Source organism: Streptomyces sp. CB02056 (genome assembly GCF_001905545.1).
In the GTDB taxonomy this organism is placed as follows: domain Bacteria; phylum Actinomycetota; class Actinomycetes; order Streptomycetales; family Streptomycetaceae; genus Kitasatospora.
This window is the reverse complement of the sequence record NZ_LIPD01000006.1, coordinates 1-113,982: the sequence shown is the minus strand read 5'-3', so window position 1 is coordinate 113,982 and position 113,982 is coordinate 1. Positions and strand designations below refer to the sequence as shown.

The following is a 113,982-nucleotide window of genomic DNA, read 5'->3' as shown; positions in this document are numbered from 1 at the left end:
GGCGGTCAGCTCGCGGTGGACGCCGTCGATGGCGGTGACGGACGCGGCGAGGTACCAAGCGAGGCTGGCCTCGGGGCTCTCCTCGGGGTCGCGCCGCAGCAGGGTCCAGACGTCGTCCACACCGAGCCGCTCGTAGACGCGGTGCGCGGCGGGCTTCGCCAACTGGTCGCGCGGGTTCACTCGGTCGTCTCCATCCGGGCGATGAGGGAACGGACCAGGGTGGGCAGGCTGTCCGGGCCGTTGCCGCCCAGGCGAACGAAGCTGACCGACTCCTTGAGGAGCTCGTGGGCGTCCTCGGTCAAGGCGCCGACGATCTCCATGCAGGCGTCGGTGAAGTCCGAGGCGGCGCCCTCGGCCCGGCCCAGGACCTGGAGGTAGAGGCCGGGCGGGAGCGCGGCTTCGGCCGCCAGGGCGGTGACCGTCTCCTGGTCGCGAGGGGTGTAGCCGGAGAGGTCGAAGCCCTCCAGCTCCCCGGGGACGGTGGGCGCGGTACCGGGGAGCGGCGGAAGGCCGGCCATGGTGGCCAGGACGTCGACGGCCTGCGTCAGTTCGGAGAGCGACTCGGTGAGCCAGCCCAGGGCGGAGGCGTAGGAGGCCAGGGTGAACAGGGTGGCCGGGGTGGTCGGCAGCTCCTCGTCGAGCAGGTCCTCCATGCGGTTCGCGAGGGCCGTGAGCACCTCAGGCCCGGCGGTGAGGGGGCTGAGGACGGGGTGGAGGTAGGAGCGGGAGAGCGGGGTGGAGTGCTGGGTGGTGACGATGCCGGAGACGGCTTCGGCGGCCGCGACGAGCCAGGTGGCGAGTTCCGCGTGGGTGGGGGTGGTGGTCATCATCGGGCCTTTCGGGCAGCGGGGGTGGTGGCGTAGCCGGGGGAGGTGGTGGTGTAGGCGGCGCCGGGAGCAGCCGCGGGTGCCGGGCGTGTGGAGCGGGCGCGGGCGGCGCGCACCCGGGCGTCCTCGGCGGGGCTGAGGCCGGCGGGGAGGTTGAGGCCGGTGCGGCCCAGGCGGTTCTGGGCGGAGCGGTAGACCGCGTAGTCCAGCCGTGGGCCGGCGGCGACGAGGTGGACCTCGCGTGCGTGCTTCGAAGCCGGCGGGGCGTCGCGGAACTGCACGACCAGGCGGTGGCTTGCCCACTGGTCGCCGACGCCGAGGTAGATCTTGTGGCAGCCCTCCAGTCGGCCGTCGAGGCGCTTGGCGACGCGCTCGCCGTGCACGAGGTCCTGCAGGTGCAGCAACGCCTGGTCGCGGACGGCGTCGGGGAGTTGGCGCAGGTCGGCAATGGCGTCGGGGTGGGCGGAGAATCCGAACTTCGCGCGGCTCACAGCGACCGCCCCCGATCGGGCTGTGCGACGGCTACGGCTGCGGGCGCGGCGGCGAGAACGTCGGTGGCGGTGACGGCGGCCGGGGCGGTGGTGCTGCGGGCGAGGGCGGCGCGGGTACGCAGGGCCGCTGCATCGAGGCGGTACTCCGGCGCGTCGGGCAGCGGAGTGGAGCGCTGCTCCAGCCAGTTCTCGGCGGCGGCGTGGTTGGCGAACGCCCCCTCGCGCACCGTGTAGGTGTACTGGTCGGGCTGGAGCGTTTCCAGGAACAGCCGGACGGGCAGCTCCTTGTCCTGGCGGTCGACGGCGATGCTCCAGCCCTCGACGTCGGACCCGTCGATGACCTGGTAGTCGACGACCGCAAGGCCCTCGCCCGAGCGCCGGATGCGGTCCTCGACCTGGACGGTCAGCTCGTCGGCGGGCTTGGCGACGTCGATGGTCGGCGCGAGCGCGTCCGGAGGGCAGCCGCGGTTGACGAGCCAGTTCTGCGCGAACGAGAAGGTGGCGTGCTTGGACCTGTGCATGCTGAAGATCGCCTGGCTGCTGTCGCGCACGAGATCGAAGGAGGCGATGTTGGGCATGTTGGGGTAGCCCCAGGTGGCCGAGGCATCGAAGGCGATGATGAAACTGCGGTCGCCCACATCGTGCTGGGAGATCGTCTTGAAGTCGCTGACCCAAGTGGAGTCGTACAGTTCGGCAGTGTGCTCGTCGGAGGGTTCGAAGTCGTCGAGCCGGAAGTCGGTGTCCTTCATGCGGCGAGTCCCAGCTGGTCGGGGGTCGACAGGATGCGGTGGGCCGGCCGGGAGGGGCTCGTGGTGCACGCGGCGAACGGGCCGTCCGGGGAGCGGAGTTGGGCGATGGCGTGGTCGAGGTGGTCGCGATGCCACGTCGAAGGGCCGCCCTGGCCGGCCTCGGCGGCGGTCAGCTGCTGCCAGGCCAGCCACAGCGCGTGGAGGCGGGCGACGGCCTCCGGGTGCTCGTGCCACTTCGCGCACCAGGGACGGGTGGAGCCGATCTCCCGGCCGTAGACGGGCAGCAGGATGTGGGTGACCCAGAACGAGAGCTCGGCCAGCTCGGCGGCGTACTGGGCGCCGCCCATCGCGAGGATGAACAGCGGCGGAGCGGCCTCGGGCGCGTCCTCGCTGCCGGGGTCCGGCTCGATGGAGCCGGGCCCTGTCTCGTCGTCGGGTTCGGAGCCGAGACGGTCGAGGATCACGCCGTGCTGGCGGACCTCGGCCATGGTGCGGTTCAGGGCGCTGACGAGGTCGTCGAGGTCCTCGTCGGGGATGCGGATCGGCTCGGGCTCGGAGGCGCCCGGCAGCGGATCGGACTCGGACATGGCACATCCAGGAGGTTCGGACGGACGGGGAGGTCGGGGTCGGAAGGTCTTCTTCGGGTCACGGCAGGGCTCCGGTGAAGCAGTCGTTGAGGGAGATGGTCCGCAGGAGCGGCGGCTTGGTCCGGCCGCCGATCGGTGCTAGGCGCAGGCCAGTTGGGTGCTGTGGCCCTGGACGAGGCGCAGGCCGAGGGCGACGGCATCGGCGAGGGTGTCGGTGAGCGGGTGGCCGGAGGCGGCGAGCTTGGCGGGGTGGTGTAGTCCGCCGGTGTGCAGCACGGCGTGCGCGCCGTTGGCGTGGGCGGCGGTGGCGTCGTCGACGGCGTCGCCGACCAGCAGCACCCGGTGAGCCCGGTCGGTGAGGCCGAGGGCCTGCAGGTGGGCGGCGAGCGGGGCGGCCTTGGTCCCGCCGGAGGGTCCGGTGCGGCCCTCGTGCCGGGTGAAGAAGTGCCCGATGCCGGCCTGCTCGACCTCGCGGACCAGGGTGTCGTGCGGGCACAGCGACAGCAGCGACTGGGTGTGGCCGGCCTCGTGCAGGGCGGTCATCAGCTCGGTCGCGCCGTCGCGCACGCGCACCGGCTGGGCGCGCAGGTGGGCCAGGAAGGCGTTGTCGCTGGAGATCCACTCCTGCTCGGTGATCGTGCGGCCGAGCAAGCGGGCATAGAAGTTGGGGATCGGGACGGTGTGCTTGGCCCGGTAGGTCTCCCGGTCGACCGGGGCACCGCCGAGGGCGGGCAGCGTCGCGTTCAGCGCGGCGACGTGGTCGTCGAGATCGTCCTTGACCGTTCCGTTCCAGTCCCAGACCAGGTGTATGCGGGTGGCGGGAGTTGCGGCGGCGAAGAGGGAGGTGTCCACGGCGAGTCCTTCGGGATGAGCGTGGTGGTCAGGAGGAGAGGCGGTCGTTGAAGCGGTGCAGCAGCCACAGCGCGGCACCGGCCCCGGCGAGCGGGACGAGCGCGAGCAACTGCGGGCCGAAGGTGGAGGCGAGGGCGGTGCCGGTGGCCTGGCCGACGCCGATGCAGGCGATCAGCCAGGCGAACGCCTCGGTCGCTTCGCCTTCGGGAGCGAGCCGGTCGACGGTGAGGAACGCGGCGGTCAGCAGCGGCGCGAGGAAGGTGCCGGGCAGTACGGCGCCCAGGACGGCGACGGCGGGCGCGGGGTCGGGCAGCAGCGACAGCCACCCGGCGGCGAAGCCGATCGACGCGGCGACCAGGTGCTTGGCGGGGGCACCGGGCCAGGCGTGGCGGCCGTAGGCGAGGCCGCCGAGCATGCTGCCGATGGACAGCGCGGCCGGCATCACCCCGGCCAGCCACCCGGCGTGGTGGCGCTCGGCGGCAGACAGCGCCAGGACGTTGACCGCGCCGAGCGCGACACCGGTGCCGATCAGCGCGGCGAACAGCACCCGAAGACCCGGCACGCGCAGCGGACCCGTCCAGTGAACCGCCTCGGTGAACTCGGCCGGCGTCCAGGCGCGGGAGGGGCGGGCGGTGACGACCAGGCCGGTACCGAGCAGGCCGAGCGCCGCGGTCGCCACCAGCGCGGTGGTCGCTCCGGCACCGGCCGCGAAGCCGGTGGCCAGCAGCGGACCCGCGACGAACACCAGGCCCTGGGTGCTGCTGTCCAGCGAGAGCGCGGTGCGCTGGTGCCCGGCGTCGGGCAGCAGCACCGGCCACAGTGCCCGGAGGCCTGCCTCCAGCGGCGGCGTCGCCAGCCCCGCCGCCACCACGGTGAGCGCGGCGAGCACCGGGTGGCGCGTCGGGCCGGTGCACGGCAGCAGCAGGAACGCCGTGCTCGCCGTGGCCGTGGCAGCGACGAGGACCTTGGTCTGGCCGTGGCGGTCGACCAGGCGTCCGAGCAGCGGCTGCCCGAGCGCGGAGGCGAGGCCGTACAGGGCGCCGAGGGCTCCGGCCAGGGCGAGCGGGCCGTGCTCGGCGCGCACCAGCAGCAGGATCGCGATCGGTGCCATGCCGGTGGGCAGGCGGCCGATCAGGGTGCCGCCGAGCAGGCGGGTGACGTGCGGCGAGCCCAGGACAGCGCGGTATCCGCTGTCCTGGGCAGGGCCGCAGGCGGTGGTGGTGCTCAAGGAGAAGGTCCTTCGGTCGTACGGCCGGCGGCGCGCGGGCGCGCCGGACCGGGGCATGCGCAGGCATGACAGCCCTCGGTTCGGTGCGGCTGCGGAGAGAAGAGTCCGCGGATTCCGGGATTTGGTACGGCCGCAAGAATGAGATAGAAGCCTCGTAGTCGGACACGGCGCTCTGGGAGAAGGCGGAGCCCGTTGCTCTGGGGAGTGGACGGCCTGCTGGAACCCAACTCCGTTGTCCAGAGCGGCGAGTTGGGTCGGCCGACTTCCGCAACGGCGGCTACCCAACCCGAGTCCGTATTGATCCCATGTTCATCGGCATGAAGACCTGAAAGGTCCTCCATGACTGCCAAGAGAAAGACGGCGTCCTGCACCACGCGGTGCAGGACGCCGCCTACTTGTGCAATCGAATCCGAAACGTATGGCCAGCAGGTCGGGCCACACCCCTACCTATCCAGCCTGGGCCTTTTGCAACAAGAGATTTAGCCGAAAGACATGTTGACCGAATCGGAGAGCCCGATCGCTCTGAGGTCTGCTGAGAGCCAGTTGTAGGCAAGAGTCGTAGCCGGGCTCTCCCCAAATATCCACAGGACCTCGTGGACGGTGCTTCGCCCGGACCAGGCAGCCGCTTCGGGGCGAAGGCGGCGAAACTCGGCGTGGCTATCGATGGATCCGAACCAGTCGGGCCAATAGTCGGTCTCGGCGCTGACGTCTTCCACCTCCGTTACATCGACCTGGGACGTGGAACCAGGTGTCAGCGGGAGGACGGTACGCAAGAGAAGGGGCCCCATATCTACCCGGTCGGTCCCGATAGGAGGCCAGCTGATCTTGCAGGCGAACCGCACCGGCAGCGCGCCGCCGAGTTGCAGGGTCCGTCGAATAGGCGACAGGTACTCCGTGACGATGCTCTCGTAGATGGACAGCGCGCCGGAGTAGACCTGTCTGACCATGTCGATCAGTACATCAGGGCTGTAGGCAGCAGAGACATCACATGAGGTCCTGTCAGGCCCTGGGACGTCCGGCACGGGGTATGGACAATGGATCATTCCGTCACGAGTGATCAGGAGACGCTGGCCGACGCACTGGTCGCGGAGCCTCGCCAGCTCCGACCGCAGTACGACAGCGCCACCTCGAAATCGGACCAGGGCGATGTTCGGCGTCTCCCGGAAGATCTCGTCGACCGCCGAGATGACATCGGTGAGCGGGATGGGGAGGCGTGACCCGAAGCCGACCTTCCCGGTCAGTAGCCTGGCGATGTTCCAAGTTCGTTCCTGGACAGCAGTCACGTTCTCGGGCAAGGGAAAGGCTCGGTGCGTGAGCACTTGCGCCATGCTCGCCTTCACCCAGGACAGAGACAATTGCCACGGCCAGGCGGGGACATCAGAAGGGACGGTCGCTGGTCGGAGCGAGAGGATTCTGTAGCCCGCTATCTCGCCACGTTCTAGGTCTGGCCGTGCGGTGACTGCGAAGAAGCGCTGCCGGTCTGCAGGTACTACGGGAGCGGCGAACATGACGCCGATATTGGAACTACCGGCGTCTGATCCGACCCCGATAGGCAGGCCACGTCCGGCTTCGTCTGAACAGCTGAGCAGAGATGCTGCGTGACCGAGTCCGCTGAGCCAGTTGTCAAGCGTCGTGGACAGGCGCCGGGCGCATTCGAGATCCTCGGGAAGGGCCGCCGTCGACGCGAGGGGGTTCTTTGGAACGGCCTTGTCGATGATCCACGAGGCCAGACCGGGGTCGACTGCCGTGAGGTCGCGGAGTAGGGCCGTCACCCGGTCCCACGATCCGTTGGAGACGGCGAACGTAAGAGCGTCTCTCCACCGGTCCCGGCGCTGTGGCGTGAATCCCGAGAGTTCCGGTAGACCGTTGTCCAGGATGTACTGGCCACCGAAATACTGTCCCAGTACTGGGAGAGCGAAGGAGAGCGTGCGGTTTCGGTGGACGACCAAACGGGTCCGAACAAGGCTCTGCAGATCCTCCCTGTTGCCAGCCTCGCTGGCCGCGATGGATCCTCCGGCGTCCAGGGTGAGACGGCCGAGTCGGGCGAGTAGGGTGTATGTCTCAAGACCAAGGCCTGCGGACCGGGTGAGAGCCCGTTCGACGAGGGCGGCAAGGAACGCTCCTCGCGAATGCGGTACCTCGGATCCGGACCGATGGCAGTCGGCAGCGATCAGCGCGAAGAGCGGGCGGTGCAGAGCGTCGCGGATATCAGCGTTGGAATGCCACGCCAGGTCCTCTGGTGCCTCCACACGATCGAGGAGTTCCTGGAGCTCGGCATCCGAGAGTGCAGGCAGGGTGAAGAAGTCGGCGCGGAGGTTGGGGTCCGGGCGGCTGGTGGCCAAGACCTTCCGGCCAGATGCGCTGTAGAGCCAGGACCAGAGTTCGTCGATAACTTCGGCCGTGCGTTCGGCTCCGAACTCGTCCAAGCCGTCGAGGAACACCGTCACCTGATGGTGCTTGCTGGGAATGCGTGTGAGCCGTTCGTCGAGCGCCCGCAGAAGGTCGGGTCCGGCTGACCTAGCCGTGAAGTGGATCGGTAGTGGCGCATCGGGGTCGTCGATGGCCCGGACCGCCGCCTTTTGGTACTCCCGTTCCAGGGCGACGGTCTTGCCAGAGCCGAAGTCGCCTGTCAGAATCGCGAATTTGCGCCCGATGTGGAACTGGGTGAAGTTCTGACACACACCGATCTCATCGTCGTTGGCCAGGCCCTCGGCTTGTTCGGGAGTCAACCCCACTGCGATCCAGCGAGTGATGAGTCGGCCTCGACTGGCGGATAGGCCGGCGAGCAGGGCGTCCCGCCTGTGCCACTCCTCCGGCGTCCCATCCGAGGGTTCCCGTCGCCGGTCGATGGCGTCCTCGTGCGCACGCTTCATGGCCAGGAGGTCATTGACGGGGAAGTGGCGCCCGTGCTCCTTGTCGATCAGCGTGTGATGCGTAGGGCAGAGCAGTATGAGGTTGGTGTACGAGTTCCGGTCCGAGAGCGGGAGGCCGGGATCGCCCCTCGGTCCGTCGTCCTCCCTGGCAACGATGTGTGCCTCTTCCCCGAGCACGACCGGGTTCCGCGAGTCGGGATCGGCGCCCACGTCGTCGGTGAGCCTCTGGCGGCAGTCCGGGAACGCGCACTCGTTCCCGGACCTGCCCCAGAGAATCTTCCGGTCCGGGTCCTTGATGGCCATCGGCCCCCGTTCGTCGATAGGTGGTGTTGCCCAGTCTGCCTGCTGGAGCCCCAAGCTGCGGTCTACCGGTCGCGATCAGCTCCCGCGCTCCGATGCTTGTCCCATAGGTGACAAGAAGCCGTGTTGAGTCCGGCGGGACCGGCCGGGAGTTCAGCGCGAGCGTACAAGAGACAGGGACACAGGCGCTGCCACGACGGAAGCCTGAGCGAACGGCGTGGATTGCGAGGGAACGTGGGCCGAGCGGGCTCGGGCGGCTTCGACCCGAGCCTGTTGTCCATCGATGATCGAGACCGTCGTCCGGATGGACCGCTGGGCCTCCGCCAACTCGCTGTGAGCGGTCGAGACCGCTTCCTTGATGACCTGGCCGGCGGTTGCCAGGGCCTGGTCGACGTCGGGCCGGCCGCGCAGGGGATCGAGGTGGGCGACCGTCGCCAGCTGGTCGGTGGCCGCGCCCAGGGCGGAGACGGTCTGGCCCATCCGGTCGGCGACCTCGCCGTAGGTCCAGGCCGTGCGCAGAACATGCTCGGGGACGGGCTCCACGGCCACCCGCGCTTCGATGGCCTGACCGATCTCGGCGATCAGGTGGCCGAGTTCGGTGATCTGCCGACCGACGGAGGAGGCTTCGGCGAGCCGGGCCGGCGGGCTGGTCACGGCGGGCAGCTTCGCCTCCTGTGCTTTGACGCGAAGGGCCAGGGACTGCAGGGCGAGGGATTCGCTGACGGGGGTGTTCACGAGGAGCTCCGGTGGGGGCGGGTGGGGACAGTGGGGGCAGTGACCACGCACGGGATTCGGGCGGAGGCGGCACCGGGCATCGTGCGGCCGGCGGCTCGGGTGGGGCTGCGGGCGAGCGCGGCGCTGACGCGGGCGGTCTGGTCGGCGCGCGGCCGCGGTTGCGAGTCCGGCGGGGAGGTGGCCGTGCGCCAGCGCTCCCGCACCTGATCGACCGGGCCGAGCGCATGCAGCGCCTGGCCGATGAGCTGACCGGGGGCGAGCCGGTCGCCGTCGGCCTGAGCGGCGATCTGCCGGGCTGCGACGGCCGCGGTGCGGTTGAGGGAGCCGCGCAGGAGCTGCTCGCCGAGCCACTCGGCCGAGCCGGCCGCGCCGTTGCCGAGCACGGCGGAGAGGCGTTCGCCGGTGAGGGTGCCGTTGGCGAGCAGGCCCCGCCGCTGCACTTCCCACAGCGCGGTGACCGGGTCGATCGGCTCCCCCCGGTGGTGGAGCGCCCCGAGGCAGCGGTAGAGGTGGCCGTGGCCCCGGTCGGCGAAGTCGCCGGGCCGCAGCCAGCCGAACACCTCGCCGATCGCCCCGTCCTGGTGGACGAGCAGCGCGAGCAGGAACCGCTCGTCCTCGATCTGGCCCGCCGCAGGTGCGGCAGCGACGACGGCCGGCGGCACGGCAGGGCCCTGCGGCCTCGGCGGGGTTCCCCAACGCCGGGCGAGGTCGACCAGGACGCCCACCAGGACGTCGGATTGGGCGACCGTGCCGTCGGCCTCGTGCTGCCGGGCGCCCTCCTCAGCGACCGCGAGCAGGCGGGCGGCATGCTCGGCGACGGTGCGGTGGATGGAGCCTTCGAGCACCATCCGGCCGTAGACCGGCGCGTTGGCCGGGCGCGGACAGGCCGCGATCAGGGCATGCGGGTAGGAGGCGGTGAGACCTTGGACGTGCCGACCGGCTTCGGCGAGGCTGTCGTTCAACCAGGCCAGCGGCACGGCACCCCCGGCGGCGAGCGCGGGGTGCCCGGCACCACCGAGGGTGCGCAGAGCGCCGAACAGGGCTTGGTGGGCCGGGCGGTAGAAGTCGCGCGGCTCCAGCCAGCCCAGGCGATCGAGCTGGCGCGGATCGAGCAGCACCGCGCCGAGCACGGCCTGCTCCCCCGTGAGCAGCGGGTCCATCACGCTGCCCCGTCGCCCTCGGCCCGCAGACGGGTGACCTCGCGGTCGGCGGCGGCCCTGGCAGCGGCGAACCGGTCCAGCTCACCCGTGAACACGGGATCGGAGGCGAGAAGGGAACCGGCCCCGGTGACCAGCCACCAGTGGCCCCCGCGCCGGAACACCGGCGCCCCAGACAGCGGAGCCGATACGCGCGGGCGCTTGACGGCGTTCGGATCGGACATGCAGAACTCCCGGAGAGCAAGGGGAATCGAGGCGAGGTGGGGAAGGACGTGCGGCGCCGGCTGGGGGTGCTGTCGACCGGCGCCGTCGGGCGGGGTGCTCAGGCAGAGAGGGTGAAGTCGTCGCGGCTGTGGGCGGCCTTGGCGAGCGCGCGCTCGGTGATGGCCTTGGTGGCGCGGGAGGAAGCCGGGCCGATCTCCTTGGCCGAGCGCTCCTTGTACCAGGGCTTGAGGTCGAGCATCGCGACCCGCATGCCGGTGGCGAAGAGCAGGATCTTGCCCTTGGGGAGCGCGCGGATCTCGTCCGGCGGCAGGATGCGTTCGGTGCGCATCGAGACCGAAGTCGACTTGCCGCTGTCGGAGTTGGAGACCGAGACGGTCTGCACGTCGTGCTCGCCGATCTGCCGCGACAGCTTGTCCGCGAAGTCGGCGTCGTCGATGCCGCTGCCGATCACCTTCACAGTGGCGGCGGACCACAGGGCATCCATGCCGGCCTCGCCCCAGCAGCGCTGGCCCTGGCGGTAAGACTGCAGGATGGTGATCGGGATGACGCCCCGGCTGCCGAGGTGGGAGTAGAGGTCCGGCAAGTCCGAAATCTTGCAGACGTTCGCCGCTTCATCGAGTACGCACAGGGCGGGCGGGTCGAGCCGGCCGCCGTTGCGTTCGGCGACGATGACGGCCGCGCGCATCACCGCGTCGGCCGCCGCCGCGATGATCGCGCTGGCGGAGCCGCCGCCGTCCTTACTGAGCAGGAACAGCGTGTCGCGGGAGGAGGCGAAGTCGAACGGCTTGAACTCCGGTACGCCCTTGGTGGGGGTGACCCAGGCGGCGATCTCCGGGTCCAGCAGGCAGCTGGCGTACTGCCGCGCCGTCTCAAAAATCCCATCCCTGGTCTCGGTGGCCCCGGTGACGGTGCCCTGGAGCTGGGCGGCGACCGCGTGGTGGCCGGCGTCGCCGAGCAGGTCGACGGGGGTGCGGTCGGAAGGCGAGGCGAGCCAGGCCAGCACATCGGTGATCGGACGGCGGTGGCTCGCGGCAGCCAGGAACAGGGCCCCCAGCGTGTTGCTCGCGGCAGTGGACCAGAAGTCGGAGCCGCTGGACTCGTCCACGCTCGCCGTGACGAAGTGCCCGGCCAAGCGCTTGGCGCCGGCAAGGTCGCGGGCGTCGGCGAGGATGTCCCACCACATCTCGCGCGGGTGATGCGCGATCTGCTGCGGGTCGAGCGTCCAGACCTTGCCGACCTTCGCCCGGGCGTCCACGCACGCCGTGTAGGCGTCGTTGGCGGCTTTGTTCGAGGTCAACAGCACGGGCCCGGGCGCGGCGAGGATCGCGGGGATCGCGATGCCGCTCGTCTTGCCAGAGCGCGGCGCCATGATCGCGACCATCACGTCCTCCCAGCTCGCGCGGACCTCGGCCTTGCCCGGGGAGAGCGTGCCGATGGGGATACCGCGGTCGGCTGGCGCGACCTCCTTCTCGTCCTTCAGGCTCGGGCGCAGGCTGCGGGCCTTGTCCGTGACTTCCTCGTCCAGCAGCGGTGCGATGTCCGCTGCCCGGGCCAGACCACTCTTCGTCCCGGCGCGGTGGCGGAGCCACAGGGCGAGCACGGTGACGGTGGAGGCGAGGGTGAGCACGCCGGGGACGAGGCGGGCGCCGACCAGGACGGCGGCGGGGCCGAGGTGGGGCCACAGCCGGTTGGGGTGCAGCAGGGCGTTGGTGGCGTTGAACGATGCCCAGGGGCCGGAGCCGGCCAGGGCGTTGGTGAGGTTGCCGGTCAGCCAGGCGAGGGAGCCGAAGGCGAGGACAGCGCCGAGGACGCCGAACAGGAGGTAGAGCAGCGCGTCCGTGCCGGTGGTGGTCGACGGCGCGCTCGTGCGAGGGGCAGGCAAGAGGAGGTCCAGGGAGGTACGAGCGGGCGGTGGGCGGGGCGCGCTCGGCTCTGGTGCGGATCACGGTGCTCTCCACGGGGCTTGGCTGGCGGAGCGATTCAGCGGGCTCGGGCGGCAGGCCGGGCCGATGTAGCTGATGCGGGCGGCAGCCGGGTGGGGGCGGCTGCGGTGGACATGCCGGGGGTGGTGCTGCGGGCGAGGGCTGCGCGGGTTCGCAGGTCGTCGGTGCCCCTGCCGTCGGTGGCGCCCGGCGCGCGGGACCCGGCGCGCCGGACCTCGTCGACGGCCCCGTCCAGTTCGGCCTGGACCTCGACGAGTTGGTCGGACGAGGACCCGAATCGGTCGGAGAGTTCGACCTGGTCGGGGTCGAGATCGGTGATCTGTTCGGAGGCGGTCTCCAAGGCCTCCTGGAGGCGCACGAGCATCCCGTCGTCCGGGTCGAGGAGTCGGTCGAGCACGCCGGCGAGCTCGGCGAAGTCGGTGCTGCCGCGCAGCTCATCGCTGAGATCGAGGATCTGCTGGCCGGCGGTGGCGAGCGGCTGGACGTCGAGCCGGGGGTCGAGGTCGACCTTGTAGCGGGCGGCGCGCAGCATCTCGGCGGCGTGGGTGGCGCAGGCGGCTGCTTCGTGGTTGGGCGTCGTGGTGGGCAGCCGGTGGCGGCGGCCGTGCCAGTCGTCGATCTGCTTGAACCCGGCGTGGCGGAGCAGGGTGGCCGAGAGGTCGTCGCTGGTGCCGGTGGCGACGACGCTGCCGCTGGGCCCGGCGCCGATGGTGATGGCGGGCATCCGGTGGTCCTTGGAAGTGGTGACGGTACGGGTGAGGTGGCCGAGTTCGGCGGCGATGCGGGTGCACTCGGCCTGTATGTGGAAGGGGTCCCGGTAGGTGCCGTGGATGTATCCGTCCTCGCGTACGACGGTGGCGACGACGTGCACGGACCGGTCGCCATTGCGGATCGCGGCCCACCGGCAGCCGTTCCGGTCGTCGACGGGGGCGAGTCCGGTCGCGGTGACCAGGCGCCGGGCGACGTCGGCCCACTGGGCGTCGCTCAGGTCCGGTTGGCGGGGGTCGGAGCGCACCGAGCACATCCACACCGGGAGTTCGGGCGCCCGGGAGCCGATCCGCAGGGCCGGGGCGTCGAGCACGCCGCCGCCGAGGACCTCGTGCGGGTCGCCGAACAGGGGTAGCTGCAGCTGTTTGTCGGCGCCGCGGTAGTCGGCGCCGATCAGCCTGGGGCGCAGCCGTCCGCGTGGGTCGTCCAGGCCGTAGAGGGTGGGGATCAGCGCGGCCGTGGTGGTGGCGCGCTGCAGGTGGGCGATCACGGCGTCCCCTCTCGGACGGGCGGTGGGGCCCGGCGGGCGGGCTGGGAGACCGAGAATCCGCGGATTCGGCGGTTTGGCCGGGCTGGAAGTCGGTGGTAGGAGGCGGCTGGGCCCGGCCGGGGTGTTCCGCGAGCGTCAGCGAGGTGCGGCGAGCGGATCGGTGGTGTCCTCGGCGCGCCGGGCGCTGCGGTGCAGGGGGCTGGCCGTCGTGGTGCTCTCGAATCGGACGGCGAGGAAGGGGAGTTGGTTCGGTGCCCTGCCCGCAGGGGCAGGGCACCGGGGGTTCACACGAAGGGGTTCTCGGTCGGCCGGTCGGTGTCCAGCGCCGCGTCGAGCAGCTCGGGCAGATCGGCGGGCTCGGAGGCGCGCTGGTCGATCCACCAGCCGGCGCGGGTGATCGTGCGGGCCTGGTCCTCGATCTGCTCCCACTGCGGCTCCGGCATGCTCCCGTCGAGGACGAGGGCGGTGTAGGCGGCGGTGAGGACCTGGTGGCGGCACCGGATGCCCCAGGCGATGCCGCGGTCGGTGCCCTCCAGTGGTGGCATCCGGTACTGCTGGGACCAGGCTTCCGACTCAGCCTGCTCGGCGGCGCGTTTGGCCTCCAGCCACTCGGCCTTGCCCGTCTCGTCGTCGCCTTGGGCGGCGCGCCAGCAGTCGGTGCAGTCCTGCCTGGCCAGCCACTCGGCGAAGCCGGCTCGCCGGTCGGCCGGGCGGGCGCCGAGGTCGCGTTCGGCCTCGTGCCCGCACGCGTGGGTGATCGTCCAGACCTTTTTCACTGCCATGCTCGTCTGTCCCTTGTTCGTGGTGCTGGTTGGTCAGCGGTGGTGGTCACCGGTGGTGGCACAGGTGAGGACGGTGTCCGCGAGGGCGGGCTCGACGGCGACGGTGTACCGGCCCCGCTGGAGGCGGATGGTCGCCTCGGTGACGGCGTCGAGGCCGTCGCCGGGCGCTCGGAGGATGTCGAGGTTCGCCAGGTGGAGCCATCCCGCTTCGGTGAGGAGTTCGGCCGGCTCGCGGGGCAGGTGGTCGCGGAGAGCGGCGACTATGCCCAACTTGGGGTGGACGGCGAAGGCTACGTCCGGCTCCTGGGAGAGGCGCGGGAGCGGGGGGTGCTGGGGCGGTGGAGGAACTGGGTGTCGTCGGAGGGGGTGCGGGGTTGGTCAGCGCGTACGGGCGAAGGCGATGCGGGGGTCGACGGCCGCGGGGGGCCTGCTGGTGCCGACTGCGGCGGCAGGAGCGGGCTGGTGGGTGGGGCCCTTGAGCGCGGCCTCGTCGACGCGGAACTTGTGCGTGGTGAACGCCTGCCGGACCTCGGCGCGGTGCGCGGCGACGTCCTCGGCGAGCCGGGGCTCCAGGGCGACCTGGAAGTTGCCGCGTCGCAGTCCCGTGACGGTGTGCGCCACGATGTCGAGCGACTCCGCCCGGGTGCCGGTCGGCGGGAAGTAGACGTCCAGGTCCCGGTGGTGGCGCCAGCCGTCGGTGTCCAGGAAGATGCCCGGATTGAAGGGCAGGTGGTCGTTGACGGCGGCCACGATGCCCAGCGTCGGATGCTCGGCGAAGGCGACGTCCGGACCGGTGTCCGGTTGGTGGCTGGGCGTCGGTTCGGCGGCGGCCGTCCGTTCCTGTGCCCGTTTCTGCCGACCGGTGTTCTCGGAGGCCAGGGCCATGTCGGTGTCGACGCGATAGCCGGCGTCGGTGAGGAGCTTGGCAGCCCACGCTGCGCGTTCGGGGGCTTGGAGGTGCTGGTCGGTGAGTGTGTAGAGGGTGGGGTGGCCGGGGAGGCGCTCGAAGTCGAGGCGCTCCAGCATCCACTGGGCGGCCGGGGACTGGGTGGGCAGGGAGGCGACGATGCCGTGGTTCGGGTGGTGCCCGATGGCGACGTGGGGAAGCTGGGTGGGTTCGGCGGCAGACACGGTGGGGCTCCGCTTTGGTGGTCGGACGGTGGGAGCGGTGGGCGGAACGCGGTCTGCGGCGGCGGGGCACGGCGGTTGTCCTTCCCGGGCAGGGGTTCAGCGGCGCGGACCCGCGGAGCGGACGGCGGCCGGTGCGGCGAGGACGGCTTCGGCCGGGTGACCAGTGAGGGTGCGTACGGCGGTGGGGGAGGTGGCGACGGCGGCGAGCACCCGGGTGTCGAGGCGGGCCGGGACCCGGGGTGCGGGCCGGGCGCGGCTGGGGTGAGCGGCGTGCCGATCGGCGAGGTCGCCGCGCATCGCCCGGATCTCCCGCACGTAGCCGTCCGCCATGTCCGCGATGTGGCGCAGACGGGCGGCGTAGTGCGGATCGGAAGCGCCGCCCAGGCCCTCCCACCAGGAGGCGCTTTCGTGGAGCACGCCGACGACCTGGTCGAGGACGCCGTCGCCGGGAGCGGTCAGTTCGCTCAGCGCGTCGGCCACCTCGCGGGTGTGCCCGGCTGCCGAGACGGCCTCGCCGACCTGGGCCAGCGACCGGGACGGGGGCAGCGTCGGCGAAAGGCTGTGGTCGATCAGGTCCGCCGGGCAGGTGAAGCGGTAGCCCGCGGCGCGCAGGTGGTCGACGGCCCGCGTCACGGCGCTCCGGCGCTCGCCGGGGTCGACCATGGCGACGGGAAGCCGGTGATGGGTCTCGTGGACACGGACGACGGGGATGAACCCGGCGCGGTGGAGGGCGGACTCGGCGCCGGCACGTACGGCCTGGACCTGTTGGCGGGACGGCACGCCCAGGCCGTCGAGGTACTCGTCGACGGCGGCGAGAAGCTCGGGCACGTTCCCCCGCTTGCGGGCGTCGGGCCCGCCAGGCCTGCTGTCGTAGAGGACTTCGGGCAGCTCGGCGTTGCCCGGGGCGTACCGGCTCACGAGCCACGCGTCCGGGAAACCGGGGACTTCGGGGCGTCCGCCGTCCGGCGGGGGTGAGATCGACAGGAAGGTGCCGTCGTGCAGCTGCGCGACGACGACATGGTCGTCCGCTCCGAAGTCGACCCCGGTCTCAAGGCCCCGCTGCGCGAGGGGTCGGGTGACGTGGGCGTAGTGCCGGCCAGGACCGGTGGTGTCGCGGCCGGGCGGGGTGTCCGGGCCGTAGACGTGGGCGGTGACGCCGAAGCCGTTCTCGGCGAACAGGACGGTCAGCTGGTCGGGTTGCATGGCGTGCTCCTGCGGGTGCGCGGACGGGCCGCAGCGGGGCGGGGAGCTGATGATGCCGAAGACCGGGGAGTTGGTCCGGCTGCGAAGCCGTGCTAGACGCTCACCGCGCGCACCGGAGTGCACCCGGCGTCGGCGGGACCGGTGACGTTGCCGCCGCAGTGCTGGGGCCGTGAACCGGGCCGGTGCGCGCGAGTGCGGCCTTGACCTGCTGTTCGCGGTTCGGCTCGGGCGAACCGATCCTTGGTGCGACGTGTGCTGCCAGCGCGGGAAGCGGGCCGTTCGTGAGCGGCGCGGCACACTGCCACGCCTCCTGATTGCGCAGGTCCTCGGCGCGGTCCCGCGCTCGCTCGGCGGCGGCGCGGTCTCCGGTGATCGCGGCCATGTCGGCGCGCCAGCCGTCCCGGACCTCTCGGAGCCTGTCGAGCGCGGTCTCGGTGACGTGGAGCTGTCGCAGGTCGGGGCCGATGGCGGGGTCGAGGTGGTCCTCGATCGTCGCTGCGGAACGGATGCCGGCCACGAGGTACGGGCCCTGGTCGATGAGCGTCTCGGTGTACGGCCAGGCGGCGCGGTTGCGGCCCTCCTGGGAGTCGAAGGAGCCGATCTCGCCGTGGCCCCAGGGGTCGCCGGGGGCCGGGATGTAGGCGGTGCTCAGACGGCGCAGGGCCTCGACGGCGTGGGTGGCGGCGCTCGCGCGGGCCTTCCAGGCGGCCTGCTGGCAGCGCGGCCCCAGGGTGGTGGTGAGCTCGGCCGCCACGGCGGCCGGCGGTGCGCCGGCGGGGAAGGCGACGGGCGTGGGCAGGTGCACTGCCCTGGGGTCGTAGGCGGGCACGTTGTCGGGCCGGGCAGCGCCGACGAGGAGCGGGGCGTCCACGCCGGTCCGCACAGCGAGGAGGCGTTCACCGTTCGGGCCGGTGAGGGTGAAGGCGGTGTGCGGAGCGGAGACGGTGTTCCAAGGAAGCCGTCCCCAGCCCCAGGCCTGGCGGCGGAGTTCGGCGAGGTCCCGGCCGGGGGCGAGCGGGTTGGGCTGGACGGTCCAGCCGGGCAGGTGCTCGACCAGCTCTGCGGCGAACGGAGGGACGGGCGCGGGGCGGTGGGGCTGGTCGGGCAGGGCTCGGCCGTTCTCGTCGAAGTACACCCGCACGTACGTCTCGTCGTCGGGCGTCGGGGTGCCGAAGGCACCGCCCGGGCGGAACAGCGCGTAGGTGGACTCCCACCGCCCGTCGCCGCCTCGGCCGCTGGAGCTGAGTACAAGGTGCCAGTCGGAATCGGTGTACGGGCGGCGGTCGCGTTGGGCGGCGAGCAGCTGCTCGAACGCCGTGAAGTCGGCTGCCGTGAGGTGGGAGTGGTCGAGGTAGGACTCGATGTCGGTGCTGGGCATGTGAGTTAAGGATTCTCGGAGGGCCGGGGCGGTCAGGCGGCCATGCGGAAGTCGGTGTCGTACAGCTGCTTTTCCATGGGGTGGAGGAGGTGCTGAACGATGAAGGAGAGGGCGGCGACCTTCCACAGGCCGCGGCCGCGGGTGAGGGCGGCGATGGCTTGGGCTTCGACGCCGGTGAGGCCGAGCAGGGCTATGGCGGCGGGGATCTGGTCGGGTTCCTGGCGGTAGATGATCCGGGTTGAGCAGTCGGCCAGGAGGCCCTCGGCGAGGACGCGACCGCGCGATCCGGCGTCGCCCGCGGACAGCAGGTCGGACAGGCGGTGCAGGATCAGCAGGTTTGCGATTCCCAGCCCGCGAGAGAGCTTCCACTGCTGCTGCATGCGCTCCAACAGGCCGACGTGGCGCATGATCCGCCACGCCTCGTCGTAGACCACCCACCTCCTGCCGCCGGCGGGGTCGGTGAGAGCGGCCTCCATCCAGGCGCTCGCGCAGGTCATCGCGAGGACGAGGGCGGTGTCGTCGCCGCTGCTGCCCAGACGGGAAAGGTCGATGGAGAGCATCGGCGCGTTCGGGTCGAACGTGACGGTGGACGGGGCGTCGAACATGCCGCTCAGGTCGCCGTGGACCAGGCGGCGCAGGGCGTGCGCGAGGTCGTCGGTCGCGTGGCCGAGGCCGCCTCCCTGGTTGCCGAGGGCGGCGTCGAGGCGCTCGGGACGGCCGAGGACGTGGGCGATGTCGCCGAGCAGCGGCACCGTGCCGGCAGCTTCGGCATCGGCGACGACCAGGTCCAGGGCGACGTCGAGGCCGGTGTGCTCCATCGGCAGTAGATCGCGCTTGAGCACGGTGGCCGCGAGGCTCGCCAGCAGGAGCAGACGGCGCTTGCGGACCTCGGTGCTCCAGTCCTCCTCGCTCACCTCCGCGGGCCGCTCCGGCGCGTCCAGAGGGTTCAACCGTCCGGGGAGGCCGGGGCCGAGGGCGATGGTCTGCCCGCCGAGGGCCTGGGCCAGCCCGGTCCACTCGCCCTTCGGATCGCTCGGTACGTAGATCTTGTAGCCGTGGGCGATGGAGCGGGTGGCGATGGACTTGGCGAGCGCGCTCTTGCCCATGCCGATGACGCCGCACAGGATCGCGTTCGGGTTCGTGAACCCTTCTATTCGACCGGAGTTGTAGAGCGCGAAGGGGTCGAAGCAGAAGGAGCCTTCGGCGTGGAGGTCGCGGCCGATGAAGGTGCCCTCGGCGCCGAGGCCGGCCTCCGCCAGGAAGGGGTAGGCGCCGCCGGCGACGGCGGTGGTCAGGCGGTGCTTGGGTAGGCGGAGCTTGCCGCCGCGGGCGGAGGCGGGACCCGGGCGCCCGGAGGCGGGGTAGGTGGGTCGCAGGTCGGGGTCGGGCCCCTCGTGTTCGCGGCGTCGGGCGGGGGCTTGGGCGGAGCGGGCCTTGGTGCGGGCCTCGGCGAACTCGGCGCGGGCGGCGCGCTGCTGGGCGCGGGTGGTCTTGCGGGGGACGAAGAGCGGGGAGGCGGTGGCGCGGTTCCTGGACATGATCACGGGTTTCGGAAGTCAGTGGCGGACGAGGCCGGTGAACGGGGAGTGCAGGTCGGCGGGGGTGGCGCGGCGGCGCACCAGGTGGGCGGTCTGCTGGTGGCGGCGGCAGATGGTCAGTTCGGGCGCGCCCTCGGGCCGGCGGGTGCGACACGCCTCGGGAGCAGGGACTTCGCCGGTGCCGGGCCGGGGCGCGCTGTGGTACGCGGCGTGGAGGTGGTCGGCGGCCTGCCACAGGCGGGTGCGGGCGGCCTTGAGATGGTCGCCCTCCCCGGGCAGCAGCGGGCTGGTGCGCTGGGCGTGTGCGTCGAGCAGGGCGTGCAGGGCGACCAGGTGCTCGTGCAGGGAGTCGAGTTCGGCGCGGGAGGCGACCAGCGGGCCGGTGGGGATGTTGAGCGCGCGGTGGAAGTCGATCGCGGCGGTCGCGTACGGGACGAAGTCCTGCACGACAGGGGTGGTGGCCGGCATCGGGGTGCTCTTTCGGAAGGTGGGAGGGCCGGCGTCAGGCGGCGAGAGCGAACGGCAGAGCGGAGGCTGTGAACGCCTCGCCCTGCTGCCAGGTGAGCGGGCGCAGGTCGAGCTGGGCGCCCACCGCGGCGGTCTCCACCACGGCGCAGGCGGAGCGCAGTTCGTCCTCGGTGTCGGCCGAGACGGTCAGCAGCCCGGTGAGGGCGACGTCGGCGTGGCCGGCGATCAGCTGTCGCTCTCGGTTCTGTATGTCCTGGTACTCCACCGAGTCGGCCTCGCTGGAGACCTGGCCCTTGCGGGCACGCTCGGCGGAGTCGGCGATGACGGAGGCCTTCTTGCGGCGCACGTCGCGCATCGCCGAGTCGAGGTCCTGCGGCTCGTAGGACAGGGAGACGGTGCGGCGCACCCCGGAGGCGAACAGCACCTGGTGCAGGAACCCGGGGTTGACCTCGGTGCGCGGCCAGTTTTCCACCCAGTAGGTGGCGTGGTGGGCGGAGTCGGTCGAGATGTGGTCGGCCTTCTCCACCACGACCACCGGTCCGGCGGCGGCCGGGGCTGCGCCGGGGCGTCCGTCCTCGGACCAGCGGTCGAGGGCGGCGCGGGACTTGGGGTCGTAGGCGGTGCGGGCGACGGCGGCGATCTCGGCGGTGGAAAGCCAGCCGGTCGGGTTGAGGCCGGCGGTGCGGGCGGACTGCTCGAACGAGCTCGTCAGCTGGGCGAGGACGGCGAAGGCACCGGTGAGGCCGCCGCCGGCCTGGGAGATGAGCCGCCGGGCGCCCTTGAAGTCGAGAGCGATGGCGACGTAGGCCTCGTGCGGGGCTGCGGCCGGACCGGCGTTCTGGATCAGCTCGCCGTAGAGGGCGCCGGCCAGCGGGGCGTCGGGGCGGCCGTGCTCCTCCCAGTAGCGGCGCAGCGCGTCGCCCGAGTCGGGGACGGTGCGCTCGATGACCTGGACGCGGGCGACCTGGCCGGTACGGGCGAGGGCCGCCAGCGCGCGGCCCCAGCCGGTGACGTTGGCGTTCTGGGTGCCGGGGTCGAGCAGGGCGTAGGCGCGGCTGCTCACCTTGACGATCGCGGTGAGGGTGCCGGCGTGCGGATCGTGGACGGCGCCGTACCGGCGGTCAGGGGCGGTGACCACACGCAGGCTGGCCGCGCTGCCGGGAAGGTGCAGCAGGCCCTCGCGCACCGGCCGGGAGGAGGGGCGGGCGAGCCAGAGCAGCTGCCCCCGCAGGCGGCGCAGCGCGTAGCGGGCGGCGACCGGCGCCCAGTCGGCGAGGGTGCGACCGCGGTAGCGGACGAACACGGCGGCGGCGACCGTGGCCCAGACAGGTATGAGCTGGAGGGCGCCGGTGACGCCGCGGGTGGTGAGGACGGCGAGCAGCAGCAGGCCGGTGGCGGCGGAGGCGACCAGCTGCGGGGCGCTGAGGCCGAGCAGGATGCCGCGCTTGGAGCGGTGGGGGAACTTGACGGACGCGGGGGTGGAGTCGGACTTCGGAGTGGAGGACATCGGGGTTCCAGGGAGGCGCGTGCGGGCGGCGGGCGGGGGCGCGGCGCTCTTCTGGACGTCATCGCGGGGCTCCTTCGGGGATGGTGGGCCCGGGGCGGGCGGCGCTGGGCCGCCCACCCCGGGGAAGGAGGATACTGGTCAGGACCCGGGCTCGGCGGTCCGGTTCGGGTAGACGAAGCGTCCCGGATCCGGGCCTCCAGCCGGGCCCGGACTACCAGCAGCCGGTGCCGGCAGCGGGGGAACGGCGGGGCCGACCGGTGCCGGAGGAGCGGGAACGCTCGGGGCCGAGGCCGTACCGGAAGCCGGAGAACTCCCGACAGCAGACGGAGCGACGGAGTCTGCCAGGTTGGCACCCTGGACACGCGGGGCGGCCGGGGCCGGGGCTGCCTCGCCGCCGTCGGACTTCGACCGCTCGGCGCCGCCTCCGGCGGACGCCCGGGTAATCAGCGACGGGATGCCGGGCCGGGTGACCAGGGCGCGGCCGCGGTCGCCGCCGGCGTTCGGGTCCTCGCCGAAGCGGAACTTCGTCGGCTGCTGCGCGGGGCCGGCGTCGATGCCGTCCGCGCTGATCCGGCCGGTCGGGTCGATGCCGGAGGCAGCACCGCCGCCGCCGACCCCGGGAACCTGGGGCGGTCCCTGTGGCGCCGGCATCCCCATGCCGGACTGCATGGCCAGGGAACCGGCGGTCTTCGCCGCCCCGGCCACGGTCGCCATCCCGGCCATGCCGGTGCGGTGCACGTCGTCGTGGCCACCGCCGTCCGTCGCCCAGTGGACGAACTTGTAGACGGCGTACGGGCACAGCAGCACCATGACCATGATCACGACGCCGGCCAGGGCGTCGGACAGCGCGGCGATCCCGTCCTTGGCGTCCGTCTTGCCGAGCGCGGAGACGCCGACGAGGAATACCACCGTCATCAGCAGCTTGCTGACGATCAGGGTGGCGGTGGCCTCGATCCAGCCGCGCCGCCAGCGCTTGGCGACCTCCCAGCCGCCGCCGGCACCCGCGAACGCCGCGAGCGCCACCAGCACCAGGACGCCGACCTTGCGCGCGACCATCACGCACCAGTAGAGGAACGCCCCGATCGCGCTGCCGACCGCGACCAGGGCGGGAATCGCCCAGCCGAGCGGGAACATGGCGCCGAACTGGGTGACCTTGATCATGCGCCTGACGGCGTCGGCCACGCTGGTGTGCGCCGCTTGGAACAACCCGGCCGACAAGGCGTCGACCGTCGTCACTGCTACCGCGGTGAAGCTGATCGCCCCGAAGGCGAACAGGACACCGGTCATCGTGCCCCACGCCGCCTTGGCCAGCGCTCGCTCGTCCCGGCGCCAGGCGGCCAGGATCAGCTGCGCGCAGAAGGTGCCCACGGTCAGGATCAGCCCGATTGGCAGGATCAGCTGGTAGTTGTCCCTGAACCACGGCGCTGACAGGTCGATCGCGGTGGTCTCGTCGACCGCCTTCGCGCACAGGTCGACGGCGCTGGCCGCCAGCTCACCCATCGACTTGGCGATCCACGCGCCGATGCCGTCGGTGATGCTCTTGCCCGGGTCGCTGACGAAGTTCATGCCGTCGACGACGGTGCAGACCTGGGCGATCATCGGGAGGTTGCAGATGTCCACGAGTACCTCCCGGGCTCAGGGCGCCACGGCCGGCAGCACACCGGCCAGAGCACACGGGCGGTCAGGACGGCACTGGACGGCGAGAGTGGCCGAGCGGTCCTCGGCGCCGCCGGCCGGGGCACCGTTCCAGGAGATCGACTGCTTCCCGGAGACCGTCACGGCGTAGACGTACGCCTGCGAGATCGCCCCCGGATCCGCCTGCAGCGCCCGGGTGAACGACTCCGGGAAGTGCGCCTCCGCCGCGGTCGCCGAGGCGAACTGCCCGGAGTCGGCCATCCGCCCCCAGAGCAGGGGCGACGGGACCAGCCGGTCGACCGAGTCCGCGTCGGCGTACTGGCCCTCGTCGGTCAGCCACCGGTGAAGGGAGGCCACCAGCTCGGGCTGGGAGGACGAGCGGGTGTCGTACGACCACAGCGCCACCGCCGCCGCCTTCGCGAACGCGATCGGATCGTGCGTCGACGGCGGCCCGGGCAGCGCGGCCGAGCGCGCGCCCGGCGAAACCGAACCCGACGGGCCTGGCGCGGGCGAGCTGGCCGCAGCAGCATGTTCGGGGGAGCTCCGGCCGTCCCGGGTGACGTAGGCCAGGATCCCGGAGCAGACGACGAGCACCACCAGGACGGCCGTGCCCAACAGCACCCGGCGGCGCACCAGCGCGCCGCTGGAAAGACCACCGCGGGCGGCATTGAATGAACGTTTCTGCATTACTTGACCTGACTTCCGAGCGTCGAGAAGAAGCTCACCACGCCGTTCGCGGCGCCCAGCAGGAGGGCGGCGCCGGCGCTGACGAGCACGCCCTTCTTGCCGTTGGCCTCGGCCTGGTGACCGCCGCTGTGGTGGCCCCAGGCCCACACACCGGCGCTCACGGCCAGGGCGCCGACGACCGCGATGATGCCGAACAAGTTCAGCGAGCCCATCACCTGCTTGAGGACCGAAAGGCCGGGCAGGCCACCCTCGTTGGGGGTGATTCCGGGGTCGTAGGCGAGCTGTACGACGGCGTCCGCGAGATACAAGATTGAACTCCAGTTCGAATCAAGGCATGCCAAGGCAGCCCGGAGAAAAGGGGAGAAGAGGGAGGGGAGGAGAGTGCGGGTCAGACGACCCGGCGGGCCGCGAGGATCTCCGCCCGCCACGAGGCGAGAGTCGAGATCTTGACCACGTCGCCGGTCTTCGGGGCGTGCACGATCAGCCCCGAGCCGATGAACATCCCGACGTGCTCCGGCACGGCCGCGGTGCCCCGGGTGAACAGCAGGTCACCGGGCTTGAGCGCGTCCGCCGAGACGGCGGTGCCCTGCTTGACCTGGTCGTAGGTGGTCCGCTCCAGTGAGACCCCGCCGGTTCGGTAGGCCACCTGCATCAGGGAGGAGCAGTCACACCTGCCCATCGGGTCCGCGCCGTGCGAGTTCGCGCACGTGCCGCCCCACTGGTACGGGGTGCCCAACTGTCCGAGCGCCCAGCGGATCGCGGTCTGTACCGGCTGAGGCGCGTCCGTCGGGATGTTGTATCCGGCCGGCAGCGAGCCGGGCGGGATCGTCCCGAAGTCGGTGCCGTCACCACCTGCCGTCGGTGTACCGCAGCCCCCACTGCTGGGCGTCGGGCTTGGGGTGCTGCCCGTCGTCGGCGTCGGCGCTGGGGTGGGCGAGGTGCCGGTGGCGGGGGAGAGCAGCGGGGCGATGGCCTTCTGCAGGGCCTCCGCCAAGGGCTGCCACTTCGCGTAGGCGTTGGGGAAGCCGGAGCGCTGCACTGCCTGGGCGGCCTGGGTGACGGTCATCGACTCCCAACCGTTGACCTCCTGCAGTGCCGCGTAGAACTTCGTCGAGGCGTACACCGGCTGCATGATCTGCTCCGGCGTGCCCCAGCCCTGCGAGGGCCGCTGCTGGAACAGGCCCAGCGAGTCCCGGTCGCCGTAGCGGATGTTGCGAAGCTCGCTCTCCTGCATCGCCGTTGCCAGCGCGACGACCTGCCCCCGGATCGGGATGTGCAGGGCGACACCGGTGGCCTGGATGGTCTTCGCGTTGGGGATCTGCTCGTCGGGCTTGCTCAGCCCCGCCACGCTCGGGGCGCTGAGCGGACTGGAACCCTTCAGGATCGCCTCGACCTGCGCCGCGACGGCCGAGCTGTCCACACCCTGCGGACCGCCGCCGGGCGGACACGAGGCGGACGTCGCCGAGGCGTTGCCCGCGCCGGCGATCACCACCGGCAGGGCCAGCATCAGCGGGCCGCAGGCGACGGCCCCGACGAGTGCGCTGACCGCCTTCTTCACGGTGCCCGCCGATCACCGAACCGGAACCGGGCCAACGGCGGAGGCGGATGAGGGCATGGGTGTGCCAGGGCATGCTGCATCGCAGCGGCTCCTTGCGGGGTTCGTAGGAGAGCGCGGTGCCGGCTCCTCGTGCGAAGAAGTCGCCGGCACCGCGCTGGTGGTGAAACCGCCGTTCAGGGCGGGTCCGGGTCGGGGGAGTTGGTAGCTCCCGGACGCCGGTCTCGGGTCACGCGCGGCAGCCGGCCGCGCTCGTAATCTCAGCTGGAACACGAGGCACCCCTCGGGCGTAGGGAAGATTCGCGCACTCCGTCGCGCGGTCTCGCCTGGGCGGGACAGCGCGGGCCAATGCGCCTCGGGCCGGGCCGACTTGGCCCGCTGCCCGGTTGGCATGGCGAGACAGTAGACGCGAACTCCGGCCGCACCAAACGAGCCCCGACCAGCCCCGACGTCCTCGTGCTGTCCGTTAGGCACGGCTGCCGATCGCGGCTACCGTCCCCTGCACCACCGCTCCCGGCGGCTGCCACGGCGCGCCGCCCGGAGCCGGTACACCCCTGCCCGAGGAAGGCCCCCGTGAACGACTTCACCCTCCACCGAGGCGACGCCCTCGCCGTACTGAAGAACCTCCCCGACGAATCCGTCAACGCGGTCATCACCGACCCGCCGTACAACAGCGGCGGCCGGACCAGCTCCGAGCGCACCAGCCGCGACGCCCGCGCCAAGTACGTCACCAGCGGCTCCGCCCACGACCTCAAGACCTTCCCCGGCGAAAACCGCGACCAGCGCTCCTATCGCGCCTGGCTCACCGAACTCCTCACCGAGGCCTACCGGGCGAGCACCGAGCACTCGGTCGCCATGGTCTTCTCCGACTGGCGGCAGGAGCCCACCACGAGCGACGCTCTACAGATGGCCGGCTGGACCTGGCAGGGCACCATCCCCTGGATCAAGCCCGCCAGCCGCCCGAGGAAGGGCGGCTTCAAACAGTCCGCGGAGTTCATCACCTGGGGCGTCAAGGGCACCCTCGACAACGGCCGCGACCTCTATCTGCCCGGCCACTTCATCGCCAGCCAGCCCCGCAAGGACCGGGTGCACATCACCCAGAAGCCGCTGGAGATCATGCAGCAGCTCGTCCGGATCTGCCCCGAGGACGGCACCGTCCTCGACCCCTTCACCGGCAGCGGCTCCACCGGCGTCGCCGCCCTGCGCGAAGGCCGGCGCTTCGTCGGAGTCGAACTCTCCCCGCACTACGCCGAGATCGCCGAACAGCGACTGCGAGCAGAGCAGACCCAGGACGACTTCACCCTCGCCGGACCGGAGGCGTGAGCATGAGAACCGCCGCCACAGCGATCGTCCGAAGACGCGAAAGGGCGGCCGGAGCACCACGCTCCAGCCGCCCTTCCAAGGCCCTCAGGACTCCTCGACCGCCCGCCGGATCAACGGCACCGCCTTCTCCACGTCCGCCGACGAGGCGATCCGCACCTCCAGGTCACCCGTCCCCAGGTGACCGATGCCGCGTACGTCGCGGGTGAAGCCCTCCTCCAGCTCCACCGAGTCCGGGTTCAGCCGCAGGTACACCAGGATCGCCCTGTGCGACACGGAGGGCCGGAAGATCACTGACGCCACGTTCAGCAGCCGCCGGTAGGCGATGTAGTGCTTGAGCAGCACCACCTCCAGCTCGCCCGCCGCGGTCAGCGCCTCGTCCAGCTCGCCGTACAGCTCCCGCAGGCACCCCGGCACCTCCACCTGCGAGGACCCCGACGGTACCGCGACAACGTCCGGCTCGTCGTCCGCAGCTTCGCCCGCACCGGACGGCATCGGCGCGAACCCTGCGGCGGAGAAGCCCGGGACGGTCTCGACGAGCTGCAGCGTCAGCAGGTCGGGACCGAAGACCCGGTAGCGCACCAGGTCCACACGGTAGTCCCGCTGGTAGAGCGAGGCGGCAGCCCGATCATGGCGGGAGAACTCGCCCGCGACACAGATCACCCGAGGCCGTCGCCAATCGACCGCCTCCGCCACATCGGCGCCCAGACGTCTACGCACCAGCGCCTCGAACTCGTGCCGGTGCGCCAGCAACCAGACCAGGTAGGACGCCGCCTGGGTAATCACCCCGGCATCCCGCCGGCGCTTGAACTCGATGATCACCGGCACGCCGTCCTCGTCCAGCCCGAGCGTGTCGATCCGCCCCTGGTGCCACGGCCCCGTCACGTACTCCGATGCCAGGAACCGCACCCCAAGCATCGGCTCCAGCGCCGCCTCGACCCGTCGCTGCAGTTCCTGCTGCTCCCGCGCCACCGTCGAACCCTGCAGCTCGACATCCCGGCCATCGGCACCCCGCCGGAACACCTTCAGATCGGCCACCCTTACCCCCTTCGCACGACCGTATGCAAAGACCAATCAGGAAGAGGAGCGGCCTATTCCTGTTCCCCTCTCTGTCAAGATGAGACCGGAAGAGGAAGGCCCGGCTGTGGTTGACGGGCCGGAGCTGCCAGGGCAGGTCACAGCCGCGCGGTGAGGCTGACCAGCAGTGCCGCGAGTCCCGCGGCCAGCCACGCGACGTAGTGCCCGAGGAGATCCCAGGCGTCCTCGTTGGCATAGGTGACCGGGGCGCACATCGGCACCCGTGCGCCGGCCGGGCGCCCGGCCGGCGCACTTCGTGCGGTCAGCCGGCGGCGCGCAGCCGGGCGAGAGTGGCGTCGATATCAAGGTGGTCGGTTTCCGAACCTGCGGGCACCAGCGTGAACGAGTCCGTGAGGAAGGCGGCCACGACGTCCTCCGGGGCGCTGAGCACCGCCCGGCCGTCGGGGCCCTGCAGGGTGATGAGGACTTCGCCGACCGGTCCGGGGCTGATCTTGACGTCCCCGGTGCCGCTGGGGACGTGGCGCCCCTCGTTCAGTAGATCCCGGCTGAAGTACCAGCACACCTCGGCGTCGGAGCCGGTGCAGCCGCACGGGGTCAGCGGGAACACCAGGCATGCCGCATACGGAAGGGCCGTGTCGAAGCGGAGCTCCACGTCGACCGGGACGTCGGGCAGCGGGCTGTCGGGGAACGTGACGGGCATCGGGCGGACAGCGGACTTCTGCATCGGATCACCCTCCTGCGACGGCTGTGTGCGTCGGCCTCCGGTGGGCCGACGCATGCCAACGCGCCTACCCCAGCGCCCACGCGCCAGTCGGCAGGCCGGAGATCTGCACAACTCCCTTGCTTTCGAGGAGTGTTGCATGTCGAAGCCACATGGGTGGAGCTCGGCAGGCCGGACAGGGACGAGCGCGCCGACGCCCTCCGCAACGTGATTCTCCGTCTGCCGGGAGCGCCAGGAGCACACGGCCGGCGCGGACCACCGGCCTGTCCGGCAGGTATGCGTACCGTGCGGGGCAGGTCCTCCGGCGGGCGGCTGCTCATCACGGACCTGTGGGAAACGACGGGCCAGAGCCGCCGTGCGGATCGTCTCCGACGATGCGTGGTGGCATGCTCGGATGATCGCGTCCCGTGTACGGAGGGAGTTTGCTGATGCTTGTGCCGTCCGCGTCGGAGCGGCACCCGGGTGGGTCACGGTGAAGGGCTGGGTGACCGGGGCTGTCGGCGAACCGGGCGAGTGGAAGCGGTTGCTGGTCGTGCTCACCGACGGTCGGCGGCTGGTGACCGGGGAGATCTCCGAGCGGGAGCGGGTGGAGCTCGGGGCGTTGGTCGCCGGGCTGCTTCGGCAGCCGCATCCGGGCGCGCGGTCGGTGGTGCGCTGGTTGCATCCGGTGCTGGCCGTCGTCGTCGAACTGGAGGCCGGGCAGGTGCGCCGGGTTGCGTTGCCTGCGGAAAGCGACTGAGCGATCCGCCGGGGGCAGCGCTCGGTTGTGCTCTGGCGCCGCCGCAGCGCGAAAGCGCCGTTCAGAGTGGGGCCGCGGAGCGTTCGAGGGGGCTTGGCGCGGGACCGCCGAGGCGATGCCGCGTTCGGCTTTTGGGCCGCCGCCTGGCAGGGGGTTCACTCGGTTGCGCCGGATCCGATGGCCCGGAACCCTGCCGGTCCACTATCCGGCGGTCGGGCCCGGCGGCGAGTGGCTGCGAGTCGTCGTAGGTTGCGGGCATGACCAGTGACGAGACGACGATCCCGGCGGTGGGGGTGCGCCCGCTGGACGAGGTGTTCGACGCGATCGAGACCGCCAATCGGCGCCCCCAGCCCTGGGGCGGGTTCGACCACGGGGTTCTGGGGGCCTACCGGTGGGCCACCGGAGCCCAGATCGCGGCACCGGTCACCGCTGTTGCCGCGCTCGGGGCCACCGGGCCGTGCCGGGCGCAGCTGCTGGCCGAATGCCAGGCCGCCGCGGTCCATCTGCGCGATGCCCTGGAAGAACGCACGGACCCCGCGTACGCCCTGGGCACCTATCAGGCGCTGGCGTGGCTGTGCGGCCATCACGAGGACCGTCCCTGACCTGCGGCTCTCCTTGACCAGTGCCCGTCCTGGCCGCTGCCCCACAGGAGCCGCCCGGTGCCCAGCCTGATCACCCGCTCCGGTGGGAAAGTCGGCACTCCCGCCCCGACGTGCCGGTGAACGTCGTGCTCGGCGACGTGGAAAGCGCCATCAGGTGCTTTTCCTCTACTGACCCTGCTCCGGGTCGCCGCCGCCTTCACCCTGCTCCATCGCGCCCCACGGGGAGGAACTGCTGCGCGTACGGGTCCGCACCAGCCGCCACAAGGACCGCCTGTAGGCGGGGAGGATTCGTTGACGAAGAACGACGGCGCACCGGGTCGGGACGAGACGCCCCAGCAACGGGCCGACCGGCTCTGGAGCGAGATGCTCCAGGAAGTCCGCGTGTGCCAGACCGGCGCACAGATCCTGTTCGGATTCCTCATCGGCGTGGCCTTCACCCCGCGCTTCGCCGCCCTGCCCGACTTCGACAAGAACCTCTACGTCGCCACCGTCGTCCTCGGCGCCGTCGCCACCGGAGCCCTGATCGCGCCCGTGGCCTTCCACCGCTTCCTCACCGGCCACGGCATGAAACCCGAACTGGTCCACGTCGCCAGTCGCCTCATCGCCGTCGGACTCATCACCCTGGCCCTGACCATCGCCGCCGCGCTGCTGCTCCTGCTGCGCACCGCCACCGGCAACCCGGCCGCCGCCTGGGGCCTCAGCGCCGCCTGCCTGATCTGGTTCGCCACCAGCTGGCTCGTCCTGCCCCAGGTCGTGCTGCGTCGCACAGCCGCCGCGCGCCGGGCTGCCGTATCCGGGCTCGGTGCCCCCCGCGGCGGTGGCCGCCCCCCGCAGTGACAGCCCCTGCAATCCCGGCCTACCCGGGCCGCGGGTCCCGTCCGCCCGACGGCGTCACGCCGTCGCGCCCCCGCCCGGGTCGGACAGGGCAAGCTGGGCGCGGGCCAGGGCGGGGCGCAGCAGCCGGCCGGTCAGGGCTCCCTGGGCGCGGAGCGCGGCGCGGGCGGCGTTCGCGCCGCAGGCGCCGTGCACGCCACCGCCCGGGTGGGCCGAGGCGGAGGCGAGGTAGAGGCGCTGGATGGGGGTCTCGGGCCGCCCCGTGCCGGGTAGCGGGCGGAGCAGCGCCTGTTGGTGGAGGGCCGCGGTGCCGCCGTTGATCGCCCCGCCGACCAGGTTCTGGTCCAGGTGTTCCAGCACCGGCGGGGTGAGTACGCGCCGGGCCTGGATCCGGTCGGTGAAGCCGGGGGCGAAGCGTTCGACCTGTGCTTCCATGCGGCGGGCGATGGCTTCGCTTTCCCTGTCGTCCCAGGACCCGGTGATGCCGTCGGGCCCGAGGTCGTCGGCGATGTGCTGGGGGACGTGGGTGTAGATCCAGGCCGATTCGGTGCCCGCGGGTGAGCGGGACGGGTCGGCGGTGGTCATCTGGCCGAGCAGCCCGAAGGGGCGGGCCGGTAGACGGCCGGTGCTGACCTGGAGTGCGTAGTCGCTCAGTTCCGTCCAGTCGGCGCCGAGGTGGACGGTGCCGGCCCGGTGTGCCTGCTCGGCGGTCCAGGGGATCGGCGCATCGAGGGCCCAGTCGACCTTGACGGTGGCGAAGTCCCACTGGAAGCGGCGTACGGCGTCGCGGAATCCGGGCGGCAGGTGTCCTTCCCGGACCAGGCGGCCGTACAGGTGCGGAGCGGGCACGTCGGCGAGCACGGCTCGGCGCGCGCGGACGTAGTCACCCTGGGCGGTGCGGATGCCCAGCGCCCGGCCGGCGCGGACGACGACCTCGCTGACCGGGGTGCCGCAGCGGATCGTTCCCCCGCGCGATTCCAGACGCCGCACCAGGGCGCCGCTGAGGGCGCTGGCTCCGCCGACCGGTACCGGCCAGCCGTACTGCTCGCCGAGCATCGCCATGAGCCAGCCGAAGGCGGCGCTGCCCGGTGATTCGGGCAGTAGATCGGCGTGCAGCGCGCAGCCGGCCAGCAGCAGCCCCGGGCCGTCCCGGTCGAACTCCTCCTCGGCCAGTCGCCGTACGGGCAGCGCCGCGAAGCGGGCCAGCCGCAGCAGGCCGGGCGCCCGGAGACGCGCGGCCAGCGCCAGGCCGGCGCGTACCGGCGGGAACGGCGCGAACATCGCCCCTACCAGGCACGGGTCCAGGTCCTGCCAGAGCTGTGACAGCCGTCGCCAGGCGAGCGCGTCCGGCCGGCCGAAGCTCCGCCCGACGTCGTCGATGTTCGCCTCCGGTCCGCGCCGCAGCAGTGCGCAGCGGCCGTCGGGCAGGGGATGGGCGAGCACGATCGGCGCGTGGCTCCAGGCGAGGCCGTGCTCTTCGAGGCGCAGGGCCGCGATCACCGGCGAGGCGGCGGCCAGCGGGTAGAACGAGCTGAACAGGTCGCTGACGTAGTCGGGGTGGACGCCGCGGTCGCTGCGGACAGCGCCGCCGGCCTGGTCCTGGGCCTCCAACACCTCCACCTCCCAGCCGGCGTCGGCCAGCACGTTCGCGGCGACCAGACCGTTCGGCCCGGCCCCGATCACGACGGCGTCGGCCATGACGGACCTCCCCCCGACGCGGACGCTTCCAGGTCGGCCGCCCGGGGCGCCTGCTCGACCGTGCGGGCGAGGCAGGCGAGCAGTCGGCGGTGGCGCAGATCCAGCACCAGGTCCGCGGGCGCCGTGTGGAGGCTCCCGCCCAGGCCCCGCAGCGGGTGCTCGTCGACGATCACCAGGGTGGCGTCGCCCCACGCGATCAGCTCGATGGCGATCCGGACGGTGCCGAGCCGCCCGGCGAAGGCCTCCAGTTCCAGCCGGTGCCCACTGTCGGACACACGTACGACGGTGTGGCCTTCGAAGCGGAACGGGCCGGCGCTGACGGTGTAGCGCAGGCTCGACCCGACTGCGGGCCACCGGCCCTCACCCGGGCGGGTCCGCTCCGTGCCGGGCACCCACCGGCCGTACGCGGCCGGGTCGCCCAACACGCTCCACACCGCCTGCGGAGCCCGCTCTATCAGGACGTGTCTCACAGCCATCGGCTGTGCCTCCTCGTGTCCGGTCCCTGACGAATCACCCGTACCTCAAAAGGCGCATACCCGGTTAATTCCCCTGAACGCGAGACTCGCAGCGGCCCGTTCTCCGCCGTGGGGCAGGGCCACCCGTTCCACCGGAACCTCGACTGGTCGCCGCCGGGCCCCGTCCAGGGCAGCGTCTGTGCCGAGCCCGGCATGCCCGCCCACGGCCTGCGGGCCGGCAGGTGATACCGCACGGACACCGGGCGGTATCACCTTCGGCGGTTTCATCGCGGCGCGAGCGGTTAGCCGCTCTCCGGGCCTCGTTCGCCCACCAGGAGCCACGCCCGCGCTGTGGAGGAGTTCGGTGATGAAGGTTTCCGACTACGTGCTGGAGCGCCTGCGTGACTGGGAGGTGGAGTACGTCTTCGCCTATCCCGGGGACGGCATCAACGGGCTGCTCGCGGCCTGGGGCCGGGCGGAGGACCGGCCGCGGTTCATCCAGGCCAGGCACGAGGAGATGGCCGCTTTCCAGGCCGTCGGGTACGCGAAGTTCTCCGGCCGCACCGGGGTGTGCGTGGCCACCTCCGGACCGGGCGCGATCCACCTGCTCAACGGCCTCTACGACGCCAAGCTCGACCACGTCCCGGTCGTCGCGGTCGTCGGGCAGACGGACCGCAGCGCCATGGGCGGCTCGTACCAGCAGGAGGTCGACCTGCTCAGCCTGTACAAGGACGTGGCCTCGGAGTTCTGCGAGATGGTCACCGTGCCGGCTCAGCTGCCCAACGTGCTGGACCGCGCCATGCGCATCGCGGCGACCCGCCGCACGGTCACCGCGGTGATCATCCCGGCCGACGTCCAGGAACTCGACTACGAGGCGCCGGCGCACGCGTTCAAGCAGGTCCCCTCCAGCCTCGGCGTCCCGCACTACGCCCCGGTGCCGGCCGAGGCGGACCTCGCCCGGGCGGCGGAGATCCTCAACGCCGGGGAGAAGGTCGCGATGCTGATCGGGCAGGGCGCCCGCTCGGCCCGGCCCGAGGTCGAGCAGGTCGCCGACCTGCTCGACGCCGGGGTGGCGAAGGCCCTGCTCGGCAAGGACGCGCTGCCCGACACCCTGCCGTACGTCACCGGCTCGATCGGCCTGCTCGGCACCCGCCCGTCCTACGAGATGATGCGCGACTGCGACACCCTCCTCGTGGTCGGCTCCAGCTTCCCCTACACCCAGTTCCTGCCCGAGTTCGACCAGGCGCGCGCGGTGCAGATCGACCTGGACCCGTCCATGATCGGGCTGCGCTACCCGTTCGAGGTCAACCTCGTCGGCGACGCCGGCTCGACGCTGCGCCGGCTGATTCCGCTGCTGGAGAGCAAGGCGGACGGCACATGGCGCAAGACGGTGGAGGACAACGCGGCGCGCTGGTGGGAGGTCATGCAGCGCCGAGCCGATGTGTCCGCCGACCCGATCAACCCCGAGTACGTCGTCCACACCCTCGACGCGCTGCTGCCCGACAACGCGCTCCTGGCCGCGGACTCCGGGTCCGCGGCGAACTGGTACGCCCGCCACCTGCGGATGCGCGGCGGCATGCGCGGCTCGCTGTCGGGCACGCTGGCGACCATGGGGCCGGGGGTGCCGTACGTGATCGGCGCGAAGTTCGCCCACCCGGACCGGCCCGCGATCGCGATCGTCGGCGACGGCGCCATGCAGATGAACGGCCTCGCGGAGCTGATCACCGCAGCGAAGTACTACCGGGAGTGGGCCGACCCGCGCATGGTCGTCGCGGTGCTGAACAACCACGATCTGAACCAGGTCACCTGGGAGATGCGGGCGATGCAGGGCGCGCCGCAGTTCGAGCCCTCGCAGAGCCTTCCGGACGTGCGCTACGCCGACATCGCCCGGACGTTCGGTCTGGGCGGGGTACGGGTGGAGAAGCCGGAGGACGTGGAGCCGGCGTGGCGCCGGGCACTGGCCGCGGACCGGCCGTTCGTCATCGACTTCCGCACCGACCCGGCGGTGCCACCGATCCCGCCGCACGCCACCTGGGACCAGATCAAGGCCGCCGCCCTGTCGGTGCTCAGGGGCGACAGTGACCGGGGATCGGTGGTCCAGCAGGGCGTCAAGGCGAAGGTCCAGGAGTTCCTGCCCGGCAGTGGACGGAGCTGACCGGTGTCCGGGCGCCAGGAGGTGGACCTGGCCGCACTCGAGCCGGCCCTGCGGACCGAGGTGGACGGTGAGGTCCGCTTCGACGCGGGCAGCCGCGGCGCGTACGCCACCGACGGCTCCAACTACCGTCAGGTCCCGCTCGGGGTGGTCGTGCCCCGCACGGTCGAGGCCGGCGCTGCCGCGGTGGGCGTCTGCTCCCGGTTCGCCGCCCCGGTGCTGTCCCGCGGAGGCGGTACCAGTCTCGGGGGACAGTGCACCAACGAGGCGGTGGTCGTCGACTGGACCAAGTACTGCAACCGGCTGGTCTCGGTGGACCCCACCGCGCGGACCTGTGTGGTCGAGCCGGGCATCGTCCTGGACGAACTCAACCGCCGACTCGCTCCGCACGGGCTCATGTTCGGGCCGAAGCCGTCCACGCACAGCCACTGCGCGCTGGGCGGCATGATCGGCAACAACAGCTGCGGAGCGTCCGCCCAGGCCTACGGCAAGACCGCCGACAACGTCCACCGCCTGGAAGTCCTCACCTACGAGGGCACCCGGTTCTGGGCCGGCCCCACCAACGAGGACGAGTACGCGCGGATCGCGGCCGAAGCAGGACCGCGCGCCCGCCTCTACCAGGGGTTGCGGGACATCACCGGGCGCCACCTGGCCGAGATCCGGCGTGGCTACCCGAAGATCCCGCGCCGGGTCTCCGGCTACAACCTGGACGCCCTGCTGCCGGAGAACGGTTTCGACGTGGCCCGCGCCCTGGTCGGCAGCGAGGGAACCCTGGTGACGCTCCTGCACGCCGAACTGCACCTGGTCGAGGTGCCGGCGGCGGAGGCCCTGCTGGTCCTGGGCTTCGACGACATCTACCAGGCCGCCGACGCCGTCCCCGACCTGCTCGCGCACAGCCGCCCCACCCAGCTGGAGGCCATCGACGGGCGCATGGCGCAGCTGATGCGCGAGGAGCACGCCTACCTGGACTCGCTGGAGAGCCTGCCCGAGGGCGACAGCTGGCTGCTCGTCCAGTTCACCGGCGACACGAAGCAGGAGGCGGACGCGCGGGCGTTCGAGCTGCTGCGGGCGATCGGCCGCGAGGAGGACGACCCGTCGGTGGCGCTGTCCGACGATCCCCCGAGGGAGCGGGAGATGCTCAGGGCCCGCGAGGCGGGTCTGGGCGTGACCGCCCGCCCGCCGGACGGCTCCGAGACGTGGGAGGGCTGGGAGGACTCCGCGGTCGCCCCGGAGAAACTCGGCGACTACCTGCGCGACCTGGAGCGGCTGTTCGGCCGGTACGGCTACCAGCAGGCCTCCCTGTACGGGCACTTCGGGCAGGGCTGCGTCCACACCCGGATCCCGTTCGAGCTGCGCGAGGGCAAGGGCGTCGAGGCGTTCCGGGCGTTCCTGTTCGACGCGGCCGACCTGGTCGCCTCCTACGGTGGTTCCCTGTCGGGTGAGCACGGTGACGGGCAGGCCCGCGGCGAACTCCTGCCCCGCATGTTCGGCCCCGGGCTCGTGGAGGCGATGGGCGAGGTCAAGGCCCTGTTCGACCCGGGCGACCGGATGAACCCCGGCAAGGTCGTCCACCCCCACCGCGTCGACGAGGACCTGCGCCTGGGCGCCGACTGGCGGCCCCGACCGCTGCGGACGCACTTCGGGTATCCCGACGACGGCCACGACTTCACCCGCGCGGTGCTGCGCTGCGTGGGCATCGGCAACTGCCGCACCCACCAGGGCGGGGTGATGTGCCCCTCCTACCGGGCGACGGGCGAGGAGGAGCACTCCACCCGCGGCCGGGCACGGCTGCTGTTCGAGATGCTCGGCGGCCACGACGACTCCCCGGTCACCGGCGCATGGCGCTCCACCGAGGTCCGCGACGCACTGGACCTGTGCCTGGCCTGCAAGGGCTGCAAGTCCGACTGCCCGGTCGGCGTCGACATGGCCACCTACAAGGCAGAGTTCCTCGCCCACCACTACCAGGGCCGTGTGCGCCCGGCCGCCCACTACGCGATGGGCTGGCTCCCGCTGTGGGCACGGCTGGCCCGCACGGCGCCGGGCCTGGCCAACGCGGCCTTGCACGCCCCCGGCCTCGCAGGGCTGGGGAAGCGGCTGGCCGGCATCGACCCGCGCCGCGCCGCACCCCTCTTCGCCGCCGAATCGTTCCAGGAAGCCCGGCACCGGCAGGGCTGGGCGGAGCCCGACCCGCGCGACCCGCGCACCGTCCTGCTCTGGCCGGACACCTTCACCAACCACTTCCACCCGCACGTCGCCGACGCAGCCGTCCGCGTCCTGGAGGACGCCGGCTTCCACGTCGCCGTACCCGAGGGGCCGGTGTGCTGCGGCCTGACCTGGATCTCGACCGGGCAGCTCGCCACCGCCCGTCGCGTCCTCGAACGCACCATCCGGACCCTGCGCCCATGGCTGGAGGCCGGAACCCCGATCATCGGGCTCGAACCCTCCTGCACCGCGGTCTTCCGCGCGGACGCCCCCGACCTGCTCGACGGTGACCAGGACATCGCCCGCCTGGCCGCGCAGACGCGCACCTTCGCCGAACACCTCGTCAACCACGCCCCCCACGGCTGGCAACCGCCCCGGATCGGCCGGGCGGCGACCGTGCAGACCCACTGCCACCAGCACGCCGTCCTCGGCACCGATCCCGACCGTGAACTGATGCGCCGCGCCGGGCTGGACGCGAACGTGCTCGACGAGGGCTGCTGCGGCCTGGCCGGCAACTTCGGCTTCGAGCGGGGCCACTACGACCTGTCCCAGGCCATCGCCGAGCAAGGCGTCCTCCCGGCCGTGCGCGACACGGCCCCGGACGCGTTCGTCCTGGCCGACGGCTTCAGCTGCCGCACCCAGATCGAACAGTCCTCGACCGGACGGCTGGCCGTGCACGTGGCCGAGGCCCTCGCCCTGGCACTGGACGGGCCGCCGCCCGCCGACCATCCCGAGAAGACGATCCCGCGCCCGCAACCCCGCAACGCGGTGGCCGGCCTGCTGACCGCAGGTGTCGCGGGCGCGATGACAGGCCTGGCCGCGGCCGGTGCTGCCGCCGCGCGGCGCCACCGCGCCAGGAGGAGGTAGACCATGCGGTCCCTGCACGAGCGGCTCCACCGCGAAGCCCGCGCCTACACCGGCGACAACGACCGCCCGCTCGCGGCCTACACCGGCCTCATGGCCCTGTACGCCACCGCGGTACTCGGCACCGCCGCAGCCGCCCGGGCCTTTCGCCGAGAGCTGCCCCACCCGACTCCGTGGGACGTCGCCCTGAACGCGCTGGCCACCCACCAGCTCTCCCGCCTGATCGCCAAGGACCCGGTCACCAGCCCGCTGCGCGCGCCGTTCACCCGTTTCGAGGGCACATCCGGCCCGGCCGAGCTGGAGGAGGACGTGCGCGGCACCGGAGCCCGCAAGGCCGTCGGCGAGCTGGTCACCTGCCCGTTCTGCACCGGCCTGTGGGTCGCCACCGCGGGCACTGCCGGGTCCGTCTTCGCTCCGCGCGCCACCAGGCTCGCCACCGCGACCCTGGCCGCCCTGGCCGGCGCCGACTTCCTGCAGTTCGCCCGCGCCGCCGCCCAGCACGCGGCCGACGAGACGCCATGACCGTCACCGCCACCGTGGAGTCCCTGCACGTGCAGGTCCTCGACGTCCCCACCGACGCTCCGGAAGCCGACGGCACTCTCGCCTGGGACTCCACCACCATGATCCTCGTCCGTGTCCACGGCGGGGACACCACCGGCCTGGGCTGGACCTACGGCGCCCCCGCCACCGCCCAGGTGATCACCGGGCACCTTCGGGACACGGTCATCGGCCGCCCGGCGTTCGACGTCCCGGCCGCCAACGAGGCGATGAGCCGCACGGTGCGCAACATCGGCCGCCCGGGGCTGGTCGCCGGCGCGATCTCAGCCGTCGACATCGCCCTGTGGGACCTCAAGGCCCGCCTGCTCGGCCTGCCCCTGGTCGACCTGCTCGGCGCCGCCCGCCATGAGGTCCCCCTCTACGGCAGCGGCGGCTTCACCACCTACACCGACCGGCAACTCGCCGAGCAGCTCGCGGGCTGGGCCGAACAGGGCTTCCACCGATTCAAGATCAAGATCGGCGAGAGCCGCGGCAGCCGGGAACGGCGCGACCTGGAACGCACCGAGCAGGCCCGGCGGGCGGTCGGCGACGACGCCGCCCTGTACGTGGACGCGAACGGCGCCTACACCCGCAAACAGGCCGTCCGCGTCGGACAGACGCTGGCCGGCCTGGGGGTGAGCTGGTTCGAGGAGCCCGTCTCCTCGGACGACCTCACCGGCCTCGCCCACGTCCGCGACGCCGTCACCTCCGACGTCGCGGCCGGCGAGTACGGATACGACCTGCCCTACTTCGCCCGCATGGCCCCGGCCGTGGACTGCCTGCAGGCGGATGCCACCCGCTGCGGAGGCATCACCGTCTGGCTGCGCGCAGCCGCCCTGGCCCAGGCCCACGGGCTCCAGCTGTCCGGACACTGCGCCCCGCACGTCCACGCACACGCCGCGGCCGCCGTGCCGAACCTGCGGCACTTGGAGTGGTTCCACGACCACGTCCGGATCGAGAACCTCCTCTTCGAGGGAACCCTCGACCCGGACGGGGGACTGGTCCGCCCGGGCCACAGCGGGGAGCCAGGCCTCGGCCTGGCCATCCGCACCGAGACGGCGGAGCGCTACCGTGTCCGCGCCTGAGGAGATCCGGCCCGCTCCCGACGACGGCCGTCGGCCTCCGCGGACCGTGCACGTTCCCGGCGCTCCGCGTCCACCCGGCCGCGGACACGCGGCCCGCACCGCCGTACCCCAGGAGGCGAGAACGTGACCGCCCCCATCGCCGGCTCTCCCGCCCCTCACGCGCTGCGTGACTACGCCCTGCTCGCGGACGGCGAGCGCGGCGCCCTCGTCGGACCGCGCGGCGACATCGTGTGGATGTGCGCACCCGGCTGGGACAGCGACGCCGTCTTCGCCGCCCTCATCGGTGGCCCCGGCTGGTACACCGTCACCCCCACCGACCCGTTCGTCTGGGGCGGCTACTACGAGAGCGGCAGCCTCATCTGGCGCAGCCGCTGGATCACCACCGGCGGCGTCGTCGAATGCCGCGAAGCCCTCGCCTGCCCCGGTGACCGGCACCACGCGGTGGTGCTGCGCCGGATCCTGGTGGTCGACGGCGACGCCCGCCTCGACGTCCACCTGCACCCGGCGCCCGGATTCGGCACACACCGGCTGCGCAAGGTCCGCAGGGACGGGCAGGGGCGTTGGACGGCCCGGGCCGGAGAACTGCACCTGCGCTGGAGCGGAGCGCCCGACGCCCGGCCGGGCGATGCGGCGCTGTCCACCACGATGCGTCTGGAGACCGGTGAGCACCACGACCTCGTCCTGGAGATCTCCGATCGGCCCCTGCCCGAACCGGAGACGGCCGACGTGCTGTGGCGGTCCACCGAAGCGGCCTGGACCGCGCGCGTGCCCGCCCTCGCGAACACGCTGGGCCGACGCGACGCCCGGCACGCCTACAGCGTCCTGGCCGGCCTCACAGGCCCCGGCGGCGGCACGGTGGCAGCGGCCACCACCAGTCTGCCCGAACGCGCCGAGACGGGCCGCAACTACGACTACCGGTACGTGTGGATCCGCGACCAGGCCTACATCGGCCAGGCCGTCGCCGCCGCGGGGCCGCACCCGCTGCTGGACGACTCCGTACGGTTCGTCACCGACCGTCTGCTCGAACACGGCCCGGCTCTCGCGCCCGCCTACACCGTGACCGGTGCGGCGGTACCCGACCAGCGCACCCTCGACCTGCCCGGCTACCCGGGTGGCTTCGACGTCGTCGGCAACCACGTCAACCGCCAGTTCCAGCTCGACGTGTTCGGGGAGAGCCTGCTGCTGCTCGCCGCCGCCGCCCGCCACGACCGGCTCGACCCCGACGGCTGGCACGCCGCGCTCACCGCCGCCGACGTGATCGCCACCCGGCATCGCGAGCCGGACGCCGGGATATGGGAGCTGCACGACGACCGGTGGGCGCACAGCCGCCTGATCTGCGCGGCCGGTCTGCGGGCGGTCGCCGCCGCAGCACCCCGGGCGAGCAGCGGACGCGCCGCCGGCTGGGAGGCGCTGGCGGATGCGATCCTCGCGGAGACCTCCGCCGACTGCCTGCACCCCACCGGCCGGTGGCAGCGCTCCCCTGGCCGGACGGGCGTGGACGCGGCCCTGCTGCTGCCCGCCATCCGCGGCGCCCTGCCTGCCGAAGACCCGCGCACCGTCGCCACCCTGCGAGCGGTGCGCGCCGATCTCGCGCAGGACCACCACGTCTACCGGTTCCGCCACGACCGGAGACCCCTTCAGGACGCCGAGGGCGCCTTCCTGCTGTGCGGATTCGTCATGGCCCTGGCGGAACACCAGCAGCACAACGACGTCGAAGCCGTGCGCTGGTTCGAACGCAACCGTGCCGCCTGCGGTCCGCCCGGCCTCTATGCGGAGGAGTTCGACGTCGCCCAGCGCCAGCTGCGCGGCAACCTGCCCCAAGCGTTCGTCCACGGGTTGATGCTCGAAGCCGCCGCGACGCTCGCACCCGGTCACTGAGCCCGTTGTGATCCGCCGCACCCGCGTGTCGGAGCAGCAGCGACCGCTGCGGGGTCTCGCCCGCTCGGCCCTGCCTGGCCTACTGCCCCGCGGTTGTGCGAGCGCGCATGGCGGCGGTGTTCGCTTGCGTACGGCTTCGGGCTGCAGGACTGCCCCGGCGCCTCCAGGCTCCAAGCCGGGCGCGAAGGTTTGAGCCGTTGTCCGGCGGGCAGCCGCGCCCCACAGCGCGGGCGGCCGTGAGCCGCCTCGCACCGACCTCAGGACGGAGGGCTTTGAGATGACCACCAATCCCGGACCGCCTGGAGGACGCCCCCAGCCGCCCCCGGTCACGGAGGCTCCCCATCCAGGCCCTCCCTCGGGGGGCGAGCGCGATGCCAAGGACATCGCGCTGGACGCCTTCCGGGCCCCGGAGCCGGACGGTGCGCTCACCACCGATCAGGGGATTCGGGTCGACGACACCGACAACTCCCTGACCGTGGGCGAGCGTGGCCCGACGCTGTTGGAGGACTTCCACCTGCGGGAGAAGCTCACCCGCTTCGACCACGAGCGCATTCCCGAGCGGGTGGTGCACGCCCGCGGTGCCGGCGCGTACGGTTTCTTCGAACCGTACGAGTCGCTGGCCGAGTTCACCTGCGCCGACTTCCTCCAGGAGGCCGGCCGCCGGACCCCGGTGTTCGTCCGCTTCTCGACCGTCCAGGGGCCGCGCGGCTCCGCCGACACGGTGCGCGACGTCCGCGGCTTCGCCACCAAGTTCTACACCCGGCAGGGCAATTACGACCTGGTCGGCAACAACATGCCGGTGTTCTTCATCCAGGACGCGATCAAGTTCCCCGACTTCGTGCACGCGGTGAAGATGGAGCCGCACAACGAGATCCCCACCGGCGGCACCGCACACGACACGTTCTGGGACTTCTGTTCGCTGCAGTCCGAGTCCACCCACATGCTGATGTGGGCGATGTCGGATCGGGCGATCCCGCGCAGCTTCCGGATGATGCAGGGCTTCGGCGTGCACACCTTCCGCCTCGTGACCGCCGACGGGCGCGCCACCTTCGTCAAGTTCCACTGGAAGCCAAAACTCGGCGTCGCGTGCCAGGTCTGGGACGAGGCCCAGATCACCGCCGGCCGCGACCCCGACTTCCACCGCCGGGACCTGTGGGAGGCGATCGAGGCCGGCGAGTTCCCGGAGTGGGAGCTCGGCGTCCAGCTGATCCCGGAGAAGGACGAGCTCTCGTTCCCGTTCGACCTGCTGGACCCGACGAAGCTGGTGCCGGAGGAACTCGTGCCGGTGCGGCCGGTCGGCCGGATGGTCCTCGACCGGAACCCGGAGAACTTCTTCGCCGAGACCGAGCAGGTCGCCTTCCACACCGCCAACGTCGTTCCCGGCATCGACTTCACCAACGACCCGCTGCTGCAGGGCCGCAACTTCTCCTACCTGGACACCCAGTTGATCCGCCTGGGCGGCCCCAACTTCTCCCAACTGCCGGTCAACCGTCCGCTCGCCGAGGTGCGCACCGACCAGCGTGACGGCTACGGCCAGCAGGTGATCCACTCCGGGACGAGCTACGCGCCGAACTCGGTCGGCGGCGGATGCCCGGCCACCCTGGGCGGCGGGCGCCTTGCCGAGGGGGTGTTCGAGCACTATCAGGAGCGTGTCGACGGGCAGGCGATCCGCCGGCGCAGTCCGAGCTTCGCCGACCACTACGGCCAGGCCGCGCTGTTCTGGCGCAGCATGGCCGGCTGGGAGCAGGAGCACATCATCGCCGCGTTCTCCTTCGAGCTCGGCAAGGTCGGGGACCAGGCCGTGCGGCACCGGATGGTCGCCAACCTGGCCCGTGTCGACCAGGAACTGGCTGTGGAGGTCGCCCGCCGCATCGGCGAACCCGAGCCCGCGCCCGAGCCCGCACCGGACCGGCCCACCGGCGACCGCGAAGCCGGAGCAGTGGGGGAGCGGGTCTCGCCCGCGCTGAGCCTGGAGAACCTGCACGGCCACGGCATCCGTACCCGCAAGGTCGCCGTCCTGGTGGCGCAGGGCGTGGACGCCGCCCAGGTGCGGGCGGCGCGCACCGCCCTGCGGGCCGAGGGCGCCACGGTGGAGACCCTGGCCCGGTACGGCGGGAGCGTGGCCGGCAGCGACGGCCAGGACGTGGAGGTCGACCGGGCGTTGGCGACCACCGCCTCGGTGCTGTACGACGCCGTGGTCGTCCCGGACGGCGCAGAGGACGCGCTCGTCGTGGAACCGGACGCCGTCCGGTTCGTCAACGAGGCACTGCGGCACGGCAAACCGGTGGCCGCGCTCGGCACCGGCACGGCGCTTCTGCGGGCCGCAGGGGCCCGCGAGGCGGAGCAGCTCGCCGGGGTCGCCCTGTGCGGCCCGGACCGGCAGCCCGGCGCCTCGTTCTGGGAGGACTTCGTCCACCTGATCGAACAGCACCGGTTCCCGCAGCGCTGAACCCGAGCCCGAATCGCCCGCGCGACCTGCCCAGGAGGACGAGGTCGGTGGGCCCTGCCCCGTTCGCCGGCTTGGCCCGTTCGCGGTCGAGTCCGTCGGCCTGGTGGTGCTGTCAGGGAGCACTCGAAGGACCTTCGGCCTAGCGTGGTGGCGACAGTGCCCGGGGGCCGCCGCCGCCCGAGGCGGGGGAGGACGTTCACGAAGGAGCGGATTCCGATTGACCGAGTACGGCTACTTCCTGTCGTGTGAGGAGTTCACCCCCGCGGAGCTGATCGACCAGGCCCGTCGCGCGCAGCAGGCCGGGTTCACCCGGTTGGCGGTCTCCGATCACTTCCATCCGTGGAACGACGCGCAGGGCAACAGCGCGTTCGTGTGGTCGGTGATCGGGGCGCTGTCGCAGGCCGTCTCGCTGCCGGTCACCACGCTGGTGACCTGTCCGACGGTGCGGCTGCATCCGGCGGTGACCGCGCAGGCCGCCGCGACCTCCAGCGTTCTGCTGGGTGGGCGTTTCGCTCTCGGTGTCGGGACGGGGGAGGCGTTGAACGAGCACGTTCACGGCGATGCGTGGCCGTCCTTCGAGGTACGGGCCGAGATGCTGGAGGAGGCCGTCGAGGTGATGCGCGAGTTGTTCACCGGGGAACCGGTCAGCCACCGCGGCCGCCACTACACCGTCGACAACGCCCGCCTGTACACCGTCCCCGACCAGCCGCTGCCGGTCTACGTCTCGGCGTTCGGGCCGAAGGCCGCCGAGCTGGCCGGCCGGATCGGGGACGGGTTCGTCACCATGACCCCGGACGCCGACCTCGTGGGCGCGTTCCGCGAGGCCGGGGGCCAGGGCAAGAAGGTGGTGGGCGGCGTGAAGGTGTGCTGGAGCAGCAACCGGGAAGCGGCCGTGGACGTGGTGCACCGGCTGTGGCCGACCGAACTGCTGCCCGGCGAGCTCGCCCAGCTCCTGCCCACCCCGGCGCACTTCGAACAGGCAAGTCGGCTCGTCACCCGCGACATGGTCGCCGACGCGGTCACCTGCGGCGACGACGTGGAGCAGCACGTGGAGACCGCGCGCGCATTTGCGCGCGCCGGGTTCGACGAGGTCTACGTCGGACAGATCGGCCCCGATCAGGAGGTCTTCTTCGACGCCTACCGTGAGCTGGTCCTGCCCGCCCTGAACCGCTGACCCGGGCTGTCCGACCGATGGCCGCTGACGCCGCGTCCGCTTACGGGAGAGGCCCCGCTACAGGGTCCGGCCCCGGCAGGTGGCCCCTTCGGGCGCAGACGCTCTCGAGAGGCAGTGGTGGTTGCGGCGGCACGGCACGGTACTTCGCGGCGCCGGGGCGTTCGGCGCCGGTCGGATGCCCCGGGTTCTGGCACCTGACCGGCGTGCGGAGGCGTGCCCTGTGAGAACGGCCTGGCACCGGTTGCGCTCTGTGTGCGGGCGGGCGTGGGGGCGCGGGCGGGAGATCGAGCTGATGCAGCGTTCGCTGGCCTTCGCCGCGCTGTTCTTCGTGACCCTGGTGCCGTTGCTCATGGTCATCGCGGCGGCTTCGCCTGCCCGCGGCAACGGGATCGCCCAGTGGATCACCGACGGCCTGGGGCTGTCGCCGCGCGGCGGCCAGGCCGTCGAGACGCTGTTCAGTTCACGCGGGCAGGTCCTCAGCACGACCACCGGGTTCAGCCTCGCCGCGCTGGCCTTCTTCGGCGTCTCGCTGACGGGTGCGATGCAGGGCGCCTACGAGCGGATCTGGGGCCTGCCGCGAGGACCGTGGCACCGGGTGGGGCGCCAGGTCGTCGCGCTGGCCGGACTGACCGGCTACCTCGTCCTCGCGGCCTGGAGCGGCGTGCCGTGGCAGCACAGCGCCGTCCAACCGACCCTGCGGATCCTCGCCACGGTGCTGGGCGGTCTGCTGCTGTTCTGGTGGCTTCCGCGCTTCCTGCTCGGGGCCCGTGCCCCGCGGCGAGGGCTGGTGCCCGGGGCGGTGGCCACGATGGTCGCCCTGGCCGGCCTCCGGCTGTTCTCCCGGCTGGTCTTCGCCCCGCTGCTGGTCTCCAACGCCGTTTCCTACGGCACGGTCGGCGCAGTCCTGGTGGTCCAGTCCTGGCTGATCGGGGTGGGCTTCACCGTGTACGGCGGAAGCCTCGTGGGGTGGGCGCTGTCCGGCGGCGACCGGTCAGCCGCGGGTGACGGTGGTGAGGGGGGCCGCGGCATACCGGAAACCGGTGAGGGGCCGGCTGGCGGGGCGCCAGGCGGAACACCACCCGGCGAAGCGGACGACTGATCCGGTGCGGCACGGGACCAAGGCCGCGTGAGATGCGCGCGGCACCGGTAGCCGGGGCCGTCCAGCAGCAGTGGCACCCGGAACGTGATGCCCGCAGGCGGGCGAGGTCGGGTCTAGAGAGCGGGGCGGCGGGCCGCCACGAGGTCGGATCCGGGGGCCTGCACAACGTGCAGTCCTGCGGCTTCGAGTTCCTCGGTGAGCCGCTCGGGCGGGGCAGGCCACATGTCGAACGCCTCCCGGGCCTCGCGCAGGAGCTCCTGCTCGCGTTCGACGCGGTAGGTGAAGACCACACGCAGGACGCCGCGGTGGGGCCGGCGGGTGACGTCGGCGCTGTACAGGTCAGGGCCCACCCGCACCGGACCGATCCGTCCCACCGCCTCGCATCCGCCGGGCAGGTCGGCGGGCGGCGGATCGAACAGGAGTAGGCCGCCCGGTAGGAGGGCCGCGGAGATCGCCCTCCAGGTGGCCCGCCTGGTCGGGGGATCCAGACAGGCGATCACGTTGGAGGCGACGGCCAGGTCCGCCACGGCCGTCAGGCCTGCTGCCGCGAGGGGCTCGGGGTGCACGGTGACGCGAGCGCGTTGGTCCGCCCCGAGGCGGGCCAGGCGCGACAGCAGGGCGGCGCGCATGGCCGGGGCCGGTTCGACGGCGTGGACGGGCACGCCGGAAGCGTGCAGCAGGACCTCGGTGACGATGCCGGTGCCCGCTCCGACGTCCAGGACCGCTCGGCGGGCTCGCTCGGCCGCCTCGGTGAAGCGCCGCTCGGCCAGACGGCGGTCGGTCTCGGCCTGCAGGAGATCGTAGAACTCCGCGGAGACCGCGTACCCGCCGTCGGGGGAGTCGTCCACGGCCGCGCGCTCAGCCGCGTACGGGCTGGAAGTGCGTCGGGTCCGCGAGGGCGCTGGAATCAAGGCGGGCAAGGAGTTCGCCGACATCGGTGTGGACCTCAAGGGCTCCCGCCGAGCGCAGGGCCCGCTCGCCGAAGCCGCCGGAGAGCACCGCCGCGCAGGTGACCTGGGCCCCGGCGGCGGCTTGGACGTCCCATGAGGTGTCACCGACGAACAGCGCCTCGCCCGGCCTGGCGCCGGACGTGACCAGAGCAGTGTGGACGCGGGCCATCGCCGGTGTGCGGCCGAACCGGGCGAGCGCCTCGGTCCAGGCGACGGTGTGCCAGTAGCTGGTGTCGAGAAGTGTGCCGTCGACATCGAACAGCGCTGCGGCCGGCATCGAAGCCTCCCTCACTCACGCCCCCGGCATGTCCACCCTGTCGACGCTACGGCCCGACGACCGGCCACGCACGCGGCGCGGCGCCGGGCCGTTTGCCCCGCTGTTTCCCGGAAACCCGAAGCAGTATGGAAACTGCCTGCCGGACCATCGTCATCACCGGGGCCAGCGGTGGCATCGGCCGCGCGACCGCCGAGGCGTTCGCCGCCCGCGGAGACCGGCTCGCGCTGATCGCCCGCGGCCGGGCCGGCCTCGAAGCGGCGGTGCGCGAGGCCGAGCGGGCCGGCGCTGCCAAGGTCATCGCCATCGAGGCCGACGTCGCCGACGCACACGCGGTGGAGGCCGCCGCCGAACGGGCCGAGGAAGAACTCGGGCCGGTCGACGTGTGGGTCAACGACGCGTTCGCCTCCGTCTTCGCCCCGTTCACCGAGGTCTCCCCGGAGGAGTTCCGGCGCGTCACCGAGGTTACGTACCTCGGCTACGTCTACGCCACCCGGGCCGCCCTGGCCCGGATGCTGCCCCGCGATGCCGGGGTGATCGTGCAGGTCGGCTCGGCGATCGCCTACCGCGGCATTCCGCTGCAGAGCGCCTACAGCGGCGCCAAGCACGCCATCCAGGGCTTCAACGAGGCGCTGCGCTGCGAGCTGCTCGCTTCCGGTACTCGGGTGCGGACCACGATGGTGCAGATGCCGGCCGTCAACACCCCGCAGTTCGACTGGGTCCGGTCCCGCCTGCCCCGTCGGGCGCAGCCGGTTCCGCCGATCTACCAGCCCGAGGTCGCTGCCCGCGCGGTGCTGTTCGCCGCCGACCACCCCGGGCGGAGGGAGTACTGGGTGGGCGGCAGTACGGTGGCGACCCTGGTGGCGAACGCCGTCGTGCCCGGGCTGCTGGACCGCTACCTGGCCCGCACGGGCTTCGACTCCCAGCAGGAGGACCGTCGGCGCCGCGCCACGGACCCGGACAACCTGTTCGAGCCGGTGGATGCCCGGCGGGACTTCGGGGCGCACGGCCGGTTCGACGGCCGGGCCCGGGATCGCAGCCGCCAGCAGCAGGTGGCGCACGCCCTCGGCGGCCTCGCCGACGCGCTGGGGCGCGCGGCTGGACGGGTGCAAGCCGGTTTGCCCGGTGCTGGTAGCGGGTTCCCCTCACGGATGCGGGGAACACGCACCCCGCAGTCATCGGACAGGAGTGTGTGACCATGCCTCGCGGATCGAGTCCCAAACGGGAGCGGCAGTACGAGCACATCAAGGACAGTGCGCTGGAGCGTGGTGAGAGCGAGAAGCGCGCCGAGGAGATCGCCGCCCGCACCGTGAACAAGGAGCGGGCCCGGCACGGGGAGTCGAAGACCGCCAGCCGCAGCTCGCTGAAGGACATGTCCTCCTCCCGTCGCGGTGGGCTGCGGTCGCACAGCGGCGCCCAGGGGCCGACGAAGGAGCAGCTCTACAACGAGGCGAGGCAGCGCAACATCCACGGGCGCTCGAAGATGAACAAGAAGGAACTCGAACACGCCCTGGGCCGATAGGAGCTGGTCACCGTGGGTACTGTTCCCGTGCCGCCCGACCCCGATGTCACCCCGGTTCCGCCGTCGCCCAGCCCGCCGGAGCCGGTGGAGCCACCGGTGCCGCCGGATCCGCCCGCGCCTCCCGGAACGCCCGAACCGCCCCCTGAGCCGCCGGCCCCGCCCGGCCCGGGCGAGCCCGCGGAGCCTGCCCCTCCGGAGCCCGGGCACCCCCGCCCGTCGGAGCCTCCCGACTGACCCGGAGGCCATGACACGGCCGGGCGGTGGACGGCGTGCGCGGAGGCACCGCCTGCGCCGCGGAGTCGCCAGGTGGCCGGGAACCGAACAACGACCCGGAGGACTACAGGAGGTCAGGTGCTCACCCGGCTGGTGGAGATCGTGGTGTGGGGTGCTGCCCTGACGGGGCTGACGGTGGTGTTCATCAGCTCCGTCTCGCCCGTCGAGCTGCTGGTCGCCGTTCTCGCCGCGTCGGGCGGGGCGGTCGCGGCCCGCAGGATGCGTCTGGCCGCACACGTCCGCGTCGGAGGAGGGCGTGGCGCGGTGCGTGCGCTCCTCGCGCTGCCGGGCTCGGTCGTGCGCGGTCTGGCCGTGCTGACGGCCGCGATGGCCCCCGGTCACGGAGACGGGAGGGTACGGCGCATCCGGCTGCGCCCCGGAGCGGGAGCCGGGTGGGCCGGCACGCTGCTCGCCGCCTCCCCGGACACCTGCGTGATCGACGTGCCCCGCGACGACGAGGTCGTCGTGCACGCTCTGCGCCCGACCCCGGGACCGGTCGAGGAGGCCGTGGCCCGCACGGACGGCGCGCGGTGAACGCCTGGACAGCGGCGGCCCTGGTCCTGCTGGCGATTCCCGCGCCGACGTGCCTGTGGGTCGCGGCGCGCGGCACCGCGGTGCGCCGACTGCTCGGGGCGTCGATGCTGTCGACCGTGGCCGGCGCGGTGTTCCTGCTGCTCCCGATGGCGTACGACCGGTCCTCCTATCAGGACCTCGCGCTGATGCTGGCCGTCCTGGCCCCCGCCGGCACCCTTGTCTTCGCCCGCTTCGTCGCCGGCCGCCGCCACGACGCCCACCCGTACGGTTCCACGCCCGAGAACTGACGAGACCCCGCCCGGCCGGCCAGACCGGGGGTGGGGGAGGGAGTTCGGATTGACGCCACGCCATGTGATCGTGCTCGTGCTGCTGTGGGCCGGCGTGGGGTGCGTGCTGCTGTCCGCGGCCGCGGTGCTGCGGCTGCGCGGAGCGCTGGCGCGCCTGCACGCCCTGGCCCCGGCCTCGGTGGCCGGTGTGCCGCTGATCGCCGCGGCCGTGGCAGTCGACCAGGGACCGGGCCGGGGGGCGGCCAAGACGCTGTTCATCGGCCTGGTCTTCGCCGTCGGCGGGACGGTCACCACGATCGCCGTCGGTCGTGCCACCCGCCAAGCCGAGGCCGAAGCGGTGAGCAGGCCGTGAACGCATGGCTGATCGGATTCGTCGTCGCCTTCGTCGTCCTCGCCGCCACCACGGCGGTCCTCACCCGCGACCCGGCCCGCCAGGCGGTCGTCCTCTCCGTGCTCGGTCTGGGCCTGGCGATGCTGTTCGCGGTGCTGCAGGCGCCCGACGTGGCGCTCTCCCAGCTCGCCGTGGGCACCGCGCTGACCCCGTTGCTGATCCTGCTGACCGTACGCAAGGTCACCCGCCGACCCACCCGCACCGACGACCGGGCCAGCGCCGGCGACAACGGGCGGGAACGGAAGTGACGGCCCGCGCCCGGCTGACGATGTTCCTGGCAGCGGCCGCCGTCATCGCCGCGTTCTTCACGGCCGCGTGCACTCACCTCCCGCCGTTCGGCACGGACAGCCACCCCTATGGGGACCAGGCGGTGGCGGCGGCGCTGGACCGGCGCACCGCCAACGTCGTCTCCGCCGTCAACTTCGACATCCGCGCCTTCGACACCCTCGGCGAGGAGTCCATCCTCTTCGGCACCGTGCTCGGGGCGACCCTGCTGCTGCGCCGGGCCCGCGACGAACGCCACCGCCGCGCCGAAGCCGAGCGGGTCATGCCCACGACCCGCCTCTTCGGCGCACTGCTGTTACCGGTCACCCTGGTCGTGGGCGTCTACATCGTCGCGCACGGCCAGTTGAGCCCCGGCGGCGGCTTCCAGGGCGGCGTCGTCCTCGCCACCGCTCTGCACCTGGCCTACGTGGCCGCGGACTACCGGGCCCTGAAGCAACTGCGCCCGCTCGCCGCCCTCGACGTCGCGGACTCGCTCGCCGCCGCCTCCTACAGCCTCGTCGGCCTGGCCGGCCTGATCGCAGGCGGCGCGTTCCTCAAGAACGTGCTGCCGCTGGGCACCTTCAACACCATCACCTCCGGCGGCACCGTCCCGGTCCTCAACGCCGTGGTCGGCGTCGAGGTCGCCTGCGGCCTGATCGCCCTGCTCGCACACTTCCTCGACCAGGCCGTCGAACTCACCGAACCCGACCACCAGAGAGACGGAGACACTTGATGGGAACGTGGGTCTTCCTGGCCGCCGGATGGGTCCTGCTCATCGCCCTGTACGGCCTGGTCACCAGTCGCAACCTCATCCACGCCATCGGCTGCCTGGCCGTCGCCCAGTCCTCCACCTACCTCCTGCTCCTCGCCGTCGGCTACCGCCGCGGCGCGACCGCCCCCGTCTACTCCGACCTCACCCCCGGAACCCGCCCCGTCGTCGACCCCGTCGTGCAGGCCCTTGCCCTGACCGACGTCGTGGTCGGCGCGACCGTCACCGCGCTGTTGCTCGCCCTCACCATCCAGTTGCGCAAACGGCACCACACCGTCGACCCGCAGGCCCTCACCGGCCTCAAGGGCTGACCGTGACCGAAGCAGCCCTGCTGCCGCTCGCGGTGGCCATTCCCCTGCTCGGCGCCGCACTGCTCGCCGTCGCCGGCCGCAGACTCCCCCGGACCGGTTGCGACATCCTGGCCACCACCTGCGCCGGTGCCGAGGCAGCGTGCCTCGCCCTGCTCTGGGCGCGCACCGTCGGGCGCCTCGTCACCGCCGACCTGGGCGGCTGGCCCGCCCGCCTCGGCATCGTGCTCGCCGCCGACCCCATCGGCGCCGGACTCGCGCTGCTCGTCGCCGTCCTGGTCCTCGCGGTCGTCGTCTACGCCTGGCGGTACTTCGACGAACCCACCGGCGAGCACGCCGGCGCCTTCCCCGCCCTGATCCTGCTGTTCGAAGCCGGCATGGCCGGCTTCGCGCTCACCGGCGACCTGTTCAACGCCTTCGTCTTCTTCGAACTCATGGGAGCCGCCGCCTACGCCCTGACCGGCTACCGCATCGAGGACCCCCGCCCGCTCCAGGGGGCACTCACCTTCGGCATCGTCACCTCCTTCGCCGCCTACTGCTCCCTGCTCGGCATCGGCCTCCTCTACGCCCGCACCGGCGAACTCAACCTCGCCCGCCTCGGCCGGCAGCTCGCCGGCCACCACACCGACGTGCTGACCGTGGCCGCGTTCGCCCTGATCGCCACCGCCCTGCTGGTCAAGGCCGCCGCCGTGCCGTTCCACTTCTGGCTGCCCGACGCGCACGCGGTGGCGCCCACCCCGGTGTGCATGCTGATGTCCGGCGCCATGGTCGAACTCGGCGTCTACGGCATCGCCCGCGTCTACTGGACCGTCTTCGCCGGCCCGGGCGGCATCCACCCCCAGGCCTTCCGCACCACCTTCACCGCGATCGGTGTGCTGACCGCACTCCTCGGCGCCCTGATGTGCTGGCAGCAGCGCCACCTCAAGCGCCTGCTCGCGTTCTCCACCATCAGCCACGTCGGCCTGTTCCTCATCGCCGTCGCCCTGCTCACCCCCGACGGCGCCACCGGCACCGCGGTGTACGTCGCCGCGCACGGCCTGGTGAAGGCCGCGCTGTTCGCCCTCACCGGTGTACTGCTGGACCGCTACGGGAGCGTCGATGAACACGGCCTGCACGGCAAGGCACGCGACCTGCGCACCGTCGGGGTGCTGTTCGTGGCCGGCGCCCTGGCCCTGGCCGGCATGCCGCCGTTCGGTACCGGCCTTGGCAAAGCCCTGAGCGAGGAGGCCGCCGGCCACTGGCAGCCGTGGCTGCCCGCCGTGTTCGTCGCGGCCTCCGCCGCCACCGGCGCGGCCGCTCTCCGCGCGGCCCTGCGGATCTTCTTCGGCATCGGCCCGGCCCCACACAGCCGACCGGACGAGGACGAGACCACCGGCGAGGGCGAGGAACCCGAAATCCGCTCCCCGCAGCGCGCTTTGCCGCAAACCATGACGATCGTCCCGGCCGGTCTGATCGGCCTCGCCGTCCTCGTCGGTTCCCTACCCGCCATCCCCGCTGCCCTCGCCCGTGGCGCGGCCGTCTTCACCGACCCCGACGGCTACAGCGCCGTCGTCCTCACCCACGCCAACACGCCGCCCGGACCCGTGCCGGCCGCGGACTGGACCGTGACCGGGATGCTGCTGGGCCTGCTGTCCGCAGCCGTCGCCCTCGCCCTGGCCACGGCCGCCCTCCACCGGCCCGCCGCCGACCGGCACGCGGCTGCCCGAGCCGTACGGGCGCTGCGCCGCCTGCATTCCGGACACCTCGGCGACTACCTCGCCTGGCTCGCCCTCGGCGTCGCGGTGCTGTGCGTCGCGATCGCCGCCCAGACCTGAATCCTCCCCGGTCCCTACAGCCGCTCCTCCATCCCGATGGCTGCCTTCAGATCCTCGTAGGCCTGACCGCGCTTGCCTTCATGCTGCTCCAGCATCGCCCGGACGATCGCATCCAGCTTGCGCTGGATGGCATGCTCGGCCCGTCGCTCGGAGTTCTTCAGCATCGCCAGCAGCAACAGCGTCACCGCGCCCATCGCATCGCCCACCAGAAGCTGCCATTCGATCGGCAGCCCGGCCACGTGCACCGCGACGACCGCGCCCACCAGGCACAGACACAGCACCGCGAACAGCGGCGAGCTGGTGAAGTTCGACGCCAGTTCCGCGAACTCCTCGAACCGCCCGCGCCGACCGTTCCCATGCTTACGAGCAGGATGCTGAAACGTCATGCCGACGCCCTCTCCGTCCGGTGCGCAAAGACAGCCGCCTCCACTGTCCACCGACACCGTCCCCGGTGGGCCGCGGGCGCGGCAACACGCCACACGGTGCCCTCCGCAGACAGCGATCGCCATCAGCCCGTCGCCGTCGCCCACGGCGTTGCCTGCGGACAGCCGGAGCGGGGAGGCCTCCGGGCAACGGGCATGCGGGTTGGTGGGTTACCCGCGACTGGCGCGGTGATCCTCAAGGGTGTCGCCGAGCTGGTCGAGCGGGCGACTCCGGCGGCCCCGGCCGATGGATTCCGAGCTCATCGGCCGGGCAGGATCACAAGCGGACAGCTTCCCTCACGTGAGGAGGCCGATCATGTCCCCCGATCACCGTCCGCTGAGGATGTCCGCCGGACCGGCCGCCGCCGCAACCGCCCTGGTGTCGGCCTCTCCGTTCCCCCAGACCCGGCGCCTGCGGCAGATCACCGGCGCAGACGAGGTCTTCACCGTCCGCGACACCGTCCGCGCCCCCTCACCGACGCCGGTGCCCCCTGCAGAATGAGGCCCGCCATGGACACCCCCGAGCGCTACGCGATCACCCTGCCGGGCCCACCAGGCGCGCACCGTCCGCCCGAGATCGTCGTTGTCCACGCCACCAGTGACAGGACGCCCGACGGTATCCCGATCTACGCCGACGACACCGGAACCTTCCGGGTGGAGATCCAAGCCGGTGTGGCCAGGCCCCTGGACGTCGCCACAGGGCCGGGCCAGCACACCTGCTTGCGCGCCACCCCGCTCCCCTGAGCGCAGCATTGCCGGCCAGGTGTGATCGGCATCTCCGGTTCGTAGTCGTACACGTCGTCGTCCGGGAAACAGCCGTAGCGCTTCCGGACCGCGTCCCGACGCTCCGGAAGGAAGCGCCGCAGGGAAATTCAGGCATTGGATCCCCCGGTCAAAGCCCCGGGGCGTAGGGGGCGATCCCGATGATGAGGATGTCGCGGCGCCCTTCGTTCCCGTCGTCGCCGAGGCGGACCGGGCCGACGTAGTGGCTGACGCGTCGGTCGTGGACGCCGTAGCCGTCCAGCGGCTCGGTCAGCACGAAGCGGTCGTGGATCGCTTCCGGGGGCAGCGCGTCGGGTTGTCGGCCGGCGCTCTCCGGGGTGGCGATGACGTTCTCGCCGCCCTTCACGTTCCGGCGGCCGATCAGGTGGGCGAAGGTGAAGGTGGCCGGTGAACCGCCGTCCTGATGCAGGCAGTTCGGTGAGGACACCGCCTCCTGGTCCTGGTCGTGGATGCCGAGCGAGATCAGGTGGATGCCGACGTAGACGGGGACGCGGCGCAGGTCCTCCAGCCACAGGGCACGGTCCAGGTCGGCATGGACGAGGGCGTCGAGCAGCCGGTTGCGGTGCAGGGCTTCCGGGATGTCGGGCAGCCGGCGCCGCACCCGGGGGTACTCGGGGTTGTGCTCGTCCTGCCAGTACTCCGTGACGGTGCCGAACTCCTCGTCGGGGGTGCCCGGGATGTAGGAGAGCTCGCCGGTCCAGGGCAGGTGGACGGCGTGCGAGTAGCGGCGGAAGCGGTGGGTCTCACGGGCGTACGGATCCGGCGGCAGGTCCTGGTAGGAGTCGGCGAGCCGGGTGAAGTCCTCGGCCAGGGCCACGGTGTCGATGCCGAGGTCGGCGGCGTTCAGGCGGGCGTACCCGTCACGGCGCACCCGCCCGCCGCGCTCCGGCGGGCGTCCGTGCTGCTCCGGTCTGTCGTCCATCGGCTTCTCCGGGTGGTCGCGGGCGTCCGTGGAGATGGGGCCGCGTGCCCCTCCGGCTTCCTCCACGCTGGCACACCCGTCGGGGTCGCGCCCCTGGGGTGACCGCTGTGCGGATGACCGGGGCGGGACGGCCTGCGGGCTGGTCATGCAGGTCGCGAGGTCGTCCACGACCGCTGGCAGGCCGCCGGCCCGGTGTGCGGCGCGCTGGCGGTGGGCGCCGCTGCCCCGGGCGGCCAGCCGGTCGACGAAGGCGGTGACCCGCTCCAGGTCCCCCAGCTCCTCCAGCGCGGGGCCGATGTGCTCGACGAGCCGCCGTGCGCGTTCCGGGGCGGGCAGGACGCGTCCGGTCAGCGCGTCCGCTCCCGGCCCCGGCCAGCCGTCGCGGGTCGCGTACCAGTACGAGCCGCGCAACAGCTCACCGCGAAGCTGCGGTCCCTTGTCGCCGCGCTCCGCCAGGCGGGCGGAGGTCACCACCAGGCCGCGCACGACAGCCGCCAGGGCCACCGAGTCGGCGGACTCGGCCGGAACGTCCATGCACCGCACTTCCAGCGTCGGCAGGCGCGGGTGCGGGCGGGTGTCCCAGAACGGCAGGTCGGCGAAGGAGCTCCCGCCGACCTCCGCCATCGCGGCGGCGACGCGCCGGTAGTCGTCGAAGGACTCGACCCACGGTGGCGGTCCGAGGGAGGGGAAGCGCAGCCGCAGCACCGAGCGCCAGCTCGCGTACCGGGTGTCCCGTCCGGCGTGGAAGGGCGAGTTGGCGCTCATCTCCACCAGCAGCGGCAGCCACGGGCGCAGATGGTTGCCGACCAGGGCCGCCACCTCGCGGTCGGGCAGGCAGACGTGGACGTGCAGGGCGCAGACGGCGAAGTCGTCCATCAGGCTGCGGAACAGTTCCACCCCGTCCAGGTACCGGGGGTGGTGGCCCACCGGCACCACGCCGCCGCCCCCGATCACGGGCGTCGCACTGGGGCACACGGCCAGGCCCTCGGCCTCGGCGCACGCGGCGAGCTCGCGGCGCAACCGGGCCAGCTGGGCGGACAGCTCGCGCATGGTGGCGCACGGCGGTGTCCGCACCTCGACCTGGAGGTCCGTGAACTCACCGGACACCAGGTCCCCCAGCACGCCCGCGGCGCGGGCGGCCAGCCGCGGGCCCGCGGGAACCACGGCCCGGGACACGGGGTCCACGACGAAGTGCTCCTCCTCCAGGCCCACCGTCGGCGTCGGCCCCCGGCCACGGCCCGCAGTGCCTGCCACGGGCTGCCGGGCTCCTCGCGCGCCCGGGGCGCCGCTGCCGTCCACCTGACCAGAGTCCCTTCTCCCGGCCACGTCGGCATCACGGATCCGGGGTCCGGCCCGAAGACGAACGCTCGGGGCGGCTGGACGCGAGCGGACGCTCGGGACATGTCCCGGTACGAGCCGCCGTGCGGCAGGTGTGAACCGTGCCGGGCCGGGCAACCGCTCGGCATGCTGCTGATCCGCCCGCCCGGGGTCTACGCGCCCCAGGGCGACACCGAACTGCTGGCCGCCTGTGTGCGCCGGGAGCCGCTGGACGGCTCCAGCCGGGTGCTCGACCTCTGCACCGGGACCGGGGCCGTCGCGATCACGGCGGCGCGCAGCGGGGCCCTGGTCACGGCGGTGGACCTGTCCGCCAGGGCGGTGGCCACTGCCTGGTGCAACGCCCGGCTGCATCACGACCGGGTCCGGCTGCGCCGGGGCGACCTCCTGGCGCCGTTGCCCGGTGAACGCTTCGACCTGGTGACCGCGAATCCCCCGTACGTCCCGACGGACCCGGACGGCGCGGTTCCCGGCCGGGGCGCCGAGCTGGCCTGGGACGCCGGACCGGACGGACGGCTGGTCCTGGACCGGATCTGCCGGACGGTTCCCGGGGTGCTGGCCGAGGGCGGCGTGCTGCTGGTCGTGCAGTCCGCGCTCGCGGGCGTGCCGGCCACCCTGGCGCTCCTGCGCGCGGCCGCGCTGCGCACAGAGGTGGCGGCTCGGCGGCGGCAGCCCTTCGGGCCGGTGATGACGGCCCGGGCCGCCCTGTTCGAGCGGCTCGGAGTGATCCGGCCCGGCGAGCGCGAGGAGGAGTTGGTGGTGGTGCGCGGTGTCCGCGGGCGCTGATCGCTACGCCACCCGGGTGGTCGTCGTGCCGGGCGGCCCTCTGCTGGTCGAGGGCCCGGTGGAGGTGGTCCTCCCCGACGGCACCCGGAGGCTGTCCGAGCGCCCCGTGGTGGCCCTGTGTGCCTGTCGGCGCAGCCGCACGTACCCGTTCTGCGACACCAGCCACCGGCGGCACGGACGGCCGCTGCGGGCCCGGGAGCAGGGCCCGCGCGACTCGGACGGTGCGGCCGGTGGGAGGTGAGCGGACGGACGGTCCGCACCGCTCACCGCGGCCGCCGCGCCGGATGCCATCGCGCCGGCCGCGGCGGCGACGAACGCGGCCCCGCCGACGGCTGGTAGGGGGAGCCCCACAGCTGGGCGCCGTGATCACGGGCTTCGTCGTCGAAGCGGCCGTGTGCGCCGCAGTCGGCCTCCTGACATGCCGTCCCCGCCCGGCGCGCGCCGGTCCGGGGAGGAGCGGCGCGGGCTTGCCGGGCGGCCACGATTCTCCCTAGGGCGCCACGGTGTCCGCCGCCGGCGGCTCCGGTTCGTCGTCGTCCGAGTCGGCCTTGCGCCGGACGTCGGCCGGGGTGGGAGCCGTGATCCCGCGCTCCTCGGCGGAGCGCTCGCGGGCCCCGACGATCCCGTCCGCTTTCGCCCGGACGTCGGCCGGGGTGGGGGAGGTGATCGAACGCTCCTCGGCGGAGCGGTCCCGCGTTGTCTCGTTCGGCTGGGTGCCCTTGTCGCCGGACTTCGTCATGGCGGGCTCTCCTTCGTGAGTCGTTGCCGGTGGGATACCTCGCGGGTGCCCGGGAACTCCGGGCCTGAACCGACGAAGGGCACCTGATCCGAGTCCCTTCGCCGTCCGGCCGCCGCCTGCACGGTGGATGCCGGGCCCTGCGGGGGCATGGCGGCTCCGCGGTGACGATCTCCGGTGCCGGGTGTTTCGGGTCTGGTGGGGTCGCGTTCAGTGAAGTAGCGAGCTCTGCCCGTCCTACTACCCTGTGCGCACAGGCGTGAGGATGCACGTGCAGCCGGCGCTGTCAGGTCGGGCCCGCTGTTTCAGGCGACGGCGGCCAGGTCGGCGCGGCCGAACAGCAGGGCGTAGCCGCGGGGTAGGTGGGCGAGGAGGCGGTCGGTGAGGGTGTCGTCGGTGAGGGTGGTGAGGGCGGCCAGGACGGAGGAGGCATCCCAGCGGGCGGCGGTGAGGCTGGTGCCGAGGGTGTGGGCGAGGCTTTCGACGAAGGCGGGGGCGGTGACGGGCGACGGGAGGGGGATCTGGGCGGCGAGGACGGCGCGGGCCCGTTCGGGCAGGGCTGCGGCGAGGTCGCAGCGTTCGTCGCCGGTGAGCTGGGAGCCGAGGAGGGTCAGGACGGCGTCGAGGGCGCGTTCGGCTTCCTCGTCGGTGGGGTAGCGGCCGAGGTTGCGGACCTGCTGGAGGAGGTGGCGGTAGCGGGTCATGACCGTGGGGCCTTCCTGGGGCCGGCCGCCGGGCGGGCCGGCGGCGTGTGAGGGGTGGTCAGGGTCAGGGCCGTGTCCTTGCGGTCGGGCGGCCGAACAGCAGGTCGTAGCCGGGCGGCAGCTGGAGCAGGACCTGGTCCATGAGGTCGTCGCCGGCGGCGTCGGCCACCGTGGACAGGACGGCGCCGATGTCCCACGGGGCCGTGGCTTCGGTGGCGCCCTCGATCCAGGCCGCGGTCGCGCGGACGAACCGCTCGGTGTTGAGCGGCTCGGCGGCCTGCAGCGGGTTGAGCAGGATCAGGGCCATGGTCTCGGGCAGTCGGGTGGCCAGTTCGGCGCGCACGTCGCCGACCAGGTGGGCGCCGAGCAGGGCAAGGACCACCCGGGCGGCCCGCTCGGCCTCCTGCGGGCTGTCGTACTCACCGCGCTCCCGGACCTCCTCCAGGAACGCCTCCCATCGAAGCGTCATCGCGATTCTCCCTCCGTCCCGAGGCCCGGCACGCCCGGGTGGCCTCAAGGCTCGACGGCCAGGCGCCGGTGCAGACCGGTCAGCTTGAGCAGCCGCACGACGCGGCGGCCGGCCCCGCGCAGGACCAGGCGGGCACCGCACCGGTCGGCCTGGGCGCGGGCCCGGACCAGGGCGCCCAGGCCCGCGCAGTCCATGAACGTCACCTCCGACAGATCCAGCACCACCTCCCGGTGCGACTCGAGCGCGGTGGCCAGAGCACGGCGCAGCGAGGGTGCGGCGTCGAGGTCGATCTCGCCGTGGGCTCGCACGATGAAGGGCTGGTTGCTGCTCTGGCCGTTCATGGCGTTTCCGCGTCGCTGCGGGTAGGCCGGTCCGGGTAGGCCGGCCTGACGGTCGGGGGGTGTTCCGGCCGCCCCTCTCGATCGAGGGGGAGAGATCGGGGGGCGGCCGGAACGGCATCGGGGATCGGGTCAGGCCCGGATCTGCTTGCGGCTTCCGCTGTGGCTGATCTCGATCTTGCGGGGCTTGGCCTTCTCGGCGACCGGGATCTTCAGGGTCAGGACGCCGGCGTCGTAGTCGGCGGTGATCCCGGCGGGGTCGAGGGTGTCGGAGAGCATGACCTGGCGGGAGAACACGCCGAGCGGGCGCTCGGACAGCTCCCACTTGATGCCCTCGCCGTCCTGGCGCGGGCGGCGCTCGGCCTTGACGGTCACCATGTTCCGTTCGACGTCGATGTCGATCGCCTCCGGGTCGACCCCCGGCAGGTCGAAGCAGATCACGTACTCGTCGCCCACCCGGTAGGCGTCCAACGGCATCGGCGTGGGACGCGACCAGGTGCCGGTCGTGTTGAGGAACTGCTGGGTCAGCCGGTCCAGCTCGCGGAACGGGTCAGTGCGCAGCAGCATTGCGAAACACCTCCATGGATCGAATGGGTGCCAGTGCGCTTCACCTGAGTCCTTTCTAGCGCGTCATCCATCCGATGACAAGTTGCCGCGTCGCCTATAGAGTGACGGCATGAGCGAGAAGTCCCGCAAAGCCGCCCCCGACGCCTCCCCACCGGTCGAGCCCGTCTCGTTCCTGGCGGCCGCGGCGGCGCTGGCCGCCATCGACGACGCCGTCCGCACCGCCCAGAACCCCGCGTCCCGGCCCCCGACCACCCCTGACGAGCACGGTGGCCCCGAGCAGGCCCTGGCCGCACTCGTCCTGCTGCGCGAGCTGCGCGGCCAACTCGCCGGCTGGGAGGCCGGCCTGGTGGAGAGCGCCCGGGAGGCCGGCGCCACCTGGGCCGACCTCGCCCACCCGATGGGCGTCGCCAGCCGCCAGGCCGCCGAGAACCGCTACCTGCGTCTCAAGCCCGCCTTCGCCGACGCTTCGCGGTCCGGTACCGGCGCGGAACGGGTCAAGGCCGTCCGCGACCGGCGGGCCGCCGACCGATCGGTCACCGTCTGGGCCCGCGACCACGCCGCCGAGCTGCGGGTCCTCGCCGCGCGGATCACCACGGCCGCACTCGCTCCCGGCGCCCGTCCTGCCCAGGCCGCCCTGACCGCCGCCCTCGGCGCCACCGAACCCGCCGACCTGATAGAGCCCCTCGCCGCCGTCCGCCCCCACCTCGGCTCCGGCCACGGCGACCTCGCCACCCGCCTCGACGCCCTCACCCACCACACCACCCAGATCCGCGATGACAGTGACCGACGCCGCGCCTGACCCTGTCGCCACCGCCGAAAGGCGCTGGCAGGACCTCCTGGACCGGATCCACGGCCTCGAAGCACGAGTGGCCGCCACCACGAGCACCGTCAACGCCGCCCTCGACCACCACCTCGCCCGCCTCGACGCCCTGCGCCGGCACCTCGCCCACCCAGACTGGCCACTGCCCGCCCCCGATCCGGACAGTCACCCAACCGCGCCGACGGACAACGGGCCGGCCTGACGAGGCCGGGAACCACCGCAACCACCCCGGCCGTCAGAACCGGCTCCTGTGTCCCACTGGCGCGCCCAGGGGGCCGGTCAGCGCTGGTGGTCTCCGGAGACGTACCGACTCCGGGTAGCCCCTTGTCCGTCGCGGCCTGCTCGGTGGTGAAGTCGGTGTAGCCGAGCGCCTTCGCGGCTACAGGCGGCTGTGTGTAGGCGACGAACCGGCGCAGCACCTGGGCGCGGCCGGTGCCGGGCGCGGTGCCGGCGTTCCTCAGGATCGCCCTGGAGGGCCCGTGCCGTCATGGGCTGGTCGGCATGGCGCCCAGGAAAGAGCTACCGCCGGTTTCGCGCACTGACGTGGGGCCGGCGCCGGTGACCGGCCGTGTCCTGGACGGCCCGCCGGCCGACGCCGACCTCGCGGTGGAGGAGCGTGCGGCGATCGAGCTCTCGCGCGACCGTGACCGCCCGGGCCCCGAGCGCGTCCGGGCGGCGGGCGCGGCCCGCGCCCTGGGCTGGATTCTCGGCTTCGCGCCGATCAGCCGCTGACCGCGGCCTGACGTCCCGCCCCGTCGTGGTCAAGCCCGGCTATCTGTGTGCGCTGCGCCGCCTCGCCTCCCAAGAAGCTCACGCCCTGTCCGTGGCCGTCCGGCCGCCTCGGCGTTGCCGTCGGCTCTCCGTGCCGTCGGTGGGCATCAGCGCAGGAGGGTGGCGAGGAGTTCGGCGATGGTGGGGCCGGCGTCGGCGGGGTGACGCAGCTGCTTGCTCGTGACGACGCTGTAGTGGTTGGTGCGGCCGTGGCGTTCGTGGCTGAGGTATCCGGCCTGTTCGAGGTCGGCGATGATGCGTTGGACGGCGCGTTCGGTGAGCAGGCAGCGGGCGGCGATGTCGCGCACGCGGATGCCGGGGTCGCGGGCGATCTGGACCAGCACGCGGGCGTGGTTGGTCAGGAAGGTCCATCGCCGTTCGGTCGTCGTGCCGTTGTCCATTCCTCCACGATAGGACTCCTGTTTCACGACTGCCGATACACGACAGGAGATTCGTGCAATGGTTGACATGTCTGGCGGACGGGCGAAGAGTGGAAGGGCCGCACTCCGCAGTGCTTCGCCGCGGATTCCCCGGCGGCTCTGCTTCTGGAGATGGTTCCATGGACCCGATGAGCAGGCACGGGCTGGAACGGCTGAGGTCCCGGCTGGTCGACTGCCTGGGGCCGCCCCGCGAGGGCGGTCGGGACCCCCGCACCTGCGGGGAGCCGCTGTGCCGGCAGGTGCGCCACGCCGTCACCGGCGTCGACGCCTACCTGACGGCCCTCGAAGAGGGCAGCCGCACCGCGGCGGGGCTTCACGAGCGGGCCCTCGACCTGTGGCAGGACCTCGAACGCATCGCGTCCCTCCAGCCCGGGCGGGCCGCTGTCGACGGCGGGGCCGGCGCGGCCGTGCGGTGCGGCTCCCGGCCCGAGGAGTGGGCCGTTCCGCCCTGCCTGAAGGCGGAGACCGTCCGGGCCGGTGACGCCCTCGTGTGCTCCTTCACCGGGGACATGGTCCTGGACAGCGAGCCCGTCGCCGCCCGGGCACTCGATGCCGCGCTCGTCCGGCGTCCCGCCCTGCTCGCGGTCGACCTGGCGGGTGTGGAGCTGTTCACCTGCACCGGGCTCAACCTGCTCCTCGCCGCCCGTCGGCGCGCGCTGGACATCGGCATCCCCCTCGTGCTGGTCGCCCCCTCCGGGCGGACGCTGCGGGTGCTGGAGCTCACCGGGACCGCCGCGCTGTTCCCCGTCCACCCCACCGTTGAGGACGCCTTGCGGCACCGCCCGCTTCCCGCCCCGCGCCCCGACGGAGGATGACCATCCGAGCGGGACGGTTGAGCCGGCAGCGGACGGGCAGGCGCACGGTCGGCCGGGAAATCCCCGGCCGTACCGTGGGAGGAGGACCGGATGAGCATGGTGAAGGAGTCCGTGGACGTGGACGTCCCCCTGCACACCGCCTACAACCAGTGGACGCTGTTCGAGGAGTTCCCGCGCTTCATGGAGGGGGTCGACTCGGTGACCCAGCTGGACGACCGCCACAACCACTGGCGGACCAGCATCGGCGGCGTCACCCGTGAGTTCGACACCGAGATCGTCGACCAGCAGCCCGACGAGCGGATTGCCTGGCGGACCACCGGCGGCGACGTCGACCAGAAGGGCGTGGTGACCTTCCGGCAGCTCGACCAGGACCACACCCGGGTCGCCATGGCCATCGACTTCCGGCCCGAGGGCGTGGCGGAGCGGGCCGCCGATGTCACGGGTGTGGTCGACCGCCGGGTGAAGGGGGACCTGACGCGGTTCAAGACGTTCATCGAGGAACGCGGCCGGGAGGAGGGCGGCTGGCGGGGCCGGATCAGCCCTGGCTGAACCCGCTTCCGATCGTCCGCGCCACCGGCCGCCGGGACACCCGCCCGGCGGCCGGTCCACGCCCCGCGGTGACGTCGGATCGGAAACGGCTGATCAGGCGTGGCCCAGGGTGCGGCGGGTACCCGCCGAGCCCGGGGCGCGCGTTCGCGCACCCGAGGCATCCCGCGGACCAGGAGGAGAAATGACCCAGCACGGCAGGGCCCTGGCAATCGTGACGAACTACGGCGTCGAACAGGACGAACTGCTCGTCCCCGTACGGCACCTGCGCGAGAACGGCGTCCACGTCGACATCGCAGCCCCCACCCGGGCCGACGAACCGCTGGTCACGGACGACGCCGGCAACTGGCGGCTGGTGACTTCACGCAACCCCGGTGACCTCGAACACTTCCTCCGGGGAGTCGATGCCGCGCTGCGCACCCGGCCGGGGCCGCTGGCGCGCGCTGAGCGCGGGCCACGTGCGACGACTGTTTGGCTCCGGGGCTCCCGGGGACACGCAGGGGCGATGGAAACCCGCCCGACGGAGGCGGGGCTTCACCGCACCGTCGGGCTGACCCCCGTAACCGGCAAGGACAGAGAACGGAGCGTCCGCCGTGCACCACGACGAAGACCTACTGGAGCAGCTGACCGCCGACCACCGGTCCGTGCTGGTCCACTTCAGCGAACTCAGCGGCATCCCCAGTGGGGACCCGCAGCGCAAGGACCTGGCCGACCTCGTGACCGATCAACTGGTCCGCCATACCCGGGCCGAGGAGCAGCATCTCTATCCGCTCGCCCGTGACCGGTTGGCCGACGGGCAGGCCTTGGTGGAACGCGAACTCGCCGACCACCGAGGGGTGGAAGCGTTGCTGGAGGAGCTCCGCCCGACCCATGTCACCTCGCCCCGCTTCGATCGGCTGGTCGCCCGGCTGATCGAGGAGGTCACCCGGCACGCCGGCGACGAGGAGGGGCGACTCTTCCCGGCCGTACGGGCAGTGTCGAGCGAGGCCGAGCTGCGTGACCTCGCGATCAGGGCGCGGGAGACCAAGGAGTCCTCCACCGGCCGGCCCCGCCACCAGCCGCCCACCGCACGCCCGGCGGACCGCCTGCCGTCCCCCGAGCGCTCAGCCGCCGAGCGGGTGCGGGACTTCCTGACCCCGGGCGGGCCGCACTGACCCCGGGCGGCACCCGAACCCCCGGCCGTGGTGCGGTCGGTCCCGACCGGTGCCGATCCACACGACCAGCTGACGGAGGGGCAGTCGACCTGCCTGGCGGCCGGCTACGATCAGCCGCCGGTCCGACCCCCTCCAGGTCAGGAGTCGTTCGCGGGGCCGGGCGGTGATCAGCGGCGCGCGTTCCGTCCCGTGGACGTGTAGCCGCGACCCGCTCGGGCAGGCGCTGGGCATGGCCGGACCGGGCCGAGGAGAGGAGGCCAGGCATGGACCGCTTCCGGCAAGTGCCGCTGACAGGGCCGATCGGAACGGCAGGCCCGGTCGGAGTCCCGGTGAACCCGGGGGCTCCGGGCGCGGGGGAGACCAAGCGGTTCGTGTTCTCCGGTCGGGAGGGCGCCGTGCAGGCGGGCCGTGATTTCAGTCGGGAGGCCTTGCGGTCCTGGTCCTGGCTGCCGACCGCGGACGAGGAACGGCTGGGGGTCGCCGAGGACCTCCTGCTGATGGTCGCCGAACTGGTCGCCAATGCCTGCCTGCACACCTCCGGTGGGCCGGGCGAACTGCGGCTGAGCTGGGACGGGCGCCGTCTGCGGGCGGAGGTCACGGACACCAGCCCGGTGCCGCCCGAGCTGCGCCCGCACGCCGACCCGGGCCGACCGGGCGGACACGGTCTCCGCGTGGTGGAGCGACTTGCGGGGTCTTGGGGCTGCGCGCCCGAGGGCGGGGGCAAGGTGGTCTGGCTGGAGATTGGGTTCCCGCCGGGTCCGCCGAACCACCGAGAGTGCTCGGCCTGAGGACCGGGCCCGGGACGCTGGGTGGCCATCCGAGGTCGGCTCGGCAAGAGAGAGCTCGGATCCTGAGTCGGGAACCGATTCCGGGGTAGAAGCCTCAGAGAGCGGCCGTGATCCGTCCGGCTGCCGCAGCACCGTGGACGGTGCCACCGGGACCGCGCTTGAAGAAGCCGGGCACAGGTTCTGGGAAAGGAGTCCGCGACGCATGGGGTGTGAGCCCCACACGTGTCGCCGGGCGTGATGCCGATGCCCTGGAGATCCAGTGTCTATCCGTGTGGAAACCACCGATCGCGAAGCCGTCCCTGCGGGTCTGCCGCCCGATCTGCCGCGACGGCCCACGGCGGCTGAACTCCGCCGTATGGGGAAGTCCGAGGCGCGGGAGCTGAGCGACGCGCTGTTCGGGCGGCTGGCCGGGCTGGCCCGCGAGAGCCGCGCCTACAGCTACGTCCGCGGCACGATCATCGAGCTCAACATGCCGCTGGTGCGCTTCATCGCCGCCCGCTACCGGCACCGGGCCGAGGACATGGAGGACATCCTCCAGGTCGGCACGATCGGCCTGATCAAGGCGGTCGACGGCTACGACCCGCGGCGCGGCCTGGAGTTCGTCACCTACGCGATCCCCACCATCACCGGCGAGATCAAGCGGTTCTTCCGCGACACCTCCTGGCCGGTGCGCGTCCCGCGCGGTACGCAGGAGCTCTACCTCGCCGTCGTCCGCGGCTCCGACCGCCTGGAGCAGGAACTCGGCCGGCAACCGCGGCCCGAGGAGATCGCCGAGGACCTGCACCTCACCGTCGAGCAGGCCGCCGAGGGGCTGCTGGCGGGCCGGGCCTGCCGCCCCAGCTCCCTGGACGCGCTGCGCGATCAGGAGGCCGACGAGACCGGCAGCGCCCTGCTCGACCGGCTCGGCGGTTGCGACCCCGGCATCGAACTCGCCGACTTCCGCACCGCCGTCCGCCCGCTGCTGGCCCGCCTGCCGGAGCGCGAGCAGACCGTCCTCAAGCTGCGGTTCTGGGACGGCTGCACCCAGTCCCGGATAGCGGACCGGATCGGCGTCTCCCAGATGCACGTCTCCCGGCTGCTCAGTGCCACCCTCGCCCTGCTGCGCGAGCAGTTGGACGACCTGGACGCCGACGGCTGGGCCGACGGACCGGAGCCGGAGGGAGTCGGCTGAGGCCGACCAGGCGAGCCGCGGTTCCGGCGTGCGGCTTCAGGCCGCCCGCCCTTGAGCCTGTCTGCTGGCCGTCCGGCTTCGGGCGGGGCCGGGGCGTTAGCGAACGCGGAACCCGGGTAGCCGCAGCGGCGGACCATGGGGACGGCGGCGCGAGGAGGCGGACGGATGGATCGGCGTGAGCGGGTGGAGCTGCGCGGGATCGAGCGGGGGCTGCGCCGGGACCACGTCCTGGAGCTGAGGCTTCGCGTCGTCGGGTTCCGCCTGCGCGGCCGGGCCTGGGACGTGCTGCGCGGCGTGCGGCCGCGGACCGTGCTGGCGCTCGCCCTGCTGTCGCTGGGCCTGCTCGGGGCAGGCCTGGGGACGTCCGAGGCGCCGTTTCTGTGGGTCTTCACGGGCTGCTGGGCCCTGACCCTGACCATCGCCTTCGCGGTGCTCTGTGCCTGCGCCGAAGGCCGCCAGGAGGAAGGGTGAACGCGCTGCCCGCGTCGCGCGGTCCGCTGTCGGCGGCGTTGACGGCCCTGCTCACCTCCGGACCGCCCGGAGCGGGCTGTCTGCCCACACCGCCCGGCCCGTTCGACGAGCCGTGGGGCGAGGACCATCAGCTGGCCCTGCACCTCTGCTACGAGCTCCACGACCGCGGGCTGCCCGGGGTCCTGGACGACTGGGAGTGGGATCCCGAACTCCTGAGATTCCGCCAGGGGTTGGAGCGCTCGTTCCTGGCCGCGGTGCGTGCGGAGGCGGAGCCCGCGCCGCCCTTGCGGGACGCGTTCGAAGCACTGCTCACCGAGCCGCCCGACGGCACCGGCCCGTCGCACTTCCTGCTCGCCGAGGGTGAGCGCCGGCACGCCCGCGAGTACCTGGTGCACCGATCGGTCTACCACCTCAAGGAGGCGGACCCGCAGCTGTGGATGCTGCCGAGGATCCATGGGCCCGCACAGGCGGTGCTGACGGCGATCCTCTACGACGAGTACGGCGCCGGACGGCCGGAGCGGGCCCACGCCCGGCTCTTCGAGCGGATGATGGCCGCCTTCGGCCTCGACCCCGGCTACGGGCACTACCTGGACTTCGTGCCGGCGCCGACCCTGGCCGTGGTCAACCTGATGACGCTCTTCGGCCTGCACCGGGCGATGCGCGGGGCGGCCGTCGGGCACTTCGCGACCGTCGAGATCACTTCCTCGCCCGGCTCCGCCCGCTTGGCGGCGGCGTTGGAACGGCTCGGCGGCGGCCCGGACGGCACCCTCTTCTACCGCGAGCACGTCGAGGCGGACGCCGTCCACGAGCAACTCGTGCGCCGCGGGGTCATCGAGGAACTGGTCGCGGCCGAGCCCGAGTTCGCCAGGGACGTGGCGTTCGGCGTGGCCGCGGCCGGGGTGGTCGGCGGGCGCTTCGCGAACCACTTGCTCGACCACTGGAGGGCCGGACGCAGCTCGCTTCGCTCACCCCTCCCGGACGGCACGGGCTGAATCGAGCCCGCCCGCGACCTCGCGCGGTCCGACCGGGAAGGATGGTCAGCCAGCTGCGGGGAGCCGGATCTCCAGATGCCCGGAAAGTACTCGGGTCTCCATGACCGGCTGGGGTGCGGTGGCCGGGCCGTGCACCACTTCGCCGTCCCGGAGCCGGAACGTGCTGCCGTGCCAGGGGCAGCGCAGACAGCCCTCCACGAGGGAGCCCTCGGAGAGCGGCCCGGACAGGTGGGCGCAGCGCTCGGCCAGCACGTGGCAGCGGTCGCCCTCGCGGACCACGACCACGGCCAGTTCGCCGGCCGTCGCCCGCACGGGCTTCCCCTCCGGGAAGTCCTCCACCGCGCCGAGGGAGACCCAGTCCGCGGGCGCCAGGCGAGGCACGGCGGCGGCCCGGTCGGGGCCGGCGGCCTGCCGGTAGGCCAGGTGCCCGCCGAGCGCGGCGGCGGCTGAGACGACGGTCGCCCCGGCCAGGCCGAGCAGCCGGCCGCGGGCCCGGTGCCCCCGGCAGCGGGCCACGAGCGAGCCGGCGTAGAGCAGCACACCGGTGGTGTTGCCCAGCGCGTGCACCAGGCCGGTGCGGCGGCGCGGCGGGTCGAGCCGGGCCCAGTCCACCCAACCGGTGAGGGCGGTGGGCCCGGCGGTCAGCAGCCCGGCCGCCACCAGGGTGTCGGCGGACCGGTGGCCGCCGGGGAGGTAGTCCAGTACTGCGGCGGACGTCCAGAAGCCGATCGGCAGCTGGACCAACGCGGGGTGGAGCGGGTGGCCCAGCCACACGCCGTGCAGCGCGTCTCGATAGGGCCCGAGCGGGAGGGCCTCGACCGCTTTGGCGAGAGGGCGGGCCGGAGCGTCGAGGAGGTCCCAGTGCTCCGGTGCGTCCAGGGCTTGGCGCAGTCGGCGGGACCACCGGCGGGTGTGCAGGGGTGTGTTTTCCATACCAGAGCGGCTAGCCAGGCACCGGACCGGCAAACCCGGACGGCGGGGTGTGTCCGGGAACCGGTCCGGGCAGGCGTGCGAGGGCGGCAGGCGTAACGCCGCCGGGCCCTGGCTCAGGAGACCGTGGCGACGCCGTCGGGCCGCGCCGAGACCGTTTTTCAGAACAGGGCGGCCTGGCGGAGCGCGGTGACGGTGCTGGCTCCGGTGATCCGGCCCGGGGAGACATCGATGTCCCGGTCGTCGCGCATCCTCTTGAGGAGCGGTATGACCTGGGTGGGGCGGTAGACGGTCTCCAGGAGGGCGTACTTCTTGAGCTGGTCGACGCTGCGGGCGGCGGGGGCGGTGCGCAGGTGGTCGAGCAGGATGCGGCGCAGGGGGCCGGTGTCGGGTTCGAGTTCGAGGTCGAGGGCCTGCTGGTTGGGGTCCTTGGGGTCGCGGTAGCGCACGCCGGAGGTGGTGTCGACGACCCACATGGCCTCCTTCATCTTCTCCACGCCCCGCTCGTGGCGGGTGCCGAAGATCAGGTAGAGGAGGTGGCCGGCCTCGTCGATCATCTCGAAGACCAGGGTGTGCTGGAACCCGGCGCGTCCGAGGGACTCGCGGTAGCGGTCGCGCAGGTAGGCGGCCTTCGCGGAGGAGGGCTGCTGGAAAACGCCGTGCCAGTCGCTGTCGCCGAAGAAGGCGTCGCCGGCCGCGCGGTGGCGTTCGTCCTTGCCGGCGAAGCGGACGAGGAAGGCGGGTTGGAAGGTGACCATCACCTCGCTGCGGCGCTGGGTGGCGATCCGTCGCAGGAGGGGGAACGGGATCTCCGGACCGCCGAAGCCGTCGAGCAGGACGAACATGGGGTGGATCAGACTGCCGGCTAGGGCGAGCTGCTGCAGCAGGTCGGGATGGCACCGGCCCTGTGCTACGTGCACGTCCAGTCGGCCGCTCCGGGGCCCGTGGGTGCCTGCGGCCGCCTCGATGCGGCGTTCCAGCTCGGTCCTGCGCCGGGCGTCCTCCTCGACCAGTACCATATTCACGCGCCGGGGGCTGCGCCGAAGCGCTCCGGAGAAGACCTGGTGGGCGACGACAGGGGAGCCGGGTTCGCCGTCGCGGTAGACGCCGGGGCCCGCGAAGCCCTCGGCATAGGTGATGATCTCGTTGCGGCTGAGCATGATCGGTGCCCAGGCCTGGAGGTAGCGCCGCAGCAGGGCGTGCTTGGCGGCGGTGTGCGGGTCGCGTGGCCAGATGACGTCCTTCGGTGCCGCCATGTGTCTCCCCGGTGCGGTGAGCCGTCGCTGCCGGAGGCAGGATCACACAATCGTCACGGCGCGAACAGAGGGCGTGCACGGCGCACTGGATCAGGGCGCCACGAGCGGCCCCCGTACGGGCATCTCGTCCCAGGTACGGCCGTTGAGGTCACGGCCGCGAGCCTTGGGGTTGCGGCCGCCCCACTGCTTGAAGAAGAACGGCACGCCGGCCGCCTGGCAGGCGTCGCGGACGGTGGCGACCCACGCGGGGTCCATCGGGCGGTGGCCGGGGCCCGACTCGCCGCCGACGATCACCCAGCCGATGCCGTCGAGGTCCAGTTCCGGCAGCGGTCCGAGCAGCGGCTCCAGGGAGAGGAACCGGACCGCGGCCGGGACGGCTCGCAGATCGTCGATGCGATCCAGCTGGCTCTCGTCCTCGACCGACACTCCCATCCACAAGTTGTCCGGCCACTTCAGTCGGCCGGCGGCCCGGCGAAGGCGCACGGAGCGCTTCGTCAGCACCTGGTAGGTGTGCTGGGGGGTGTCGGCGATCACCTGGAACACGTCCCGGACGAACGGGAGCGGCACCCGGGCATGGAAGAGGTCGCTCATCGAGTTCACGAACACGACCCGGGGGCTGTGCCAGCGCTTCGGGACGTCGAGCGCGTCCGGATGCAGCGCAAGACCGAAGCCGGGTCCGGACGTTCGAGGGTCACCGTCCGTCTGGTACTTGGCGGCGCCCATGGCCTTCAGCCGCTTGGCCAGGGTCAGGGCGTAGCAGTTGTCGCAGCCGGCGGAGACCCGGTCGCATCCGGTGGTCGGGTTCCAGGTCGCTTCCGTCCACTCGATTGCGCTTCGATCGCTCACTGCCGCTCCTCACTGCCGTGCCGGGCCTCGCGCCGACCGTTGTCCGGCGAGGGCCGCCAACCGCCTACCTTCCTCCGCCTACACCACCGGTGTCGAACCCGCAGGCCAGGCCGATGGCTCCTCCGGCCGAGCCGGCGGAACGGAGTTCGGCCGGTGCCGGAGTACGTTGGCGACTCCCGGGCTGATGCCGTCCGTCGGCCTCGGCGCTGTGGCTCGGGGGCGGGAAGGCGGTCGGCAGGGAGGTCGCGATGCGCGGCAACCGGAATGGAATCCCGAGCTGACGCATGATCAGACAAGGTCAGCAAGAGGTCAGCATCAGGATGAGTAGACCCTGCTGTACACGCGGACACATGAGAGCACTCGTCGACCATGCCGAGTCGCCACGGGACGCCCGGAGGCCTGCCCGCAGCTTTCCTGCGCGAGCTGCTCAAGAGCGTCCTGTGTTCGCCAGGCGGCAGCCCTGACAGTAGATCGGGGGAGGCATTTTCGCAGGTCAGCATAGTCCTGTCCGGGGTGTCAACCGCATGCTCCGCACTGCTTGTGCATACCTGGGCAGCGGCTTGATCGCGTACCTGGCCCGCACCCTGCCCCCCTTCCCCAGCCTCTCCCTCGCCTATACGATCTCCCTACCGGATCGGTTGACATAGTTCGCCCAGTTCTACCTCGACTGCCTCTCCCAGGCCTCGTACCTGATCGCCGACGAGCGCACCGGCCAGGCCGTGATCGTCGACCCCCGCCGGGACGTCGACGAGTACCTCGCCGACGCCACCGCACGCGGCCTGACCGTCGTCGGCGTCATCAACACCCACTTCCACGCCGACTTCCTCGCCGGCCACCTCGAACTGGCCGACCGCACCGGCGCCTGGATCGGGTACGGACGCCGCGCGGAGACCGACTACCCCATCCGCCACCTCGCCGACGGCGAACGGATCGAACTCGGCGACGTCACCCTGCAGATCCTGGAGACCCCCGGGCACACGCCCGAGTCGATCAGCATCCTGGTCTTCGAGCAGCCCGACGACGCCGTCCCGTACGGCGTGCTCACCGGGGACGCGCTGTTCATCGGCGACGTCGGCCGCCCCGACCTGCTCGCCTCGGTCGGCGTCACCGCCGCCGAACTCGGCGCGATGCTCTACGACAGCGTCCACCGCAAGCTGATGGCCCTGCCCGACGAGACCCTCGTCTTCCCCGCCCACGGCGCCGGCTCGGCCTGCGGCAAGAACCTCTCCACCGACCGCCAGTCCACCATCGGCGCGCAGCGACTGACCAACTACGCCTGCCAGCCGATGGACCAGGACACCTTCGTCCGCATCGTCACCGCCGGCCAGTCCGCCGCCCCCGCCTACTTCGGCCACGACGCCGCCCTCAACCGGCAGGACCGCCCGCTGCTCGACCGCACGAACGCCACCCGCCCCCTGTGCCCCGAAGGCTTCAAGGAGGCCCGAACCGCGGGCGCCGTCGTCCTCGACGCCCGCAGCCCCCAGGACTTCGGCGCCGGACACCTGCGCGGCGCCGTCAACGTCCCCGTCGATGGCCGCTTCGCCGAACAGGCCGGCACCGTCCTCACCCCCGACAGCACCATCGCGATCATCGCCCCGCAGGACCGCGAGGACGAGGTCGTCACCCGCCTCGCCCGCATCGGCTTCGACCACATCGCCGGCTACCTGCGCAACCCCGACAACGCCCTGCCCGCCCTCGCCGACCACCTCACCCCCGCCAGCCGCCTCACCGCCGACCAACTCCGCACCACCCTCACCGCCGAACAGCCCCCCACCGTCCTCGACGTCCGCACCTGCGGCGAACGCGAAACGGGCTTCATCGAAGGAGCCCTGCACATCCCCCTGACCGAACTCCCCACCCGCCTCGACGAGATCCCCACCGACCACCCCCTGGTCATCCACTGCGCCAGCGGCCACCGCTCCTCCATCGCCGCCAGCCTGCTGCGCCACCACGGCCACCCCGACGTCTCCGACCTCCTCGGCGGCTACGCCGCCTGGCACACCCTCACCCACCCCGCCCGGGCCTGAACCCAGCCGACCCGGCCAACCCCGTCCGGGCCGTGGGCGCGGAGTCGCCCGCCGGCCGACGATCTCCGCGAAGTCATCCGCCCGTGACCAGCTCAGTGAGTTCGTGTGCCGCCCAGTGTGATGGTGTGTGGCATGCCGCTGTCGGAGCAATCGGGGCACAAGGGCCGTCCGGTCGTCACGCTGTCCCTGTTGATCACGCTCCGGAGCAGGGACACCACCGCTGCACGGGGCGCGTGATCCAGCACCCCGAAGTCTCACCTCAAGCCGTCACATCGGGAGACAGCAGTGATCAGACACCATGCCCCAGGACATCCCGTCGCCGAAGGAGAGGCAGGTGCCCAGGCTCGTGCGCGGTGGTGGCAGGCCGGTGTCGTGGCAGGGGTGTGCGTGGCACTGGCCGGGACCGGGCTGAGCCCCGCGACCGCCGCGGCCACGGGGTCCGCGCCGGCCACCGCCCCGGTGCGGACCCGAGGGGCCGACCCGGTGGTCACCTTCGGTTTCACCGGTGCTCCGCAGAGCCTCACCATCCCGGCCCAGGCGGTGGTCACGATCACCGCCGACGGCGCGGGCGGTGCCGACAACACCGGCACCTCCTGTTCCGTCACGGGGACGGGCGGGACGGGGGCGCGGGTCGTCACCACTCTCCCGCAGACCACCGCGCCGACGACGGTCACCGTCAACGTCGGCGGTACAGGCGGCAAGGGCTGCAACGGCACGGGTACGGGGGGTGCCGGCGGGTTCAACGGCGGTGCTTCGGGTGGGGGCATCCCGGTCACCGGTTTCCGGGCGGAAGGGCCGGGTGGGGGCGGTGCTTCCAGCGTCAGCGTGGGCTCCTTCCTGGTGGTCGCCGGGGGCGGCGGTGCCGCCGGGGGCACCGGGAGCGGCCTGGCGGGCGGCAACGGGGGCAACGGCGGGACGACGCCCGATGCCACCGGCGGTACCACGGGAAGCGCCACCGGCCCCGGGGCCGCGGCGGGGCACGGCGGGGGCGGCGGCAGCACCAGCACGACCACGGGCGGTGCGGGCGGGGCCGCCGGCGCCGCCGCGCCCTGTAGTGCCACGTCGGGTGGGCCGGGGGGCGGGTTCGTCGGCACCACGATCGGCACCGGCGGGAACGGCGGAGCGATCGACGGCGGCTGTGCCGCCACCGCCACCGGTGCGGGCGGGGGCGGTGGCGGCGGGTACTTCGCCGGCGGGGGCGGCGGCAGCGGCGCCGTCAACAACACCGGCACGGAGGCGAGCGGCGGCGGTGGCGGTGGGGGAAGCAGCTTCGCGACCCCGTCGGGCACCGGGACGTCCTATGCGGCCTCGACGATCGGGACGGCGAACCACAACGGCCAGGTGGTCATCAGCTACACCGTGGGCAAGCCGATCACCACGACCCTGACCGCGATGCCCCAGCGCACCCGGACCGGCTCGCCGGTCGTGCTCAGCGACATCGTCTGCCCCGGCGCGGGCTCCACGACCAGGCCCACCGGAACCGTCACGTTCACCGACACCACCACCGGGACGACCCTCGGCACGGGACGCCTGATCCTCTCCCTCGGCACCTGCGCCGCCGGCGGGACGGTCACCGCCTTCCGCACCGCGGGCACCCACACCGTCACCGCCGTCTACAGCGGTGACCCGGTGTACCAGGACAACAGTGCCAACCCCGAGACCATCACCGTGACGGTGGACCCCTGATCAGAACGCCGCGGCGGCACCGAGGGGCACACCCTCGTCAGCCGCGACAGGCACTGCTGCCGACGCAGGTGACAGCGTGACACCGGGCGGGGCTCGCGAGGACGAATCGCGGGCTCCGCCGCCGTCGTGCCCGAGGCCCGGAAGGACGACAACTCTTCAGTCTGCGGCCGAACCGGTCGGAAGGCCATGACAACTATCAGCCCCTACCGGCACCCGGTGCGCCGCGACGAGACTCTCCATCACCCGGGCCGCGGAGGCATCACGGTCCGGGCCCGTGCCGGCTGCCGGCCGGTGCGCATCCCACCCTTGTTGCGCGTCCCGCGCACGTGATCTCCCAGGAGACGACCCTGATGAGTGTCCTCAAGCTCCAGAACATGGAGGCCCGCGTCAAGTTGAGCGCCGTGGCCATCGTCAGCCTGACGAGCAGCACCGGCCGCTGCTGCACCACCCCGCCGAAGCCCGGCGAGTCGTAGCCCGACGGGTCCGTGCGGGGGTGCGCCGCGCCCCCGCACGGACCCCGCCGCTCCCACCGGCTGCCCGCGGACGATCACAGAGGCTGACATGCGCAACGAACGATGGGTCTACCGCTTCCTCTTCGCGTGGAACGACACGCTGTTCTTCGACCCGCTCGACGTCTCGTACGAACCGAGTGCGGACCACTTCCTCGCCGGGCTCGACGAGCCGCTGAGGGCGCGGTTCGTCCGCAGCGGCATCTGGTGGAGCCATCGGTCCAGCCCGGACCTGCCGGCGCAGGGCTGGAAGATCCACGTGTCGGCGAGCTGCCGTCACGTGCGCGAGGTCGCCGCCTCGGTGATCGGATATCTGACGGAACGCGGGACCGATTTCAAGATAGCCCTCGACCTCAACGTCTTCGAGATGCTCAACTCCAAGGCCATGTCCCGGGGGAGCGGCGGCAAGTTCGTCACCGTCTACCCGCGCGGTGACGACGAGTTCAGGAAGGTCCTGGCCGACCTGGCCGGACTCCTGGAGGGCTACGAGGGCGCCTACGTCCTGTCGGACCTGCGCTACCGGGACAGCAGGGCGCTGTACTTCCGCTACGGCCAGTTCCTCGACACCCACACCGTCGACGTCCTCGGCCGGCGGCACCCGCGAATCCTCGGACCGGACGGTCCCGTCCCCGACGACCGGAGCGTGGGGAACGCCCGGCCCGACTGGGTGCCCTGGCCCTTCGACGACTGGAAGCCCGAGGACGAGGACGAGGACGACGGCCTGGTCGGGGGCCGGTTCCGGGTGACCGGGGCGATCCAGTTCTCCAACAGCGGCGGCGTGTACACGGCCGAGGACACGGCGCACGACGACCGGCCGGTGCTGCTCAAGGAGGCCCGTCCGCACACCAACATCAACCCCCGTCGGAACCACGACGCCGTGGACATCCTCGACCGCGAGTGGATGTTCCTGAACCGGCTGGCGGACATCGGCTCGTACCCGGCCCCGATCGCGAAGTTCCGCCACTGGGAGCACCACTTCATCGCCGAGGAGTTCGTCGACGCCTCCGACCTCCGCTCGGTGCTGCTCGAACGCAACCCGCTCGCGCGGCCGGGGTTCGACATCGAGCAGTCGCGGGAGTACCTGCGGATCTTCCTCGCCGTCTTCCGCGGGCTGGCCCGCGCGATCCAGGCCGCGCACGACCGCGGGGTGATCCTCGCCGACTTCACCGCCTCCAACCTGCTCGTCGACCCGGACACCCACGAGGTGACCATCGTCGACCTGGAGGCCTGCCGGCTGGCCGGGACCGACAGCCGCGGCGGGAGCGGCGAAACGGAGTTGGAGCAGCCCGTCGAGCTCTACACACCGGGGTTCAGCCTCTCGCGCGACGGCTTCAGGGAATTCGGGCCGGAGGGCGACCGGTACGCCCTGGCGTCCACCATGGCGTACTTCGTCTTCCCGATCGCGGCGATGTCCTACCTGCGCGAGGACGTCCTCGACCTGTACCGGATCCACATCACCGAGGGCCTGGGCTGGCCGGAGCGCGTCCACCGGTTGATCACCGACCTGGCCGGGGACCGGATCGGCCTCACCGACGTGCTGGACGCCCTGGAGGACGAGGCGGAGCTGCTCGACCAGGTCGAGGCCCTCCCGGCGCGGCCGGTCGTCGAGGAACGGCTCGGACTGGTGGAGGCGGAGGACGGAGTGGCCGCGTTCGTCGAGGCCGTCGCCGACCCCGGCCGGGGCACGCTCTTCCCCGTGGACCCCTTCGCTCACGTCACCAACCCGCTGAGCCTCGGCTTCGGGGCGAGCGGCGTCCTGTGGGCGCTGCAGTCCTCCGGCATCGCGATCCGGCCCGAATGGCGCGACTGGCTGGGCGGCGAACTGGCCGGCATCGACAGCGCGGAGTACCCGGACGGTCTCATGAACGGCCTGGCCGGCATCGCCTGGGCGGCCGACTCGCTCGGGTTCGGGACCGAGGCCAGGCGCCTGTTGGCCCGGGCCAACAGGCGCGCGCTGGAGAAGGGCGACTACACCTTCTACTACGGCCTCGCCGGCGTCGGGATGACGAACCTGCGCTTCTTCCTGCAGGGCCGCGACCCGCGCGACCTCGCCGCGGCACGGGACTGCGCGCAGGCCCTGCACGACACGGTGCGGCACGACGGCGGGCGAGCCCACTGGGTGAACGAGTTCGCCACCGAGGGGCCGCTGACCGGCCTCGGCTTCGGACAGGCCGGCGTCGCCATGTTCCTGCTGCGCATGCACCAGGTCACGGGAGAGGATCACCACCTGCGGCTCGGACGGCAGGCGCTTTCCTGGGAGATGGCCCACGCCAAGCCCCTGAACGACGGGGGCCCGGTCATGTTCGAGCACGAAGGGACGATGGAGCCGTACATCGAGGTGGGGTCCGCCGGCGTGGCGCAGGTGCTGCTGCGCTACGGCGACCTGGACGCGGCGCGCACCGTCCTGCGCGGACTGGACGTCCGCTACTCGGTGCTGCCCGGGTACGGCTTCGGCATGACCGGGATCGCCGACGCGCTGCTCGACGCGGCCGAGTTCACCGGGGACCGCTCCTACCGCGACAGGGCGCTGACGCAGCTCGACACCGTCCGGAGGGTGTTCCTGTTCGAGCCCGCCGAGCGCTTCGGCCTGCCGCGCCAGGACGGCCGTACCCTGCTGGGTCTTCCCGGCGAGGGGCTGCTGCGCTGCTCCTGCGACTACCTGACCGGGTCGGCGGGGCTGCTGCGGGTGCTCCACCGCGTGAACACCGGAGGCACCGCCGACTTCCTGCTGGACGAGGCGGCGCGGTGAACAACCGGCTGTGGCGTACGCTGCGGGGCCACCGGGCCCCGTTCGTGGTGGTCCTCGTCGCCGAGGCCGCCACGGGCGGGCTCGAGGCCCTGCTGCACCCCCTGCTGCTCAAGGCCCTGTTCGACCAGGCGATCCTGACCGCCGACTTCCGCAGGTTCCTCGTCCTCGGCCTCGGGTACCTCCTGCTCGGACTGACCCTCAACATCACGGGCTACGCCGTCGCCTGTTGGCGCAAGCGCCTCGAGAACGCGTTCACACTGGTGCTGGAGACGGAGTTGCTGAGCCGCACGCTCGGCCTGGACGGCCGAGAGGTGGCGAAGGCGGGAAACGCCTCGTACGTCAGCCGCATCCACAACGACGTCTCCCAGGGCGTCCTGCCGGCCATCGACGTCTCCCTCCGCATCGCGCGACAGGCGGTCGCGTCGGTCGCCTTCCTCGGCGTGCTGTTCTACCTGTCCTGGCAGGCCAGCCTCATCCTGCTGGTGATCGTGCCGCCGCTGGTGCTCGTGAGCAACCGGCTCGGCAGGCGGATCGAGCAGAACACCGGGCCCGAACGCGAGGCGGAGGCGCGGTACATCAACACGCTGACCCGCACGCTGGAGTCCTTCCCCGCCCTGCGCGGACTGCCGTCGCTGCTGCCGGGCACCCGCGCGGTGAACCGGGACGCGTTGCGCGGGTTCCTCGACCTCACCTTCGTCAACTTCCGTCTGTCACAGCGGCAGCGAGCCCTCAGCGACCTGGTGATGAACCTGTCGGACACCGCCTCGATGATCATCGGAGCCTTCTTCGTCTTCGCCGGGCGGATGTCGTTCGGCAGCTTCCTCGCCTTCGTGAACTCGCTGTGGCGGGCGGTGACCGGGATCTTCGACCTCGTCAACATGATTCCGCAGGCCCGCCGGAGCAGCGCGGTCCTCAAGCGGATCGAGTCCCTGCGGGACTCCGGGCAGGCCCCGTACTACGACGAGGGGGCCCTGGTGCGGGTCCGCGGAGTCCGGGTCGGGTACGGCGAGGAGGCCAGGGTCTCGATCGACGAGTTCGACCTGCGCGTCGGTGAGCGCGTGCTGCTCCGCGGCCCCAACGGTTGCGGCAAGACCACGCTCCTGCACGTCATGGCCGGGACCCTCGCCCCCGACGCCGGGGCGGTCACCCTGCCGCCCCGGGTGGCGAGCCTGACCGCTCCGGTGCACCTGCCTCCGCTGCCGGTGCGCGAACTGGTCGCCGACGAGCGGCTGCGCGCCGCGATGGGTCTGGACGCCCTGGCCGACCAGCTGCCCTCGGACCTGTCGTCCGGCCAGCGCCAGCGGGTCGGGGTCGCCGTGCTCCTGCACGAGGACGCGGACGTGTACCTGGCTGACGAGCCGTTCGCGAACCTCGACGACGGCGGCCGGGAGCTGGTGTTCCGGGTGCTCCGGGAGCGGACCGAGGGGCGCGCCCTGCTCGTCGTGCACCACGGGGACGAGGCCATCGACGGCCGCTTCGACCGGGTGGCGACCCTCACCGGGCTGCGTTAGGCGCCCCGAGCGGTCGGGGCGCGGGTGTCCGGACCGGCCGACCTGGAATCCGGTTCGGCAGAGGCCCGGGCGGCGGGCGCTCCCGCCGGGTCAGGAGGCTTCGAACGGTTCGTCGTGCCATCCCCGCCTCGCGCCGTGAGCGGGGCCCGGCGGCCGGCCGGAGCGGTGCACCCAGCCGGCGACACCGACCCGCGAGGAGCACTGCAACCGCCGCATCGCCTCGCGGAGGTGGTTGACCACGGTCCACTCCGAGATGCCCAGGCGACGTGCGATCTGGTGGTTGCTCAGTCCGTCGGCCACCAGCAGCGAGACCTGGAACTGGCGGTTCGTCAACTTCCGCTTCGACGGTGTCCCGGTGGAGTCCGACTCGCCGAGGGAGCGGAGCAGGTCCGGGAGCGAGGTGGCCGCGCCGGCCGCCAGTGCGTGGGTGAACTCGTCCTCGGTGAGCCGGCGGCGGATGCCGGGGAGCAGCCGGGCGGTGGCCAGGTCGGGATCCGCGGGGTCGCCGGGAATGCCGGCCCGCCCCGGGTAGAAACTGCCCAGCAGTCGGGCGGCGTCGGTCGCCCGGGCCGGTGCGGGGCGCAGCGGACTCGCGGCCAGGCCGACCAGCGCGCCGAGCGTGGCGACGGCGCCGAGCGGGCGCAGCCGGGCCAGCCCCTCGACGCAGCGGGCGCGGGACGCGGACGGATCGCCGTCGGCGGCGGCGAGCAGACCCAGGTGGAGCAGGGCCGCGCCGGCCAGCAGCGCGTCCCCCCGGTGCCGCGCGGCGGTCAGCACCCGGTCCGCCAGCGCGCTGCCGGGGCCGGTTCGACCGAGCCGAAGCTCGGCCAGGGCGGCCTCCAACTCGACGCGCAGGGCCGCCGGTTCGTCGTCGGCTTCGCGGAGGAGCCCTGCCGCCCGAGTGAGTGCGGCGAGGGCTCGGGAAGGGTCACGGTCGCACCCGGTCAGGCCCCGCAGTCGCAGGAGACGGGCCGCCGTGGAGGGGGCATCGGGTTCGGTCCGACATCGGTCCGACGCGTCCGCGGCCGCCTCGGCTTCGCCCAGCAGGGCGGTAGCCGACTCGTCGTCGCCGTCGAGCAGCCGGGCTTCGGCGCGGATCAGCGCCAGCCGGACGCGTGCCCGTTCACCCGTGGCGCTGGTGGAGCCGGGCAGCGCGGTGTCCCGGTCGGTCCAGGCCGGGCCGAGGCCGACGACGCGGGCGTGGGCGAGCAGCCGCTCCATCAGGTCGAGGGCCTCGGCAGTGGACCCGTGGTCGGTCAGGGTGTCGACCGCCGATCGGAGGTTGGCCTCCTCGACGCGCAGGGCGAGCAGGGCTGTCGGCTGGTCACCGGCGGCCAGCCGACGGCCGGCCCCGGCCGCGAGCCGGGCGTAGTAGCGCGCGTGGCGGAGCATGAGGACGGTGTGCCTGCCGTCGGCGGGCCGGGCCTCGGGCAGGCCGTCGAACGGCACGTGAAGTCGCGTTTCGGCCGCACCGTCCAGTCGGCCGGACGGCCGGTCCTCGAGCGTCAGCGACTGCCGGCCGAGCAGGGCTTCGAGCGCCGCCGGGAAGGCGCTCGGCGTGATCCCGGATACCGCCCGGAGCGCCTCGGGTCCGAATCCGCCGGCGAACAGCGGCGCGCAGGACATCAGCCGCGTCTCGTCGGCGCCGAGCGGGCCGCTCCGCCCCGCCGGTCGCCTCGCCGCTCGTCCCGGCGCCCCGTCCGCCGGCCGGCCCGCCGGCGGCACGCGCGGCCCGGGGCAGGGGGCCACCGGCCGGTTCGGATCGGCCTCCACCCCGCCGTCGGCCGGAAGCCCCCCTCCTGCGGGGGCGCTTCCTGCGGCTCCGTCTCCTCCCGCCCCGCCGAGTGCGGCCAGCACGGCGCCGATGCCCTCCAGTGCCGCCATCCGGGCCGCGACCACCAGCGCACCCGGCAGGCCGCGGAGTTCCACGCAGATCCGGCCTACGGCCTGCTGGTTCCGGGCGGTCACCGTGAAGCACGGGCTCCAGGCCCGCCGGGCGGCCGTGAAGACCTGTACCGAGGGGATGCGGCAGAAGGCGTCCAGGTCGATCGGTGACCAGTCCACCGGAACGGCCAGTGGGTCCACCCGGTACGCCACGTCGGCGCCGGTGGTTGGCAGGCGGCCGGTCGCGAGCAGCTTCGCCCCGGTCGAGGCGCACCGGGCCAGCAGTGCCGGGTACTCGTCCGGCTCGACCTGATCGACAGTCAGCAACGAAGCCGGGCGGGGAGTTCCGGCGGATGGGCCCGCCGCTCGGTACTGCTCGGCGACCGCGGACGCCAGCCGGGTCTTGCCGCTGCCCGGAAGGCCGTGCAGCAGCACGCCCGGCACGGTGGGGTCGGCGAGCAGCCGCAGCAGCTCGGCCGTCTCACGTGCCCGCCCGAACAGCTCGCCCGCGACGGCCCGGTGGTCCGCGGGCTCCGGCTGGGGGACGGTGGACTCGAACAAGGTGGTCATGGACGGCTCCAGAGCTGGCTCCACTTACGCGGCGCCCGTGCGCCGGCGGGATCGTCCGTACTGATGCTGGGTGTCGGCCGCTGCCGGCGGTATCCTAGAGTTCTGGGATACCGCCGGGGTATCGCGGACCGCGGTGGTGTCCGCCGGGCGTTCGAGGGCGAGCGGTACGGGACTCCGTGGTGTCGTCTCCGCCGGGGCCGGCGGTGGCCGTCGTGCGGGCCGTCGCGCGGCGGCGGTCGGGGACGGCGAGGGTGCCGGACTCGCTGACGCGGTCGTGCTTCGCCATCGTCCGGCAGGTCCGGTTCCGCCGGGAAACGCTGCACAAACGACGCGGATGGGCTATCGGTGCTGAACCGCTGCACCGTGGCCGCGTGACCTCGCTCATCCGAACCCGTTCCGGCCTGGATCCCCGCGGCAGGCAAGTGCCGACCGCCGCGGACCCGGGTCGTCTCCTGGACCTGCCGGCGCCCGGCGACGAAGGCGCGTCCGAGGTGCTCCACCGCGCGGTTGCCGCACCCGTGTACGGAGTCGCCTGCCGCCGGCGGCCTCCGGTGGTCCGGTCCGTGCCGGTGTTCCATCCAGGGCGGGTGGACCTGTGCGCCGTCGACCGGGAGGCTGTGCGCGTGACCATCGCCCGACAGCTTCCCGCCCGGGAGCGTCCCGCTCCCGCGAGCCCGCCCGCCCAGACGCCCGAGCGCGAGGCGTCGAGGTGCGCGGGCATCTCCACTCCGGGGTGGGCCGAGCCGCACACGGCCCGGTCGGGCCGGAGCCCGCAGCCGGTCATCGCCGCCGTGGCGGTGTGCCGCGCGGGGCTCGCCGCGGGGAGGACCGCGGGATGGTGACCCCATCGGCCGGCCGAGACCCCGGCCGGCGCATCGGAGTGCGATCCGGAGACCCGGACCCGGCACCCGAGCCGGTGGACGATGCCGGGCTTCCGACCGGCCGGGTGGCCCAGCGGCTGGGTGTGTCACCCACGACGGTCCGCTCCTGGGAACGCCGCTACGGCATCGGCCCGGCCCGTCGGGAGGCCGGACACCACCGCCGCTGGAGCCCCCGGGACATCGCCGTCCTGGAGACGATGTGCCGGCTGACGGCACGCGGGGTGCCTCCGGGCGAGGCGGCACGGGCGGCCCTGGCCGAGCGCGACGTCTCCGTACACGAGGACAGCCCGCGACGCGCTCTCCCCGAGCCGCGAACGGACTCACAGGGCGGCGGGCGGCTCGGGCACGGTCCAGGCGGAAGCCACGCCTCGCGGGTCAAAGCGGTGCGCCCTGAATGCCGGGGCCTGACCCGGGCGGCGGTGCGGCTGGACGGGCCGGAGGTCGCCCGGATCCTGCGGGAAGCGGTGGACGCGCTCGGGGTGGTCGACGCGTGGACGGAGGTCATGATGCCCGCACTGCGCGCCGCGGGCCGCAGGTGGGCGGCGGACGGCGAGCAGTACGTCGAGGTCGAGCACCTGCTGTCCTGGCACGTCTCCAGCGCTCTGCGGGGCGTGGCCGTCGGCGGGCCCGCCGCCCGCCAGGTGAGGCCCGTCCTCCTGACGGCGACGCCCCTCGAACTGCACACCCTCGCCATCGAGGCCACGGCCGCGGCGCTCACGGAGCGCGGGGTCCCCTTTCGCATACTGGGCGCGGCCGTCCCGCCCCGGGCCCTGCTCGACGCCGTCCACCGGATCGGGCCGTCGGCCGTGATGATCTGGTCCCAGGACCAGCACACCGCGGACCGCGAGCTGGTGCGCAGGGTCGGCGACAGGGTGTGGGGCCCGCGCGGAGCCCGCGGCGGAGCCCTGGTCGTGGCCGCCGGTCCCGGTTGGGCCCGCGACCAGCCCCGGGCCGGCGCAGCCCGCCCTCGCACCCTCGCGGACGCCGTCGACCTCCTGGAGCAGGCCGTCACGGCCTGAAGTCCCACCACCGACCCACCGTCCCGTCCCCTGTCCCGGGCCTGCTCGGCGCGCAACGGCCCGGCCGGGCCGAGTCCGCGGCCCGCACCGGCGGGTTCGCGCCCCTGCCACGCGCCGACACCCGACCACCCCGACCGCACTCCCTGCGAGGCACCGCCCGTGACCGTCTCCATCGCCCTGTTCACCCAGGACCTGCGGCTGCACGACAACCCGGTCCTGCACGCCGCCCACACCGCGGCCGACCAGGTCGTGCCGCTGTTCGTCCTCGATCCCGCCGTCGAGGGCGCCGGGTTCGCCGCCCCCAACCGGCTGGCCTTCCTGGCCGACTGCCTCGCCGACCTGGACGCCTCGCTGCGCCGGATCGGCTCCCGGCTGGTCGTGCGGCGCGGCGAGCCCGCCGAGCAGGCGGCCAGGGTCGCCGCCGAGGCCGGTGCCGCCACCGTGCACGTCGCCGCAGGCGTCAGCGCCTTCGCGCACCGGCGGGAGGAACGGCTGCGCGAGGTGTTCGGCGACCGCCTGCACGTCCACGACGCCTCGCTGACGGTCGTCCCGGCGGGCCGGATCACCCCGGCCGGCCGCGACCATTACGCCGTCTTCACCCCGTACCACCGCGCCTGGCAGCAGGCCCCCCACCGCAGCGTCCTGGCCGCGCCCCGGGTGATCCGCACGCCGGACGGCATCGGCAGCGAGAACCTCGTGTTCAGGGGCCCGCTCTCGCCCTCCCTGCCGCACGGTGGCGAGAGAGCGGGCCGGGAACTCCGGCGTCGCTGGGACGTCGACGCGTACGCCGACGTCCATGACGACCTGGCGGCCGACGCCACCTCCCGGCTCTCCCCGTACCTGCACTTCGGCTGCCTGTCGGCCACCGAGCTTGCGGCAGGCGCGCTCCAGCGCGGCGGGCCCGGAGCGGAGGCCTTCGTCCGGCAGCTCGCCTGGCGCGACTTCCACCACCAGGTCCTCGCCGCCCGCCCCGACGCCGCACACCGCGACTACCGCACCCGGGACGACCACTGGCACCACGACGAGCACGAGGCCGAGGCCTGGCGGCAGGGCCGCACCGGCTACCCGATCATCGACGCCGGGATGCGCCAGCTCGCCGAAGAGGGCTGGATGCACAACCGCGCCCGCCTGCTGACGGCAAGCTTCCTCACCAAGTCGCTCTACCTCGACTGGCGGATCGGAGCCGCCCACTTCCTCTCCCTGCTCGTCGACGGCGACATCGCCGTCAACCAGCTCAACTGGCAGTGGGTCGCGGGCACCGGCACCGACACCCGCCCCAACCGGGTGCTCAACCCGCTGCGCCAGGCCGACCGCTACGACCCGGACGGCGCGTACGTCCGCCGCTGGGTGCCCGAACTCGCCCACCTGCCAGGGCCGTCCATCCACCGCCCCTGGCTCCTCGACGGAGACTACCCGCCCCCGATCGTCGCGCCCGAGGACCTCACGGCCCGGTTCCAGCACGGCCGGCCGGTCCTCGGCGCGGGCGAACGCCAGGACCGGCCGACGCGCCCGCCGGTCCACCCGGTCGCGGGCTCCGGAAGCAAGGCGGGATCCTGGTCCCGTCGGTCCGGGCACCGGCCGGACCCGACACCCTTGACGTCGGACGAGGAGCCGAGATGAACGCCTTGCGACCCGACTCGAAGCGCTGCCTGGTGACCGGCGCGAGCGGCTACATCGGCGGCCGTCTGGTGCCCGAACTGCTCGCGCGCGGGCACTCCGTGTGCTGCCTGGTGCGAGACCCCGACCGGCTGCGGGACCAGCCGTGGCGGGCCGACGTCGACGTCGTCCCCGGCGATGTGACCCGGCCCGAAACCCTCCCGGGGGCCCTCGCCGGCGTCGACGCCGCCTACTACCTCGTGCACTCCCTCGGCACCGGACCCTCCTTCGAGACCACCGACCGGGAAGCCGCGCGAGCCTTCGGGGCCGCCGCCGCGGCCGCCGGCGTCACCCGGATCGTCTACCTCGGCGGCCTCGTGCCCACCGCGGTGCCGGAAGCGGACCTGTCACCCCACCTGAGGTCCCGCGCCGAGGTCGGCCGGATCCTGCGCTCCAGCGGCGTCCCGACCGCCGAGCTGCGCGCCGCCGTGATCATCGGCTCCGGCAGCGCCTCCTTCGAAATGCTCCGCTACCTCACCGAACGCCTGCCCGCGATGGTCACCCCTCGCTGGGTGTCGACCCGTATCCAGCCCATCGCCGTCCGCGACGTCCTGGGCTACCTCGCCGCCGCCGCCGATCTGCCACCCGAGGTGAACCGCACCTTCGACATCGGCGGCCCCGACGTCCTCGACTACCGGCAGATGATGCGGCGCTACGCCCGCGCGGCCGGACTGCGCCGCCGCCTCGTCGTCCCCGTGCCCGTCCTCACCCCCCGCCTCTCCAGCCACTGGGTCGGCCTGGTGACCCCGGTGCCGAACTCCATCGCCCGCCCCCTGGTCGAGTCCCTGCGCCACGAAGTCGTCTGCGGCGAGCACGACATCGCCGGGTGGATCCCGGACCCGCCGAACGGGCTGACCGGCTTCGACCAGGCCGTCACGCTCGCCCTGCGCCGCATCAAGGACGCCGACGTCGCCACCCGCTGGTCCTCCGCCTCCCTGCCCGGCGCCCCGAGCGACCCCCTGCCCACGGACCCCGACTGGGCGGGCGGCAGCCTCTACCAGGACATCCGGGAACGCACCGTCACCGCGTCGGTCACCGCCGTCTGGCGGATCATCGAAGGCATCGGCGGTGACAACGGCTGGTACTCCTTCCCCCTCGCCTGGGCCCTGCGCGGCTGGCTCGACCGCGCGGTCGGCGGCGTCGGACTGCGCCGGGGCCGCCGTGACCCGGCCCGGTTGCGGGTCGGGGACTCCCTCGACTTCTGGCGGGTGGAGGAGATCGAACCCGGTCGGCTGCTCCGCCTGAGGGCCGAGATGCGCCTACCAGGGCTTGCCTGGCTCGAACTCTCCGTCACACCCGACGGCGAGCGCGGCGCGCGCTACCGGCAGCGGGCCCTGTTCCACCCGCACGGCCTGGCCGGACACGCCTACTGGTGGGCCATCGCCCCGTTCCACAGCGCCGTCTTCGGAGGCATGGCCCGCAACATCACGGAACGCGCCCTCCGCGCCGATTGAACGGCTCTCCACCAGTCCACGACCAGCCGCACGGCGGTCGAACCGGCCGGACGCCGGGACGCTGTAGGGGCCCCGGGCGGCAGGCGGCGGACGGGCGTCACATCCGGCGGACGCGCAGGACGCTGGTCAGCATCGGGAGGATGAACTCGCCGTCGCCGGTCTCCGGTCGGGCGGCGAGGTAGGTGCGGGTCGCCGCCAGGAGGGCCTCGCGTTCCTGCTCGGGCATGACCAGGACGCCGGCCTTGGTGGCGAGGGTCGAGACGAGGGAGTCGGCGGTGCGCCGCTGGCCGTGGGGGAACTCCGCCTGCTCCGGTGAGTCGAACCAGGCGTCGGCGCCGCCCGACGCGGGCAGGTGCATCCGGGCCGTCTCGGTGCGCCAGCTGCCGGGCACGTCGCGCGGGCCGATGGCGGCGGGGCCGGTGACCCTGGCGAGGCCGGCCACCCAGTCGACGCCGTCGTCGAAGACGTTCCACAGGCCGGCCAGGACGCCGCCGGGCGCGAGGACCCTGGCGATCTCGGGGCCTGCGGCGGCCATGTCGAACCAGTGCATGGCGTTGCCGGACACCACGGCGTCGACCGACCCGTCCGGCAGGGGGATCGCCTCGGCGCTCCCCTCCAGCGCGCGGACGTCCGGCAGTGTGCCGCGCAGTTCGGCCAGCATCGCCGGGTCGGGTTCGACCGCGACGACCTGGTGGCCCAGTGCGACCAGCGTGGCGGTGAGCTTGCCCGTTCCGGCGCCGAGGTCGAGCACCCGCGGGCCGGGCGCGGCTTCGAGTGCCCAGTGCACGGCGGCGTGCGCGTAGTCCGGGCGGTGCTCGGCGTAGGCGACCGCCGCCCGGCCGAACGACGAGCTGTGCAGCCGTCGTTCGTCCTGCGCCGGCACCTGTCCGGTGGGCGCGTGGCCGCGGGTGGCATCCCGGTGGTGCTCCGTGCCGTGGTCGGTCCCCGTCATCGTGGCTCCTCGTGGTCGGCGGGCTGTGCCGGGTGCACAGCGCGCGGGCGTCCGCCCGGGGTCGACCGGCCCCGGGGGCGCGAGCTATCGGTTCGATGTATCGGATCGATATATCGGGAGGGTAGGCGCTGCCGCTTTGCGGGACAAGGGACGAGGGACAAGGCCCACGTCCGCTGACCGGGGATCAGAACGGACGTACGGTCCGGTGATCGTTACCCTGGCGCGGTGACGATCGAGCTGCGCGTGCTGTCCACGGTCTCCTGCCGGGGTGAGGAGGTCACCGCGCCCGGGCTGCGGGGGCTGCTCGCCCTGTTGGCCGGGGAGGTGCGGGCCGGGTGCGGCCGGGGGCGGCTGGTGGACGGGCTGTGGCCGGAGGAGCGGCCCGAGCGGCCGGAGAAGGCGTTGCAGGTGCTGGTGTCGCGGGCCCGGGCGAAGTTCGGGGCGGAGCTGATCGCCAGCACGCCGACCGGGTACCGGCTGGGGCTCGGGGAGGAACGGGTGGACGCCTCGGCGGTGCTGCTGCACGCCGCCGCCTGCGCCGAGAAGGCCCGGGCCGGGGACCATGCCGGGGCGCTCGCCGAGGCCGAGGCGGGGCTGGAGCTCTGGGGCGGGGACACCGCTCCCGCGGAGCCCGAGGGGACGGACCCGGCCTCCGCGCTGCGCGCCGAACGGGCCCGCACCCACCGGGTGTTGCGGCGGGCCCGGGCGCTCGCGCTGGCGCGCACCGGGCGGCACGCGGCGGCCGTCGAAGCGCTCGCCGAGGAGGCCGCCGGGCAGCCGCGGGACGAGGAGGTGCTGCTGGAGCTGCTGCGCTGCGAGGCCGGGACGGCCGGGGCGGCGGCCGCGCTCGGCCGGTACGACCGCTACCGCCGCAGCCTGCGGGACGCCCTGGGCGCCGACCCGGGGCCCGAACTGCGCGCACTGCACCAGGAGTTGCTGCGCGGTGCGGCGGCTCCGGTGCGGCGCGGGGTGCCGCACGAGCCGAACCCGCTGGTCGGCCGGGAGGCCGATCTCGCCGCCGTGGCGGAACTGCTGGGCGCCGCCCGGGTGGTGTCGGTGGTCGGCCCCGGCGGGCTCGGCAAGACCCGGGTCGTCGCCGCCGTGGCGCGCGGGGCGGCGCAGCGGGTGGTGCACCTGGTGCCGCTGGCCGGAGTGGCGGCCGACCAGGACGTGGCCGGGGCGGTGGCCGCCGCCCTCGGCGCCGGCGACCGGGCGGGGATCGCCGGTGCGCTCGCCGCCGGGCCGGTGCTGCTGGTACTGGACAACTGCGAGCAGGTGGTGCGCGGTGTCGCCGACCTGGTGCACGCGCTGGTGGCCGCCCGCCCTGACCTGCGGGTGCTCACCACCAGCCGCACCCCGCTCGGGATCTCCGCCGAATCGGTGTACCTGCTCCCGGAGTTGGACCGGGCATCCGCCGTCGAGCTGTTCACCCAGCGGGCCCGGGCGGCCCGCCCGGACGTCGAGCTGCCGGCCGGCCCGGTCGCCGCGCTGTGCGCCCGGCTGGACGGGCTCCCGCTGGCCCTGGAGCTGGCGGCGGCCCGGGTACGGGTGCTGGCGGTGCCCGAGATCGCCGACCGGCTGGCCGACCGCTTCGCCCTGCTGCGCGGCGGGCCCCGGGACGCGCCGCAGCGCCACCGCACCCTGCAGGCCGTGGTCGACTGGAGCTGGAACCTGCTGGACCCGCCGGGCCGGGCCGCCCTGCGCGCGCTCTCCGTCTTCCCCGGCGGCTTCACCGCCCGCGCCGCCGGGCGACTGCTCGACGACCCCGACGTCCTGACCGTCCTGGAGGACCTGGTCGACCAGTCGCTGCTGCGCCTGACCGACACCCCGAGCGGGGGACGGTTCCGGATGCTGGAGACGGTCCGCGAGTTCGGCGCGGCCGAGCGGACGAAGGCGGCGGAGGACGAGGCCGTCACCGCCCGGTTCCTGGTCTGGGCACGGGAGTTCGGCATCGACCACCACGACGGCCCGTTCGGCCCGGCGGCCGTACCGGAGTGGCGGCTGGTCCGCGCCGAGCAGGACAACCTGGTCCGGGCGCTGCGGCTGGCCCTCGCCGCCGGGGACGGGCCCGCCGTCGCCGCGGCCGCGGCCGTCCTCGCCGGGCTGTGGACCACCGAGGGCAACTACGTCCGGCTGCTCGCCCTCGCCGAGGACACCGGCGGCCCGGTCTCCCGGCTGCGGCCCGGGCCCGACCTGCTGGAGCCGGTGCGCACCCTCGCCGCCCTGAGCACCGTCAACACCCTGCTCGCCGCGGGCGGCGGGCTCGGCACCGGCACCGGCGCGCTGCGGCTGCTCGCCGCCCTGCGGCGGCTGCCCCCGGCCGCGCCGGACACCCCGGTGCGGGCCATCGCCACCGTGATGGCGGCCGTCCCCGAGGTGCTCGGCCCGAACGATGGCGAGGTGGGCGCCCCGGGCGGCGGGCTGTTGGCGGCCCTGTGCGCCGCCCCCGAACCGCTGCTCGCCGGTGTGGCCGAGGCGGTGGCCGGCTACCGCTGGGAGGCCGCGCAGGAGATGGAGCGGGCGACCGCCTCGGCGCGGCGGACGCTGGCGGCCTTCGAGACGCTGCCGGTGCCCTGGCTGCGGGTGCTGGCGCTCGCCCGGCTCGGCGAGCTGCATCTGCAGGGGGAGCGGGGCGCCGAGGCCCTGCCGCTGCTGGGCGCGGCGATGGCGGAGCTGGACCGGCTCGGCGACTGGAACGACATGCTGGGCCTGCGCTGGGGCATGGTGATCGGCAGCTTGCAGGCGGGGGACCCGGACGGCGCCGAGCACTGGCTGGAGCTGGCGGTGCGCCACCGGCCCGCGGAGGCCGCCGAGCTGCCCGCCCCCGAACTGGGCCTCCGGGCCGAACTCGCCCTCGCCCGGGGCGAGGTGGACGCCGGTCTGGCGCTGTGGCGGCGCTCCGCCGAGCTGCTCGCCCGCGCCGCGGAGCCGCCCGCCGAGCCGTCCTGGGCGCTGGAGCCGATGGCGGCCTGCGTGGCCGCGCACGCCCGGTACGGCGAGTCGGAGCGGGTGGCCGCCCTGGCGGCTTCCCTCCCGGAGCGGCTGGTCGAACTGCTGGGCCGGCCGGCCGCTTTGGTGGAGGGCCCGCTCGCGGGGGCGCTGCTGCTCGCGCTCGGCCTGGTGGCGCTGGACCGGGGCGGCCGGGAGGGCGATCCCGAGCGGACTCGGACGGGCGTACGGCTGGTCGTGCTGGCCGAGCGGTTCCGCTGCCTGCGCACCTTCCAGCCGACCATGGGCTCGGCGGCGGCCCGGGCGGACGCGGAGCGGGCCGATCCGGCGGAGTACCGCCGGGCGGTGGCCGCGTACGCGGCGCCTGACCGGTCCGCCCTGGCGGCCGAGGCGCGCCGGCTGGTGGGCGGCTGAGCGCAGAACCCAGAACGGGCCCCGGCGTGCCGCCGCCCGCTCAGAGCCGCACCGGCAGCCGCAGCAGGTGGAAGCCGTCGGCCGGCCAGTGGCCGAACTCCAGCCCGTCCCGCGCGACCCCGAGTGCCGCCTTCGGTCGCCGGATCAGCACCTGGTCCAGCACCACCGAGGTGACCAGCCGGCCGAGGGCCGCGCCCAGGCAGTAGTGCGCGCCGTGGCCGAACGCCAGGTGGCCGTCGCCGCGCCCGAACTGCCGGGCGATGTCGAGGCGTTCGGGCGCCTCGCCGTACTCCCGCGGGTCGTGGTCGGCGGCCAGCAGGGCGACGGTGACCGGGTCGCCGGTGCGCAGCGCCGTCCCGGCGAAGGTGAAGTCCTCGGCGGCGTACAGGGTGGCGCCGATCCGCACCAGGGTGACGTACCGCAGCAGTTCGGGCACGGCCCGCTCCAGCAGCTGCGGCTCGGCGCGCAGCCGGGCCAGCTGGTCGGGGTGGTCGAACAGGGCGAGCAGGCCGTGGGCGAGGAACAGCGCGGGCGGGGTGATGCCGGTGTTGATCAGCAGGAAGACGGCCGCGACCAGGTCGTCCTCGTCCAGCGGCTGCTCGCCCTCGCGGGTGTCGTGGGCCAGGGTGGAGACGAGGTCCCCGGTGGGTTCGGCGCGGCGGCGCGCGATCAGCTCCTTGACGTGGTCGACGATGCCGACCAGGCCCTCGACCGTGCGGCTGCCGTCGCCGTACGCGAAGTCGCGGATCCAGCCGCAGACCCGGGGCCGGTCGGCCTCCTCGACGCCGACCAGCTCGCAGATCACCTGGGTGGTCAGCGGGTAGGCGAACTCGCCCAGCAGGTCGGCCGGTTCGTCCCGGGCGGCGAGGTCGGCCAGCAGCTCGGCGGCGGTGCGCTCGACGAAGCCGCGCAGGGCGGTGATCCGGCGGGCGGTGAAGGCGCGGGTCAGGGGCGCGCGGCGGCGGGCGTGCTCCTCGCCGTCGAACAGCGCCAGGTGGCCGGAGAGGTAGCCGGCGTACTCGGCGGGGAAGCTGTCGAAGGCCGCGGCCAGCAGCTCGTCCTGCGGGTCGGATCCGGCGTCGGCCGGAGCGGCGAGCCCCGCCCGGTCCCGGACCAGCCGGGGCTCGGTGAGCGCGGCCTTCACGTCGGCGTAGCGGGTGACCAGTCGGACCGGGGTGTCCAGGCCGGGCAGGACGACCCGGGGCAGCTCGGTCTGCTCGCGGAAGCGGGCGTAGGCGCCGACGGGGTTCTCGACGTCCTCGGGGGTGAGCCGGACGGGGGTGGTGGTCATGGCGGGTCTCTCCTTCGTCACACGGCTGTGCGGCTTTCGATGCCCCGGAGCTTGCCGGGGCCCGCCTTCAGTGCGGTTTCACCGTGGTTTCAGTCGTCCGGGCGGTGGCGCGGACGGTGTAATTGAACGCGTTCAGAAGCTTGGGCTAGGCTGGGCTCCCAGGAACCGGGGGCAGGAGGGGGAAGCCATGAAGGTCGTCATTCCCGGCGGATCGGGGGCACTCGGGGCGCTGCTCGACCGGAGCCTGACCGCCGCCGGACACCAGGTCGTGGTGCTGAGCCGCAGGCCCGCCGGGCCCCGGCAGGTCGGCTGGGACGGACGGACCCTCGGCGCCTGGGCGGCCGAGGTCGACGGGGCCGACGTCGTGCTCAACCTCGCCGGGCGCAGCGTCAACTGCCGCTCCACCGAGGCGAACCGCCAGGAGATGATGGACTCGCGGGTGCAGTCGACCCGGGTCGTCGGCGAGGCCGTCGCGGCCGCCCGCCGCCCGCCCGCGCACTGGCTCCAGATGAGCACCGCCACCGTCTACGCCCACCGCCACGACGCCCCCAACGGCGAGCGGGACGGCCTGATCGGCGGCAGCGAGCCCGACGCCCCGGCCGCCTGGCGGCACAGCATCGACGTCGCCCGGGCCTGGGAGCGTGCCCAGGCGGAGGCCGACACCCCGTACACCCGCCGGGTCGCCCTGCGCACCGCCGCCGTCCTCGGCCCCGAGCGCGGCGGCTCCCTCGACGCGCTCTCCTGGCTGGCCCGGCTCGGCGCCGGCGGCCCCGTCGCGGGCGGCGCCCAGTACGTCTCCTGGATCCACGAGCGCGACTTCGCCCGCGCCGTCGAGTTCCTGATCGCCCGTGAGGACCTCACCGGCCCGGTCAACCTCGCCGCCCCGAACCCGCTGCCGCAACGCGCGTTCATGCGCGAGCTGCGCACCGCCTGGGGCATGCCGCTGGCCCTGCCCGCCACCCGCTGGATGGCCGAACTGGGCGCCTTCGCGCTGCGCTCCGACACCGAACTGCTGCTGAAGAGCCGCCGCGTCGTCCCGACCCGGCTGCTCGACGCCGGCTTCACCTTCGACCACCCGAGCTGGCCGGAGGCCGCCCGCGACCTCGTCCGGCGGCTGCGCGGGCGGTAGCGCTGTCCGGAGCGTGGTGGGCCGGGTTCGTCACGGGGCCGTCACAGCTGCCCGCCGGTGCTTGCCCGGGCCCGGCCGCTGCCGGGAGCGTGGAGCCCACACGCAGGGGACACCAGGGGGCGGGATGCGGACGGTACGGCTGTCGTACATGCGGCGGCGGGTGGACATCATCGGCGTCGGCTGCCTGCTGGCCCTGGTGACGGTGATCGTGCTGGGGGAGTCCGGTCTGGTCGGCCCGGGGACGGCCGTGCTCGTCGGCGCCGTGGTGGCCGGCGCGGTGGCCGTCGGAGTGCCGCACACCTTCTGGCTGCGGGAGGAGGCGGACGGCCTCACCGTGGTCCGGCTGCTGGTCCCGCGCCGCTACGCCTGGTCGGAGATCCGCGGCCTGGCCATGGAGTTCGACGAGGAGGAGGAGACCAGCGTCCACCGGGTCACCCTCCGGCTGCGCCTGGTGGACCCGCCGGGCCGGTTCTGGGGCCCGCTGCTCGGCCGGTTCGACGTCACCGACGACGACCGGCCGCGCGGCCTCGAACCGCGCGCCCTGGCCGAGCTGTTCGCCCTCTTCGGCCGGCACGGGCTGCCCGTCGACCGGCCGGAGTTCGCCGACGACGTGCTCCATACCCGAGGGCTGCCGCCGACGCCGCCCCCGGCGGTGCGGAGCGTGCCGGCCGGGCCGGTGCCCACGGCGGCGGAGGCGTACGCGGCCGCCCCGGGCGTAGCGGAGGAGGAGGCGTACCTGGCGGCCGGCCGGAACACCGCCAAGAGCCCGCCCCGCAAGCGGCGTGCCCACCTGCTGCGCGCCGCCGCCCAGGCCGACCGGATCGCGCTGGCGGGCGGTGACGCGGACCGCGAGCAGGTGGTGTGGGCGCGGATCTCGGCCGGCTACCTGTGCGAGCACGACGGCGTCACCGCCGCCACCGACGACGACGCGCGCTCGTACGTCCGCCAGCAGTACCTGGACTGGCGCCGGGCCTCCGCCGACCCGCGGCGCGGCCGTCGCGACGGGGGCTGACCCGGGGGCCCGGCGCCGGTCACCGGCGCCGGGCCCCCGGGCGTCGGGTGCGCCCTACGGCAGCCGGGCGTGCTCGGCGCGGCTCTCGGCGATCCGCCGCGCGGCGAGGTCGCGGGCCCGGGCGCGGTCGTTGCCGGTGAGCCGGGCGAGGATCGCGGCGAGCGGCCTGACCTTGCCGAAGCCGCCCCAGTGGCCCTCGGGGATCTCGGTGGGGAACACCCAGATCCGGCCGGGGTCGCGCGGCCAGGCGCCGTCCTCGGCGTCCAGGATCGCCTCGGTGACGTCGGCGATGACGCCCGCGCGCTTGCGGGCGTCGAGCTGGCCCTCGGGCACCGACGGGACGACCTTGTAGCGCGGCGCGTCCGCGAGCTCGCCGCCGACGTAGACGGCGGCGGGCCGGTGGAGGAAGAGCCAGGACACCGAGCGGGTGACCGGGTCGGCGGGGTCGAAGCCCTCGTGGCGGATCAGGATCTCGGTGATGCGGTTGAGCAGGGCCGCTTCCGCCTCCGGGCGCAGGGCGCCGTCGGGGATGTGGACGTCGAGCATCGGCATGGCCGTCGCCTCCTGGATTTAATTTCTCAACTCAGGTGGCCCGGAGCCTAGCCCGGGCTGAGTACGGATTGTCAACCCAGGTGGGTCGGACGGGCTAGGATCGACCCATGGCGGAGCAGCGGCGGCGGATCGACCCGGTGAACTGTTCGATGGGGCGCGCCCTCGCGGCGGTCGGCGAACGCTGGTCGCTGCTGATCGTGCGGGAGGCGCTGGACGGCGTCGGCCGCTTCGGGGAGTTCCGCACCCGGCTCGGCATCGCCAGCAACCTGCTGTCCACCCGGCTCGACGGCCTCGTCGCCGCGGGCGTGCTGCGCCGCGTGCCGTACCAGGAGCCCGGCGACCGGCAGCGCTTCGAGTACCACCTCACCGAGAAGGGCAGGGACCTGCGGCCCACCGTGATCGCCCTGCTGGAGTGGGGCGACAAGTACCTCGCCGACGAGGAGGGCCCGTCGGTCGTCGTCCGGCACGGCGGCGGCGAGGAGCACGACTGCGACGAACCGGTCACCCTCGTGCTGGAGTGCGCGGGCGGCCACACCCACCTGCCCCCGGACTCCGTCTACCGCAGCCCGGGCCCGGGCGCCCGCTTCCTGCCGTCCTGAGCGGCCGGGCCGCTACAGCCCCAGCAGGTGGTCCAGGACCCGGCCGAAGACCAGGCGCCCGGACCGCGCCAGGACCGGATCGAGCAGCGGATCGAGCGTCCGGGGCAGGCCGGCGACCGTCAGCTCCTCCGTCCAGACCGCCGCGCTGCCGCCGCCCACCGCCCGGACCCGCAGCTCGGCCCAGCCGTGCACCGGGTGGCCGCGCTTGACCAGCCGGCACCGCCCGTCCCGGCCGGGGCCGGGGACGACCAGCTCGGTGAGCTCCATCGGGTCGTCGAAACGGAACGGCCCGAGGGCCGTCCGGGCCAGGACGACGTCGCCCGCCTCCCGGCCGGAGCCCCGGACCACGCGGACCCGGGTGAACGGCACCCGGTCCCCGTGCCGGGACCAGTCCGTCAGCCGCTCCCAGCACTCGGCGGGCGGCAGCGGCGTACGGCGGATCAGGACGAAGCGGGCCACGGTCGCCACCCTAGGCCCTCTCGAAGCCGCGCCGGTCCTAGCGGCGCCGAGGCAGGCCCCCCAGCAGGCCCGCCACCGCTGCCAGGTCGCCGTCCCCGTCGAGCAGCACCACCAGCGGCGGGTGCGCCGGCGAACCCAGCCGGGCGATCCCGCACGCGGTGGCCCCGAGCCCCGGCGGGGCGACCAGGGCGACCGGCGCGCGGGACTCCAGCAGCGGGCCGAGCACCGGTCGGTACGCGGCCGGGGGCGGGTCGTCCCCGGCGGGGCGCAGCACCCCGAGGGCCTGCGGGCCGGGCCAGTCGCGCGCGGCGCCGGGGTAGCGGGTGTGCGGGGCGTCGGGCGGGGGCAGCAGCAGGACCCAGCCCGCGCCCGGGTGGGCGGCCCGGCGCAGCACGTCCAGGCGCACCGCCGGGGCGGCCGGCTCGGTGCCCTCGGCGGCGCCGGCCGCCGGCTCGCCCAGCCGGGGCGCCGGCTGTCCGGCCAGGGTGGAGCGCAGCACCTCGGTGGTGCCCAGCCCGCTCGGCAGGTCGGGGAAGCTGCGCAGCAGGTGGGCGCTCTGGTCGAGGAGTTCGGCGGCGTCCCGGTCGGCGAGCAGGGCACGGTCGTGGGTGGTGGTGAGGACCAGCCCGCCGGTGGCGTCGTAGTGGGCGGCGAGCGTGATCGGGTACGAGGTGAGGGTGCCGGCCGGGGCCGGACCCTCCACGTGGATGCCGTGCGCGGCCAGGTCGGTCTCCAGCCGCAGGTGGTGCGCCGCGGCGGGCTGGTGCTCCAGGACGACCAGGCTGTTCGGCCGCTGCCCGCGCGCGCCGGGCGTCCAGCGGTGGGCCTGGCCGGGGGAGACCCACTCGTACGCGGCGAGGTCGAGCACCCCGTCGCGCAGCGCCGCGAGCAGCTGCGGCACGGTGGTGCCCGGCTGCACCCGGACGGAGATCGGCAGCGGGTTGCGCAGGGCGCCGGGCAGCCGCTCGACGCCGTCCAGCGGGATGCCCCGGCCGGAGACGGTCACCGCGAAGCCGACCCGCACCGCGCGGGCCGGGCGGCGGGGCCGGTCCGTCTGCTCGGCGCGGTACAGCAGCAGCGCCCAGGCCGCCTGGAGGGCGCTGCTCTCGCCCGCGCCCCAGGCGGCCGCCCAGCCGCGCAGCCGGACCGCCTCGTACGGGGTGAGCCGGCGCCGGGCCCGGCCGCTGCCGCGCCGGCGCGGGTCGGGGGCGAGCGGCAGGACGGCGGTGGCGGGGGGCCGGGTGGACCAGAACTGCCGTGCCGCGTCGGTGCTCCGGCCGGACAGCCAGCGGGCGTGGTCGCGCAGGTCGGGGCGGCGCTGGCCGCCGGCCAGCACGCCGCCGGTCAGGTAGGCGCGGTAGAAGGACTGGAGCAGCAGCCGTACGCTCCAGCCGTCCAGCATCGCGTGGTGGTAGGTGAGCAGGACCCGGGTGGCGGGCCCCTCCCCGGCGTCCGGCGGGGCGTCGACGAGGGTGGCGCGCAGCAGGGCGGGGCGGCGCAGGTCGAAGCCGCGCCGACGGTCGGCGGCGAGCAGGTCCTCCCAGTCGGCGGCGCCGTGGCGGTGCCGGGTCACCTCGGGGACGGCGTGCTCGTGCAGCACCATCCAGGGGTCGTCGGGGCCGTGCTCGTCCCAGTCGAAGGCCGCGCGCAGCACCGTCTCGTGGTCGAAGACGGACTGCCAGGCCGCGGTGAAGCGCTCGGTGTCCAGCGGCCCGTGCCAGTTCCAGGACAGCTGCTCGACGTGCCGCCCGCCGGGCTCGGACTCCCCGATCACCTGGCGCAGCAGCTCCCGCTGGAGGGCGCTGGTCGGTACGGTGACCGGCTCGGGCGGGTGCGCCAGGGCCTCGCGCAGCTCCTCCAGCACCCCGGCGGCGCGGGCGAGCGGGCCTTGGGCGACGCCGACGAAGAGCCGCCGCCCGCCGTCCGGCGCACCGTCCCCGGTGGTGTGGCGCCCGCCGTCCCCGGTGGCGTCGCGCGCGTCCTCGACCAGGACGGCCCGCAGCCGGGGGCCGCCGGCCAGGCTGCGCCCCAGTTCCACCAGCACCCGGTCGAGCCCGTCCGGGCCGTCCACCGTCCGCTGCCAGAGCAGGTCCGCCGCGGGCCCGGCGGGGTCGTCGGCGAGGACGCTGCGCAGCGCGGTGCGCAGCGCCTCCGGCGGGTATCTCCGGTGCAGCTCGACCAGGACGAACTCCGGTGCCCGGGCGGGCCGTTCGGGGGTCCGCCGGGGCCGGGGGGCGGCGCCGGCCAGCGCGGCGCGCACCGCCCCGGCGTCCAGCGGCCCGGGCGGACGGCCGGCGGGCAGGCAGGGCTCGGGCGCGGGAGCGCCGGCCACCAGCAAGGTGACGGGTGCGCTGGAGAACTGACGGTTCGTCATGGCTGATCAGCGGGCACCGGAGCCCTCATCCTTCCCGTGGCCGGCCGGGATCGCGCCGGGGTTACTGGGTGGCGAGCCCGCCGCAGACGTTCAGTGCCTGGGCGGTGATGCTGGCCGCGGTGGGGCTGGTGAGGTAGCCGGCCAGCGAGGCGACCTCCTCGGGCGTGGTGTAGCGGCCGAGCGGGATGTGCTGCTGGAAGTGCTGGTGGATGGTCTCGGGGGTGGTGTTGTAGGCGGTCGCGTACTCGTGGTGGATCCTGGTGGTGTGCGGGGTCTGGACGTACCCCGGGCAGATGGCGTTGACGGTGGTGCCGGTCGGCGCCAGCTCCTTGGCCAGCGCCCGGGTGAAGCCGATCACGGCGTGCTTGCTCGCGGTGTACGGGGCGCCCAGGGTGACGGCCTGCTTCCCGGCGGTGGACGCGATGTTGATGATCCTCGGGTGGGCGGTGCTGGTGATGTGGCCGTGCCGGAGGGTCTCCCGGGTGACCAGGAAGACCGCGTTCAGATTGGTGTCGATGACGTCGTACCAGAGGTCGTCTGTGGTGGTCGCGGTCGGCCCGCCGCCGGTGCGTCCGGCGTTGTTGACCAGGACGGTGATCGGGCCGTACTCGGCCACCGCGTGCCGGATCAGTTCGCCGACCTGGACGGGGTCGCGGACGTCGCAGGTGAGGCCGTCGGCCTGGTGGCCCTCGTCGCGCAGGGTGGCGAGGGCCTGGTCGATGTCCCGGGCGGTGCGGGCGCAGATGAAGACACGGTGGCCGCGGCTGCCGAGTTCGCGGGCGATGGCGAGGCCGATGCCGCGGGTACCGCCGGTGATCAGGGCGAGGGGTTTCTCGGGTGCGGTGGTCATGACGCGTCCTGTGGGTGAGGGCTGGGAGCTGGGAGAGGTCGGCGGGGACGGCCGTCCGGACGGGGCTCAGGCCGAGTACAGGTTGTAGGTGGTCGGGTGGGCCGTGGTGGGCGTGTTGAGGGTGGGGTCCAGGGTGAGGATCGCGTGCTGGAGGTGCTGGAGGTGCGGCGAGGGCTGGATGCCGAGCTCGGTGGTCAGCCGGTGCCGCAGGTGGTGGTAGGTGGTCAGGGCGCTGGTCTGCCGGCCGGCCCGGTAGAGCGCGACCATGGCCTGGGCGTGCAGGCCCTCGTGGTGCGGGTGCTGGTGGGTCAGGTGGGTGAGCTCGGGGATCAGCTCGTTGTGCCGGCCGAGCCGCAGGTCGGTGTCGATGCGGCGTTCCAGGGTGATCAGCCGGCTCTCCTCCAGGCGCATGATCTCGATGGTGAGGATCGGCCCGGGCCGGACGTCGACCAGGGCGGGGCCGTGCCAGAGCGCGAGGGCCTGGCGGAACTGGGTGGCGGCCTGGTGGTCCTGGCCGTGGTTGAAGGCGTGCTGGCCCTGGGTGGTCAGCAGGTTGTAGGTGTGGACGTCCAGGTTGTCCGGGTGGGTGGTGAGCTGGTAGCCGCCGTGCCGGGTGGTGAGGATGTCCTTGGCGGTGGCGTGCGGGGTCGGCCCGAGGGCCTGGGTGATCCGGCGGCGCAGCTGCAGGATGTACGTCTGCATCGTGGTGAGCGCCTGTCTTGGCGGGTCGTCGCCCCAGATCTCCTCGATCAGGGTGGCCGTGGGCAGGATCCGGTTCGGGTAGAGCGCGAGGAGGGCGAGGATCTGGCGCTGCTTGGCGGCGGTGGGGACGACGGAGATGCCGTTGAGGTCGGCGGTGAGGGGGCCGAGGACCCTGAGGTGCATGGCGGTTCTCCTCTCGTGCGGGTGAGTGGGGCTCGGAGGATCGTGAGCCCGTGGATTCGTGGGGCTGTGGACCCGTGGACCCGCGGGTCCGGTGAACTGTGCGCTGCTGGTGCGGAAGTGTGTTCGAATCAGGGGGATGGTGGGGTGGATGCGTCGCACCCTAGCGGCGCCACGGAGGGGCGGCCGGATTCCTCAAGTGCCCGTCGAGCGGGGTTCCGGGCGATCTGGTGGGGGCTTCCGGGCAGCCGGAAGCGGCGGGGCGGCCCCCGGGGGAGTGGGGGCCGCCCCGCCGTGTGAGGAACCGGGGGTGCTTCTTCCCGCTTCGTTGTTGCGGATCTGCGCGACCGGGTCGTTGGTCCGGCCCTGGGTGATGGTGATCGCGAAGTCCGGCTTGACGAAGGTCTGTTGGCTGCCCAGGGTGCCCTGCCAGGCGCCGAGGAGGGTTCTCGCTCTCCGGAGCCGGCACGCCCGTTTCCAGGTCGGGACGACGGAGCTGGGCGGAGAGGGGCGGCGGGTGGCCGGGGCCGGCTCAGCTCCGGGCGGCTCCGCTGGGGGCGGTGCCGGGGGCCTCCGCCGGGGTGCGGCTCGGGGCGGCGTCACCGTCGGGCGTGCTGCTCCCGTTCGGGCCGTGCCCGTTCGCAGCGCCGTCGGGCGTGCTGCTCCCGTTCGCGCCGGGCCCGTCCCGGTCGGTGAGGGCGGCCGGCCCCGGGAGGTGCGCCTGGTGGTCCGGCGGGTAGAACTGCCGGGCCCAGTGCCGCATCGCGCCGATCGGCCCGTCGCCCGGGGCGAGCTTCGGCGGCGACATGTACCGCTTGGTGGACCAGATCGGGAAGTCGGCCGCGGTGAACTCCAGGTTGCGCTTGAACATCGGGCCCGCCAGCAGCCTGGTGACCGCCCGGCTGACCGTCCGGGCGACGACCGGCGGCAGTCCGGACGGCTCCGACATGACGAAGCGGCTCGCCTGCCGCAGCTGCATCCGGCCGGGAGCGACCTGGGTGGCCATGACCAGCGAGCAGATCTCCAGGCCCAGCGAGGGCGTGTGCACGTCGGTGTGCAGGGCGGTGAGGCCGTACCCGTCCACCTCGACCTGGACCTCGCGCAGGCCGAGCAGCGGGAAGGTCTCCCGGACCAGCATCGAGATGTGGAAGGTGGTGCCGTCGAACTCCACGGGCTTCACCAACTCGCCCTGTGGCCAACCGTGCAGGGTGACGAAGTGGCCCAGGTCGAAGGAGTTCTCCATGACGTCCTGGGCGTAGCCGGGCATCTCGAAGGAGGTGTACCGCAGGGGCTGCCGCCCGTCGTCGATCCGGTGCCAGGCGGGGATCTCCCAGTCCGGCTCCCGGCCGTCGTGGTGGCGCCAGACGAAGACGGCCTCGTTCACCTCGCGCACCGGCAGCGGCGTCAGTGCCGCCTTGGGCGGCGGGGTGCCGTACCCGGTGCGCACGCAGCGGCCCTCGGCGTCGAAGGCGAAGCGGTGGAAGGGGCAGACCAGGTGGTCGCCCTCGACCGCGGCCAGGCCGAGGTGGGCGCCGAGGTGCGGGCAGTACGGGCGGATCGCGCGGAGGCGGCCGTTGCGCAGCCGGTACAGCACGACGTCCTCGCCCGCGAGTTGGCGGGTGAGGACGGTGCCGGGCCTGAGCTCGGCGGAGAAGGCGAGTGCGGACCAGCCGTCGGGGTAGGGCAGTGCCGGTGGCAGGGCGACATCGGCCGCGGTCGGGCGGCTGCTGACGGGGTGGACGTGCTTGGACACGCGCATGAAGAAGTCTCCTGTCGGTCTGTCCGGCGCCGCCCCTCCCAGGCGATTAGCGCTCGAACAGAATGGATTTCCGATGCTAGCCATGGAACGGGAGCCCGTGCACGGACAATCTCCCTAACTCACAACAAGTCTGATGATCCGTCGGGTAGACCGGTTCAAGGATTCGACAGGTCCCAGCCAATCGCCCGGCCCCGGGGCCACGGGGGTATTCGGGCAGGTCGGCGCGGCCTCGACGCCCGAGCGGGGCCGAAGGGGGGTCGGCGGGGCGGCGGGCCGCATCCGGGGCGGAACAGGGCCGCCCGGCCCGGACGATATTCGTACGGGCCCGTACCGTGGGGCGATCGGCGACGGCGACGGATTCCGCGGTCCCGGCGTGACGGGAATGCGGATCCGGCCGACCGACGCGGTTCCCCCGGATTTCCCCTCGGCCCTTTGCGGACGCACCGCGCGGTGATTGCCCCACGCGGTCGAGGAGGGGTCGAGAGGTGCTGGAAAGGGCTTTCTGCCGGGGGTGGGGTGTGTTGTGGTGGGTGGCAGGGGAGCCCTGGCCGCGGACGGCTCGACGGCCGTGGGTGGGCGGAGCGCCGCTGGTCGGTGACGTACCGGTGGCGTAGACGCTCGCGCATGGAACTGAGAGCGGCGGCTATGGATCGCCGGGCCAGGGGGGATTTGAATTGGTGCCACGACGACGAACCGATCGGGCGCAACCGGCGCCTCCGAAGGACCGGTCGTCGGTGATTCCTCCGAGTCTTGGAATGAGGGTGTGTGTGATGGCTGGTGTGGTGGATCTCGCGGTCGAGTCCGGTGTCGTGCTGGTGGTCGGTGGGACGGGGAAGACGGGTCGCCGGGTGGCGGACCGGCTGACGGCCCTGGGGTACGGGGTGCGGGTGGGGTCGCGTTCGGGTGCGGTGCCGTTCGACTGGCACGACGAGGGGACGTGGGAGGGGGCGTTGGAGGGTGTGAGTGCGGCGTATCTGACGTACTACCCGGATCTGGCGTTCCCGGGTGCGGTGGAGGCGGTGGGGGCGTTCTCGCGGTTGGCGGCGGAGCGCGGGGTGGGGCGGCTGGTGCTGCTGTCGGGGCGCGGTGAGGAGGCCGCGGAGGCGGGGGAGAAGGCGGTGATGGAGTCGGGGGCCGCGTGGACGGTGGTGCGGTGCGCGTGGTTCAACCAGAACTTCAGTGAGTCGTTCTTCCTGGAGCCGGTGCTGGCGGGGGAGTTGGCGCTGCCGGTGGGTGGTGCGGTGGAGCCGTTCGTGGACGCGGAGGACATCGCGGACGTGGCGGTGGCGGCGTTGACGGAGGCGGGGCACGCGGGGGAGGTGTACGAGCTGACGGGGCCGCGGCTGCTGTCGTTCTCGGACGTGGCGGTGGAGCTGTCGGCGGCGACGGGGCGTGAGGTGCGGTTCGAGGCGGTGTCGGAGGAGTCGTACCGGGGGGTGCTGGAGGCGGCGGGGCTGCCGGCGGACTTCGCGGAGCTGTTCTCGGTGATCCTGGACGGCCGCAATGCGTCGCTGGGCGACGGGGTGCGGCGGGCGTTGGGCCGTGAGCCGCGGGACTTCGCCGACTACGCCCGCGAGGCCGCCGCCTCGGGCGTGTGGAACGTGTGAGCCGACCCGTCCGGGGCGGCTCCGACCGCCCGTCTCCGGGCGGGCGCTGGTAGGGAATCCGAACGGACACTGGAGGTCTGGTCATGACGGACGGCACAACGGTCTGGTCGACGGAGCAGGGGCTGCGCGCCCTGCCCGAGCAGCTCAAGGGCTTCGGCCTGATGCACGTCGCGATGCGCCGGGACGCGGCACGGCTGACCGCCGCCGCGCAGCGCGGCTCGGCGGGCTCCGCCGCGGCGCTCGCGGAGTGGTTCGGGCGGCTGCGCTCGGTGATCGACTGGCACCACCACAGCGAGGACGAGATCCTCTGGCCGTACCTGCGTGGCCGGGTGGCGGGCTTCGACGGCAGCGGGGTCCTGGAGGAGGACCACGAGGCGCTGGACGCCTCGATGCGCCGGGTCGCCGGGGTGCTCGGCTCCGGACTGCGCGCCGAACTCCCGGAGGCCGCCCAGGCGTTCGAGAGCCTGGTGCGCGAGCACCTGCGGCACGAGGAGCCGGTGGTCTTCCCGGCGCTGGCCGGCCTGTCGGTGGACGAGTACCTGCGGGTCGAGCGCCGGATCATCGGGAGCGCGCCGACCCAGGTGATGACCTACCTCCAGCCCTGGATGTTCGACGGCGCGGACGCGGCCTCGGTCCGGGCGGTCTCGGCGACCATCCCGGCCCCGGTGCGGCTGCTCGGGCGGACGGTCCTGGACCGGCGGTACCGGCGCGGGCTGGGCGCGGTGCTCTGAGCCGGCCTCTTCGCCGTGTTCGCCGGGGCGGTGAGGTGCGCCGGCCCCGGCCGGGCGCGGCACCGCCGGGTGCCGCAAGTGCCCTGCCGGGGGCCGGGGTTCCGGTTGTCGCGGTTCCGTTGCGCGGTGCGCCGCACGGTGGGCGGTGTCGAGAGTTCCACGTTCGTCGGCGCCGCACTCCGCGGGGCCGGAAGATTGAGAGGGTCCAGGGATGCGTTCGGATCAGACCGCGGTTCCGCTGTCGTACACGGCGCCGTCGGCCATCGGGAGTGCGGGGGTGGGGAGTTCGGTGCGGGCTGTCGGACAGAGCAAGGCCGCGGGGCCGCTGCTGGTGGGTTCCACCGTGGCGATGGGCCTGATGGCGGGGCTGTTCTTCGCCTTCGACGTGTCGGTGATGCCGGGCCTGGCGGCCGGGGACGACCGGACCTACGTCACGGCGATGCAGCACATCAACAAGTCGATCGAGAACGGGCTGTTCGGCCTGGTCTTCGTCGGCGCCTTCGCGGCGACCGGCCTGGCGGCCTGGCTGCTGCACAAGGCCGGCCGGCGCCAGGCGGCGCTCTGGGCGGGCCTGGCGACGGCGCTGTACGTGGTGGCGCTGATCGTCACCATGGGTGTCAACATCCCGCTGAACAACGAGCTGGCGGCGGCCGGCGACCCGGCGCAGATCCACGACTTCGCCGCCGTGCGGGCCAAGTTCGCGGACAGCTGGGTGCCGGTCAACATGCTCCGCACCGCGCTCTGCACCGGCGGTCTGCTCGCGCTGACCCGCTCCCTGGTGCTGCACGGCCGCGGCGGCCGCTGAGCCCCGGCCCGCCCGGTTCCGCGCATCGCCGCTGTGCCCGTCCGCCTCGTGCGGGCGGGCACACGCGCGTTCCGGGGCCGTGCGCCCGCCGTCGTGGCCGGGCTGCCGGGGCCGGCCCGGTGCGCTGGGGCGTGCGCCGGTGCGCCGGTCCGGTGCGTTCTCCCAATTCACTTGGTGAGACACCGAGTTGGCGAACCGGTCCGATGTGGTGGAGCATAGGCCGGGCCCGGTCCGTTGCGGTGCGCTTGCGCCGCGGCCGAGCACCGTACAGCTGCTGGGGAGGAGGCGGTTCCGGTGACTCCGGTGGAACGTCCGTTTCTGGTGCGGGGGAAGGCGGTACCCCTGGCCAGATATCTGGCGGAGGAGGCCATCGAGGGCCTGGTGGCCTGCTCGTGCATCGGGAACGAAGTCTGCATCGACCTCGCCGACACCAGGATCCTGGTGAGCCTGGTCGACGTCGCCGACGTGCTGCGACTCAACTTCCACATGGTCCAGGACGGCCCGGCCAAGCCCCGCTCGTGGTCGCGACGGCTGCCCGCCGGCACCGGCCCGCGCGAGACCGCGTCCCGGATAGCGCTGGACGTGCGGGCCCTGGAACGCGAACTGGCGCCCTTGCGCCGGCGTCCGCCCCGGCCGGTGCCGGGGGCGGCGCAGCACCGCCCCGGCTGAGCCGGGGTCGGCGGCGAGGGCGACACGGACGACGAGGACCGGCCCGGGTCCGGCAGCGGGGGCGCTGCCGGGCCCGGGCTCCGTGCTGTTCCTGTTGTTTCGGTGAATCAACAAACGCTCAAAAGGCGGCAGTTGACCGCCTGAATCCGGAGCAGAGTCTCCCACTTGTCGCGCGTAGAAACGTTCTTCCGCCGTACGTCTGGCCGTTGCCCGACGCGACCGGTAGGGATCTGGTGGCACTGCTAGAACCTCAGCGCCCCACTTTCCCATCCGTGGTCACAACCGTCGGGCCGCGCGCCCGGACGGTGGTCAGGAGTCAGCCTCATGCGGAGCACCCCGAACCCCCGGATCAACCCGAGAGCGCCGCGGTTCCGGCGCCGGACGCTCGCGGCGGCCTCCGCCGCGGCCGTGGTGGCGGCGCTGGTGGCGCTGCCCGGCGGCGTGGCGCAGGCCGCGTCGCCCGACATCGTGATCAGCCAGGTGTACGGCGGTGGCGGCAACTCCGGCGCCCCGTACGCCAACGACTTCGTCGAGCTGTACAACCGCGGCACCGCGCCGGTGTCCGTCACCGGCTGGACGGTGCAGTACGCCTCGGCCGCCGGGGGGAGCTGGTCGCGGACCACCCTCTCCGGGACGATCGCGCCCGGCCGCTACTTCCTCGTCCAGGAGGCCGCCGGAGCCGGTACGGGCGCCGCGCTGCCGACGCCGGACGCCACCGGAACGATCGCCATGTCCGCGACCTCCGGCAAGGTCGCCCTCGTCACCAACGGCACGGCGCTGACCTGCACTTCGGGCTGCGCGAGCCAGTCCGGGGTGAAGGACCTGGTCGGCTACGGCAGCGGCGCGAGCTCCGCCGAGGGGACGCCGACCGGCAACCTGTCGAACTCCACCGCCGCCCTGCGCACCGGCGGCGGCGCCACCGACACCGACAACAACGCGGCGGACTTCGCGATCACCGCGCCCGTGCCGCGCAACTCCTCCTCCACCGGCACCGGCGGCAACCCCGCCGGCACCCGCATCCACGACATCCAGGGCGCCGCCCGCACCTCCCCGCTGGCGGGCAGCGCGGTCAGCGCCGTGCCCGGTGTGGTGACGGCCGTCGGCCCCAACGGCTTCTGGTACCAGGACCCGCAGCCCGACAACGACCCCGGCACCAGCGAGGGCATCTACGTCTACACCGCCGGCGCGCCCTCGGTCGCGGTCGGCGACTCGGTGACGGTTAACGCCACCGTCACCCAGTACCGCCCCGGCGGCACCGGCGGCACCACCAACCTGTCGATCACCGAACTGACCGCGCCCACCGTCACGGTGGTCGCCCACAACGTCGCGCTGCCCGCCGCCACCGTGGTCGGCCAGGGCGGGCGGGTGCCCCCGTCCGCGGTCATCTCCAGCGTCACCTCCGGCGACGTCGAGGCGGCCGGGAACTTCCAGCCCGCCACCGACGGCCTGGACTTCTGGAGGTCGCTGGAGGGCATGCGGGTCGAGATCGACAACGCGGCCGTGGTCGGCCCGACCAACAAGTACGGCGAGCTCGTCGTCGTCCCGCCGGGCAGCACCACCCGCACCAACCGGGGCGGCATCCTGCTCCAGGCGAACGACGGCAACCCGGAGCGGGTCGTCCTCGGGAAGGCGCTCGCGCCCACCCCGACCGCCAACGTCGGCGACACCCTGAACGGCGCCACCGTCGGCGTGCTCGACTACGCCTTCGGCAACTTCACCCTCCAGGTCACCGCGACCCCGGCGGTCACCTCCGGCGGCATCGCGCCCGAGACCACCGCCGCGCCGACGGCCGGGCAGCTCGCCGCGGCCACCTTCAACGTGGAGAACCTCGCCCCCTCCGACCCGCAGAGCAAGTTCGACGGCCTCGCGGCGGGCATCGTGACCAACCTGCGCTCGCCCGACCTGGTCGCCCTCGAGGAGATCCAGGACAACAGCGGCGCCACCGACGACGGCACGGTCAGCGCCACCCAGACCCTGGCCAAGCTCACCGCGGCCATCACCGCGGCCGGCGGCCCCTCCTACTCCTACCGCGAGATCGACCCGGTGGACGGCCAGGACGGCGGGCAGCCCGGCGGCAACATCCGCCAGGTGTTCCTGTTCCGCACCGACCGCGGCCTCTCCTTCACCGACCGCCCCGGCGCCGGATCCACCACCGCCGACTCCGTGGTGAACGCGGGCGGCACACCGCAGCTCGCCTACTCGCCCGGGCGGATCGACCCGACCAACTCGGCGTTCAACTCCAGCCGCAAGCCGCTGGCCGGCGAGTTCCGCTGGAACGGCAAGCCGGTCTTCGTGATCGCCAACCACTTCAACTCCAAGGGCGGCGACCAGCCCCTCTTCGGCCGCTACCAGCCGCCGGCCCACCCCTCGGAGACCCAGCGCCACGCCCAGGCGACCGCGGTGAAGGGCTTCACCGACCAGATCCTGGCCGTGGACCCGAACGCCTCGGTCATCGTGCTCGGCGACCTCAACGACTTCGAGTTCTCGCAGACCGCCGACATCCTCACCGCCGGCGGCTCGCTCACCGACCTGCCGCGCACCCTGCCGCTGCCCGAGCGCTACACCTACGTGTACGAGGGCAACTCGCAGGTGCTGGACCACATCCTGATCTCCGGCGCGCTCGCGGCCACGTCGTACAGCTACGACATCGTGCACATCAACAGCGAGTTCAGCACGCAGCTCAGCGACCACGACCCGCAGGTGGTGCGCATCCCGCTGCCGTAACGGCCGGGGACGACGGTGCCGGTCTCCCCGTTCGTGGGGAGGCCGGCACCGGTGGTCCGTCGCCCGATCGTCCTGACCGTCACAGCCGTCCGGCGTAGTCCGGCAGCCGCAGGTCCGAGTGGGCGGCCCGGGCCGCCCGGGCACTCGGCGTCGCCAGCTCGCTCGCGGCGGATTCCGGATCGCGCACCACGGTGTTGCGGGCCTCCAACTGCTCCCGTGTCCTCGGCGCCACCGACGTGCCGCCTCCGGTGGCCAGCGCCTGGTTGCGCTCGGCGAAGGGGCGCATCCGGCGCTCGTAGGCCGCGAAGGCGGCGGTGTGGTCGGAGCGCGCGGCCAGTTCGCCGGCCAGGACGTACGCGCCGACCAGGGCGAGGCTGGACCCCTGGCCGGACAGGAACGACGTGGCGTGCGCGGCGTCGCCCGCGAGGACCACCCGCCCGCGCGACCAGCTGGGCAGGTGGATCTGGCTGACGACGTCGAAGAAGAGGTCCTCGGCGTCCCGCATCGCCGCCACCAGGCGCGGCAGGTGCCAGACCCGCTCCGGGAACCGCGCGGCGACCAGCTCGCGCTGGGCCCGCGGATCGCGGAAGGCCTCGAAGGGCGGGTCGTCGCGGGTGAAGGTGAGGAAGCCGTGGAGCCGGTCGGCCGGTTCGTGCGCGTTGAGGACCGCGCCGCGCCCGACGTCGTTCCAGACGACGGCCTCGCGGACGAGGCCGAACTCGTTCGGGAGCGTGAAGCCGGCGAAGACGTGCCCGAGGTAGCGGTGGAAGGCCTCCTCGGGGCCGAGAACCAGCCGGCGGGTGTTCGAGTGCAGGCCGTCCGCGCCGACCACGAGGTCGAAGCTGCGGCTGGCGCCGCTGTCGAACCGTACGTGGACGGCCTCCCCGTCGTCCTCCAGCGCGGCGATCGAGTCCTCGAAGAGGAACTCGACCCGGCCGCGCAGCGGCTCCTGGAGGGCGTCGGCCAGGTCGCCGCGCCGGACCTCCAGGTCGTGGCCGGCCGCGCCGCCGGTCAGCTGTTCCGGGCGCAGCGAGCCGACGGTCCGCCCGACGGAATCGACGAAGGTGATTCGCTGGCTGTCGACGTGGACGGTGCGCAGGCGAGGCAGCAGCCCCATGCGCTCCACGACCTCGCGGGCGGGCCCGCGAACGTCGATGGCGTAGCCGCCCCCGCGCACGGCGGCGGCCTTCTCGACGACGGTCACCTCGAATCCGTACCGGTCGAGCCAGTACGCGAGCGCGGGCCCCGCGATGCTGGCCCCGGAGACGAGGACGCGACGGGCGGGGCGTGACACGGTGTTCATGGCCTCTCACTTCCTTCCCGGCGGGCATCCCCGCCGGCACGTCGGTGGTACGCACCTGGACGAGCGGAAAGATACGTACCTCAGGTATCTTTATGGAGGTCGCACGTCGCCCTCGCGGGCGGTGGCCACCCCCCACAATACAGATACCTAACTTAGGTATGCAACATGGAGGCGCCATGCCCGCTGAGATTCCTGAGCCCGCCGAGACCCCCGGGTTCCCCGAGGCGCCCGACTCCGTCAAGGCTTCCGATTCCCCCGAGGCCCGCGAACCGGGGGAGCCGCGGCCCGACCTCCTCGCCGCGCTGACCCGGATCTCCCGGCTCAGCGCCGCCCTCACCCGGGGCCGCCTCGTCGAACGCGCCGTCGAGGAGGCGGGCCTGGGGCGCGACCGGCCCGCGGTGGGCGTGCTCGTCACCCTGCGCACGGCCGACGGACCCCTGCGGATCGGCGAGATCGCCGACCGCATGCAGGTCGTCGGCCCGCACATCACCCGCCAGGTCCAGATCCTGGAGAAGCACGGCCTCGCCCGCCGCATCCCCGACCCGTACGACGCCCGGGCCCGCCTCATCGAACCCACCGAGGCCGGCGCCGAGGCCGTCAACCGCTACCTCGCCTTCCTGCTCGGCTGGTTCACCGACGCCCTCGGCGACTGGCCCCGGCAGGACCGCGACGACCTCGTCCGGCTCCTCGCCCGCTTCGCCGACGATGTGACGACCCGGCTCGCCAGGCTCGACGAGGAGGAGTAGGGGCGGGCCGCGCTGGCAGGGGCGAACGTGACGCCGCCGTCCCGCCCCTGTCGACCAGTGGGCGGGACGGCGGCATCCTGTCGTGTTGGCGCCTCCCGGCGCGTTCCGGCGCCTTTAACGCGCTTAGCGCGTCACCGTCCAGGACAGGCTCGCGGTCAGCTTCGCGCGCAGCGCCGGGTCCGCGACGGCCGGGGTCGGGTCGGTGGCGACCGCGGTGAGCACGTGCGGCCGGGAGCGCGGCCCGGTCAGCTTGAGCTCGGCCAGGTCCAGTGCGGTGCGGCCGCCCAGTCGGGGCAGCTCCTTCCCGTCCAGGTACCAGCGCAGCCGGGTGCCGGCCACCGGCAGATCGACGGTGAGGCGGTCCGCGGCGGTGAGCCGACTGCCGTTGGCGGTGGGGCTGGTGAGCGGCGTGGCGTGGCGGTAGAAGCCCGCGATCATCGCCTCGCGCCCGGGCAGGTTGAACTCCCGTCCGAGCGAGCGCATGATCGAGTTCTCGGTCGGCCGGTAGAGCCCGGTCGGGTAGTAGCCGCCGCCCTCGTACGCGCCGACCGTGCCGCCGTCCGGCGAGGCCTGGCCCAGCCAGCGCGACCACTTGGTGCCCTGCTGGCGCATTCGGTCGGCGGTCAGGGTGCTGATGTTGGCCTCGGTGGGCTCGCTGCCCTGGTACGTCCCCTGGCCGTCGTACGCGTACTCGTCGGCCAGCTTGCCCAGCGAGTGCCCGGTCTCGTGCACCGCGATCTGCCCGGACTTCGCGTTGCCGCCCGCCACGGTGGCGATCCCCTCGTAGCCGAGCGGGGACTTGACGTCGTTGTAGCCGGCGCCGCCGTACTTCGCGCTGTTGGCCACCACGAGCACCAGGTCCGCCTGCGGGGCCTTCGCCGCGTACGACTCGACCGCCTTCTCGTCCACGCAGAGCAGCCGTTCCACGCCGTCGCACCAGAAGTACGAGCCCAGCGCGGTGTGCCGCACCGTCCCCTGGTCCGGATCCCCGGTCACCCCGGACTCGGGCGATATCGCGGACACCGCCCAGACGTTGAACAGCGCGCGGTAGCTGGCGTAGGGCTCCACGGCGGTCATCTCGCGCCACTTCTGGGCCGCGTCCGCGCGGAACTTGTCCTGCTCCTGCGCGGTGTACCCGTCGCCGATCACCACCACGTCCAGCTTGGCGGCCGGCTCCCCGTTGCGGACCAGCGCCGTCACGTCGCCGTCGCCCCGCATCGGGGCCACGCCCTGGGCGCCGTCGGCGAGATAGGGGGAGACGGCCGGGGCCTGGGCCCGGGAGATGCCGCCGTCCTCGGCGAACACCTCCACCTGACGTGTCGACGGCTTGTCGCCCGCCGGACGGTTGTCGCCCGCCGGACGGGCCCCGGCGGGCGCGGCCCCCAGCACCGCACCGGCGAGTACGGTGGCGAGCAGGGCGGTGGCGGTTCTGACGGTGGTGCGGTGCACGGGGGTCCTTCCGGAGGGAACGGTCTGTGGCCTGCTCCCTTCCCATGGCGATAACCTGACAATCCTGCGTCAGTGCAAGCCGATTCCCGAACCCACCGGTCACGCACAGGCCCGGGCCGGCCCGAAGGACAGGCGGCCGACCACCGCACAGGCCGCGACGGTGCTCAACCAGGCCAGGACGGCGACCGTGATCGTCACGGGGAACGACCACTGGAACGCCCCGATGAGGACGAGGGAACCGGCGAACGACCCGACGGTGAACACGATGCTCCCGACCTGCACCACGTCCCTGAGGCCCTCCCGGGACCGGTGCAGACCGTGGACGACCGCCGCACTGCCGACGCCGATCAGCAGCGCCACCCCGAGGACGGGCAGCCAGGGCAGCTGAGGCTTCACCGCCCGGTGGCCGCGGTACGAGATCTGCACCACCTCGCCCTTCCAGACCCCCACGTCGATCGCGGTGCCGACCTCTACGTCCTGGAAGAAGGGCTCGCCCACGTCGTACTCGTCGCCGCCCGCGGTCTCGCGCACGACGACCAGCTTGTACGAACTGAGGTCGTTCTCCCGGTCGGTGTCCACCTTCTTCCTCACGACCCGCCCGCTCTCCAGCCGCAGGCAGTCCGCACCCGCCCCGGCCGCCGACGTCCCGCACACCGGGGCCGTCCGGTACGCCACCGTCACGTCGTACGTGCGCACGAAGAGGAGGAACCCGGCCACGACGGGCACCAGCCCCGCCAGCACGATCAGCACCCGCCCCGCCGCCCGGAGCCGCGCCGCCCGCCTGCTCGGCTTGATGACCGGTTCCGTCCCGACACCCATCGCGCCCTCACCCACCCCACGACACCTGCCCGTTGCAGCCGGTGCTGGTTCCCGGCCGCGGACCGCATGATGCCAGGGAGCACCGGCGGGCGCCTCCGGGATGCCGGATCGACCGGGGCGCCGGAGTAGTGGGCTTCGAGCCCGTGTACGTCGAGCTTGACTGGTACGACGGTCCGCGCAAGGCGCTCACCACCGTCGATGGCGTATCCCACTAATTCCAGTGCCGCGACGCCGCCTTCACCGTCGCCCCGACCTCTACCACGCATGGCCCGCGGACGAGCGCGCGATCGCCATGGAACGTGAACAGTGGGCCGCCTAGGTCGAGGGGCGTGAGGCTCCGGCACCTGTACGGGGCCGCGAGTTCGGACGGATAGCGCGATGAGCCGGAAGCACGTGAAGTGCCCGGCTCATTCGCGTTTTTAGTCTTCGTGCGGTGCGTGCTCTTTCTCTCTTCCCAGGGCCCGGGTTTCCGGCTCGGATTCACGGACTGGTGTCCGCTTTTCCGATCCCGGGTCTCGTGTTCTCTTCTTCAGCTTGTTTTTTGTGTGTTAGGGGAA

The 113,982-nt window shown here is 73.3% G+C and carries 105 protein-coding genes and 1 pseudogene; 53 read left to right on the top strand and 53 right to left on the bottom strand.

Annotated features, from left to right (window positions below):
* Nucleotides 1-176: 176 nt before the first annotated feature.
* The 24 genes from AMK13_RS17645 to AMK13_RS17530 form a co-directional block, all read right to left on the bottom strand.
* Nucleotides 177-827, bottom strand: coding sequence for a hypothetical protein (locus tag AMK13_RS17645; RefSeq protein WP_074003052.1), 651 nt, complete (start codon nt 825-827; stop codon nt 177-179).
* Nucleotides 827-1,318: a hypothetical protein gene (locus AMK13_RS17640; protein WP_074003051.1), complete on the bottom strand. Its 492-nt coding sequence runs from the start codon at nt 1,316-1,318 to the stop codon at nt 827-829. The genes AMK13_RS17645 and AMK13_RS17640 overlap by 1 nt, the downstream gene beginning before the upstream one ends.
* Entirely contained in the window at nt 1,315-2,067 is a 753-nt protein-coding gene (locus AMK13_RS42890) for a hypothetical protein (RefSeq protein ID WP_074003050.1), read from the bottom strand. The genes AMK13_RS17640 and AMK13_RS42890 overlap by 4 nt, the downstream gene beginning before the upstream one ends.
* A complete protein-coding gene (locus tag AMK13_RS17630; protein ID WP_074003049.1) occupies nt 2,064-2,654 on the bottom strand; it encodes a DUF4913 domain-containing protein in 591 nt (196 codons plus the stop codon). The genes AMK13_RS42890 and AMK13_RS17630 overlap by 4 nt, the downstream gene beginning before the upstream one ends.
* Nucleotides 2,655-2,792: 138 nt before the next feature.
* Nucleotides 2,793-3,506 (bottom strand): HAD family hydrolase, encoded by a 714-nt coding sequence (locus AMK13_RS17625; protein ID WP_074003048.1) that lies wholly within the window; start codon nt 3,504-3,506, stop codon nt 2,793-2,795.
* 28 nt (nt 3,507-3,534) lie between these two features.
* On the bottom strand, nt 3,535-4,734 hold the full coding sequence (locus AMK13_RS17620) for an MFS transporter (RefSeq protein ID WP_074003047.1): 1,200 nt from the start codon (nt 4,732-4,734) through the stop codon (nt 3,535-3,537).
* A 479-nt stretch (nt 4,735-5,213) separates the two neighbouring features.
* Nucleotides 5,214-7,910, bottom strand: coding sequence for an NACHT domain-containing protein (locus AMK13_RS17615; protein ID WP_074003046.1), 2,697 nt, complete (start codon nt 7,908-7,910; stop codon nt 5,214-5,216).
* A gap of 150 nt (nt 7,911-8,060) precedes the next feature.
* A complete protein-coding gene (locus AMK13_RS17610) occupies nt 8,061-8,642 on the bottom strand; it encodes a hypothetical protein (RefSeq protein ID WP_074003045.1) in 582 nt (193 codons plus the stop codon).
* Complete coding sequence (locus AMK13_RS17605; protein ID WP_074003044.1) at nt 8,639-9,802, bottom strand: DnaB-like helicase N-terminal domain-containing protein; 1,164 nt, start codon at nt 9,800-9,802, stop codon at nt 8,639-8,641. Before AMK13_RS17605 ends, AMK13_RS17610 begins: the two co-directional genes overlap by 4 nt.
* Nucleotides 9,802-10,023 carry a hypothetical protein gene (locus tag AMK13_RS17600; RefSeq protein WP_074003043.1) on the bottom strand — a complete coding sequence of 74 codons (222 nt, stop codon included), beginning with the start codon at nt 10,021-10,023 and terminating at the stop codon, nt 9,802-9,804. The genes AMK13_RS17605 and AMK13_RS17600 overlap by 1 nt, the downstream gene beginning before the upstream one ends.
* 98 nt (nt 10,024-10,121) lie before the next feature.
* Nucleotides 10,122-11,906 (bottom strand): type IV secretory system conjugative DNA transfer family protein, encoded by a 1,785-nt coding sequence (locus tag AMK13_RS17595; RefSeq protein WP_074003042.1) that lies wholly within the window; start codon nt 11,904-11,906, stop codon nt 10,122-10,124.
* Between the two features lie 98 nt (nt 11,907-12,004).
* Nucleotides 12,005-13,225 (bottom strand): hypothetical protein, encoded by a 1,221-nt coding sequence (locus AMK13_RS44925; RefSeq protein ID WP_241852921.1) that lies wholly within the window; start codon nt 13,223-13,225, stop codon nt 12,005-12,007.
* Between the two features lie 284 nt (nt 13,226-13,509).
* Nucleotides 13,510-14,007 (bottom strand): hypothetical protein, encoded by a 498-nt coding sequence (locus tag AMK13_RS17585; RefSeq protein ID WP_074003041.1) that lies wholly within the window; start codon nt 14,005-14,007, stop codon nt 13,510-13,512.
* A 33-nt stretch (nt 14,008-14,040) separates the two neighbouring features.
* A complete protein-coding gene (locus tag AMK13_RS17580) occupies nt 14,041-14,277 on the bottom strand; it encodes a hypothetical protein (RefSeq protein WP_074003040.1) in 237 nt (78 codons plus the stop codon).
* Nucleotides 14,278-14,385: 108 nt separating this feature from the next.
* Nucleotides 14,386-15,138, bottom strand: coding sequence for a hypothetical protein (locus AMK13_RS17575; RefSeq protein ID WP_074003039.1), 753 nt, complete (start codon nt 15,136-15,138; stop codon nt 14,386-14,388).
* 96 nt (nt 15,139-15,234) lie between these two features.
* Entirely contained in the window at nt 15,235-16,341 is a 1,107-nt protein-coding gene (locus tag AMK13_RS41030) for a hypothetical protein (protein WP_079272239.1), read from the bottom strand.
* A gap of 100 nt (nt 16,342-16,441) precedes the next feature.
* The gene (locus tag AMK13_RS17565; protein ID WP_074003038.1) at nt 16,442-17,719 is read right to left on the bottom strand and encodes a hypothetical protein; all 1,278 of its coding nucleotides are present in this window, start codon (nt 17,717-17,719) and stop codon (nt 16,442-16,444) included.
* Between the two features lie 32 nt (nt 17,720-17,751).
* The gene (locus AMK13_RS17560; protein WP_074003284.1) at nt 17,752-19,257 is read right to left on the bottom strand and encodes an ATP-binding protein; all 1,506 of its coding nucleotides are present in this window, start codon (nt 19,255-19,257) and stop codon (nt 17,752-17,754) included.
* Between the two features lie 18 nt (nt 19,258-19,275).
* The gene (locus tag AMK13_RS17555; RefSeq protein WP_074003037.1) at nt 19,276-19,725 is read right to left on the bottom strand and encodes a DUF6238 family protein; all 450 of its coding nucleotides are present in this window, start codon (nt 19,723-19,725) and stop codon (nt 19,276-19,278) included.
* 34 nt (nt 19,726-19,759) lie between these two features.
* Nucleotides 19,760-21,232 (bottom strand): SCO6880 family protein, encoded by a 1,473-nt coding sequence (locus AMK13_RS17550; protein ID WP_074003036.1) that lies wholly within the window; start codon nt 21,230-21,232, stop codon nt 19,760-19,762.
* Nucleotides 21,233-21,370: 138 nt separating this feature from the next.
* Nucleotides 21,371-22,852: an SCO6881 family protein gene (locus AMK13_RS17545; RefSeq protein ID WP_079272238.1), complete on the bottom strand. Its 1,482-nt coding sequence runs from the start codon at nt 22,850-22,852 to the stop codon at nt 21,371-21,373.
* Between the two features lie 15 nt (nt 22,853-22,867).
* Nucleotides 22,868-23,554: a hypothetical protein gene (locus AMK13_RS17540; protein WP_074003035.1), complete on the bottom strand. Its 687-nt coding sequence runs from the start codon at nt 23,552-23,554 to the stop codon at nt 22,868-22,870.
* On the bottom strand, nt 23,554-23,862 hold the full coding sequence (locus AMK13_RS17535; RefSeq protein ID WP_063346628.1) for a DUF6112 family protein: 309 nt from the start codon (nt 23,860-23,862) through the stop codon (nt 23,554-23,556). Before AMK13_RS17535 ends, AMK13_RS17540 begins: the two co-directional genes overlap by 1 nt.
* 80 nt (nt 23,863-23,942) lie before the next feature.
* A complete protein-coding gene (locus AMK13_RS17530) occupies nt 23,943-25,112 on the bottom strand; it encodes a C40 family peptidase (protein ID WP_074003034.1) in 1,170 nt (389 codons plus the stop codon).
* A 570-nt stretch (nt 25,113-25,682) separates the two neighbouring features.
* On the opposite strand from AMK13_RS17530, the gene AMK13_RS17525 reads away from it, so the two are divergent.
* The gene (locus tag AMK13_RS17525; protein WP_074003033.1) at nt 25,683-26,432 is read left to right on the top strand and encodes a DNA-methyltransferase; all 750 of its coding nucleotides are present in this window, start codon (nt 25,683-25,685) and stop codon (nt 26,430-26,432) included.
* 84 nt (nt 26,433-26,516) lie between these two features.
* Here the strand turns inward: AMK13_RS17525 and AMK13_RS17520 are convergent, their stop codons facing one another.
* On the bottom strand, nt 26,517-27,467 hold the full coding sequence (locus AMK13_RS17520) for a DUF5655 domain-containing protein (protein ID WP_074003032.1): 951 nt from the start codon (nt 27,465-27,467) through the stop codon (nt 26,517-26,519).
* Nucleotides 27,468-27,768: 301 nt separating this feature from the next.
* Nucleotides 27,769-28,191: an SsgA family sporulation/cell division regulator gene (locus tag AMK13_RS41025; protein ID WP_074003031.1), complete on the bottom strand. Its 423-nt coding sequence runs from the start codon at nt 28,189-28,191 to the stop codon at nt 27,769-27,771.
* A 469-nt stretch (nt 28,192-28,660) separates the two neighbouring features.
* On the opposite strand from AMK13_RS41025, the gene AMK13_RS17510 reads away from it, so the two are divergent.
* From AMK13_RS17510 to AMK13_RS17500, 3 genes are all read left to right on the top strand, one after another.
* Nucleotides 28,661-28,927: a hypothetical protein gene (locus AMK13_RS17510; RefSeq protein ID WP_074003030.1), complete on the top strand. Its 267-nt coding sequence runs from the start codon at nt 28,661-28,663 to the stop codon at nt 28,925-28,927.
* A gap of 257 nt (nt 28,928-29,184) precedes the next feature.
* Nucleotides 29,185-29,529, top strand: coding sequence for a hypothetical protein (locus AMK13_RS17505; protein ID WP_074003029.1), 345 nt, complete (start codon nt 29,185-29,187; stop codon nt 29,527-29,529).
* A gap of 291 nt (nt 29,530-29,820) precedes the next feature.
* Nucleotides 29,821-30,366, top strand: coding sequence for a DUF6328 family protein (locus AMK13_RS17500; protein WP_074003028.1), 546 nt, complete (start codon nt 29,821-29,823; stop codon nt 30,364-30,366).
* A 54-nt stretch (nt 30,367-30,420) separates the two neighbouring features.
* Here the strand turns inward: AMK13_RS17500 and AMK13_RS17495 are convergent, their stop codons facing one another.
* Nucleotides 30,421-32,061: a phytoene desaturase family protein gene (locus AMK13_RS17495; protein WP_074003027.1), complete on the bottom strand. Its 1,641-nt coding sequence runs from the start codon at nt 32,059-32,061 to the stop codon at nt 30,421-30,423.
* Complete coding sequence (locus tag AMK13_RS17490) at nt 32,043-32,537, bottom strand: SRPBCC family protein (RefSeq protein ID WP_074003026.1); 495 nt, start codon at nt 32,535-32,537, stop codon at nt 32,043-32,045. Before AMK13_RS17490 ends, AMK13_RS17495 begins: the two co-directional genes overlap by 19 nt.
* Nucleotides 32,538-32,883: 346 nt before the next feature.
* Here AMK13_RS17490 and AMK13_RS17485 point away from each other — a divergent pair, with 346 nt between their 5' ends.
* The 8 genes from AMK13_RS17485 (at nt 32,884) to AMK13_RS17450 (ending at nt 45,956) form a co-directional block, all read left to right on the top strand.
* Nucleotides 32,884-34,671 (top strand): thiamine pyrophosphate-requiring protein, encoded by a 1,788-nt coding sequence (locus AMK13_RS17485; RefSeq protein WP_074003025.1) that lies wholly within the window; start codon nt 32,884-32,886, stop codon nt 34,669-34,671.
* A gap of 3 nt (nt 34,672-34,674) precedes the next feature.
* The gene (locus tag AMK13_RS17480) at nt 34,675-37,737 is read left to right on the top strand and encodes an FAD-binding and (Fe-S)-binding domain-containing protein (protein ID WP_074003024.1); all 3,063 of its coding nucleotides are present in this window, start codon (nt 34,675-34,677) and stop codon (nt 37,735-37,737) included.
* A 3-nt stretch (nt 37,738-37,740) separates the two neighbouring features.
* Nucleotides 37,741-38,256, top strand: a complete 516-nt coding sequence (locus AMK13_RS17475; protein WP_074003023.1) for a DUF1360 domain-containing protein — start codon at nt 37,741-37,743, stop codon at nt 38,254-38,256.
* Nucleotides 38,253-39,356, top strand: a complete 1,104-nt coding sequence (locus AMK13_RS17470; protein WP_074003022.1) for an enolase C-terminal domain-like protein — start codon at nt 38,253-38,255, stop codon at nt 39,354-39,356. Before AMK13_RS17475 ends, AMK13_RS17470 begins: the two co-directional genes overlap by 4 nt.
* A gap of 123 nt (nt 39,357-39,479) precedes the next feature.
* A complete protein-coding gene (locus tag AMK13_RS17465) occupies nt 39,480-41,234 on the top strand; it encodes a glycoside hydrolase family 15 protein (RefSeq protein WP_074003021.1) in 1,755 nt (584 codons plus the stop codon).
* A gap of 277 nt (nt 41,235-41,511) precedes the next feature.
* Nucleotides 41,512-43,683, top strand: a complete 2,172-nt coding sequence (locus tag AMK13_RS17460; RefSeq protein ID WP_079272236.1) for a catalase — start codon at nt 41,512-41,514, stop codon at nt 43,681-43,683.
* A 217-nt stretch (nt 43,684-43,900) separates the two neighbouring features.
* Complete coding sequence (locus AMK13_RS17455) at nt 43,901-44,857, top strand: TIGR03557 family F420-dependent LLM class oxidoreductase (RefSeq protein WP_074003020.1); 957 nt, start codon at nt 43,901-43,903, stop codon at nt 44,855-44,857.
* A 292-nt stretch (nt 44,858-45,149) separates the two neighbouring features.
* Nucleotides 45,150-45,956, top strand: coding sequence for a YhjD/YihY/BrkB family envelope integrity protein (locus AMK13_RS17450; RefSeq protein WP_074003019.1), 807 nt, complete (start codon nt 45,150-45,152; stop codon nt 45,954-45,956).
* Nucleotides 45,957-46,069: 113 nt separating this feature from the next.
* Here the strand turns inward: AMK13_RS17450 and AMK13_RS17445 are convergent, their stop codons facing one another.
* The gene (locus AMK13_RS17445; protein ID WP_074003018.1) at nt 46,070-46,804 is read right to left on the bottom strand and encodes a class I SAM-dependent methyltransferase; all 735 of its coding nucleotides are present in this window, start codon (nt 46,802-46,804) and stop codon (nt 46,070-46,072) included.
* A gap of 10 nt (nt 46,805-46,814) precedes the next feature.
* Nucleotides 46,815-47,183 carry an HAD family hydrolase gene (locus AMK13_RS17440; protein WP_074003017.1) on the bottom strand — a complete coding sequence of 123 codons (369 nt, stop codon included), beginning with the start codon at nt 47,181-47,183 and terminating at the stop codon, nt 46,815-46,817.
* A 125-nt stretch (nt 47,184-47,308) separates the two neighbouring features.
* On the opposite strand from AMK13_RS17440, the gene AMK13_RS17435 reads away from it, so the two are divergent.
* The 9 genes from AMK13_RS17435 (at nt 47,309) to AMK13_RS17395 (ending at nt 53,342) form a co-directional block, all read left to right on the top strand.
* The gene (locus tag AMK13_RS17435) at nt 47,309-48,376 is read left to right on the top strand and encodes an SDR family oxidoreductase (protein WP_074003016.1); all 1,068 of its coding nucleotides are present in this window, start codon (nt 47,309-47,311) and stop codon (nt 48,374-48,376) included.
* A gap of 2 nt (nt 48,377-48,378) precedes the next feature.
* Entirely contained in the window at nt 48,379-48,702 is a 324-nt protein-coding gene (locus tag AMK13_RS17430) for a hypothetical protein (RefSeq protein ID WP_049649641.1), read from the top strand.
* A gap of 351 nt (nt 48,703-49,053) precedes the next feature.
* Entirely contained in the window at nt 49,054-49,509 is a 456-nt protein-coding gene (locus AMK13_RS17425) for a hypothetical protein (RefSeq protein ID WP_074003015.1), read from the top strand.
* A complete protein-coding gene (locus tag AMK13_RS44920; RefSeq protein WP_053111949.1) occupies nt 49,506-49,796 on the top strand; it encodes a monovalent cation/H+ antiporter complex subunit F in 291 nt (96 codons plus the stop codon). Before AMK13_RS17425 ends, AMK13_RS44920 begins: the two co-directional genes overlap by 4 nt.
* 49 nt (nt 49,797-49,845) lie before the next feature.
* Nucleotides 49,846-50,148, top strand: a complete 303-nt coding sequence (locus tag AMK13_RS17415; RefSeq protein ID WP_158077714.1) for a cation:proton antiporter — start codon at nt 49,846-49,848, stop codon at nt 50,146-50,148.
* Nucleotides 50,145-50,435 (top strand): Na(+)/H(+) antiporter subunit B, encoded by a 291-nt coding sequence (locus AMK13_RS17410; protein WP_049649644.1) that lies wholly within the window; start codon nt 50,145-50,147, stop codon nt 50,433-50,435. The genes AMK13_RS17415 and AMK13_RS17410 overlap by 4 nt, the downstream gene beginning before the upstream one ends.
* Nucleotides 50,432-51,184, top strand: coding sequence for an MnhB domain-containing protein (locus AMK13_RS17405; protein ID WP_074003013.1), 753 nt, complete (start codon nt 50,432-50,434; stop codon nt 51,182-51,184). The genes AMK13_RS17410 and AMK13_RS17405 overlap by 4 nt, the downstream gene beginning before the upstream one ends.
* Nucleotides 51,184-51,531: a sodium:proton antiporter gene (locus tag AMK13_RS17400; protein ID WP_049649646.1), complete on the top strand. Its 348-nt coding sequence runs from the start codon at nt 51,184-51,186 to the stop codon at nt 51,529-51,531. The genes AMK13_RS17405 and AMK13_RS17400 overlap by 1 nt, the downstream gene beginning before the upstream one ends.
* A 2-nt stretch (nt 51,532-51,533) precedes the next feature.
* Nucleotides 51,534-53,342, top strand: coding sequence for a complex I subunit 5 family protein (locus AMK13_RS17395; protein WP_074003012.1), 1,809 nt, complete (start codon nt 51,534-51,536; stop codon nt 53,340-53,342).
* Nucleotides 53,343-53,356: 14 nt separating this feature from the next.
* Here the strand turns inward: AMK13_RS17395 and AMK13_RS17390 are convergent, their stop codons facing one another.
* Nucleotides 53,357-53,728, bottom strand: coding sequence for a low affinity iron permease family protein (locus tag AMK13_RS17390; protein WP_074003011.1), 372 nt, complete (start codon nt 53,726-53,728; stop codon nt 53,357-53,359).
* A 352-nt stretch (nt 53,729-54,080) separates the two neighbouring features.
* On the opposite strand from AMK13_RS17390, the gene AMK13_RS42885 reads away from it, so the two are divergent.
* Both AMK13_RS42885 and AMK13_RS17385 read left to right on the top strand, forming a co-directional pair.
* Nucleotides 54,081-54,266 carry a hypothetical protein gene (locus AMK13_RS42885; protein ID WP_143204561.1) on the top strand — a complete coding sequence of 62 codons (186 nt, stop codon included), beginning with the start codon at nt 54,081-54,083 and terminating at the stop codon, nt 54,264-54,266.
* Between the two features lie 8 nt (nt 54,267-54,274).
* On the top strand, nt 54,275-54,508 hold the full coding sequence (locus tag AMK13_RS17385) for a DUF6296 family protein (protein WP_074003010.1): 234 nt from the start codon (nt 54,275-54,277) through the stop codon (nt 54,506-54,508).
* A gap of 148 nt (nt 54,509-54,656) precedes the next feature.
* On the opposite strand, the gene AMK13_RS17380 is transcribed toward AMK13_RS17385, so the two are convergent.
* Entirely contained in the window at nt 54,657-56,723 is a 2,067-nt protein-coding gene (locus AMK13_RS17380; protein ID WP_079272232.1) for a YbdK family carboxylate-amine ligase, read from the bottom strand.
* 210 nt (nt 56,724-56,933) lie between these two features.
* Here AMK13_RS17380 and AMK13_RS17375 point away from each other — a divergent pair, with 210 nt between their 5' ends.
* Both AMK13_RS17375 and AMK13_RS17370 read left to right on the top strand, forming a co-directional pair.
* Complete coding sequence (locus AMK13_RS17375; RefSeq protein WP_074003008.1) at nt 56,934-57,590, top strand: HemK2/MTQ2 family protein methyltransferase; 657 nt, start codon at nt 56,934-56,936, stop codon at nt 57,588-57,590.
* Nucleotides 57,574-57,831, top strand: a complete 258-nt coding sequence (locus tag AMK13_RS17370; protein WP_049649651.1) for a CDGSH iron-sulfur domain-containing protein — start codon at nt 57,574-57,576, stop codon at nt 57,829-57,831. The genes AMK13_RS17375 and AMK13_RS17370 overlap by 17 nt, the downstream gene beginning before the upstream one ends.
* 249 nt (nt 57,832-58,080) lie before the next feature.
* Here the strand turns inward: AMK13_RS17370 and AMK13_RS17365 are convergent, their stop codons facing one another.
* The 5 genes from AMK13_RS17365 to AMK13_RS17345 all read right to left on the bottom strand — a co-directional run bounded on the left by AMK13_RS17365 (nt 58,081) and on the right by AMK13_RS17345 (nt 60,404).
* Nucleotides 58,081-58,329 (bottom strand): hypothetical protein, encoded by a 249-nt coding sequence (locus AMK13_RS17365; RefSeq protein WP_049649652.1) that lies wholly within the window; start codon nt 58,327-58,329, stop codon nt 58,081-58,083.
* Nucleotides 58,330-58,631: 302 nt separating this feature from the next.
* Entirely contained in the window at nt 58,632-59,030 is a 399-nt protein-coding gene (locus AMK13_RS17360) for a DUF2267 domain-containing protein (RefSeq protein ID WP_074003007.1), read from the bottom strand.
* Nucleotides 59,031-59,094: 64 nt separating this feature from the next.
* Nucleotides 59,095-59,499, bottom strand: a complete 405-nt coding sequence (locus tag AMK13_RS17355) for a DUF2267 domain-containing protein (RefSeq protein ID WP_074003006.1) — start codon at nt 59,497-59,499, stop codon at nt 59,095-59,097.
* A 44-nt stretch (nt 59,500-59,543) separates the two neighbouring features.
* Nucleotides 59,544-59,840, bottom strand: a complete 297-nt coding sequence (locus tag AMK13_RS17350; RefSeq protein WP_074003005.1) for an STAS domain-containing protein — start codon at nt 59,838-59,840, stop codon at nt 59,544-59,546.
* A 129-nt stretch (nt 59,841-59,969) separates the two neighbouring features.
* Complete coding sequence (locus AMK13_RS17345; RefSeq protein WP_074003004.1) at nt 59,970-60,404, bottom strand: Hsp20/alpha crystallin family protein; 435 nt, start codon at nt 60,402-60,404, stop codon at nt 59,970-59,972.
* A 109-nt stretch (nt 60,405-60,513) separates the two neighbouring features.
* Here AMK13_RS17345 and AMK13_RS17340 point away from each other — a divergent pair, with 109 nt between their 5' ends.
* The 3 genes from AMK13_RS17340 to AMK13_RS43520 all read left to right on the top strand — a co-directional run bounded on the left by AMK13_RS17340 (nt 60,514) and on the right by AMK13_RS43520 (nt 61,956).
* Nucleotides 60,514-61,203, top strand: coding sequence for a hypothetical protein (locus AMK13_RS17340; RefSeq protein ID WP_074003003.1), 690 nt, complete (start codon nt 60,514-60,516; stop codon nt 61,201-61,203).
* Nucleotides 61,178-61,426 (top strand): hypothetical protein, encoded by a 249-nt coding sequence (locus AMK13_RS17335; protein ID WP_143204560.1) that lies wholly within the window; start codon nt 61,178-61,180, stop codon nt 61,424-61,426. The genes AMK13_RS17340 and AMK13_RS17335 overlap by 26 nt, the downstream gene beginning before the upstream one ends.
* Nucleotides 61,427-61,782: 356 nt before the next feature.
* Nucleotides 61,783-61,956, top strand: a complete 174-nt coding sequence (locus AMK13_RS43520) for a hypothetical protein (protein WP_158077713.1) — start codon at nt 61,783-61,785, stop codon at nt 61,954-61,956.
* Nucleotides 61,957-62,102: 146 nt separating this feature from the next.
* Here AMK13_RS43520 and AMK13_RS17325 read toward each other — a convergent pair whose 3' ends face one another.
* Nucleotides 62,103-62,396, bottom strand: coding sequence for a helix-turn-helix transcriptional regulator (locus tag AMK13_RS17325; RefSeq protein WP_074003000.1), 294 nt, complete (start codon nt 62,394-62,396; stop codon nt 62,103-62,105).
* A gap of 167 nt (nt 62,397-62,563) precedes the next feature.
* Here AMK13_RS17325 and AMK13_RS17320 point away from each other — a divergent pair, with 167 nt between their 5' ends.
* The 7 genes from AMK13_RS17320 to AMK13_RS17290 all read left to right on the top strand — a co-directional run bounded on the left by AMK13_RS17320 (nt 62,564) and on the right by AMK13_RS17290 (nt 68,372).
* Nucleotides 62,564-63,250 carry an STAS domain-containing protein gene (locus AMK13_RS17320; protein WP_158077712.1) on the top strand — a complete coding sequence of 229 codons (687 nt, stop codon included), beginning with the start codon at nt 62,564-62,566 and terminating at the stop codon, nt 63,248-63,250.
* A 90-nt stretch (nt 63,251-63,340) separates the two neighbouring features.
* Nucleotides 63,341-63,799, top strand: coding sequence for an SRPBCC family protein (locus tag AMK13_RS17315; RefSeq protein WP_049649659.1), 459 nt, complete (start codon nt 63,341-63,343; stop codon nt 63,797-63,799).
* A 590-nt stretch (nt 63,800-64,389) separates the two neighbouring features.
* A complete protein-coding gene (locus AMK13_RS17310) occupies nt 64,390-64,950 on the top strand; it encodes a hemerythrin domain-containing protein (protein ID WP_074002998.1) in 561 nt (186 codons plus the stop codon).
* A 263-nt stretch (nt 64,951-65,213) separates the two neighbouring features.
* Nucleotides 65,214-65,738 (top strand): ATP-binding protein, encoded by a 525-nt coding sequence (locus tag AMK13_RS17305; RefSeq protein ID WP_074002997.1) that lies wholly within the window; start codon nt 65,214-65,216, stop codon nt 65,736-65,738.
* Nucleotides 65,739-66,093: 355 nt separating this feature from the next.
* A complete protein-coding gene (locus AMK13_RS17300) occupies nt 66,094-66,909 on the top strand; it encodes a SigB/SigF/SigG family RNA polymerase sigma factor (protein ID WP_107418763.1) in 816 nt (271 codons plus the stop codon).
* Between the two features lie 165 nt (nt 66,910-67,074).
* Nucleotides 67,075-67,380 (top strand): hypothetical protein, encoded by a 306-nt coding sequence (locus tag AMK13_RS17295; RefSeq protein WP_074002996.1) that lies wholly within the window; start codon nt 67,075-67,077, stop codon nt 67,378-67,380.
* The gene (locus AMK13_RS17290; RefSeq protein WP_079272231.1) at nt 67,377-68,372 is read left to right on the top strand and encodes an iron-containing redox enzyme family protein; all 996 of its coding nucleotides are present in this window, start codon (nt 67,377-67,379) and stop codon (nt 68,370-68,372) included. Before AMK13_RS17295 ends, AMK13_RS17290 begins: the two co-directional genes overlap by 4 nt.
* A gap of 45 nt (nt 68,373-68,417) precedes the next feature.
* Here AMK13_RS17290 and AMK13_RS17285 read toward each other — a convergent pair whose 3' ends face one another.
* The 3 genes from AMK13_RS17285 to AMK13_RS17275 all read right to left on the bottom strand — a co-directional run bounded on the left by AMK13_RS17285 (nt 68,418) and on the right by AMK13_RS17275 (nt 71,404).
* Nucleotides 68,418-69,305 (bottom strand): Rieske (2Fe-2S) protein, encoded by an 888-nt coding sequence (locus AMK13_RS17285; RefSeq protein WP_074002995.1) that lies wholly within the window; start codon nt 69,303-69,305, stop codon nt 68,418-68,420.
* Between the two features lie 158 nt (nt 69,306-69,463).
* Nucleotides 69,464-70,558, bottom strand: a complete 1,095-nt coding sequence (locus tag AMK13_RS17280; protein WP_074002994.1) for a three-Cys-motif partner protein TcmP — start codon at nt 70,556-70,558, stop codon at nt 69,464-69,466.
* Between the two features lie 90 nt (nt 70,559-70,648).
* Nucleotides 70,649-71,404 carry a DUF5131 family protein gene (locus AMK13_RS17275; protein ID WP_074002993.1) on the bottom strand — a complete coding sequence of 252 codons (756 nt, stop codon included), beginning with the start codon at nt 71,402-71,404 and terminating at the stop codon, nt 70,649-70,651.
* Between the two features lie 647 nt (nt 71,405-72,051).
* Between AMK13_RS17275 and AMK13_RS17270 the strand changes: the two are divergent.
* The 5 genes and pseudogenes from AMK13_RS17270 to AMK13_RS17255 all read left to right on the top strand — a co-directional run.
* Nucleotides 72,052-73,431: pseudogene (locus AMK13_RS17270) on the top strand (rhodanese-like domain-containing protein); the annotation flags it as partial.
* Between the two features lie 387 nt (nt 73,432-73,818).
* Entirely contained in the window at nt 73,819-75,117 is a 1,299-nt protein-coding gene (locus AMK13_RS45945; protein ID WP_074002991.1) for an Ig-like domain repeat protein, read from the top strand.
* A 350-nt stretch (nt 75,118-75,467) separates the two neighbouring features.
* Entirely contained in the window at nt 75,468-75,590 is a 123-nt protein-coding gene (locus tag AMK13_RS44095; RefSeq protein ID WP_198959373.1) for a class III lanthipeptide, read from the top strand.
* 88 nt (nt 75,591-75,678) lie between these two features.
* Nucleotides 75,679-78,375 (top strand): class III lanthionine synthetase LanKC, encoded by a 2,697-nt coding sequence (gene lanKC, locus AMK13_RS17260; protein WP_074002990.1) that lies wholly within the window; start codon nt 75,679-75,681, stop codon nt 78,373-78,375.
* The gene (locus tag AMK13_RS17255) at nt 78,372-79,886 is read left to right on the top strand and encodes an ATP-binding cassette domain-containing protein (RefSeq protein WP_198959372.1); all 1,515 of its coding nucleotides are present in this window, start codon (nt 78,372-78,374) and stop codon (nt 79,884-79,886) included. The genes lanKC and AMK13_RS17255 overlap by 4 nt, the downstream gene beginning before the upstream one ends.
* 90 nt (nt 79,887-79,976) lie before the next feature.
* Here the strand turns inward: AMK13_RS17255 and AMK13_RS41890 are convergent, their stop codons facing one another.
* Nucleotides 79,977-82,340, bottom strand: a complete 2,364-nt coding sequence (locus AMK13_RS41890) for a helix-turn-helix transcriptional regulator (RefSeq protein ID WP_074002989.1) — start codon at nt 82,338-82,340, stop codon at nt 79,977-79,979.
* 835 nt (nt 82,341-83,175) lie between these two features.
* Between AMK13_RS41890 and AMK13_RS17240 the strand changes: the two genes are divergently transcribed.
* From AMK13_RS17240 to AMK13_RS17230, 3 genes are all read left to right on the top strand, one after another.
* Complete coding sequence (locus AMK13_RS17240) at nt 83,176-84,240, top strand: MerR family transcriptional regulator (protein WP_079272281.1); 1,065 nt, start codon at nt 83,176-83,178, stop codon at nt 84,238-84,240.
* 159 nt (nt 84,241-84,399) lie between these two features.
* Nucleotides 84,400-85,860 carry a cryptochrome/photolyase family protein gene (locus AMK13_RS17235; protein WP_079272228.1) on the top strand — a complete coding sequence of 487 codons (1,461 nt, stop codon included), beginning with the start codon at nt 84,400-84,402 and terminating at the stop codon, nt 85,858-85,860.
* On the top strand, nt 85,857-87,350 hold the full coding sequence (locus tag AMK13_RS17230; protein WP_074002987.1) for an SDR family oxidoreductase: 1,494 nt from the start codon (nt 85,857-85,859) through the stop codon (nt 87,348-87,350). Before AMK13_RS17235 ends, AMK13_RS17230 begins: the two co-directional genes overlap by 4 nt.
* 97 nt (nt 87,351-87,447) lie before the next feature.
* Here the strand turns inward: AMK13_RS17230 and AMK13_RS17225 are convergent, their stop codons facing one another.
* On the bottom strand, nt 87,448-88,302 hold the full coding sequence (locus tag AMK13_RS17225; RefSeq protein ID WP_079272227.1) for a class I SAM-dependent methyltransferase: 855 nt from the start codon (nt 88,300-88,302) through the stop codon (nt 87,448-87,450).
* Between the two features lie 225 nt (nt 88,303-88,527).
* Here AMK13_RS17225 and AMK13_RS17220 point away from each other — a divergent pair, with 225 nt between their 5' ends.
* Nucleotides 88,528-91,665, top strand: a complete 3,138-nt coding sequence (locus AMK13_RS17220; protein WP_074002986.1) for an ATP-binding protein — start codon at nt 88,528-88,530, stop codon at nt 91,663-91,665.
* A 40-nt stretch (nt 91,666-91,705) separates the two neighbouring features.
* Here the strand turns inward: AMK13_RS17220 and AMK13_RS17215 are convergent, their stop codons facing one another.
* Entirely contained in the window at nt 91,706-92,956 is a 1,251-nt protein-coding gene (locus tag AMK13_RS17215; RefSeq protein ID WP_074002985.1) for a cytochrome P450, read from the bottom strand.
* A 187-nt stretch (nt 92,957-93,143) separates the two neighbouring features.
* Between AMK13_RS17215 and AMK13_RS17210 the strand changes: the two genes are divergently transcribed.
* Entirely contained in the window at nt 93,144-94,085 is a 942-nt protein-coding gene (locus AMK13_RS17210) for a TIGR01777 family oxidoreductase (RefSeq protein WP_074002984.1), read from the top strand.
* A 124-nt stretch (nt 94,086-94,209) separates the two neighbouring features.
* Nucleotides 94,210-95,097, top strand: a complete 888-nt coding sequence (locus tag AMK13_RS17205) for a hypothetical protein (RefSeq protein WP_074002983.1) — start codon at nt 94,210-94,212, stop codon at nt 95,095-95,097.
* A gap of 54 nt (nt 95,098-95,151) precedes the next feature.
* Here AMK13_RS17205 and AMK13_RS17200 read toward each other — a convergent pair whose 3' ends face one another.
* A complete protein-coding gene (locus AMK13_RS17200; RefSeq protein WP_074002982.1) occupies nt 95,152-95,649 on the bottom strand; it encodes a hypothetical protein in 498 nt (165 codons plus the stop codon).
* 107 nt (nt 95,650-95,756) lie between these two features.
* Between AMK13_RS17200 and AMK13_RS17195 the strand changes: the two genes are divergently transcribed.
* Nucleotides 95,757-96,248, top strand: coding sequence for a winged helix-turn-helix transcriptional regulator (locus AMK13_RS17195; protein WP_074002981.1), 492 nt, complete (start codon nt 95,757-95,759; stop codon nt 96,246-96,248).
* A gap of 12 nt (nt 96,249-96,260) precedes the next feature.
* Here the strand turns inward: AMK13_RS17195 and AMK13_RS17190 are convergent, their stop codons facing one another.
* From AMK13_RS17190 to AMK13_RS17170, 5 genes are all read right to left on the bottom strand, one after another.
* Entirely contained in the window at nt 96,261-96,707 is a 447-nt protein-coding gene (locus AMK13_RS17190; RefSeq protein WP_074003277.1) for a hypothetical protein, read from the bottom strand.
* Nucleotides 96,708-96,744: 37 nt separating this feature from the next.
* Nucleotides 96,745-99,081, bottom strand: a complete 2,337-nt coding sequence (locus AMK13_RS17185; protein ID WP_074002980.1) for a condensation domain-containing protein — start codon at nt 99,079-99,081, stop codon at nt 96,745-96,747.
* Between the two features lie 61 nt (nt 99,082-99,142).
* Entirely contained in the window at nt 99,143-99,931 is a 789-nt protein-coding gene (locus AMK13_RS17180; protein WP_074002979.1) for an SDR family NAD(P)-dependent oxidoreductase, read from the bottom strand.
* Nucleotides 99,932-99,997: 66 nt separating this feature from the next.
* Complete coding sequence (locus AMK13_RS17175) at nt 99,998-100,816, bottom strand: AfsR/SARP family transcriptional regulator (protein ID WP_049653285.1); 819 nt, start codon at nt 100,814-100,816, stop codon at nt 99,998-100,000.
* 529 nt (nt 100,817-101,345) lie between these two features.
* Nucleotides 101,346-102,572 (bottom strand): Rieske 2Fe-2S domain-containing protein, encoded by a 1,227-nt coding sequence (locus AMK13_RS17170; RefSeq protein ID WP_074002978.1) that lies wholly within the window; start codon nt 102,570-102,572, stop codon nt 101,346-101,348.
* 770 nt (nt 102,573-103,342) lie between these two features.
* Here AMK13_RS17170 and AMK13_RS17165 point away from each other — a divergent pair.
* From AMK13_RS17165 to AMK13_RS17145, 5 genes are all read left to right on the top strand, one after another.
* Complete coding sequence (locus AMK13_RS17165; RefSeq protein WP_181970371.1) at nt 103,343-104,179, top strand: NmrA family transcriptional regulator; 837 nt, start codon at nt 103,343-103,345, stop codon at nt 104,177-104,179.
* Nucleotides 104,180-104,262: 83 nt separating this feature from the next.
* On the top strand, nt 104,263-104,910 hold the full coding sequence (locus AMK13_RS17160; protein WP_049653942.1) for a hemerythrin domain-containing protein: 648 nt from the start codon (nt 104,263-104,265) through the stop codon (nt 104,908-104,910).
* Nucleotides 104,911-105,199: 289 nt separating this feature from the next.
* Nucleotides 105,200-105,715, top strand: a complete 516-nt coding sequence (locus tag AMK13_RS17155; RefSeq protein ID WP_241852920.1) for an anthrone oxygenase family protein — start codon at nt 105,200-105,202, stop codon at nt 105,713-105,715.
* A gap of 303 nt (nt 105,716-106,018) precedes the next feature.
* Nucleotides 106,019-106,384 carry a hypothetical protein gene (locus tag AMK13_RS17150; protein ID WP_143204557.1) on the top strand — a complete coding sequence of 122 codons (366 nt, stop codon included), beginning with the start codon at nt 106,019-106,021 and terminating at the stop codon, nt 106,382-106,384.
* A 324-nt stretch (nt 106,385-106,708) separates the two neighbouring features.
* Nucleotides 106,709-109,108 carry a lamin tail domain-containing protein gene (locus AMK13_RS17145; protein WP_079272224.1) on the top strand — a complete coding sequence of 800 codons (2,400 nt, stop codon included), beginning with the start codon at nt 106,709-106,711 and terminating at the stop codon, nt 109,106-109,108.
* Between the two features lie 79 nt (nt 109,109-109,187).
* Here the strand turns inward: AMK13_RS17145 and AMK13_RS17140 are convergent, their stop codons facing one another.
* Nucleotides 109,188-110,411 (bottom strand): FAD-dependent monooxygenase, encoded by a 1,224-nt coding sequence (locus AMK13_RS17140; protein ID WP_074002976.1) that lies wholly within the window; start codon nt 110,409-110,411, stop codon nt 109,188-109,190.
* Nucleotides 110,412-110,587: 176 nt separating this feature from the next.
* Here AMK13_RS17140 and AMK13_RS17135 point away from each other — a divergent pair, with 176 nt between their 5' ends.
* A complete protein-coding gene (locus tag AMK13_RS17135; protein ID WP_079272223.1) occupies nt 110,588-111,157 on the top strand; it encodes a MarR family winged helix-turn-helix transcriptional regulator in 570 nt (189 codons plus the stop codon).
* A gap of 123 nt (nt 111,158-111,280) precedes the next feature.
* Here the strand turns inward: AMK13_RS17135 and AMK13_RS17130 are convergent, their stop codons facing one another.
* Entirely contained in the window at nt 111,281-112,606 is a 1,326-nt protein-coding gene (locus AMK13_RS17130; protein ID WP_074002975.1) for a M64 family metallopeptidase, read from the bottom strand.
* A 99-nt stretch (nt 112,607-112,705) separates the two neighbouring features.
* Nucleotides 112,706-113,425, bottom strand: coding sequence for a hypothetical protein (locus AMK13_RS17125; protein WP_074002974.1), 720 nt, complete (start codon nt 113,423-113,425; stop codon nt 112,706-112,708).
* Between the last annotated feature and the right edge of the window lie 557 nt (nt 113,426-113,982).

Bases quoted from the DNA above. Each gene is read 5' to 3' on its own strand.
- AMK13_RS17645 (WP_074003052.1), bottom strand. From the start codon at position 827: ATGACCACCACCCCCACCCACGCGGAACTCGCCACCTGGCTCGTCGCG.
- AMK13_RS42890 (WP_074003050.1), bottom strand. From the start codon at position 2,067: ATGAAGGACACCGACTTCCGGCTCGACGACTTCGAACCCTCCGACGAG.
- AMK13_RS17630 (WP_074003049.1), bottom strand. From the start codon at position 2,654: ATGTCCGAGTCCGATCCGCTGCCGGGCGCCTCCGAGCCCGAGCCGATC.
- AMK13_RS17615 (WP_074003046.1), bottom strand. From the start codon at position 7,910: ATGGCCATCAAGGACCCGGACCGGAAGATTCTCTGGGGCAGGTCCGGG.
- AMK13_RS17605 (WP_074003044.1), bottom strand. From the start codon at position 9,802: ATGGACCCGCTGCTCACGGGGGAGCAGGCCGTGCTCGGCGCGGTGCTG.
- AMK13_RS17600 (WP_074003043.1), bottom strand. From the start codon at position 10,023: ATGTCCGATCCGAACGCCGTCAAGCGCCCGCGCGTATCGGCTCCGCTG.
- AMK13_RS17585 (WP_074003041.1), bottom strand. From the start codon at position 14,007: ATGGCAGTGAAAAAGGTCTGGACGATCACCCACGCGTGCGGGCACGAG.
- AMK13_RS41030 (WP_079272239.1), bottom strand. From the start codon at position 16,341: ATGCAACCCGACCAGCTGACCGTCCTGTTCGCCGAGAACGGCTTCGGC.
- AMK13_RS17565 (WP_074003038.1), bottom strand. From the start codon at position 17,719: ATGCCCAGCACCGACATCGAGTCCTACCTCGACCACTCCCACCTCACG.
- AMK13_RS17560 (WP_074003284.1), bottom strand. From the start codon at position 19,257: ATGTCCAGGAACCGCGCCACCGCCTCCCCGCTCTTCGTCCCCCGCAAG.
- AMK13_RS17555 (WP_074003037.1), bottom strand. From the start codon at position 19,725: ATGCCGGCCACCACCCCTGTCGTGCAGGACTTCGTCCCGTACGCGACC.
- AMK13_RS17550 (WP_074003036.1), bottom strand. From the start codon at position 21,232: ATGTCCTCCACTCCGAAGTCCGACTCCACCCCCGCGTCCGTCAAGTTC.
- AMK13_RS17540 (WP_074003035.1), bottom strand. From the start codon at position 23,554: ATGCAGAAACGTTCATTCAATGCCGCCCGCGGTGGTCTTTCCAGCGGC.
- AMK13_RS41025 (WP_074003031.1), bottom strand. From the start codon at position 28,191: ATGCAGAAGTCCGCTGTCCGCCCGATGCCCGTCACGTTCCCCGACAGC.
- AMK13_RS17505 (WP_074003029.1), top strand. From the start codon at position 29,185: ATGACCAGTGACGAGACGACGATCCCGGCGGTGGGGGTGCGCCCGCTG.
- AMK13_RS17495 (WP_074003027.1), bottom strand. From the start codon at position 32,061: ATGGCCGACGCCGTCGTGATCGGGGCCGGGCCGAACGGTCTGGTCGCC.
- AMK13_RS17490 (WP_074003026.1), bottom strand. From the start codon at position 32,537: ATGGCTGTGAGACACGTCCTGATAGAGCGGGCTCCGCAGGCGGTGTGG.
- AMK13_RS17485 (WP_074003025.1), top strand. From the start codon at position 32,884: ATGAAGGTTTCCGACTACGTGCTGGAGCGCCTGCGTGACTGGGAGGTG.
- AMK13_RS17475 (WP_074003023.1), top strand. From the start codon at position 37,741: ATGCGGTCCCTGCACGAGCGGCTCCACCGCGAAGCCCGCGCCTACACC.
- AMK13_RS17470 (WP_074003022.1), top strand. From the start codon at position 38,253: ATGACCGTCACCGCCACCGTGGAGTCCCTGCACGTGCAGGTCCTCGAC.
- AMK13_RS17460 (WP_079272236.1), top strand. From the start codon at position 41,512: ATGACCACCAATCCCGGACCGCCTGGAGGACGCCCCCAGCCGCCCCCG.
- AMK13_RS17450 (WP_074003019.1), top strand. From the start codon at position 45,150: ATGCAGCGTTCGCTGGCCTTCGCCGCGCTGTTCTTCGTGACCCTGGTG.
- AMK13_RS17440 (WP_074003017.1), bottom strand. From the start codon at position 47,183: ATGCCGGCCGCAGCGCTGTTCGATGTCGACGGCACACTTCTCGACACC.
- AMK13_RS17435 (WP_074003016.1), top strand. From the start codon at position 47,309: ATGGAAACTGCCTGCCGGACCATCGTCATCACCGGGGCCAGCGGTGGC.
- AMK13_RS17430 (WP_049649641.1), top strand. From the start codon at position 48,379: ATGCCTCGCGGATCGAGTCCCAAACGGGAGCGGCAGTACGAGCACATC.
- AMK13_RS17400 (WP_049649646.1), top strand. From the start codon at position 51,184: ATGGGAACGTGGGTCTTCCTGGCCGCCGGATGGGTCCTGCTCATCGCC.
- AMK13_RS17390 (WP_074003011.1), bottom strand. From the start codon at position 53,728: ATGACGTTTCAGCATCCTGCTCGTAAGCATGGGAACGGTCGGCGCGGG.
- AMK13_RS42885 (WP_143204561.1), top strand. From the start codon at position 54,081: ATGTCCCCCGATCACCGTCCGCTGAGGATGTCCGCCGGACCGGCCGCC.
- AMK13_RS17385 (WP_074003010.1), top strand. From the start codon at position 54,275: ATGGACACCCCCGAGCGCTACGCGATCACCCTGCCGGGCCCACCAGGC.
- AMK13_RS17375 (WP_074003008.1), top strand. From the start codon at position 56,934: ATGCTGCTGATCCGCCCGCCCGGGGTCTACGCGCCCCAGGGCGACACC.
- AMK13_RS17365 (WP_049649652.1), bottom strand. From the start codon at position 58,329: ATGACGAAGTCCGGCGACAAGGGCACCCAGCCGAACGAGACAACGCGG.
- AMK13_RS17360 (WP_074003007.1), bottom strand. From the start codon at position 59,030: ATGACCCGCTACCGCCACCTCCTCCAGCAGGTCCGCAACCTCGGCCGC.
- AMK13_RS17355 (WP_074003006.1), bottom strand. From the start codon at position 59,499: ATGACGCTTCGATGGGAGGCGTTCCTGGAGGAGGTCCGGGAGCGCGGT.
- AMK13_RS17350 (WP_074003005.1), bottom strand. From the start codon at position 59,840: ATGAACGGCCAGAGCAGCAACCAGCCCTTCATCGTGCGAGCCCACGGC.
- AMK13_RS17345 (WP_074003004.1), bottom strand. From the start codon at position 60,404: ATGCTGCTGCGCACTGACCCGTTCCGCGAGCTGGACCGGCTGACCCAG.
- AMK13_RS17340 (WP_074003003.1), top strand. From the start codon at position 60,514: ATGAGCGAGAAGTCCCGCAAAGCCGCCCCCGACGCCTCCCCACCGGTC.
- AMK13_RS17335 (WP_143204560.1), top strand. From the start codon at position 61,178: ATGACAGTGACCGACGCCGCGCCTGACCCTGTCGCCACCGCCGAAAGG.
- AMK13_RS17325 (WP_074003000.1), bottom strand. From the start codon at position 62,396: ATGGACAACGGCACGACGACCGAACGGCGATGGACCTTCCTGACCAAC.
- AMK13_RS17320 (WP_158077712.1), top strand. From the start codon at position 62,564: ATGAGCAGGCACGGGCTGGAACGGCTGAGGTCCCGGCTGGTCGACTGC.
- AMK13_RS17315 (WP_049649659.1), top strand. From the start codon at position 63,341: ATGAGCATGGTGAAGGAGTCCGTGGACGTGGACGTCCCCCTGCACACC.
- AMK13_RS17305 (WP_074002997.1), top strand. From the start codon at position 65,214: ATGGACCGCTTCCGGCAAGTGCCGCTGACAGGGCCGATCGGAACGGCA.
- AMK13_RS17300 (WP_107418763.1), top strand. From the start codon at position 66,094: ATGGGGAAGTCCGAGGCGCGGGAGCTGAGCGACGCGCTGTTCGGGCGG.
- AMK13_RS17295 (WP_074002996.1), top strand. From the start codon at position 67,075: ATGGATCGGCGTGAGCGGGTGGAGCTGCGCGGGATCGAGCGGGGGCTG.
- AMK13_RS17285 (WP_074002995.1), bottom strand. From the start codon at position 69,305: ATGGAAAACACACCCCTGCACACCCGCCGGTGGTCCCGCCGACTGCGC.
- AMK13_RS17280 (WP_074002994.1), bottom strand. From the start codon at position 70,558: ATGGCGGCACCGAAGGACGTCATCTGGCCACGCGACCCGCACACCGCC.
- AMK13_RS44095 (WP_198959373.1), top strand. From the start codon at position 75,468: ATGAGTGTCCTCAAGCTCCAGAACATGGAGGCCCGCGTCAAGTTGAGC.
- lanKC (WP_074002990.1), top strand. From the start codon at position 75,679: ATGCGCAACGAACGATGGGTCTACCGCTTCCTCTTCGCGTGGAACGAC.
- AMK13_RS41890 (WP_074002989.1), bottom strand. From the start codon at position 82,340: ATGACCACCTTGTTCGAGTCCACCGTCCCCCAGCCGGAGCCCGCGGAC.
- AMK13_RS17240 (WP_079272281.1), top strand. From the start codon at position 83,176: ATGGTGACCCCATCGGCCGGCCGAGACCCCGGCCGGCGCATCGGAGTG.
- AMK13_RS17230 (WP_074002987.1), top strand. From the start codon at position 85,857: ATGAACGCCTTGCGACCCGACTCGAAGCGCTGCCTGGTGACCGGCGCG.
- AMK13_RS17225 (WP_079272227.1), bottom strand. From the start codon at position 88,302: ATGACGGGGACCGACCACGGCACGGAGCACCACCGGGATGCCACCCGC.
- AMK13_RS17215 (WP_074002985.1), bottom strand. From the start codon at position 92,956: ATGACCACCACCCCCGTCCGGCTCACCCCCGAGGACGTCGAGAACCCC.
- AMK13_RS17210 (WP_074002984.1), top strand. From the start codon at position 93,144: ATGAAGGTCGTCATTCCCGGCGGATCGGGGGCACTCGGGGCGCTGCTC.
- AMK13_RS17205 (WP_074002983.1), top strand. From the start codon at position 94,210: ATGCGGACGGTACGGCTGTCGTACATGCGGCGGCGGGTGGACATCATC.
- AMK13_RS17200 (WP_074002982.1), bottom strand. From the start codon at position 95,649: ATGCCGATGCTCGACGTCCACATCCCCGACGGCGCCCTGCGCCCGGAG.
- AMK13_RS17195 (WP_074002981.1), top strand. From the start codon at position 95,757: ATGGCGGAGCAGCGGCGGCGGATCGACCCGGTGAACTGTTCGATGGGG.
- AMK13_RS17185 (WP_074002980.1), bottom strand. From the start codon at position 99,081: ATGACGAACCGTCAGTTCTCCAGCGCACCCGTCACCTTGCTGGTGGCC.
- AMK13_RS17180 (WP_074002979.1), bottom strand. From the start codon at position 99,931: ATGACCACCGCACCCGAGAAACCCCTCGCCCTGATCACCGGCGGTACC.
- AMK13_RS17175 (WP_049653285.1), bottom strand. From the start codon at position 100,816: ATGCACCTCAGGGTCCTCGGCCCCCTCACCGCCGACCTCAACGGCATC.
- AMK13_RS17170 (WP_074002978.1), bottom strand. From the start codon at position 102,572: ATGCGCGTGTCCAAGCACGTCCACCCCGTCAGCAGCCGCCCGACCGCG.
- AMK13_RS17165 (WP_181970371.1), top strand. From the start codon at position 103,343: ATGGCTGGTGTGGTGGATCTCGCGGTCGAGTCCGGTGTCGTGCTGGTG.
- AMK13_RS17160 (WP_049653942.1), top strand. From the start codon at position 104,263: ATGACGGACGGCACAACGGTCTGGTCGACGGAGCAGGGGCTGCGCGCC.
- AMK13_RS17145 (WP_079272224.1), top strand. From the start codon at position 106,709: ATGCGGAGCACCCCGAACCCCCGGATCAACCCGAGAGCGCCGCGGTTC.
- AMK13_RS17140 (WP_074002976.1), bottom strand. From the start codon at position 110,411: ATGAACACCGTGTCACGCCCCGCCCGTCGCGTCCTCGTCTCCGGGGCC.
- AMK13_RS17135 (WP_079272223.1), top strand. From the start codon at position 110,588: ATGCCCGCTGAGATTCCTGAGCCCGCCGAGACCCCCGGGTTCCCCGAG.
- AMK13_RS17125 (WP_074002974.1), bottom strand. From the start codon at position 113,425: ATGGGTGTCGGGACGGAACCGGTCATCAAGCCGAGCAGGCGGGCGGCG.